This window comes from Amycolatopsis balhimycina FH 1894, from assembly GCF_000384295.1.
Lineage (GTDB): Bacteria > Actinomycetota > Actinomycetes > Mycobacteriales > Pseudonocardiaceae > Amycolatopsis > Amycolatopsis balhimycina.
Genome location: NZ_KB913037.1, coordinates 3284076 through 3399418, shown reverse-complemented (window position 1 = coordinate 3399418; position 115343 = coordinate 3284076). Strand labels below are relative to the sequence as shown.

Genomic DNA, 115343 nt, shown 5'->3' with positions numbered 1-115343 from the left:
TCGGACGTCATGAAAGAGTCGTTCATGGCGTTGGGGTCAGCTGAGAACCGAGCCCGGCAGCTCCTCGAAGATCAGCCACGTCCGCGTCGACCGCACTCCCTCCAGCGCCTGCAGCCGTTCCAGGACCACGTCCCGCAACGTCGAGTTGTCGGGCGTCCGGACCAGCAGCAGGATGTCGAAGTCGCCGCCCACCAGGGCCACGTGGTCGACGTACGGGATCTCGTGCAGGTCCGTCGCCATCGTGCGCCAGGACGTCTGCTCGACCGTCACCATGATGTACGCCGACGTGCCCAGGCCGGCCCGGCGTGGATCGATCCGGGCCCCGAAGCCCGTGATCACGCCCTCCGCCATGAGGCGCTCCAGCCGCGCGTACGCGTTCGTGCGCGAGATGTGCAGGCGCTCCGCCAGCGCGCGCACCGCCAGCCGGCCGTCCGCGGACAGCTCCGCCAGCATCGCGCGGTCGACGTCGTCCAGGGCCGGGACCGTTCGTCCCGGAAGACCCCCGTGAGCCAGGACACCTGTGGACGTTTGGTTCGCCGGAGCGTCGACGAGAGACCGTTTGTCGCTCATTTTCGCCAGCCCTTGAACACAACACCGCCGAGAACCACCATTTCAGCATCATATGTCTGCGAGAGGTGGTGTGCGTCATGGCCGCGGAGACCCTGCTGCCGTCCGCGTCGCCGGTGCGGTTCGTCGCCGAGGACGGCACGCGCGCCGACCAGCACGGCGCCTATGCCGAGCCCCCGGAACGCCTCCTCAAGGAGGCCTACCGGCTGATGGTCCTGGGCCGCCGGTTCGACGTCCAGGCGACCGCGCTCACCAAGCAGGGCCGCCTCGCCGTCTACCCCTCCAGCGCCGGCCAGGAGGCGTGCCAGGTCGCCGCCGCACTGACGCTGAACGAGCACGACTGGCTCTTCCCGACCTACCGCGACTCCGTCGCCCTCGTCGCCCGCGGCTTGAAGCCCGGCGAAGTCTTGACGCTGCTTCGCGGCGACGCGCACTGCGGCTACAACCCCGCCGAGACGCGCGTAGCACCTCAGTGCACTCCGCTCGCGACGCAGGCGCTGCACGCCGCCGGGCTGGCCCACGCGATGCAGCGACGTGGCGAAGACGCCGTCGCGCTCGCGCTCATCGGAGACGGCGCCACCAGCGAAGGCGACTTCCACGAAGCGCTCAACTTCGCGGCCGTCTTCAAGGCGCCCGCGGTGTTCTTCGTGCAGAACAACCGCTACGCCATTTCGGTGCCGTTCGAGAAGCAGAGCGCCGCGGCCGCGTTGGCGTACAAGGGAATCGGCTACGGCATGCGTTCGGAGCAGGTCGACGGCAACGACGCCGTCGCGGTCCTCGCCGTCCTCGGCGACGCCGTGAAGCACGCTCGCGAAGGCCGTGGGCCTGTCCTCGTCGAGGCCCACACCTACCGCATCGACTCGCACACCAACGCCGACGACGCCACGCGCTACCGCGAAGCCGGCGAAGTCGAGAAGTGGCGCGAAGCGGACCCGCTGAAGCGGCTCGAGACCTACCTCAAGGGCCGGAAAGCCTTGCAGGAAAACGAAATCGAGCAGTTCAAGGCCGACGCCGAGACGTTCGCCCAGTCCGTCCGCGACGCCCTGAACGCCGAGCCCGAGCTCGACCCGATGTCGCTGTTCGACCACGTCTACGCCGAACCGACCCGCCAGCTCGAAGCCCAGCGGGCGATGGTGCACGCGGAACTGGAGGCCTGATGACGACCACGATGGCGCAGGCGCTCAACGCGGCCCTGCGGGACGCGCTCAAGGACGACGATCGCGTGCTCGTCTTCGGCGAGGACGTCGGCACGCTCGGCGGGGTCTTCCGGGTCACCGACGGCATCACCGCCGACTTCGGCGAGGACCGCTGCTTCGACACGCCGCTGGCGGAGTCCGGCATCGTCGGGTTCGCCGTCGGGATGGCGATGGGCGGGTTCCGCCCGGTCGTCGAGATGCAGTTCGACGCCTTCGCCTACCCGGCGTTCGAGCAGATCACCTCGCACGTGGCGAAGCTGCGCAACCGCACGCGTGGCGCGCTTTCGCTGCCCATGGTGATCCGCATCCCCTACGCCGGCGGCATCGGCGGCGTCGAGCACCACTGCGACTCCAGCGAGGCCTACTACACGCACACGGCGGGCCTGCGCGTCGTCACGCCGGGCACCGCGCAGGACGCGTACGACCTCCTTCGCGACGCCATCGAGTCACCCGACCCGGTGATCTTCCTCGAGCCGAAGTGCCGCTACTGGTCGGCCGAGGACGTCACCTTCACCCGCTCCGGCCCGGCCATGGACCAGGCCGTGATCCGGCGTCCCGGCAAGGACGTCACGCTCATCGCGTACGGCCCGATGGTCGCCACCGCGATGGAAACCGCCGAGGCCGCGACGGCCGAGGGCTGGGACGTCGAGGTCGTCGACCTGCGTTCGCTGTCCCCGTTCGACGACGAAACCGTGACGGCCTCCGTGCGCCACACCGGACGCGCCGTCGTCGTGCACGAAGCCGCGGGCTTCGGCGGTTACGGCGCCGAGGTCGTCGCGCGCGTCACCGAGCAGTGCTTCCACCAGCTGCACGCGCCCGTGCTGCGGGTGACCGGCCTCGACATCCCGTACCCGGCGCCGAAGCTCGAGCGCCACCAGCTGCCGGACGTCGACCGGATCCTCGACACCATCGCCCGCCTGCAGTGGGACGACACCCCGGTGGTGGCCGGTGCCTGACTTCCTGCTGCCGGACCTCGGCGAAGGCCTGACCGAGGCGGCGATCGTGGACTGGCGGGTCAAGGTCGGCGACACCGTCGGCGTCGACCAGATCGTCGTCGAGGTCGAGACGGCGAAGGCGGCGGTCGAGGTGCCGGTGCCGTTCGCCGGCGTGGTGTCGGCGCTGCACGGCGAGCCGGGGCAGCTGCTGCCGGTCGGCGCGCCGCTGCTGAGCGTCGGCGGGTTCGCCGAACCCGGGGTCGCAGTGTCTTCTACGTCTGCCGGCAGCGGGAACGTCCTGATCGGGTACGGCACCGCGCCCGCGACCCGGCGCAAGCGCGTCCGCCGCGTCGAAGCGCCCGTTCCCAAGGTGAAGGCACCCGGCGTGATCTCGCCGTTCGTCCGGAAACTGGCCGCCGACAACGGGATCGACCTCGCGAAGGTCACCGCCACCGGTGCGGACGGCATCATCCGCCGCGCCGACGTCGAGGCGGCGCTGAAGAAGCCCGTCGCGAAGGGCAAGCGCATCCCGCTGACCGGCGTGCGCAAGGCCGTCGCGGACAAGCTCACCGCCTCCCGGCGCGAAATCCCCGAGGCCACGGTGTGGGTGGACGTCGACGCGACCGAGCTGGTCGCCGCCCGCGCGACCCTCAACACGAAGACGGACCAGCCGGTCAGCCTGCTCGGGCTGATCGCGCGGTTCACCGTCGCGGGGCTGCGCAAGTTCCCGGAGCTGAACTCGCGCGTCGAAGGCGACGAGATCGTGCTGCTCGACAAGATCCACCTCGGCTTCGCCGCGCAGACCGATCGCGGCCTGGTGGTGCCGGTCGTGCGGGACGCGGGCGAGCTGTCCACCCGGGAGCTGTCGGCGGCGATCGGCGACCGCGCCCGCACCGCGCGGGACGGCAAGCTCGCGCCCGCGGACCTCACCGGCGGCACCTTCACCGTCAACAACTACGGCGTCTTCGGCGTCGACGGCTCGGCCGCGATCATCAACCACCCCGAGGCGGCGATCCTCGGCATCGGCCGGATCATCGACCGGCCGTGGGTCGTCGACGGCGCCCTGGTCGCCCGGAAGATCTGCGAGCTGACGCTGGCCTTCGACCACCGCGTCTGCGACGGCGGCACGGCGGGTGGGTTCCTGCGGTTCGTCGCGGACTGCGTCGAATCACCGGTCACCGCTCTCGGCGACCTGTGACGACTCACCGGCCGAGTTGGCCGGTGGTGATGGCCGCGGCACTTAAAGTGTCCGCGTGACGACTCCGGCCCAGCACGACCGCGACCTGGCGGAAGGGCGCGTCGCCCGGCTCAAGCGGGAGCTGCGGGACGGGCTGGCGACCCCGCCCGGGGACGTCGCGACGATGGACGAGCTCGTCGCGACCGCCCACCGGCTGCTCGACGCGGAGCTGGCGTTCGACGAGGCCAGGCACCGGCTCGCCAACGCCGAGCTCGAGTCCCGGCACGCGGCGACGCAGCGCGCGGTCGTGTATTTCGCGGCCGCGCCTGTGCTGGTGCCGCTGGTCGCCGGGGCGCTGGTGCTGTTCGAGGTGCTTTCGCCGCTGTGGCTGTTCGCGCTGGTCCCGCTGTTCGCCGCGGGCCTGTGGATCGGCTTCGGCCCGGTCCGCCGCGTCGCCGACGTCATCCGTGAGCGGCGGCGGGGCGCGTGGGCGGGCGGCGTCACGGCGGGGCTGCTGGTCCTGGCGCTGGTCCCGTGGTCCGCGGCCGCCGTCTTCACGAGCCTGACGGCGGTGGGCGTGGCGGGCACGTGCGCGCTGCTGTGGCGGGAAAGCCGGATCCCATGAGCCACGGCTACGCGACCTACGGCGAAGATCCCGAGTTCTCGCAGGACTACTACGCGGAGCCCGCCGAACAGGCGCGCCGCGACCTCGACGAGCTGTTCGCGGCGGTCGACGGGCTGCGCGCGGCGGTGGAGGAGACCGACGATCGCTTGCGGCAGAACGTCGACGCCCTGACCGACCGCCTCGACCGCGGCGAGGGCGGCCGTCAGGAGGACCGGCTCGACCTCTTCGGCCGGCAGCTGGAACGGCTGCAGCAGCAGGTCCAGGCCCTGGAGCGCGCGGTGCGGGTAGCCGACGGCGTGCCGCAGGCCGACCTCGACGACGTCGGCGCGGAGACCCGGGCGCTCGCGGCCGAGGCGGCGCGCTGGGACGACCTGCACAAAGAGCTCGTCACGAAGGAGCAGCGGGCCCGGTACGCGGAGGAGATCGCGCACCTGGACTCGGCGCGGTCGGCGCAGGCCGAGTGCGACCGCGGCCTGCTGGCCGTGATCGAAGTCCTGGCTTCGACGGACCGCGCGTCCCGGGCCCGCGGCGACGCGGAGTCGCGGCTGCGCGCGTTGACGACACGGCGCCGGACGCTGCTGGACGAGGAGATCCCAGCGGCCGTGGAGGCGGCGGAGCAGGCGCGGCTGGCGTTGCGCGAAGCCGACGCGGTCGAGGCCCGGGTGGTGCCGCAGCTGGAACGCGCCGAACGCGCGTGGCACGACCTGCAGGTCCGGCTGCGGACCCGGATCACCGGCGCGCTGGGTTCGAACGCCCTGCTGCCGGCGTGGTTCGGCCACGCGCTGGGGGTGGCACCGCCGTCGGGCACGTCGGGCGACGCGTGGATCCGGACGGCGGCGTCGGTGCTGGCGTACCGGGTGACGTTCGGGGTGACCGATCCGGCGCTGCCGATGGGACCGCCGGCCCCGGACGGCGCGGACACGACTGAGCGGCGGTGGACCTGGCGAGCCCGGCTGGAGTCCGATTTGGACGACCTCTCGCTGTAGGGCCGGGCGTATCCTTGAAGCCCGATTGAGACTTTCAGACGGTGGCCGGGCGGCGCAGGGCCTGGCGCCGCAGGCGGTTGAACAGCTTCGCGTTGTTCAACGCGAACACTCCTACCGTAGCGCCGTCGCGCTGCCAGGTCGCCACGAACGAAGACGACGCAGGATCGCCGTCGACGAACGAAAGCGTGTCGTCCGGACGCGGGTGCCCGGCCAGCTGCAAGGTCCCCGAATACTGGTCCGACCAGACATACCCGCTGGGTGTGTACGTGCGCGAGGTGTGCCCGGTGAGCAGGTTGGCCACCGCGACCGGCGCCTGCTCGGACGCGTTCGTCCAGTGCTCGTGCCGCCGTCCCCCGTAGCGGGCTACATCGCCCACTGCCACGACCTGAGGCAGCGAAGTGACCAGCCCCGCGTCCGTGTGAACGCCGTCGCCGACCTTCAAACCCGAGGTCGCCAGCCACTCGGTCGCCGGCGTCATCCCGACGCCCACCACGACCACGTCGGCCGGGACGAGCGCACCGGAAGCCAGCTCGACGCCGGCCGGGGAAAGTCCGGAAACCTGGACCCCGCAGCGCAGGTCCGTGCCGTGGTCGAGGTGCAGCCGGGCGCAGACCGCCGCCAGCTCCGGGCCCAGCACCGGCGCCAACGGCGCGGTCAAAGCTTCCAGGACGACCACGTCGAGACCCAGGGAGCGGCACGTCGAGGCCACCTCCGCCCCGATGAACCCGGCCCCGACGATCGCCACCCGGGCCCCGGGGACCAAAGCCGCGCGCAACGCGAGAGCGTCGTCGAGAGTCCGCAGGGTGTGGGCGCCCTCGAAGCCCGGCAGCGTGCGCGCCCGGCCGCCGGTGGCGATGACGACGCCGTCCGCGTGCACCGCGGTGCCGTCCGACAGCAGCACGCGCCGGTTGGCCGGCTCCAGGGCCGTGGCCTGGACGCCCAGCCGGAAGTCCAGGGCCAGCGACGCCAGGTCGCCCGAGTCGAGCAGGTCCAGTGACTCGCGCGAGGCCGTCCCGGCGAGGAACGCCTTGGACAGCGGCGGCCGGTCGTAGGGCAGGTGCGCTTCCGAACCGATCAGCACGATCCCGCCGTCGTACCCCTGCGCGCGCAGGGCCTGCGCCGCGCGGACCCCGGCGAGCGAAGCGCCGACGACCGCGACGCGCTTCACGCGGCGTCCTCGTTGGCCACGCCCTGGACGTAGATGACGCCTTCGTCGACGACCACGGCGTACGTGCGCACCGGGTCCTTCGCCGGCAGGCAGGTCGGCATGCCCGTGCGCAGGTCGAACAGCGCCGCGTGCAGCGGGCACTCGACGAAGCAGCCTTCGAGCCAGCCGTCGGCCAGGGAGGCGTCCTGGTGGGTGCACGTGTCGTCGATGGCGTACAGCTCGCCGTCCTCGGTGTGGAACACCGCGATGGCGGGCGTCCCGGGGAGCCGGACGGACTCACCGGGGGGCAGTTCGTCCACCGTGCACGCGCGAATCATGACGCCTCCGAGGGTGTTGCGCATGGGGGAACATCAACTGTGATACGCAACAAGTTTGAATCCGGAGCCGAACTCCGTCAAGGGGATACGCGCGGGTAGTTTCCGTTACCGGGTAACGGTGTTTTTCGGGCACGACGAAGACCCGGGCCGCCACTTTCACGTGAAAGTGACGGCCCGGGTGCGGCACTTTCCCGTGAAAGTGCCGCCGGGCTACTTCGCGGCGGCGGCTTCTCCGTGCCGGTAGAACGGCAGCTTGATCGGGGCCAGGGGGGTGTTGCCGAGGATGAGGTCGGCCGCCTTCTCGGCGGTCATCATCACCGGCGCGTAGATGTTGCCGTTGGTCACGTAGGGCATGACCGACGCGTCGACCACGCGCAGGCCCTCGGTGCCGTGCACCCGCATGCTCTGCGGGTCGACGACCGCCATGTCGTCCACGCCCATCTTGGTCGTGCACGACGGGTGCAACGCGGTTTCGGCGTCCTTGGCGACCCAGTCGAGGATCTCCTCGTCCGTCTCCACCGACGGTCCCGGCGAGATCTCGCCGCCGTTGTACGGCTCCAGCGCGGACTGGTTGAGGATCTTCCGCGCCACCCGCACCGCTTCGACCCATTCGCGACGGTCGTTTTCGGTCGACAGGTAGTTGAACTTGATGGCCGGGTGCTGCCGCGGGTCGGTCGACGTGATCTTCACCGAGCCGCGGGTGTCGGCGTACATCGGGCCGACGTGCACCTGGTAGCCGTGCCCTTCCGTGGGTGCCGAGCCGTCGTAGCGGATCGCCACCGGCAGGAAGTGGAACATCAGGTTCGGGTACTTCACCTCGTCGTTGGACCGGACGAAACCGCCGCCCTCGAAGTGGTTGGTCGCGGCCGGGCCGGATCGCAGGAACAGCCACTGCGCGCCGATGTAGGGCCGCTTCCACTTCGCCAGCGACGGCTGCATCGACACCGGCTGCTTGCAGGCGTACTGGATGTACACCTCCAGGTGATCCTGCAGGTTCTCGCCGACGCCCGGCAGGTCCTTCACGACGTCGATGCCGAGCTTCTCCAGGTCGGCCGCGTTGCCGACGCCGGAGAGCTGCAGCAGTTGCGGGGTGTTGATCGCGCCGCCGCAGAGGATGATCTCCTTGCCGTACACCTCTCCGGGCATGCCGCGGCCCTGTGCGTACTCGACGCCGATCGCGCGCGTGCCTTCGAAGAGGATCTGCGACACGAACGCGTGGGTCTTCACCGTGAGGTTGGGCCGGTTCATCACCGGGTGCAGGTACGCACCCGCGGCGGACAGCCGCCGTCCTTTTCGGACGTTCCGGTCGAACGCCGCGAAGCCCTCCTGCTTGTAGCCGTTGACGTCGTCGGTGCGCGGGTAGCCCGCTTGCTCGGCGGCGTCGAAGAAGGCGGTGAACAACGGGTTCGACGCCGGGCCGCGCTCCAGCTCCAGCGGACCGTCGTGGCCGCGCCACTGGCCGTCCGGCGGGTCCGCGAGGCAGTTCTCCATGCGCTGGAAGTACGGCAGGCAGTGCGCGTAGTCCCAAGTGGACATGCCGGGGTCGCTCGCCCAGCGTTCGTAGTCCATCGGGTTGCCGCGCTGGAAGATCATCCCGTTGATGCTGGACGACCCGCCGAGCACCTTGCCGCGCGCGTGGTAGACGCGCCGCCGGTTCAGGTGCGGCTCGGGCTCGCTGCGGTAGCCCCAGTCGTAGAACTTCGACCCGATCGGGAAGGTCAGCGCGGCCGGCATGTGGATGAAGACGTCCCACTTGTAGTCCGACCGGCCCGCTTCCAGGACGAGGACCTTGTTCGCGGGGTCGGCCGACAACCGGTTCGCCAGCGCGCAGCCCGCCGAGCCGCCGCCGACGATGACGAAGTCGTAGCTATCGGAACTCATGCGTCCTCCTCTAGCCGGGCAGGGAATCCGGTGTCGCGTCGGGCATGTGTTCGGGGCTGGTGTGGGCCGAGCCCCAGGTGCGGCGCCGGACGTAGAGCATTATCGCGCCGATGATCACGATCAGCGCGGTGACGATCACCGCGCCCCACTGGAAGTACCAGTGGTCGGAGCCGTAGACCGCGGCCCGCGGCCAGATCAGGTTGACCGTCATCGCGGCGCCGTAGAGCACCGCGACCAGGTTCACCAGCGTGCCCCAGCGGCCCAGCTTGAAGTACGGGCCGTGCTCCGGGCGCGGCCAGTGCCCGCGCAGGCGGCGCACCAGCAGCGGGCCGGTGACCATCAGGTAGGGAATGTAGAACAGGATGATCGCCGTCGAGGTCAGGATGAAGAACGCCCGCTGGTTGCCGAGGTTGACCAGCAGCACGACGACGGTGAGGCCGCCGGTGAGCAGCGCCGGCAGCACCGGCACCTTGGAGCGCGGCGACACCTTCGACATCGCCCGGCTGAACGGCAGCCGGCCGTCGCGGGCCATCGCCCAGGTCATCCGGATGGCGGCGGTCTGCACGGCGAGGCAGCAGACGGTGATCGCGATCGCCGAGCAGATCAGGAACGCGTCGCCGAGCCCCTCGCCGAGGGTGCTCTTCAGCAGGTACGGCATGCCGGACGTGCTGAGCTCCTTGGCGCTCAGGTCGCCGACGGCCATCATGCCGAACAGCATGATCAGCCCGCCCACGATGAACGCCGCGGTGATGGCGCGCAGGATCGCGCGGGGCGCGTGCCGCCGCGGCTGGGTCGTCTCCTCGGCCAGCGAGCCCGCGGTGTCGAAGCCGTAGAAGACGTACGCGCTCATGAGCGACGCGACCAGGAACGCCCCGAGGTACCCGAACGACTGACCCTCACCCGTGCCCGCCGTGTCGAAGACCAGGCCGGGACCGCGCTTGATGTGGATGGCCAGCGCGATCACGAGCAGGACGCTCGCGCCGAGTTCGACGGCCACCCCGAAGTTGTTGATCTTCGCCATCAGCTTGACGCCGATGATGTTGATGATCGTGGCGAACACGACCAGCACCAGGGCCAGGATGATGGCGTTCTGCGCGCCGCCGGGTGTCGACGTCAGGCCGGCGTCGTCGTCGCTGCCGACGATCTGGAACGCGGTCGAGACCTGCGGCAGGATGATCTGGTAGGCGACCGCGACCGCCGCCGCCGTCACGATCGCGCCGATGATCATGATCCAGCCGGCCAGCCACGACGTCGCGGGTTTCGCGATCTGCTTGGCCCACTGGTAAACGGACCCGGCGAGCGGGAACTGCCCGGCCAGTTCGGCGAAGCACAACGCGACCGCGGCCTGGCCGACGAAGACCAGCGGCCACGTCCAGATGAACGCCGGGCCCCCCGATCCGAAGCCGAAGAAGAAGAGCTGGAACACGCCGGTCAGGATGGAGATGTAGCTGAACCCGGCGGCGAAGCTGGAGAACGACCCGAGCGAGCGCTCGAGCTCCTGGCGGTAGCCGAACTTCTCGAGTTCGGAGCTGTCGTCCGGAGCAGGCCCCCCGCCCGCCGGTTTTTCCTGCGTGGTCATGGCAGCGTCCTTACGTGGTGGGGGTGGGATCAGCCCTTGAACCAGTGCTGCGGAACGGGATCGATGTTCTGGTAGATGTGCTTGCTCTCCTGGTACTCGGCCAGCCCGGACGGCCCGAGTTCGCGGCCGATGCCCGACTTTCCGAAACCACCCCACTCCGCCTGCGGCAGGTAGGGGTGGTAGTCGTTGATCCACACGGTGCCGTGGCGCAGAGCCCCGGCGACCCGCTGGGCGCGGGACGCGTCCGACGTCCACACAGCTCCGGCGAGCCCGTACTCGGTGTCGTTGGCCAGCGCGATCGCGTCGGCCTCTTCGCTGAAGCGTTCCACGGTGACGACCGGGCCGAAGACCTCTTCCCGGACGATCGCCATGTCCCGGGTGCACTCGGAAAACACGGTGGGGCGCAGGAAGAAACCGTTTTTGTACTGTGGTCCCTCGGGTCGTTTGCCACCCGCTCGGAGGGTTGCGCCCGCTTCGATGGCGCCCTGGATGTAGCCCTCGACCTTGGCGCGGTGCTGTGCCGAAACGAGGGAGCCCGTTTCGGTGGCAGGCTCGAGCGGGTCGCCGACCCGGATCCGGTCGGCGCGCGCGGCGAGGTCCGCGACGAACCGGTCATGGATTCCATCTTGGACGATCAGCCGCGCGCCCGCCGAACAGACCTGTCCGGAATGGACGAACGCCGCCATCAGGGCGTAGTCGAGCGCGGTTTCGTAGTCGGCGTCGGCGAACACCACGTTCGGGTTCTTGCCGCCGAGCTCGAGGGCGACGCGGCGCACCCCCTGGGCGGCGGCGGTCATGATCTTCTCGCCGGTCGCGTAGCCGCCGGTGAAGGAGACCAGGTCGACGGCCGGGTGTTCGACCATCGCCGCGCCGACGCGGCCGTCGCCGAGCAGCAGGTTGACGACGCCGGGCGGCGCGCCGGCCTCCTCGAGGAGGGCGACCAGCTTGATCGTGGTCAACGGGGTGACCTCGCTCGGCTTGAGCACGACGGTGTTGCCCGCGGCGAGGGCGGGCGCGACCTTCCACGACATCTGGAGCAGCGGGTAGTTCCACGGCGCGATCAGGGCGCAGACGCCGACCGGTTCGTGCACGATCCGGCTGACGACGGTCGCGCTGCCCGCGTCGACCAGGCGTCCGGCGTCCTTGTCGGCGAGGTCGGCGTAGTAGCGGAAGACGTTCGTGACGTCGTCGATGTCGATGCGGCCTTCACCCAGCGTCTTGCCGGTGTCGAGGCTTTCGATACTGGCGAGTTCCTCGCGGTCGCGGACCAGGAGGTCGGCCACCTTGCGGAGCAGGGCGCCGCGTTCACCGGCGGTGGTGCGGCGCCACGGGCCCTCGTCGAAGGCCCGGCGGGCGGCGTGTGCGGCGGCGTCGACCTCCTCGCGACCCGCTTCGGCGACGGTCTCGATGACCTGGCCGGTGGCGGGGTTCAGCACGTCGGAGCTGGTTCCTCCGGACGCGTCGGCCCAGATTCCGTCGATGTGGAGGTCCTTCACGGGAGCCCTTCCCGGATCGGTAGTGGCTGCTCGGCGCGTTGAGTGCGTACATTTGTACGCGAAGCGTGTACAGATGTCCACAAGGGGGCTCGACACCGATGTCGAACAGTGAACCTGCCGCGGCCCGGCGCCGCGGCCCGAACGACCCGGAACGGCGTGCGCGGATCGCCAAGGCGGCGATCGAGGTCGTCGCCCAGCGGGGCATCGACGGGGTCACCCACCGGGCCGTCGCGGCGGCGGCGGGGGTGCCGCTGGGCTCGACGACGTACCACTTCGCGACGCTGGACGACCTCCTGGAAGTCGCCCTGCACGAGGCGGCCGAGAAGAACGTCCACGCGCTGAAGGAGTGGGAGTCCGCCCTCCCGTCCGACGCCGATTTCGCCGCGGCGCTCGCCGACCTGGTGATGGGCTACATCAACGAGCAGTACCGGGACACGGTCGTCGAGTACGACCTGTACGTCGCGGCCCTGCACCGCCCGGCGCTCCGCAAGGCGAGCGCGGCCTGGGACGACGCGCTCATCGCGTTCTTCGGCTCCCGCACCGACCCCCTGACCGGCCGTCTCCTGGCGGGCCTGTTCTGCGGCCTCCTGATGCAGGCGGCCCTGGCCGACCCCCGCCCCACCCGCGACGAGATAGAAACCCTCTTCCGCCGAGCCATCGACGGTCCCGAAACTCCGAACTCGCGTGATTGAGCACGGATCTCGCGTGATTGGGGCCGTAACTCGCGAGTTACGGCCCCAATCACGCGAGTGCGGTTGCTGATCACGCGAGTTACGGGTTCGGTCACGCCGTGTGGGTGAAACGCCTGGGGGCGGTGAAAAAGGTGGGTTGACATCGCTGCGGGGTGGGAGTCACTCTGTTCCGGAGTGTGCAACTTGACGCGTTCTGCGCAACTGCTCCCGTCCTGATCCGCGGAGAGGACCACGCCGGTGACCACAACCGATCTGCCGCCGAGCCTGCTCGCCACGCTGCCCGGCTCCGCCTACACCGATCCGGCGGTCTTCGCGCTGGAGCAGGCGAAGATCTTCGAGGCCGACTGGTTCTGCGCCGTGCGCAGCGCCGACCTGCCGGCGCCCGGGGCGTTCGAGACCGTGCAGATCGGCAAGGAGAGTGTCCTCGTCGCGCGGGGCCGGGACGGGCGGCTCAACGCCTTCCTCAACGTCTGCCGCCACCGCGGCGCCCGGCTCTGCACGTCCGAAACCGGTACCGTCAAGCGCGCCTTCCAGTGCCCGTACCACGCCTGGACGTACGGCCTCGACGGCAAGCTCATCGCCGCGCCCAACCTCACCGGGATGCCGGACGTCGACCGCACCGAGTTCGGCCTGACGAAGCTCCACCTGCGCGAGTGGCTCGGCTACGCCTGGGTGTGCCTGGCCGACGAGCCGCCGTCGTTCGAAGACACCGTGATCGGCGCTGTCACCGAACGGCTCGGCGGCCCGGCCGAGATCGACGCCTACGGCATCGACGGCCTCGCCCTGGGCAAGCGCATCGAGTACGACGTGAAGGCGAACTGGAAGCAGATCATCGAGAACTTCATGGAGTGCTACCACTGCGCGACGATCCACCCGGAGCTCACCGAGGTGCTCCCGGAGTTCGCCGACGGTTACGCCGCGCAGTACTACGTCGGCCACGGCGCCGAGTTCGGCGGCGACGTCAAGGGCTTCACCGTCGACGGCTCCGAGGGGGTCGACCGCCTGCCCGGTGTCACCGAAGCCCAGGACCGCAAGTACTACGCCATCACGATCAAGCCGGGCGTCTTCGTCAACCTCGTCCCGGACCACGTCATCCTCCACCGGATGTTCCCGCTGGCCCCGGATCGGACACTGGTCCGCTGCGACTGGCTCTACCTGCCCGAAGTCGTCGAATCCGGCACGGACCTGACGCGGTCGGTCGAGCTGTTCCACCGCGTCAACCTGCAGGACTTCGAGGCCTGCGAGCGCTGCCAGCTGGCGATGGACTCCCGCTCGTACGTCAACGGCGGGGTCCTCGTGCCCAGCGAGCACCACATCGCCGCGTTCCACGACTGGGTGAAAACCAGGCTGGCGGTCTAGATCAACGCCCGGATGGCGGTCTCGAAGCCGGTGACGTGCTCGAGCGTGAGGGCGGCGGCCTTCTCGGCGTCGCCCTCGATGATCGCGGTGAGGAGCGGGACGTGCTCGTCGACGTGGCCGGCCATCCCGGACAGCCGGGGCACGAACACGCACCAGATCCGGGTCGCGAGGTTGTCGTACCGGATCAGCGTGTCCTCGAGGAACGGGTTGTGCACGCACCGGTAGATCGCCCGGTGCAGGGCGAGGTCGGTGCGCAGCAGCTCGGCGTTGTCCTCGCTCGGGTCGCCGGTGTCGAGCTGCGCGCGCAGCTCGGTGAGCGCCGCCCGGTCGGCCGCGGTCGCGCGTCCGGCCGCGGCGGCCGTCGCCATCGGCTCCAGCGTGCGCCGCACCTCGGAGATGTGCGCGAGGTCGGAGATGTTGACGTCGGTGGCGAACGTGCCGCGCCGCGGATACGCGACGACCAGGCGCTCGGACTCCAGGCGTTTCAGCGCCTCGCGGATCGGCGTCCGGCCCATGCCGAGCGTGGTGCCGAGCTCCTCCTCGTTGATGGGGGAGCCCGGCGGAATGTCGAGCATGACCAGGCGGTCGCGGACGAAGAGATATGCCTGTTCCGCCAGGGATGGGGGATTGACCTGTGGGTGCACGCCGCTTAGCCTACATCGACGATTGATATATCAGAAGTCGACCACGGAAGGTTTCGCGATGACCGCGATGATCGATCCAGTGCTCAACCGGTCCCTGGCCGACTACGACCCCGCGGTGGCCGAGGCGATCGGCGCCGAGCTGCACCGGCAGCAGTCGACGCTGGAGATGATCGCCTCCGAGAACTTCGCCCCGCTGAGTGTGCTCCAAGCCCAGGGCTCGGTGCTCACCAACAAGTACGCCGAGGGCTATCCCGGACGTCGGTACTACGGCGGCTGCGAGCACGTCGACGTGCTCGAACAGCTCGCGATCGACCGCGTCAAGGCGCTGTTCGGCGCGGAGTTCGCCAACGTCCAGCCGCACTCGGGCGCGCAGGCCAACGCCGCCGCGATGGCCGCGCTCATCAAGCCCGGCGACAAGATCCTCGGCCTGTCGCTGGCCCACGGCGGCCACCTCACGCACGGCATGCGGATCAACTTCTCCGGCCTGCTCTACGACGTCGCCGCGTACGAAGTGTCCGAAAAGGACTATCGCGTCGACCTGGCCGAGGTCGAACGGCTGGCGAAGGAGCACCGGCCGAAGCTGGTCATCGCCGGCTGGTCGGCCTACCCGCGTCAGCTCGACTTCGCCCGGTTCCGGGAGATCGCCGACGAGGCCGGCGCGTACCTGATGGTCGACATGGCGCACTTCGCCGGGCTGGTCGCCACGGGGCTGCACCCGTCGCCGGTGCCGCACGCGCACGTCACGACGACCACCACGCACAAGACCCTCGGTGGCCCGCGCGGCGGCGTGGTCCTGACGAACGACGCGGCCCTGGCCAAGAAGGTCAACTCCGCGGTGTTCCCCGGCCAGCAGGGCGGCCCCCTCGAACACGTCATCGCGGCCAAGGCGGTCGCCTTCAAGATGGCCGGCGAGCCCGAGTTCGCCGAACGCCAGCAGCGGACGCTCCGGGGCGCGAAGATCATCGCCGAGCGGCTCATGGACGGCGGGATCGATGTGCTGACCGGCGGCACCGACGTCCACCTGGTGCTCGTCGACCTGCGCCACTCCGAGCTGGACGGCAAGCAGGCCGAGGACCGCCTCCACGAGGCCGGCATCACCGTCAACCGCAACGCCGTGCCGTTCGACCCGCGGCCGCCGATGGTGACGTCCGGCCTGCGGATCGGCACCCCGGCGCTGGCCACGCGCGGGTTCGGCGACGCCGAGTTCCGCGAAGCCGCCGACGTCATCGCCGAGGCGTTGAAACCCGGCTTCGACGCCGGGAAGCTGCGGGCCCGCGTCACCGCGCTGGCCGAAGCGTTCCCGCTGTACCCGCTTCTGGGAGAGGCCCGATGACCGACCTGCCGGAGCACCCGGACTTCCTCTGGGACAACCCCGAGCCGAAGAAGGCCTACGACGTGATCGTGGTCGGTGGCGGCGGGCACGGCCTGGCCACCGCGTACTACCTGGCCAAACAGGGCATCACGAACGTCGCCGTGCTGGAGAAGGGCTGGCTCGCGGGCGGCAACATGGCCCGCAACACCACGATCATCCGCTCCAACTACCTCTGGGACGAGAGCTCCGGCATCTACGAGCACTCCCTCAAGCTGTGGGAAGGCCTCGAAGAGGACCTCGGCTACCCGATCCTGTTCAGCCAGCGCGGCGTGCTGAACCTCGCGCACAGCCTGCAGGACGTGCGCGACAGCGTCCGCCGCGTCGAGGCCAACAAGCTCAACGGCATCGACGCCGAGTGGGTGGACGCCGACGGCGTCAAGGAGATCTGCCCGATCGTCAACACCTCCCCGGACGTCCGCTACCCGGTGCTCGGCGCGACCTACCAGCCGCGCGCGGGCATCGCGAAGCACGATTACGTGGCCTGGGGTTTCGCCCGCGCCGCGCACGAACTGGGCGTCGACCTCATCCAGAACTGCGAGGTCACCGGAATCTCCACAGTGGACGGCCGGGTCACCGCCGTCGAGACGTCGCGGGGCCGGATCGCCGCGGGGAAGGTCGCGCTGTGCGCCGCCGGGCACTCGTCGGTGCTGGCCCGCATGGTGGGCCTGGACCTGCCGCTCGTGTCGCATCCCTTGCAGGCCCTGGTGTCCGAGCTGCTGGAGCCGATCCACCCGACGGTCGTCATGTCGAACGCCGTGCACGTCTACGTTTCCCAGGCGCACAAGGGCGAACTCGTGATGGGCGCGGGCATCGACAGCTACAACGGCTACGGGCAGCGCGGCTCGTTCCACATCATCGAGCAGCAGATGGCGGCCGCGCTGGAGCTGTTCCCGGTGTTCGCGCGGGCGCACCTGCTGCGGACGTGGGCGGGGATCGTCGACGTCAGCCCGGACGCGTCGCCGATCATCGGGCTCACGCCGGTCGAGAACCTGTTCCTCAACTGCGGCTGGGGCACCGGCGGTTTCAAGGCCACGCCCGGTGTCGGTGACGTCTTCGCGGCGACCATCGCCCGCGGAAAGCCCCACGAGTACGCCGAGCCCTTCGCCCTCGACCGGTTCACCACCGGTGCCCTCGTCGACGAGCACGGCGCCGCCGCCGTCGCGCACTAGGAGTGTCCACATGCAACTGATTCCCTGCCCCTGGTGCGGGCCACGCGAGGAAGCCGAGTTCCACTACGGCGGCCAGGCGCACGTCGGCTACCCGTCGGACCCGTCGGCGATGTCGGACGAGGAGTGGGCGAAGTTCGTCTTCTTCCGCGAGAACCCGAGCGGGCCGTTCGCCGAGCGCTGGAGCCACTCCGCGGGCTGCCGGCGGTGGTTCAACGCCGTCCGCGACACCCGTACCCACGACCTCCTGGCGGTCTACCGCCTCGACGAACCCCGGCCGGTGATCTCATGACCCGGCTGTCCGGTGTCCCGCTCAAGTTCACCTTCGACGGCCGCGAGCTGACCGGTTTCCTCGGCGACACCCTGGCTTCCGCGTTGCTGGCCAACGGCATCCACCGGGTCGCGACCAGCATCAAGTACGGCCGGCCGCGCGGCATCGCCGGCGCCGGAGTCGAGGACTCGAACGCGCTGGTTCAGATCGAAGCGCCGTTCCCGGAGCCGATGCTGTCCGCGACGACGGTCGAGCTGTACGACGGTCTGGTCGCCCGTGGCCTGCGCGGTCAAGGCCGGCTGGCCGCCGAGCCCGACCCGGCGCGGTACGACGCCAAGCACGTCCACTGCGACGTCCTGGTCGTCGGTGCCGGGGCCGCCGGTCGCGCGGCCGCCGCCGAAGCGGAAGGACGGGTGCTGCTCGTCGATGACCAGCCCGACGGCGAAGCCCCGCCCGGTGTCCGGTTCCTGTCGCGCACCACGGCGTTCGGCATCTACGACGACGGTTTCGTGCTTGCCCTCGAGCGCCGAGGCGAACCCGCGGTCCCCGAGCGCATTTCGCGGCAGCGCGTCTGGCGGATCCGGGCGAAGCGGATCGTCATCGCCACCGGCGCCCACGAGCGGCCGATCGTCTTCCCGGACAACGACCGTCCGGGCATCATGCTCGCCTCGGCCGCCCGCACGTACTTGAACCGCTACGGCGTCTTGGCCGGGCAGCGCGTGGTCGTGTTCACCACCAACGACAGCGCGTACGACGCCGCCTCCGACCTGGCGGAAGCCGGGGCCGAGATCGTGCGGATCGTCGATGCCCGTGAGGGATACGGAGTCATCGGCACCGATGGCGGCTCCCACGTCACGGCCGCCCACGTGGCGAAACTGGGCGAGCTGCGGGGGGAGCGGGTCGAATGCGACCTGCTGCTCGTGTCCGGCGGCTGGAACCCGGCCGTGCACCTCTACAGCCAGGCCCGCGGCACCCTCCGCTACGACGCCGGGCTGGGGGCGTACGTCCCGGCCGGGGACCTGCCGAACGTGACCGTCGTCGGCGCGGCCGCGGGGGAAGGGCTGCCCGAGACCAAGGTGCTCTGGCAGGTGCCCGCGCCGGAGTCCGAAGTGGACACCCGGTTCGTCGACCAGCAGCGGGACGCGACCGTGTCGGACGTCCTGCGCGCGACCGGCGCCGGGCTGCGCTCGCTGGAGCACATCAAGCGCTACACGACCATCGGCACCGCGCACGACCAGGGCAAGACGTCCGGCATGCTCGCCGCGGGCATCACCGCCGAAGCCCTCGGTGTCGACTTGTCGACCCAGCGCCCGACGACGTTCCGGCCGCCGTACACGCCGGTGTCGTTCGCCGCGCTGGCCGGGCGGAACCGCGGTGAGCTGCACGATCCCGTGCGCGTCACGACGATCCACCCGTGGCACGTCGAGCACGGCGCCGAGTTCGAAAACGTCGGCCAGTGGAAGCGGCCGTGGTACTACCCGCGGCCCGGCGAGTCGATGCACGACGCCGTCCGGCGCGAGTGCCGCGCCGCGCGCAACGACGTCGCGCTGATGGACGGATCCACGCTCGGCAAGATCGACGTCCAGGGCCCGGACGCCGGTTGGTTCCTCGACATGCTCTACACGAACCTGATGAGCACCCTGAAGGTCGGTCGCATCCGCTACGGCGTGATGTGCGGTGTCGACGGCATGGTGATCGACGACGGCACGGTCATCCGCGTCGCCGAGGACCGGTTCCTGGTCACCACGACGACCGGCAACGCGGCGAAGATCCTCGAGTGGATGGAGGAGTGGCTGCAGACGGAGTGGCCGCACCTCGACGTCTTCGCGACGTCGGTCACCGAGCACTGGACCACGATCCCGCTGGTCGGACCGCGCTCCAGAGAGGTATTGGGCCGCTTGGCGCCGGACCTGGACGTCTCGAACGATGCCTTCGGATTCATGACCTGGCAGGACGCCGAGGTCGCCGGAATCGCCGCGCGGGTCTGCCGGATCAGCTTTTCCGGCGAACTGGCGTACGAGATCAACGTTCCTTCGTGGCACGGGATCGCGCTCTGGCAGTCCATAGTGGACGAAGGAGTCACGCCGTACGGCACCGAGACCATGCACGTCCTGCGCGCCGAGAAGGGCTACCCGATCATCGGCCAGGACACCGACGGCACGGTCACCCCGCAGGACCTCGGCCTGTCCTGGGCGGTGTCGAAGAAGAAGGCCGACTTCATCGGCAAACGCTCGTTCGCCCGCGCCGAAAACAACCGGCCGGACCGCAAGCAACTCGTCGGCCTGCTGCCGCTCGATCCGTCGGTGCTGCTGCCGGAGGGCGCGCAGCTCATCGAATCGGAAGCCGTGCCCGAACCGCCGGTGCGGATGCTCGGCCACGTCACTTCCAGCTACGACAGCGCCGCCCTCGGCCGCACCTTCGCGCTGGCTCTCGTGCGGTCCGGGCGCGAGCGGATCGGCGAGACGCTCTACGTGCCGGTCGGCGACCAGGTGGTGCCGGTGACCGTGACCGAATCCGTGCTCTTCGACAAGGAAGGAGCCCGCCGTGACGGTTGACGCGGTCGACGAACCGTTCCGCACCCAGCTCACCGTGCGCCTCCGGGACGGGCACGCCCTGCTCGGCGTCGACCTGCCCAGGCCGTGCGCCTTCACCAGCGGCGGGGACATCGACATCCTCTGGATGGGCCCCGACGAGTACTTGGTCCTGGGACCGCCACTTTCACGTGAAAGTGGCGACCTGGAGGCGGAGCTTTCACGTGAAAGTGGCGTTCTGGCGGTGGTCGACGTGTCGGCCCAGCGCAACGTCGTGCGGCTGACCGGTGAGCACGCGCGGGACGTCCTGGCGCACGGGTGCTCGATCGACCTGGAGGCGTCGCCGCCGGGTACGTGTGTGCAGACCCTGCTCGCCCGGACCGGGATCGTGCTCATGGTCCGGGAAGAAGGCTTCACGATCCTCGTCCGCCAGTCGTTCTCGGACTACTTCAAGGCCTGGCTGGCCGACGCGAGCCTGGAGTACGTCTCATGACCTTCACCCTGACCCTCAACTGCCCCGAACGCTCGGGCATCGTGCACGCTGTCACGACGTTCCTCGTCGGGCAGGGCTGCGACATCGTCGAGCACCAGCAGTTCGACGACGACGTCCGCGGCTCGCTGTTCCTGCGCACGTCGTTCACCCGCGCCGAGCAGACCACAGTGGACGATCTGACCCGCGCGTTCGCCCCGGTGGCCGGCGACTTCGGCATGGAGTTCGAGTTCTCCGACGGCACCCCGCCGCGGATCCTGGTGATGGTCTCGAAGTTCGGGCACTGCCTCAACGACCTGCTCTTCCGCTGGCGCGCGGGCGGCCTCGGCGCCGAGATCGCCGTCGTCGTCTCCAACCACGAGGACCTGCGGCCGATGGCCGAGGCCGCCGGGGTCCCGTTCGTACACGTCCCGGTCACGCCGGAGACCAAGCCGGAGGCTGAGCAGCGGCTCCTCGACCTCGTCGGCGAGTACGAAGCGGACTTGATCGTCCTCGCCCGGTACATGCAGGTGCTGTCGAACGAGCTGTGCCAGAAGCTCGAAGGCCGCGCGATCAACATCCACCACTCGTTCCTGCCCGGGTTCAAGGGCGCCAAGCCCTACCACCAGGCCTACGACCGGGGTGTCAAGTACGTCGGCGCGACCGCGCACTACGTCACGCCCGACCTCGACGAGGGCCCGATCATCGAGCAGGAGGTCCAGCGCGTCGACCACACGTACTCGCCGCGCGAGCTGGTGACCGTCGGCCGTGACGCCGAAGCTCTGGCCTTGTCCCGCGCGGTGCGCTGGCACTGCGAACGCCGCGTCCTGCTCAACGGCAACAGCACTGTTGTGTTCCGGTAGAAGGAGTTCCGCCATGAGTGCACCGAAGGTCGTGATCATCGGCGCCGGCATCGTCGGCGCGAACCTGGCCGACGAGCTGACCGCCCGCGGCTGGGCCGACGTCACCGTGCTCGACCAGGGCCCGCTGCCGCGCACCGGCGGGTCGACCTCGCACGCGCCCGGCCTGGTCTTCCAGACCAACCCCTCCAAGACGATGACGGAGTTCGCGAAGTACACCGTCTCGAAGCTGCGGGAACTGGATTGTTTCCTCCAGGTCGGCGGCATGGAGGTGGCGACGACGCCGGCCCGCTGGGAGGACCTCGAGCGCAAGCACGGCTGGGCGACGTCGTGGGGCGTCGACGGGCAGCTCATCGACGCCGGCGAGTGTGTCAGCCGCTGGCCGCTGCTCGACGGTTCGCGGATCTTCGGCGCGCTGTACGTGCCGACCGACGGGCTCGCGCGCGCCGCCAAGGCCGTCGAGGTGCTGGCCGCCCGGGCGACCGCACGGGGTGCCCGGTTCATCGGTTCGACGCGGGTCACTGACGTCCTCCAGGAAGGCGGGCGCGTCACCGGCGTCCGCACCGGCCAGGGCGACTTCCCGGCCGACGTCGTCGTGTCGTGCGCCGGGTTCTGGGGCCGCGAGATCGGTGCGATGGCCGGCATGGACGTCCCGCTGCTGCCGCTGGCGCACCAGTACGCGAAGACCGGACAGGTCGCCGAACTCGTCGGGCGCACCACCGAGGAGGTCGAGGCGAGCCTGCCGATCCTGCGGCACCAGGACCAGGACCTGTACTTCCGCGAGCACGGCGACCGTCTCGGCATCGGCTCCTACGCGCACCGGCCGATGCCCGTCGACGAGTCCACTTTGGACCCCGCGGTGACCGAGACGACCATGCCCTCCATGCTGCCCTTCACCGAGGACGACTTCTCGCCGTCGTGGGAAGAGAGCAAGCTGCTGCTGCCCGCGCTGCGCCAGACCAAGGTCGAGGAAGGCTTCAACGGCATCTTCTCCTTCACCCCGGACGGCCAGTCGCTGATCGGCGAGTCGGCCGGCGTCCGCGGGTTCTGGCTCGCCGAAGCGGTATGGGTGACGCACTCCGCGGGTATCGCCAAGGCGGTCGCGGAACTGCTGGTCGACGGGCACTCCGAGACCGACCTGCACGAGGTCGACGTCCACCGGTTCGAAGAGGTCCAGCTCGCGCCGTCGTACGTGAGCGAGACGGCGCAGCAGAACTTCGTCGAGGTCTACGACATCCTGCACCCCTTGCAGCCCAAGCTTTCCCCGCGCGACCTGCGCGTGACGCCGTTCCACGCGCGGCAACGCGAGCTGGGCGCGGTGTTCCTGGAGGCGGGCGGCTGGGAGCGGCCGCACTGGTTCGAGGCCAACGCGCCGCTGCTCGAGAAGCTGCCGCACGACTGGCTGCCGCCCGCGCGGGACGCGTGGTCGGCGCAGTTCCACTCGCCCATCGCGGCGGCCGAGGCCTGGCACACGCGCAACGGCGTCGCGCTGTACGACATGACGCCGTTGAAGCGGGTCGAGATCAGCGGCCCGGGATCGCTCGGGTTCCTGCAGTCGCTGACCACGAACCAGCTGGACAAGTCGGTCGGCTCGGTCACCTACACGCTGATGCTGGACGACGCCGGCGGTGTCCGCAGCGACGTCACGGTCGCGCGGCTGGAGCCGGAGGTGTTCCAGGTCGGCATCAACGGGAACATCGACGTCGACCACTTCGTGAAGCACGCGCCTTCCGGTGTCCAGGTCCGGGACATCACCGGCGGGACCTGCTGTGTCGGGGTGTGGGGACCGCTGGCGCGGGACCTCGTGCAGCCGCTTTCGCGCGAGGACTTCTCGCACCAGGGGCTCAAGTACTTCCGGGCGCGCAAGGCGCGGATCGCCGGGGTGCCGGTGACCGCGATGCGACTGTCCTATGTGGGCGAACTGGGCTGGGAGATCTACACGAGCGCGGACAACGGCCTGCGGTTGTGGGACGCGCTGTGGGCGGCCGGGCAGTCCCTGGGCGTCGTCGCGGCCGGGCGGGCGGCGTTCAACAGCCTGCGGCTGGAGAAGGGCTACCGGCTGTGGGGCACCGACATGACCACCGAACACGACCCGTACGAGGCGGGACTGGCGTTCGCCGTGCGTCCGGCCAAGGGCCCCTTCCTCGGCCGGGACGCGATCGAAGGCCGTAGCGAAGAGACGGCGTCGCGGCGGCTGCGGTGCCTGACGATCGACGACGGCCGCACGGTCGTGCTCGGCAAGGAACCGGTGTTCGTCGACGGCGTCGCCGCGGGTTACGTCACCAGCGCCGCGTACGGGTACACCGTGGGCCGTCCGATCGCGTACGCGTGGCTGCCGGCGTCGGCGGACGTGGGGAGCGGTGTCGAGATCGAGTACTTCGGACGACGGGTCGCGGCCACCGTGGCCGCCGAGCCGCTGGTCGACCCCGGCATGGAACGGATCCGCAGGTGAGGCCGCCGGCGTAAGATCGGTCACGTCAGGTCGGTCTCGGCGCTCCCACGGTGAATCCACAGCAAGTCCACGGAACCGGACAAGGAAATTCTCAGGATCGGGGCGTTTCCTGGTACGAGCCGGAGGCTTGTCGAGGGCTGGAGCTGTGCATGAGCGAGTACGACCGAGGACCGCAGGGCGGCGGATACCCGTACGGCTACGGCCAGGGCGAGTACCCGCAGGGTCACTACGGCCAGGGCTACTACGACCAGCCGTACGACCGGCAGCCCTACGACCAGCAGACTTACGAGCAGCAGACTTACGAGCAGCAGACTTACGACCAGCCCCGTGACCAGTGGGGACGTCCGTACCCGCAGCAGCCCTACGGTCATGAGGGTGCCCCCCATGGCTACGGCTATCCGCAGCCCGCCTACCAGCCGCCGCCGCGCAAGCGCCACCCGCTTCGCGCGCTGACCGTCGCCGTCGTCGCGATCGCTCTCGCGGTGGTCGCGGGGCTCGGCATCGGGCACCTGATCTCGGCCTCGAACAGCCCGACGGCGAGCGGCAACCAGAACTTCGGCTTCTCCGGGCAGCCCAGCTCGGCGAAGACGGTCCTCGACGTCGATGCCGTGTCGGCCAAGGTCAACCCGGCCATCGTCAACGTCAACACCGAGCTCGGGCTGCAGGGCGCGGCCGCGGCGGGCACGGGCATCGTGCTGACCCCGGACGGCGAGGTGCTCACCAACAACCACGTCGTCGCCGGCGCGACCAGCATCAAGGTCACCAGCATCGGCACCGGCAAGACGTACAAGGCGCAGGTGGTCGGCTACGACCGCAGCGAAGACGTCGCGGTCCTGCAGCTGCAGGGCGCGTCCGGGCTGACGGCCGCGGCGATCGGCGACTCGAAGGCGGTCAAGGTCGGCGACCAGATCCTCGGCCTCGGCAACGCCGGCGGCCGCGGCGGCGACCCGGTGGCCGCGCCGGGCACCGTGACGGCGCTGGACCAGTCGATCACCGCCTCGGACGAGTCCAGCGGGTCGTCCGAGCAGCTCACCGGCCTGATCCAGGTCCGGGCGAACATCGAGTCGGGTGACTCCGGCGGCCCGCTCGTCAACGCGGACGCGCAGGTGATCGGCGTCGACACCGCCGCGTCCACCGGCTACCAGCTGAACGGGCGCCGCAGCGGCGGCGCCGGCCAGGGCTTCGCCATCCCGATCGACAAGGCGGTCGACATCGCGCACCAGATCGTCGCGGGCACCGCGTCGGACAAGGTCCACATCGGCAAGACGGCGTTCATCGGCGTTTCGGTGTCGGACTCCCAGGGCCAGGGCGCGCAGATCCGCCAGGTCGTCCCGCGCGGGCCGGCCCAGCAGGCCGGTCTCGCGGCCGGGGACGTGGTCACGGCCATCGACGGCAAGCCGATCGACTCGGCGACGACGCTGACGAACGTGATGGACACCCACCACCCGGGCGACCAGCTGACGCTGACCGTCACAGGTGCCGCCGGCGCTCAGCGGCAGGTGCCGGTGAAGGCGATCGAAGGGCCGGTCGGCTGAGGCGTCAGCGCAGGGTCTCGTTGAGCACTTCGCGGTGCGTCCGCTTCGCCGCGAGGTAGCGCTCGCGCCCGGCTTCGGTGAGGGTGACGAAGATGCCGCGCCGGTCCACCTCGCACAGCGCGCGCTCGACCAGGCCCTCCTTCTCGAGGCGGGCGACCAGTCGTGACGTGGCACTCTGGCTGAGGTGAATGGCTTCGGTGAGGTCGGCCGACCGGCACTTGGAGTCGCCGGTCGCGACCCGTTCCAGGGCTTCGAACTCGTTCGCGCCGATCCCGTGTCGCTCCTGCAGACGGCACTCGAGCTTGCTGAACACGGCCGAGTAGCGCGCCAGCAGCTCGTGCCACTCCTGCACCAGGGCGGGCTCATTCAAGGCGTGCTCAGCGACGTCGCTCACGGCGACCAACTTAGCATGCACGGGCATCAGATGCAAGCGCATTAAATGCGTAGACATTAGATGCGCGTGCATGTACTGTCGCCGGCATGAGCTCTTCCGTGTCTTTGTCCACCACTTCAACGCGGTGGGACGCACGTCTCTGGGGTGTCCTGCTCACCGTTTCGATCGTCATCGGCCTCGACGCGCTCGACGTGTCGATGGTCGGGGTCGCGCTCCCGGCGATCCAGGCCGACCTCGGCCTGTCCACCAACGCGCTGCAATGGGTCGTCAGCGGCTACGTGCTCGGCTACGGCGGCCTGCTGCTGCTCGGTGGCCGCACCGCCGACCTGCTCGGCCGGCGTCGCGTGTTCCTCGTGGCCGTCGCCGTGTTCGCGCTGGCCTCGCTGCTCGGCGGCCTCGTCGACGACGGCGCGCTGCTCATCGCGAGCCGGTTCATCAAGGGATTAGCGGCAGCGTTTACGGCGCCGGCCGCGCTGTCCATCATCACCACGACGTTCCAGGAGGGCCCGGCCCGCAACAAGGCGATCAGCATCTTCGCCGTGTTCGGGGCCAGCGGCTACTCCGCCGGGCTCGTGTTCTCGGGCCTGCTGACCGAGGTCGGCTGGCGCTGGACGTTCCTGCTGCCCGCACCCATCGCGCTGGTCGCCCTCGCGGCGGCGTGGAAGCTGATCCCGTCGTACCGCGCCGAACAGGGCGGCGGCTACGACTTCCCGGGCGCCATCACCGGTGCCGCGGGCTCGCTCCTGCTGGTGTTCGGCGTGGTCGAGGCGCCGGAGGTCGGCTGGGCCTCGGCGCGCACGCTGATCACGTTCGCCGTCGCGGTGGCCTTGCTGGTGACGTTCGTGGTCATCGAGAAGCGCAGCCGCCACCCGCTGCTGCGGCTGGGCATCCTGCGCTCCGGGCCGCTGGCCCGCGCCAACCTCGGCGGCGCGCTGTTCTTCGGCGCGTACATCGGGTTCCAGTTCGTCGTGATGCTGTACCTGCAGCGGGTGCTGGGCTGGTCCGCGCTGCAGACCGCGCTCGGCTTCCTGCCTGCGGCGCTGATCGTGGCGTTCGGCTCGCCGCGCATCGAGCCGCTGATCGACCGGGTGGGCACGCCGCGCACGATCTTCGCGGGCGTCGTCGCGCACGTCATCGGCTACGCGCTGTTCCTGCGGATCGACGAGCACTCCGGCTACGCGGGGTACGTCCTGCCCAGCATGATCCTGCTCGGTATCGGCTTCACGCTGGCGTTCTCGTCACTCAACATCCAGGCGACGGCCGGGGTCGCGGACAACGAGCAGGGCCTGGCCGGCGGCCTGCTGAACACGTCACTGCAGGTCGGCGGCGCGATCGGGCTCGCGGTGGTGACGGCGGTCCTGACCGCCAACGGCGGCCGCGAGGCCTCACCGGCCGCGCTGCTGACCGGGCTGACCCCGGCGCTGAGCGTGGTCACCGGCATCGCGGTGCTGGGCCTGCTGGTCGCGGCCTCGGGCCTGGTGGCCCGGAAGCGGACGGCCCCGGTCCCGCCGGTCGCCGAGCCGGAGCTGGCCGCGGTCGCCGACTGACCCAAGCGCCCCAATGTGCATGGGGGCGCTTGCCCGGCACTGGGGACAAGCCGGGCTTGCCGAGCGGAAGGCGCCGAGATTTGTCGGTGCCTTCCGCTAGCGTGGAAAACGGGGGCTGCTCAGCGGGCCACGCGCTCGTCCGTGCCCGGCACCTTCGCCGTCGTGATGGCGATGCGGTTCCACGTGTTGATGGTGAAGATCAGCGCGAGCAGCTGGGCCAGCTCCTCTTCGCCGAACTGGCCGGCGGCGCGGGCGTAGACGTCGTCGGGCAGACCGCCGTCCGAGATCAGGGTGACCGCTTCGGTGAGGGCCAGTGCGGCCTGCTCCTTCTCGCTGAAGAAGTTCGTGGCTTCCTGCCACACGGCGACCATGTGCAGCCGCTCCTCGCTCTCACCGGCCTTGCGGGCGTCCGAAGTGTGCATGTGCAGGCAGTACGCGCAGCGGTTGAGCTGCGACGCGCGGATCTGGACCAGCTCGACCAGTGCGGGGTCCAGCCCGGCGCGGGCGGCGGCGTCGAAGCCGATCAGGGCCTTGAAGGCCTTCGGGGCGGTCTTGGCGAAGTTGAGGCGGGAGTTCGTCATGACCAGAAACCTAGTGCCCGGTTGACCCGCGTGTAGGGTGCATTTCCGTGCCAGAAGACTGGGTCAATTCGGGCGTCGACCTGCACCTGGAGCTCGCGGGTGCCGGCGGCAAGCGGGCGGCGCTCATCGCCGCGCTGCGGGACGCCGTCCGCGCCGGACGGCTCGCCCCGGGCACCCGGCTGCCGCCGTACCGGTCACTGGCCGCCGACCTGGGGCTGGCCCGCAACACCGTCGCCGACGCCTACGCCGAACTGGTCGCCGAGGGCTGGCTCACCGCCGTCCAGGGCTCCGGCACCCGGGTCGCCGAGCGTGCCGAACCCCTCAAACCGGTGCGGACGCCCAAAAAAGCGCCGGGAACGCCGGAACCCCGGTACAACCTCAGGCAGGGGCAGCCCGACGCGACGTCGTTCCCGCGCACCGAATGGCTCGCCGCCGCGCGCCGCGCGCTGAACGTGGCCCCGCACGACGCCTTCGGCCCCGGCGACCCGCGGGGGCGCCGCGAACTGCGGGAGGCCCTCGCCCAGTACCTCGCGCGGGCGCGGGGCGTGCGGACGTCACCGGACCGGATCGTGGTGTGCTCGGGGTTCGCGCACGCGCTGCGGCTGCTCTTCCCGGCGGTGCTGCCGGGCCCGCTCGCGGTCGAGTCGTACGGCCTCGCGTTCCACCGCTCGATCTTCGCCGCTGCCGGTGTCGAGACGATTCCCCTTGCCCTGGACGAAAACGGCGCGTGCGTCGAGGACCTGGACACCCCGTCGGTGCTGCTCACGCCCGCGCACCAGTTCCCGACCGGCGGCCCGCTGCACCACGACCGCCGCACCGCGGTCGTCGGCCACGTCCGCGCGACCGGCGGCGTGCTCATCGAAGACGATTACGACGGCGAGTTCCGCTACGACCGCAAGCCGGTGGGCGCGGTCCAGGGCCTCGACCCCGAGCACGTCGTCTACGCCGGTTCGGTCAGCAAGAGCCTGTCGCCCGCGGTGCGGCTCGGCTGGCTGGTGCTGCCGGGGCACCTCGTCGACGCCGTGCTCGCGGTGAAGGGCGAGCGCGAGGCGTGGGCGGGCGTGCTCGACCAGCTCACCCTGGCGGAGTTCATCCGCTCCGGCGCGTACGACCGGCACATCCGGCGGATGCGCCAGCGCTACCGCCGCCGTCGCGACCTGCTCGTGGCGGCGCTCGCCGGACGGGCCCCGCACGTCGTGCCCACCGGCATCGCCGCCGGCCTGCACGCCGTGCTGCGCCTGCCGCCGGGCACGGAAAAAGCCGCGCTGAAGGCCGCGGCGTGGCAAGGGCTCGCCGTGGACGGCCTGGCCGCCTTCCGCCACCCGGCGGCTACCATGTCCACAATGGACGGACTGGTCGTCGGGTACGCCACCCCGCCCGAACACGCCTACCCCGCGGCGCTCGACACGCTGTGCCGCGCCCTGCCACCCGCGTGACCTTCGGTGGCCCGGGTCCCGGCGGCAGTTTTGCCGCCGGGATTGTGCCGCCGTGCGCGGTTTCCGCTGGTCGAAGCCGGTATGGGGGGCTTGTCGCGAGAGCGCTCCGGGTGTCAGGCGGATTGTTAGCGTTCCTCGTGGAATGCGCGCTCCGGGGCGTTCCGGATGGATTTGGGGCCATTCGGGCGAACGCCTCCGGTAGCGAATCCACAGGGACGCCCGCCGGTCGAGGCCGGCGGATACGGGGGGAGAGAACCATGTTCGAGGCTGCCCGCGGGAAGGACCCCGCCGGACACAGACCCTGGCGGCGCGCACTCGCGCTGCTTGCCGTGCTGCTCGTGGCCGGCACCGCCCTGTCCGTCCACCGGACACCCGCACCGCTCGCCGCCGCGCCCGTCGCGGCCGCGCCGGACGAGGCGAGCGCGGCGAATGCCGCGTACCACCAGGGTTCCCGGGTCGAGGTCGCCGGACGGCGCACCGAAACCCGGACCACCTACGCCAATCCCGACGGCACCATGACCGCCGAGCTGTCCGCCGTCCCGGTGCGGGTCAAGCGCGGCACCGGCTGGGCGCCCGTCGACACCCGGCTCGTCAAGGGCGCCGACGGCGCGGTCCGCCCGGTCGCCGCCGAGGGCGACCTCGCGCTTTCCGGCGGCGGCAGCGTCGCGCCGCTGGCCGAGCTCACCCGGGACGGCAAGCGGCTCGCGCTGCGCTGGCCGGGCACCCTCCCGGTGCCGGAGGTCGACGGTGACGCCGCCACCTACCGCGAGCTGCTGCCCGGCGTCGACCTCGTCATGCGCGCCGGACGCGACGGCTACCGCCAGCAGTTCGTCGTCAAGAACACCGACGCCGCCGGGAACCTCGCCAAGATCGCGCTGCGGCTCGAGACCACCGGTGTCACGGTGAAAAGCGGCGGTGCCGGTTCGCTGCACGCTTCCGACGACAAGGGCAAGGAGATCTTCTCCGCTCCGCCGGCCGTCATGTGGGACGGTGCGGGCGCCCGCAGCACCGTCGGCGTCGAGCTCGGCGCGCAGACCCTGACGCTCGTGCCGGACCGGAAGTTCTTCCTCGACAAGGCGACCGTCTACCCGGTCGTGGTCGACCCCGACTGGCACACCTTCGGCTGGACCACCTGGAACACGGTCCTGTCGGGCAAGCCCGGCACGGCGTACCCGCGCACCAGCGGCGACGGCCAGTGGGCGCAGGTCGGCGCCTGCTACACGGCCAGCGGCGGCTGCAACGGCATCGGGATCGCCCGTTCGTACTTCCAGTACGACACCGGGTTCCTCAACGGGCGCCGGGTGATCGGCGCGTGGCTGAACAGCACCGTGGTGCACAGCCCGAGCTGCAACGACCGCTGGCACCAGCTGTTCATGGCCACCGGCACCATCGACGACGGCACCACCTGGAACAACGCGCCGCAGGGCTGGAAGGTCAGCGACGTCGTCGCGCCCAGCGTGTACGGCTCGTCGTGCGGCGGCTACAAGGGGATCGGGTTCCCGGCCACCGGCGCGGTCAACCAGAGCGGCGTCTCCACCTACTTCCTCAAGGCCTCCGACGAGGGCGACCAGCTCGCCTGGCGCAAGTACAGCCCGGGCGACACCCTCCTGGTGGTCAACTACAACACCCGGCCCGACCCGGCGAGTGACCTCGCGACCGACCCGCCGCTGAAGGCCCCGTGCCGCTGGTGTGACGGAAAGCCCTACGTCGGCGACGACTTCATCCGGTTCTCGGCGCGGCTGACCGACCCGGACGGCAACGCCGTCAAGCCGTGGTGGCACATCTACACCGACAGCGCCCGCGAAGAACGCTGGGGCGGCCTGCAGGCGTCCGGTGCCTACCACAGCACGGACATCGACCTGCGCAACAAGGACGGCCACACGATGACGCTGTGGGTCCAGCCGTACGACACCTACGACAACGGCGACAACGCCGACGCGGGCGACTGGCGCCAAGGCCCCGGCCCCTTCGTGGTCGACGGCACCCGCGTTACCGTCCCACCGACCGTCACCGGCGTGCTCTACCAGGAGGACAACCGCTGGCACGGCGGAACGGGCATTCCCGGCACGTTCACCTTCGGCGCCAACGGCGTCACCGACATCGACCACTACGTCTACAGCTGGGGTTCGGGCCCGCAGACGCAGGTCGACGCGAACGCGCTCGGCGGCACCGCCACGGTGTCCACCGCGCCGGACGGCGACGGCCCGCGCGACCTGAACGTGTGGAGCTTCGACCGCGGCGGGCACCCGAGCCCGGTCCGGACGTTCCACGTGTACGTCAAGCCCGGCAACGGGCCGCTCGCGCAGTGGTCGTTCGAGGGCAACCTCAAGGACGACGCCAACCTCGGCTGGCGTGACGGCAGCGCCGTCGGCAACCCGGTCTACGCGCCCGGCGCGGTCGGCTCCGCGATCAAGCTCGACGGCACGCAGCAGGTCACCGCGCCGAACACGGTCCAGGCGACGGAAAGCTTCAGCGTCGCCGCGTGGGTGAAGCTCGACGCCGCCGACGCCGGGTCCCACCGGGTCATCACGCAGTGGGGGACCACCACCTGCTCGTTCTGCCTGCAGTACGAGGGCAACACGGGCAAGTGGGTCTTCGTGATGCCGCAGACGGATTCGGCGAGCCCGCCCGGCTACAACTTCGTCCGGTCGGTCCAGCCCGCGGCCGCCGGCGTTTGGACACACCTCGCCGCGTCCTATGACGCCGTCGGCCACAAGGTGCGGCTCTACGTCAACGGCGTGCCGGCCGGGAGCGCGGCCGCGCCGTCCTCGTGGCAGGGCAGCGACCTCCTCCGCATCGGCACCGGCTTCCCCGGCCGGATCGACGAGGTCCGGGCCTACGACCGGCTCGTGTCGGACGCCGAGGTGCTCGCCATGGTCACCGGCGACAATGTCCAAACGGGACAGTGGCGGTTCGAGGACAAGAACGGCACCAAGGCGGCGAACTCGGTACCCGGCGGGGAATCCGCGACGCTGTCCGGCGATGCGGCGTTCACCCAGAACGGCGCGGTCGGCGGCGGGCTCGTGACGGGCGGCACCGGGTACGCCGCCACGAGCGGGCCGATGCTGCGGACCGACCAGAGCTTCTCGGTGGCGGCGTGGGTGAACCCGAAGATCGCCCAGCCCGTCGACGGCGGGTTCTACGCCGCGGCTTCGCAGGACGGCGCCGTCAACAGCGGCTTCCTGCTCGGCTACCGGCCGCTGGCCACGGGCAACAAGTGGGAGGTCTACCTGCCGTCGGCGGACGCGCTCACCCGGCCCGGCGACGACGCCGTGCGGGTCGACGCACCCGCCAACCCGATGGACACCTGGACGCACCTGGCCGCGGTCTACGACGACCAGGCCAAGGAGATCCGGATCTACGTCAACGGCAGGCTCGCCGGCACCGCGCCGCGCACCGCCGGGTTCAACGCGACCGGGCCGTTCACCATCGGCCGCGGCAAGATGACGGGCAACTTCGGCCACAACTGGGAGGGCACGCTCGACGAGGTACGCGCCTACGGCCGCGTGCTCACCGCCGGCGAGGTACAGGCGATGGTCGCCCGCGACGACGTCACGCAGGGCAGCTGGAAGTTCGACGGTGACGCCACCGACGACTCGGGCCGCGGCCGGAACGGGACGATCACGCCGACGCAGCCCTTCACCGCGGGGCAGGCGAACGCGCCCGACCAAGCCGACCTCGCGGTCGACCTCGACGGCGCCGACGACTTCGTGAAGGCGCCCGCCGGGCCCGACACGAGCCAGAGCTTCAGCGTGTCGGCCTGGGTGAAGCTGGATGCCCAGCCCGCGGGCTGGACCGCGGTCGCGAGCCAGAACGGCGACCACACGTCGGCGTTCTGGCTGGGGTACAGCGGAAAGGACGACAACCACTGGGCGTTCTCGATGCACGGCCCGGACGCCGACTCGCCGGACGCGGTCCGGCTCCGGTCGACCGAGGCCGCGCAGCCGGGGGTCTGGACGCATCTGGCGGCGGTCTACGACAAGGCGGCCGGCACGATGTCGCTCTACGTCAACGGCGTGCCGTCGGTGACCGGCCGCTACACGGCGGCGAACTGGAACGCCAGGGGCGAGTTCGACGTGGGCCGCGCGAAGTGGGCGAGCGCCTGGACCAACTACCTGCCCGGCGCCGTCGACGACGTCAAGCTCTACGGCCGCGCGCTGTTCGCCGGCGAGGTCCGCACGCAGGCCGGCCGCGACCTGGCGCTGGTGCACGACTGGCGGTTCGACGAGCCCAGCGGCAGCAACGCCGGTGACGCCGTCGGGGCCCGCGGGGCGGCGTACACCGGTGGGGTCTCGCTGATCCCCGGCCGCGTCGGCAACGCGGTCCACGTGGACGGCACCGGTTCGCTGACCACGACCGGCGTCGACCTCCGCACCGACGAGAGCTTCTCGGTGTCGACGTGGGTGCGCATGGGCAAGCCGGACTGCGATCTTTCGCAGGTCCCGGAGTGCAAGCGGGTCGTGCTGTCGGTGGACGGCGACCACGCCAGCAAGTTCCGGCTCGGGTACGTCAAGGACACCCTGGACAACCAGGCGGGCAAGTGGACGTTCGAGATGCCCGAGTCCGACGCCGACCACGCGACGATCACCAAGGCGGCGGTGTCCGTCGAGGGCGCGGACCAGGACCACTGGGTCCACCTGGTCGGCGTCTACGACCAGCCGGCCAAGAAGATCTGGCTCTACGTCAACGGAACCCGCATCGGCGACGGCACGCTCAACTCGCGGTGGAACGCCACCGGCGGCGCCGCGATCGGGCGCGGCAAGATCGACGGCAACACGGCCAAGCAGAACTGGATCGGTGACATCGACGACACGCGGGTCTACACCGGCGCGCTCGACAAGGACCGCATCTCCGCGCTGCTCAAGTCGTATCCGCCGGAGGAGGGCAACGCCCCGGCCAAGCTGCCGGCGGCCGACCTGGGGTACTGGACGTTCGACGAGAACACCGGCGCCACCGTCGGCGACACTTCGGGCAAGGGGCACAACGCCACGCTGAAGGGCGGCTACAGCTGGATCGCCGGGGGCCGCAAGGGCCCGTCGAGCCTGCTCGACGGCACCAGCGGCTACGCCGAGACCGCGGCGCCGGTGCTGACCGGCGGCAGCTTCTCGGTGGCCGCGTGGGTGAACCTGACGGAGGGCAAGAACGGCGACCGCACGATCGTCGCGCAGGACGGCAGCCGCGTGAGCTCGTTCATGCTGCAGTACAACGCGGCCGCCGACAAATGGGGCGTGCGCGTGCCACTGGCCGACCAGGACAACGCGGCCACGGTCACCCTCACCTCCACGGTGGCGGCGATGTGGACCGACTGGATGCACGTCGCGATGTCCTACGACGACCAGCTGCACCAGGTCCGCCTGTACCTCAACGGCGTGCTGCAAGCGGCGCAGAGCAACGTCAAGATCACGCCGGGGACCGGCCCGCTGACCATCGGGCGGGCCAAGTGGAACGGCGTCAACGCGCAGTTCTTCCCGCGGGCGATCGACGACGTGCGGGTGTTCGGGCACGCGCTGTCCGCGGCCGAGATGGCGAAGGTCCGCGAGGACACCTACGTGCCGAACGCCGGGCGGTGGCCGTACGACGACGGCACCGCGCGGGACGTCACCTGGCGCCAGGACGACGTCACGCTCACCGGTGGCGCGTCCTACGTGCCGGGGGTCAGCGGCAAGGCGCTGCAGCTGGACGGCACCGGCCACGGCACCGCGAAGTGGATCGTGCACAACATGCAGGACAGCCTGACGGTCTCGTCCTGGGCCCGGCTGGGCCGAGGCGACAAGGTGGCCACGATCGCCGCGCAGGACGGGGTGCGGCAGAGCGGGTTCGCGCTGCAGTACCGGCCCGAGCTCAAGCGCTGGATCTTCGGGGCGGCGCAGTCGGACACCGACGCGGCGCCGATGGTGTACGCCGTCGCGTCGCAGGAGACCGTGCTGAACATCTGGACGCACGTCACCGGCGTCTACGACAACATCCGGCACCAGCTGCGGGTGTACGTCGACGGAAAGCTCGCGGGCACCAGGGACAACGTCACGCTCTGGCGCGCGGCGGGCGCGTTCAGCCTCGGGCGCGACAAGCTCAGCGGCCAGTCCGCGGACTTCTTCACCGGCGCGCTCGACGAGACGAACGTCGAAACGGGTGCACTGGACGACGCGGCGATCGCGCGGCGCGCGAGCTACCCGGTGGCGCAGCCGGGCCAGCTCGGCCGGTTCGCCAACGGCTATGTCGAACGGGTCAGTGCGAACACGTCGGCGCCGTCGCCCGCGGGTTACCACTTCGAGCAGCCGCTCGGCCTGCTCGTGAGCGGTGACCAGCCCAACACGCGGTCGCTCTATTCCTGCAAGGACGGCTACGACGGGTTCACCTCCGCCGACGCCGCCTGCGAAGGCAAGACCGTGGTGGGGGAGATCGGCAAGGTCTACACCAAGCAGCCGTCGAACCTGCCGACGGTCGCGGTCTACCGCTGCAACGCGGGCGGCAGCGAGCACTTCGATTCGCGGGACGCGGCCTGTGAGAACGCCGGGACGAAGGAAGGCCTGCTCGGCTACACCCTCGCCTACGGCCTGCTGGTCCGGTACATGACCGACCTCGGCTACGACCACGTCAACACGACCTACGGCCCGCCGCCGGGTTACTGGACCGAGGGGCCGCAGGGCGTGCTGCCGATGCTCGCGCAGTCCGGCACGGTGCCGCTGCTGAGCTGCACCACCGGGACCGACCAGTTCCTGTCCACCGACGCGGCGTGCGAGGGGAAGACGACCGAGCGCGTGCTCGGCCAGATCTTCACCGCGGCACCACCGGACGGCGCCGGCACCGCCCTGTACCGGTGCAAGGCGGGCGGCACCGAGCTGTTCACGACGACGTACGCCGACTGCAACGGGGCCACGTTCGACCGGCAGCTCGGCTACGTCCTGACCACCGCGCCCACCACCACACCGGTCTTCCCGGCCGCCTGAGCTGCCGGCATCGGAGGAGAAACCCATGTTTCCCAAGCGGTCCAGACGTACCTCACGCGGTGTCACGCTGGTCGTGAGCCTTTCGCTCGCGTTCACCGGGGTCAGTTCACTGTGGACGGCCGCCTTCGCGGCGACCGGCCCGTCGGTCCCGTTGCCCGGCGTGTCCTCCACGCCCGTCAGCCGGCAGCAGATGGACAGCCGCGGTGCCGACCAGGCGAGCGGCGACGCCCTCCACGGCGACCAGCTCGCGAACGCGACCCCAGCGGGCGAAAGCAACATCGCCGCGACGCCGATCTCGCCGTCGGCGTCGTGGTCGGTGGCCACGCAGAGCGGCGACTTCAGCTGGTCCTACCCGCTGCGGGTGCCGCCCGCGCCGGGCGGGTTCGAGCCGGATCTCGCGCTGAGCTACTCCTCGTCCGCGGTGGACGGGCACACGAGCGCGACGAACAATCAGGCGTCCTGGATCGGTGACGGCTGGTCGCTCGCGCCCGGGTACGTCGAGCGGGCCTACGGCGCCTGCTTCTCGGACACCGAAGGCGGCACCACACCGCCGAAGAACGGCGACCTCTGCTGGAAGAACGAGAACGCGACGGCGCTGTACGGCTCGGGCGGCGGCCAGCTGATCCGGGACGACGCCACCGGCGCGTGGCACCCGAAGAGCGACGACGGCTCGCGCGTCGAAAAGCTGACGGGTGCCGACAACGGCGACAACGACGGCGAGTACTGGAAGATCACCACGGTCGACGGCACCCAGTACTTCTTCGGGTCGCAGAAGGACGCGAAGTCGTCGTGGACCGTGCCGGTGTTCGGCGACGACGCGAACGAGCCGTGCCACGCCGCGACGTTCGACGCCTCGCACTGCCTGCAGACCTGGCGCTGGAACCTCGACAAAGTCGTCGACCGCAACGGCAACGTCATCCGCTACACGTACGAGCCGGAGGCGAACTCCTACGGCATGAACGTCAAGGACGCGGCGGTGTCCTACACCCGGGGCGGCTCGCTGGCCCGCGCGGACTACGGCCTGCGCGAAGGCAGCACGGCCCCGGCGACCGGCCGGGTGCTGTTCACCACCGCCGACCGGTGCGTGCCGGGCAGCGACTGCGTGCCGTCGAAGACCGGGAACTGGCCGGACGTGCCGTGGGACGAGAACTGCGCCGCGGCCACCTGCAAGGACCACTACACGCCGACGTTCTGGTCCACCAAGCGGCTGGCGAAGATCACGGCGCAGGTGCTGCGCGGCAGCGACTACACCGACGTCGACGCGTGGACCCTGGACCAGCAGTTCCCCGACCCCGGCGACGGCGGCAAGGCCGCGCTGTGGCTGAAGGGCGTCACGCACACCGGTCTCGTCGGCGGTTCGGCGGCGCTGCCCGCGGTGACGTTCGAGGGCGTGAAGCTGCCCAACCGCGTGCTCAAGGAGGACGGCGTCGGCCCGCTGATCCGGTACCGCGTCAGCGGGATCGTGTCCGAGACCGGCGGCGTCACCTCGGTGCACTACGCGCCGCCGGACTGCACCGCGAACGCCGTTCCGGAGAACAACACCCAGCGCTGCTTCCAGTCGAAGTGGTCCAAAAAGGACTGGGCGGAACGCACGGACTGGTTCCACAAGTACGTCGTCGACACCGTGACGACGTCCGACCGGATCAGCGCCAACCCCGAGCAGGTGACGAGCTACGAGTACCTGGACGGCGCGGCCTGGCACTTCGGCCAGTCCGAGTTCGTCAAGGACGACAAGAAGACCTGGGACGAGTTCCGCGGCTACGGCCGCGTGCGCGTGCACCAGGGCAAGCCGGCCGACCCGGCCGGCCCGGTCACGACGACCGAAGAGCGGTACTACCGCGGCATGGACGGTGACCACCTGCCCGGCGGCACGCGGGCCGTCTCGGTCACCGACTCCGAGGGCGGCACCCGCCCGGACGCGGACTGGCTGGCCGGATTCCCGCTGGAGAGCCAGACGTTCAACGGTGACGCCGTGCTGACCAAGAAGATCGGCACGCCGGTGTGGCAGGGGCCGACGGCGACGCACGGCGCGCTCAAGTCGTACTTCGTCGGAACGGGCTCGGTCGACGGCTACACGGCGCGCAACGGCGGCGGCTGGCGCAAGTCGCGGCTCGAGACGACCTACGACGACAAGGGCCAGCCGATCAAGGTCGACGACCTCGGCGACACCGCGACGGCGTCGGACGACCTCTGCGTCACGACGACGTATGCGCGCGACAACGATCTGTGGCTGATGACGCTGCCGTCGCGCGTCGAGACCGTGTCCGTCCACTGTGGAACTACGCCGGTGTTCCCGGACAACGCGGTGACCGACGACCTCACGACCTACGACGGCCGCGGCAACGCGATCAAGGAGGAGGCACTCGACGCGCACCCGGCGTCCGGGCCGCACTACGTCACGAAGGCGAGCGTGACCTACGACGACTACGGCAGGCTGATGACCGCGTCGGATGCCCTCGGCCGCACCGCGAAAACCGAGTACACCGGGCTGCCGGTGACGGCGACGAAGCTGACGAACGCGCTCGGCCAGGTGACCACGAGCACGCTGGAACCGGCGTGGGGCTTGCCGGTCAAGGTGACCGACCCGAACCAGCGGGTCGCCGAGACCCGGTTCGACCCGCTCGGCCGGGTCGCCGAGGCGTGGCTGCCGAACCGCCCGCGTGCGGACAACGCCGGAAACGCGCAGTTCACGTACCTGATCCGCAACGACGGGCCGAGCGTGATCACGACGTCGAAGGTCGGCCCGAACGGCAACTACACGTCGTCGAACACGCTGTACGACGGCCTCGCCCGGGTGCGCCAGGTGCAGCAGCCGACCAACGGCGGCCGGCTGCTCGTCGACACGCGTTACGACTCACAGGGACGGCAGTTCAAGACGACCCAGCCGTACTTCAACGACGGCGCCGTCGACGACAAGCTGTGGGTCGCTTCCGACACCGAGGTGCCGGGGCTGACGTTCACCGAGTACGACGCGGCCGGGCGCGTGTCGGCGTCGATCCAGAAGGCGGCCGGCCAGGAGAAGTGGCGCACGACCACGACCTACGACGCCGACCGCACGAACGTCACGCCGCCGCGGGGTGCCACGCCGGCCACGACCATCGTGGACGCCCGCGGCCGCACGACCGAGCTGTGGCAGTACCACGGCACGACGGCCGACGGCGAGCACGATGTCACGAAATACGGTTACACGCCGTCCGGGCAGCAGAGTTCGCTGACCGACCCGGCGGGCAACACCTGGCGCTGGACCTACGACCTGCTCGGCCGTCAGGTGCGGTCCGACGACGTCGACCGCGGCACGTCGAGGCGGGCCTACGACGACGCGGGCCAGCTCGTCTCGGCCACGGACGGGCGGAACACGACACTGTCCTATGTGTACGACAAGCTCGGCCGTAAGACCGAGACGCACTCCGGCGCGGCCACCGGGCCGCTGGTGGAGAAGTTCACCTACGACACGGTGCCCTTCGCCATCGGCAAGCTCGCGTCGTCGACGCGGTACGTCGGCGGCACTGCCTACACGTCGTCCGTCGACGCGTATTCGCCGCTGTACCAGCCGATGCAGACGACGACGTCGATCCCGCAGCCGGAAGGGCTGCTGGCCGGGAACTACACGTCGTACCTGGGTTACAACCCGGACGGCAGCGTCAAGGGCGAGGCGTACGCCGCGGCCGGCGGGCTGCCCGCGGAGACGCTGATGCACGTGTACGACGACCTCGGGCGGCCGACGACGTCGTCCGGCGGATACGACGGCAATACCGACGAATTCGTCACCGGCACGGACTACACGCGCTACGGCGAGCCGCAGCGGATCCAGCTCGGCGACACGGGGAAGCGCGCGTGGCTGTCGTACTACTACGACACGAACACGCGGCGGCTCAACCGGTCCATTGTGGACGCGGAAGTGCCTGCCCCGATGCAGGACGACCTCAACTACGCCTACGACCCGGCGGGCAACATCACGTCGATCGCGGACACGCCCCAGGGCCGTGCGGCGGACGTCCAGTGTTTCGCCTACGACTACCTGCGGCGGCTCTCCGACGCGTGGACGCCATCGGGTGGCTGCGCGGCGACGCGCGACGCGGCGACGCTGAACGGCCCGGCACCGTACTGGCAGTCGTTCACGTACGACAAGGTGGGCAACCGGCTCACGGCGGTCCAGCACGGCAAGACGGGGAACGTCACGCAGACGTCGTCGTACCCGGCCTCTGGCCACCTGGTGCAGTCGGTGAAGACGGAAGGAACGCAGGGTGGCCCGTCGACGACGACGTACGGCTACGACGCGGCGGGCAACACGACGGCCCGCGCGGGTCAGCAGCTGGAGTGGGACGCCGAAGGGCATCTGACGAAGGTGACCGAGGCCGGCGTGTCGACGGAGTTCCTGTACGACGCGTCGGGCACACGGCTGATCCGCCGCGACCCGACGGGGTCGACGCTGTACCTGCCGGGCCAGGAGTTGCGTGCCGACAAGGCGACCGCCCGGGTGACGGTCTCGCGGTACTACACGCACGGCGGCAAGACGGTGGCGGTCCGCACGGCCAAGGGAATCAGCTGGCTGGCCGACGACCACCAGGGCACGCCCCGGCTCGCGATCGACAGCGCCACGCTCAAGGTGACTCCCCGTCGCCAGGACCCGTTCGGGTCACCACGCGGCCCGGCCGCGGACATCCCGGGCGACCGCGGGTTCGTCGGCGGAACGGAGGACACGTCGATCGGCCTGACGGGCGTCGGCGCCCGCGAGTACGACGCGGCGTCCGGCCGGTTCCTGTCGACCGACCCGCTCCTGAACCCGGGTGACCCGCAGCAGCTGCAGGGCTACGCGTACGCGAACAACAGCCCGGTTTCGTTCAGCGACCCGTCCGGGATGATCGCGTCGGGCCCGGACGGCGAGTGCGCGAAGTTCTGCGCGTACAAGCCGGGCCACAACCCGGCGACGAACAGTCAGCCGGATCTGGAGTGGAACGTCCACAACTGCCCGAGCGGGGAGTACTACTGCAAGGCGCAGCACGGGCACGGGCCGAAGACCAAGGGCTGCCCGGACGGGGCCAAGTCCTGCAACTACGTCAAGGGCACGAAGGCGCCGTGGGAGATCAGGCAGGAAGAGGAGAACGAGCGGGCCAAGCAGATCAACGAGGCCATCCGCAAGAGCGGCATGATCGAGCACATCCCCGAGCACGGCTGGTTCGAGATCTCGAACGTCGCCAAGTTCGAAACGGGCTCGATCTGCCTGCAGAACCAGATCGGCGCGCTGGTCGAGGTCGGCTGGAAGGGATGCGTGAACTGGGACAACCACGGAATCACGTTCTCGGGCGGCGCGAACCTCAGCTTGACAGTCGGCGGCGGTGAAAAACTCAGTTTCGTCTTGAAACTCAGCCACGGCGCCATGGCCGATCAGGTCGATTCGGGAATCTCGTTGGAAGGCAAGGCGGGTTTCGAGGGAACGCTCGGGCTCGGAGCCGGCCTCCAGGGCGGAGTGGACGCGGCCATTGTCGGCGGCCCCAGCACGGAATTCCTCCAATACGAGTTCACCATGGGGGCTCATGTGAGTGTCGCGTCGGTCGGACTGAGTGGGGGGCTGAACTCGGGATACGTGATTCGTCACTAGCCGGCCTTGTTCGAGGTGACCTCGCGTCACGGTTTTCGAGGTTTCACCGGTTCAGTGCCGGTGAATGTGTTATCCGGAAGGGGGGAACGATGACTTTCGCCACGGATTACTGAGCCGGGCATTACGCACCGGCGCACTGATGCACACGCAATGACGAAGTTCCTGGCCATGGTGACCCGGGGGGGAACCATGGCCAGGAACTTCTTGTCGGCGAACTCACCGGGTGTACACGGCGATCATCTTGGTCGACCCGGCGGCCGGCTCCTCCCGCGACCAGCCGCCCCACCTGCTTTCGAGCGTCAGGCCGGCCGAGCCGGACATCTTGTCCATCTGCTCGGCTGTGTGGTAGTGGAACTGCGAGGGTGCCAGCTCCACCCGGCCGTCACGGATCATGATCTTCTGGTTCTCCAGAAGCTGCCGTTCCGAGTCGTTGCGAGAGGCGACCAGGGTGACCGTGGTCGCTGTCATGTCGGCGACCACGACTCTTCCGCGCCAGTTGCCCAGCCGTTCCGCTGTCGGGACGAACGTCTCGATCACCAGCCGTCCCTTCGGCTCCAGTGCGTCGTAGGCGTTTCGCAGGAAGACGATTTGGGCGGCCCGGTCGCCGAGCATGAAAAAGGTGTTGAAAACGCAGTAGATGAGGCTGTAGCTGCCCTGAATTCGATCGACGGTCGCGTCGGCCGTGCACAAGGCCGGCTTCCCCGCCGATTTCTTGCGGGCGACCGCCAGCATGGCCGGGCTGGAGTCGACGCCGACGACGTCGAAACCACGGCTCGCGATGGCTTCGGCGACCATCCCGGTGCCTACGCCGATTTCCAGCACCGGACCCGGTCCGGCGAGCTCACAGAGGGCCGCCGCTGTCGCGGCGACCTCGTCCTCCCGATCCGTGTAGAAGTCGTCGTAGTCCTCGGCGCTGGCCGTTCCGTAGGTCTCCGGACCGTACCCCTGCATTCTTCGTCCCCTGTCGAGCAGTAGTCGTTCGCCCAGGGGCGGTTCCGCGACTGTTCCGAGGCGGCGCCTCCCCCGCAGCGCTGGAGTCTCACGATAACGAGGTGGTACGCGGCCGGGCACGATCCGGATCCGCCCTGATCACGCCGCCTTCCCGTCGGGTGGACCGGCAGATTTGCCGCCGCGTTGCGCTGAACAGGTCAACTTCGGACCTCCTCGCCGCAACGGCCGACACCCCGGCCGAGACGCTGGCAAACTCGAAGAGTGGACACAGGCAGGGGAGGCCTTCCGCACACCGATCACGCCGCCGCGACGGCGGGTTCCGAGCCGTTCTCGGCGTTGCTTCGCCGCCGCCGGGCCGAGCTCGGGCTCACTCAAGCCGAACTCGCGCGGCGGGCCGGTGTCAGCGTGCGTGCCGTGCGGTACCTCGAACGCGGCAGCGTCCGGAACCCGCGGGAAGCCTCGGTGCGGCAGCTGGTCGCCGCGCTCGAGCGGGGCCGGGAGGAACTGCCCGCCGGTACCTCGGTCGGTGTTCTCGGTCCGCTGTTCGTCCAGGTCGGCGGCGAACCGCAGCACACCGGCGACACCCGCTGGGCCCGGCTGCTCGGCCTGCTGGCCCTGCAGGCGAACCGGCCGGTCGCCGTGGACGACATCGTCGATGTTCTCTGGGCCGGCCGGCCGCCGCGGTCGCACCTCGAGCTGATCGGCAGTTCGGTGCGCCGGTTGCGTGCGCTGCTCCACCCGCAGCTGCGGGTGGTGGCCCTCGGGCGGGGCGGTTACCAGCTGGAAGCCGGGCCGGAACAGCTCGACGTCCTGCGGTTCGACGCGCTGGTCGCCGACGCCGAAGCCGCCAAGGTGGCGGACGACCGCGAGGGCGCTTTCCACGCCCTCGACCAGGCGATGGCCTGCTGGCGCGGCCCGGTGCTCGCCGGCCACGACGCGCTACGCGGTCACCCCGCCGTGGCCGCGCTCGCCCGGAGACGGCTGTCCGCCGCGCTCGCGTACGCCGATGCGGGGATCTCCCTCGGCCGGCACGACGAGGTCGTCGCGCAGCTGGAAACCCTGCGCGATGACGAACCGATGCACGAGGGGCTGCACGCCCGGCTCATGGTCGCGCTCGCCGGGAGCGGGAGGCAGGCCGCCGCGCTGGCGTTGTTCGACGACCTGCACAAGCGGCTGGCCGCCGAACTCGGCATCGAGCCAGGGCCGGAGGTCCGGGCCGCTCAGCTGCACGTCCTGCGCCAGGAGGTGCCGGCCGCGGTCCAGCCGTTCGGCAGCAGCAACTACCTCCCCCGCGACGTCGACCACTTCGTCGGCCGGACGGCCGAGACCGTCCGGTTGATCGACGCGGCCGGGGGACCCGTGGTGTATGGCATCTGCGGGATGGCCGGCGTCGGCAAGACCACGCTGGCCGTCCACCTCGGCCACCGGTTCGCCGACCGGTTCCCCGACGGGCAGCTGTTCGCCGACCTGCGTGCCCACGGCTCGGAGGGGCCGCTGCCCCCGGAGGTCGCCCTCGACTCGCTGCTCCGGCAGCTCGGCGTGGACGGCGCCCGGATTCCCGAACGGCTGGACCAGCGCGCCGCGCTTTGGCGATCCTTGCTGGTCGGCCGCGCCATGCTGGTCGTGCTCGACGACGCCGCGGACGCCGCCCAGATCCGCCCGCTGCTGCCCGGCGGCCCGGGCTGCCTGGTCCTGATCACCAGCCGGGCCCGGCTGACCAGCATCGACGCCGTGACCACGCTGTCACTGGACATCCTGGCGCCGTCCGAAGCCGCGCAGCTGTTCACCGAGGTCGCCGGGCCGGACCGCACCGCGGGGCAGGCCCGCGCGATCGGCGAAATCACCCACCTGTGCGGCTACCTGCCGCTCGCCGTGCGCATCGCCGCCGCCCGGCTCCGCGACCGTCCGACGTGGACCCTGCAGCACCTCGCCGGGCTGCTGCGCGACGAGCACCGCCGGTTGTCCGAGCTGAGCACCGGCGACCGCGGCGTCGGCGCGGCGTTCACCCTCTCCTACCGGCAGCTCACCGAGCCGCAGCAGCGGCTGTTCCGGCTGCTCGGCGAGTTTCCCGGTACCGACGTCGACGTCTTCGCCGCCGCGGCGCTCGCCGATCGGGGACCTCGCGAAACGGAGGGGCTGCTCGAGGAACTCGTCGACGTCCACCTGCTGGCCCAGCCCGTGCTGGGGCGGTACCGCTTCCACGACCTGATCCGCGACCACGCCCGGGCCACCGGTCTCGCCGGCCTCGCCGCGCCCCGGGAAGCGGCGGCGAGCCGGATGTTCGGCTACTACCTGCACGTCGCGGGGCAAGCCGCCGATGTGCTCGAGCCGACGAGGAAGCGGGTCCGGCCGGCCGATTCCCCGCCGGCGAGCGGCCCGGCGTTCGGCACCGCAGCCGAGGCGCTGGCCTGGTTCGAGGCCGAGCGGGCGAACCTCGCCGCGGTCGCCGCGGCGGCGGCCGGGCGGGACCGTCCCCGGCACTGCTGGCAGCTCGTCCAGACGTTGTGGCGGTTCTACTTCATCCGCGGCCACGTGCACGACTGGATCCGGACCCACCGGCTCGCCCTGCGGGTCGTCCGGGCGCTGGGCGACCCGGTCGCGGAAGCCGAGATCCGCAAGAACCTCGGCCTGGGGTACTGGCGCAGCGGCGACTTCGACGAGGCGGTCGAGCAGCACCACCTCGCGCTGGCGCTCGACCGTGCGAACGACGACGTGTGGGGCCAGGCGAAGACCCACAACCACCTGGGGTTCATCCACGCCCGCGGCGGCAGCCACGAGGAAGGGCTCGTCCACCACCGCCGCTCGGTCGAGCTGTACCGCGCGGCCGGGGACCAGTGCGGGGAAGCTCGGGCCCTCATCGGCCTCGGCGATCTGCACTACCACGCCGGTCGCCCGGCCGAGAGCGCGGCGGACTTCCAGCGGGCACTGGAACTCGCCGGAAAGGTCGGCGACCGGTGGGGTGAAGCGCTCGCCGCGATCGGTCTCGGCTTCTCGGCTTCGCCCCGGCACGCGCGGCGGCACCTCGAACGCGGCCTGGAGTACACTCGTGCCGCGGGGGACCGGTGGGGCGAGTGCATGGCCTTGACCGGTCTCGGCCTGGTCCGCCTAGCCCAGGATGAGCTGCCGGAGGCGGCGAACTGCCTCCGGCAAGCTGTCACGCTCGCCCAAGAAGTCGGCGACCGCTGGTGGGAGCGCATGGCGACCACGGCTCTGGGCCGGGTGCACGCGGCACGCGGCGAGCCTGCCGAGGCGGCTGCCCACCACGAGCGAGCCGTGCGGCTGGCGCGCGATCTCGACGACAAAGCCGCCGAAGCCGAAGCCGAGGCACTGGCGGCCTTGGCCACGACGCCGGCCGCTTCCGTGCGGCGTGCGGGGCAGCGGTGACCGAAGCGGCCGTGCGCGGGCCCTAGCCGACGATGTCGATCTCGAAGGGGTCGGCGGAGCTGTAGTTGATGTCCGCCCAGACCGCGCCCGGCAGGTCGTACCGCCGGTGCGAGGTGAGCTTGTTGTTGTACCCCGGCATTTGCGTGGGGTTGTGGCCGACGCCCTGGTGGTCGTTGCCCCACGCGAAGATGTCGCCGACCCACATGGGCTTCGAGCTGCCGTCGCCGCTGAGCCGCGGGCGGATCACGACCGCCGCTCCGGGGCTGCCGGACAGGAACACCCGCACGGCGTGCTGTTCGGCGCTCGGCGGGGTGACGGTGATGCGTTCCATGATCTCCACTCCAGTCGAGGCGGGTTCTTGGCCGTCCACTCCGGGCCAGTAGTCGAGGACGGACGAGACGTCGTAGCCCGGGGCGACGTTCCCGAGGTACTGCTTGGCGATCGCGCCGTCGGGGATGGTGGGATCGCCGTCGTAGTGGGCGATCCAGTAGTGCGGTTCGGCGACGCCGGCGGAGGAGAACGCCGACCGCACCGAAGGCCACGTCGAAAGGCTGCAGTAGACGGTCGGGACCGCGCCGGCCTCGCGCCGCATGCGGGCCCAGGCCGGTGCCTCGCCGGGCGTGGCGTCGCCGGGCTCGACGTCGAGGACGTGGCCGTCGTTCGTGTCCGCCTTCTTGACGATGGTGACCTTGACCGCGCGGGGGAAGCGCGCCCAGTCCGCGGGCGACCACGGTATCAGCTTGATCCGGTCGATATACCCCGCGACCATGCGGGCGTCGCCGGGGATGTTCGCGGCCGTGACCGCGTCGTACATCGTGCGCACGGGTTGCGTCTCCGTTCGGTGCCGTATCGCCGTTTCCGGGGACGGCGAAATCGTCTGCGCGATCCGCCATCGTGCTATTACCCACGTTGGACGGACGTCAAGCGAGAAACGTTACGCAGTTCTTGTCAATCACCAAAATGGCCGCAACGCGCAATTCCTTCACCCCGGGTTCACGCCTCGATGGTCACTTTCCGCTGTCGGTACTGGCTTCCCGCTCACCCGGCTGGCAAGCTGCCAGCACTTCTCGAGGAAGGACGTGCATGGCGGCACACCCGGCGCGGGCCCGGCGGATCGACGCGCGGGTCGTCGTCCTGAGCGCGCTGCTCGTGGTCGCCCTGCTCGCCTGGGCCGGGGTCGACTACCTGAGGGACCGGCTGGCCGGCGGCGGCTGCGACACGACCACCCCGGTGCGCGTCACGGCCGCGCCCGACGTCGCGCCGGTGCTCACGACGCTCGCCCGGTCCGTCCCGGAGCGCGACTGCTACACCGTCGAGGTCACCGCGAGCCCGTCGCCGGCCACCGCGGCGGCACTGGAAGCCAACGGCGCGACCGGCCCGGACGTCTGGGTGCCCGAGTCCAGCACCTGGCTGCTGCAGGCCCGCGACGGCGGCGCGTGGAACCTGCCCGAGTCCGGCCAGCCGGTGGCGAGCTCGCCGGTGGTGCTGGCGCTGACCGACGACGTCGCGAAGCAGGCAGGCTGGCCCGGGAAGTCACCATCCTGGTCGGACGTCCTCGCGGGCAGCCCGGTCGGGCTGCCCGACCCCAGCCGCGACCCCGCCGGGATCGCCGCGTTGATCGGCCTGCAGCAGCTCACCAAGGACGCGCCCGACCCGGGGGCGGCCTTCACCGAGGAAATCCGCAAGCTCTCGGCGGTGAAGGAGCCGTCGCCCGCGTCGCCCGCGTCCGAGCAGTCGGTGCTGGCCCGCAAGCTCGTCGCCGCCTACCCGGCGGCCGGGGTGCCGAGCTTCGACTACCCCTACGTCGTGCTGCCGCGCGCGTCGGAGGCCTCGCGGTCGGCGGCCGAGCGGTTCCTGCGGCTCCTGCTCGACCAGACCGCCACGAAGACGTTCGCCGACGCGGGCTTCCGGACGCCGTCCGGGCAGCTGCTCGGCGACCGGCCCCGGGACACGCGCACGAACGCCGCGCCGCGCCCGGCCGGGCCGCCCGCGCCCGAAGCGATGTACGGCGTGCTCCAGGCGTGGGCCGGGGCCAACCTCAGTGCCCGCGTCCAGGTGCTGCTCGACGTGTCCGGCTCGATGGCCGCCACCGTCCCCGGCACCGGCCAGAGCCGGATGGCGCTCACCCTCCAGGCCGCGACGCAGGGGCTCGGGCTGTTCAAGCCGACGACCGAGATCGGCCTCTGGCTGTTCTCGACCAAGCTGGACGGCGCGAAGGACTACAAGGAACTGCTGCCGATGCTGCCGATCTCGCAGCAGATCGCCGCGGGCGGGGTGACGACGCTGCAGGCGGTCAAGCCCAAGCCCGGCGGCGCGACCGGGCTGTACGACTCGATCCTCGCCGCCTACCAGAACGCCCGGCAGAGCTGGCAGCTCGGCCGGATCAACGTCGTCGTCGTGCTCACCGACGGCCGCAACGAGGACAGCGACTCCATCGGCCTGCCCGGCCTGCTCGCCGAGCTGAACCGGCTGCAGGACCCGCGCAAGCCGCTGCCGGTGATCGGCATCGGCATCGGCCCGGACATCGACGCGAGCGAGCTGCGGCAGGTCTCGGCCGCGACCGGCGGCGAGTCCTTCACCACGCCCGACCCGCGCAAGATCTCCGACGTCTTCTACCAGGCACTGAGCAGGCTCATGTGCCAGCCGCCCGCCTGCAAGAATTGAGGACGCCATGTCTTTTGGGGTCGAACCCCAAACCCCAGCCGGGGGGCAAGCCCCCCTGGACCCCCCAAAGACCGTGGTAGTGCTGACCCAGAAGCCCGCGTCACGGGCCATCCGAAGACCGTCCACGCTGGTGATCGCCGCGTTCGTGGCCGGCGTGCTGCCGTTCGCCCTGCACACGTGGGCGGCCCTGCACGGCAGCTTCGCGCAGGACGACTTCGTCGTCACCCACCAGGCGGCCGCGGCCGGGCCGTTCGACCTCGGGTACCTGTTCCAGGACTACCACGGGCACCTGATGCCGGGCGGGTTCTTCCTCGCCGCCCTGCTGACGTGGTGGGCGCCGCTGAACTTCCCCCTGCTGGTGCTGCCGCTGCTGCTGATGCGGGCGGGGGCGACGGTGTTGTTCTGGTGCCTGCTGGTGCGCTGCTTCGGCCGCCGCTGGGCGATCCTCGTGCCGTTCACCGTGTTCACGGCCTCGACGTTGCTGCTGGTCCCGACGTTGTGGTGGTCCTACGGCATCCAGCTGGTGCCGGTGGTCCTGGCCGCCGCGGGCGCGTTGCACGCGCACGTCCGGTTCCTTACCGACGGCGGGCGCTGGTGGCTCGGCGCCTTCGCCTGGACACTTTTCGGCCTGGCGTTCTACGAGAAGGCCGCGGTGATCCCGGTCCTGCTGGCCGGGGTGACGGTCCTGCTCGGCCGGTCGTTTCGCGAGCACGCCCGCTACTGGGCGGCCCAAGCCGTGCTGCTGGCCGGGTTCGTCGCCGTCTTCTTCCTGGTGACGTCGAGCCAGGTCGGGCAGGGAGCGCAGCCGATGTCGGCGGGCACGGTCGCCGACCTGACCGGCCGGATGCTCGGCGACACCCTGCTCCCGGGCCTGGCCGGCGGCCCGTGGTCCGGTCCCGGACCGGGCGCGACCTGGGCGCCGTCGCCGTTCGTGGTCGTCCTCGTGCTGCTCGCGGTCGCGCTGGGCGTCGTGCTCGCGGGGGCGCGCATCGGCGGGCGGCGCGCGTGGGGCGCCTGGGCGCTGCTCGCGACGCTGTTCACGGTGGACGTCGCCCTGCTCGCGCTGACCCGGCTGCGCGAGGTCGGCCCGGCCGCCGGCGACGATCCCCGGTACGTCGCCGATTTGGCGCTGTCGGCCGCCTTGTGCGGAGCGTTCGCATTCCTGCCGCCCGGATCTCCCGCCGGAAAGCGCGAGCGGCCGGTCGCGCTGATCTTGAGCGTGCTGCTCCTGATCAGTTCCGCGGTGGGTTTCGCGCGCCTTTCCCCCGCATTGCGCTTCGATCATTCCCGGCAATACATCGCCCATGTCCGCGCCGCCGTCGGCGAGGATCCCGACCTGGTCTTCTACGACACCTTCGTGCCGTCGGAGGTGGTGCACGAGTGGTTCGGGGCGGACTCGCGCGCGTCCCGGGTGGTCGGCCTGCTGCCCGGCACCCACTTCGACCAGCCGACGAGCCGGATGCACGTGCTCGACGACACGGGCACGCCGCACCGCGTCACCGGCGTGGACCCGGTTTCCCGCGGGGTGCCCGGCCCGGTGCCGGGCTGCGGGAACGCGATCGGCGAGACCCTCGTGCGCATCCCGCTGGACACCCCGGTCCTCGGCCGGTACCTGCTCAAGCTCGACTACTACACTTCGGACGGTGGCGAAGGCCTGGTCGAGCGGACGCCGGTGTGGTTCCAGGCCGGGCTGCACACGCTGTACCTGCCGGTGGACGGCCTCTTCGACCACATCGGCGTGCAGCTGTCGAGCCCGGGCGCGCCGGTGTGCGTCGCGAAGGCCGAGGTCGGGAAGCCGGTGACTCAGTAGGGGTCGTACGGGCTGTCGTGGCCGGCCAGCCGGGCCAGTGGCCGCAGCCGCAGGCGCAGCAGCACCTTGATCCCGACGTTGCGCAGGAACCACGGCAGCTGCGCCAGCACGCGCAGCCGGTCTGCCGCGGAGGGCGGCGCCAGCCGGAACCGCGCCAGCGACGTCGCCCGGTCCAGATAGGTGTACCGGCGTCCGAAGAGGACCTTCGCGATCGTGCCGAGCGTGACGCCGATCGAGGAAAAGCAGTCGTGGACGAGGATTTCCGCACCGGGCGGCAGGTGCGCCGACCAGCGCAGGTCGTCGGTGTAGGTCCAGTAGTCGTGCTTGCCGTCGATGTAAAGCAGCTGTATGGGCCGATCCCAGTCAGGGCGCAGTTCCGTGCTGTAACCGGCGACGAGCTCGACGACGTCGTCCAGCCCGGCCCGCCGGATGTTGCGCTCGAACAGCTGCCGCGTCGGCGATCCGCCGAACAACCGGCCGTCCACGAAGGGATCGACCGCGATCACCGTGGCCCCGACCGTGCGGGCGGCGGCGCCCAGGACGATCGTGGATCGGCCCTGGTGGCTGCCGATTTCCAGGATGACGTCGCCCTTCTCGAGCCGGCGCGCGGCCTGCCACAGCGCTTCGCCCTGCGCGCGTGTCATCCAGCCCTTGACCGGTTCGGCCAGTGCCCACGCGTCGGCGAATCCGTCCGCCGTCACCTCTGCGGTCATGGGCACCTGCCTGTGAACTCGGGAACCGGAAAATCGTCGGCACATGGTAGCCAGGTTTCGGCTTAGTATCTACCGGATGGTAACCACCACCCGCGATCGAACCCGGGACGACGCCCCGCCCGCGGAGCGCGACCGGAAGTTCTCGCCCGGTGCGTTCATCCGCCGGCCGAGCACGTGGATCGTGCTGGCGCTGACCACGTTGTCATTCCTGCAGATGCCGGGGAAGACGACGTTCGACACGAAACTCGACCTCGCCGTCGACCCGCTCGCCTTCCTCGGCCGCGCGCTGCACCTGTGGAACCCCCAAGCCACCGCGGGGGAGCTGCAGAACCAGGCGTACGGCTACCTCTTCCCGATGGGCCCGTTCTTCGCGCTGTGCCAGGCCGCGGGCGTGCCGGCCTGGATCGCGCAACGGCTGTGGGGCGCGATCCTGCTCTCGGTCGCGTTCGGCGGTGCCCTGCTGCTGGCGCGGGCGATGAAGCTCGGCACCGAACGCACGCGGCTGATCGGCGCGCTCGGGTACGCGCTCGCCCCGCGCATGCTGACCGAAATCGGTGGTCTGTCCGCGGAAATGCTGCCCGCGGTGCTGCTGCCGTGGGTGCTGGTGCCGTTGGTGCGGGCCGGCTCGACCGGCTCCCCGCGCCGCGCCGCCGGGCTGTCCGCTTTGGCCGTCCTGTGCATGGGCGGCGTCAACGGCGCGATGGTCGTGATGGCGCTGGTCCTGCCCGGGCTGTGGCTGCTGACCCGCAAGTGGACGCGGCACCACGTCGAGCTCGTCCTGTGGTGGTTCGTCTTCGTCGTCGGCGCGACGCTGTGGTGGATCCTGCCGCTGCTGCTGCTCGGCGAGTACAGCCTGCCGTTCCTGGACTACATCGAGTCCGCGACGAACACCACCGCGCCGATGTCGTTGTTCGAGGTACTGCGCGGGACGAACCAGTGGGTCGCCTACGTCGTGCAGGGCACGCCGTGGTGGCCCGGCGGCTGGTCGCTGATCGACAACCCGGTGCTGATGCTCGCCACCGGGCTCGTCGCCGGCGTCGGCCTGTTCGGGCTGACCCGGCGCGGCCTGCCGGAACGGCGGTTCCTGGTGCTCGGCGTGGTCACCGGCCTGACCCTGCTGACCATCGGGTACGTCGGCACGCTCGACAGCCCGCTGGCCGAGCAGGTCCGGCACCTGCTCGACGGGCCGCTGGCCCCGCTGCGCAACGTCCACAAGTTCGAGCCCGTGCTGCGGCTGCCGCTGATGCTGGCGTTCGTGCACGGGATTTCGAGCCCGGTAACGGCTCCGCGCCGCTTCCTGCGGCCCGCCCTCGGCCTGCTGCTGGTGCTGGTGATGGCCGCCCCGGCGTGGCTGCTCAACCTGCGGTCCGGCCCGGGCTGGAACGAGGTACCCGCCTACTGGTACGACGCGATGGGGTATGTCGCCAAGGCCGACCCGAACGCGCGGACGCTGCTGCTGCCTGCCACCGGGTTCGGCGAGTACGACTGGGGCCGCACGGTCGACGAGCCCGCGCAGGCGATCGCGCGGAGCCCGTGGGCCGTGCGCAACCAGGTGCCGCTCGGTTCCGAAGGCAACACGCGGCTGATGGACTCGGTGGACGCGGCGCTGGCGGACGGCCGCGGCGATCCCGGGCTGGCCGCGCTGCTCGCGCGGTCCGGGTACCGGTTCCTGCTGCTGCGCAACGACATCGAGCGCGAGCGGACCGCGGCGCCGCCGATCGCCACCCTGCGCGCCGGGCTGGCCGGGTCGCCGGGCATCGGCAAGGCGGCGGAGTTCGGGCCCCTCGAAGTCTACGAGGTGAAGCAGCCGGTCCCGCTCGCCACGGCGACGTCCACAAAGGACGTTCCGACGGTGAGCGGTGGCCCGGAGAACCTGCTGCCGCTGATCGACTCGGGCCAGCTCGATCCGGCGACGCCGGCGGTGCTGACCGGCGACGGCGGCTCGGCCGGCGGGCCGCGGCTGGTCACCGACGGCCTGCGCCGGGCCGAGCGGAACGTCGGCGGTGTCCGCGACAACCTCAGCCAGACGCTGACCGCCGGCGAGGCCTACCGCCAGCAGCGCGCCGCGGGCGACCTGCTGCCGTTCCCCGGGCAGGAGCACCAGACCGTGGCCGCCTACCGGGGCATCCGCGCGGTGACGGCGTCGACGGCGGCGTCCTTCGCCGACGCCTTCGGCGGCTCCGACCCCAGCCACCAGCCGTTCGCCGCGATCGACGGTGACCCGCGCACGGCGTGGCACTCGTCGTCGTTCACCGGGCCGGTCGGCCAGTGGCTCGAGGTGGAGCTGGACACGCCGCGGCTGGTGAACTCGGTGCAGCTGCAGATGGTCGACGACATCCGGGTCGGCTGGCCGCCCACCCGGATCCGGATCACCACCGACAACGGCTCGGTCGACCAGCAGGTGATCCGCGGCGCCGGGCCGCACGAGTACTCCGTCGCGGCCGGGGTCACCCGCAAGGTGCGGATCACGTTGCTGTCGCTGGTGGTCGGGCGGCAGGACGGGAACGTCGGCATCGCGGAGCTGAAGATCCCCGGCACCGAGCCGCAGCGCGCCCTGGAGGTGCCCGCGGACCTGCCCGCCGGCCCGGCGCCCGGGTTCGCGTTCACGCGCGGCGCGCAACCGCGTTACGCGTGCCTGCCGGTCGGTGACGCCGTGCGCTGTAATGCCGCGGTCGCCCGCGACGGCGAGGAACCCGACGGGATCCGGCGGCTGTTCAGCACGCCCGCCGACGAGACGTTCCTGGTCGGCGGCTCGGTGCTGCCGGCGGGCGGCGGCCGCAACCCGGTTTCGCTGCCGGGGGTCACGGTGGCGTCGACGTCGCAGCTCGGCGGCGACCCGGCGGCGGGCGGGTTCGCGGCCGTGGACGGCGACCCGGGCACGACGTGGCGTCCCGACGTCACCGACCTGCGGCCGGCGCTGACCCTCGGGTGGGCGAGCCCGCAGCGGATCTCCGGGCTGCACATCGGGGTCGCACCGTCGAGCGGCGCGCGCGTGCCCCGGCAGGTGCAGCTGGTCGGACGGTCGGCGGCGCGGACGGTGCAGCTCGACGCGGGCGGGTCCGCCTCCTTCGAGCCGCTGGACACCGACCAGCTGCAGATCGTGCTGCCGGGCGACGACGACGATCCCACGGCCCGCGCGTTCGTGGGCGTCGGCAGCCTTTCGCTGTCCGGGAGTCCCGACCTGCTGCCGGGGCCGGACCCGGCGTTCACCGTGCCGTGCGGGTCGGGGCCGAACGTCCACCTGGACGGGCTCGACTACCGGACGTCGGTGCAGGGCACGCTGTCCGACATCACCCAGCACCGGCCGCTGGCGCTGCGGATGTGCCGTGACTCCGAAGGCGGCATCGCGCTTCCCTCCGGCGGGCACGAGCTGCGGACGGACCGGTCGGACTCGTTCGTCGTCCAGGACCTCTGGCTGCGTCCGGTCCACGCCTCCGCGACGCCGCCGGGGCACCGCGCGGTGCAGGTGGGCGAGTGGGACGCGGCGTCGCGGTCGGTGAAGGTGGCGCCCGGTCCGGAGGCGGTGCTGGCGGTCCCGGAGAACGCGAACGCCGGCTGGGAAGCCACTTTGGACGGTCAGCAGCTGACGCGCACCCGGGTGGACGGCTGGCAGCAGGCGTGGATCGTCCCGGCGGGCGTGGGTGGGACGGTGTCGCTGGCGTTCGAGCCGGACGCGCACTACCGCCTGAGTCTCCTGATCGGCGCGGCGGCGGTGCTGGCCCTGCTGATCGGCGTGGCTTGGCCGGCCCACCGACGCCGCTTCACGGTCTCGGCGGGCGGTTCCTGGGTACCGGTCGTCCTGATCGGTTTGCTGGTGGCGCTGGGCGGGATGCTGCCGGTGGTGCTGCTGATCGCCTGCCTGCTGGTCCGCCAGTTCTCGGAGCGCGCACCCCGCTACCTCGCCTTCGGCGGCATGGCGGTGGCGGCGGCCGTTTCGGTGACGGGCCGCGTCCTGGGCCACGGCCAGGAGTGGGCCTACGGCCCGGTGACCCAGGCGGCCCTCCTCCTGGCGGCGGCCGCGATGGTGGCGACTTGCGTGGAGTGGTTCACCCGCAGGGACAACCCCACCGAACCGCCACCCCAGCTACCCCGCGGGTCCACATGACCAGACCCGCACCTCGCGTGATCCAGCCCGTAACTCGCGTGACTGAGCCCGTGACTCGCGTGATTGGGGCCGTAACTGGCGAGTTACGGCTCCAGTCACGCGAGATCCGGCTCCAGCCACGCGAGATCCGGCCTCAGTCACGCCAGATCCGGGCCTGGTCATGCGAGTTACGACCCCAATCACGTGAGGTGCGGGTGCGATCGCGGGAGATGCGGCGGGGAGCCGGAACTGTCGGTGGCCGCCGGTAGCGTGGAAAACGGGGGCTGCTCAGGCCGGTTTGCGGGGCCGGAGCTCCAGGACCGCGCCGGCCAGGGCCAACGCGCCCGCGGTGCAGGCGGCCGCGGTGACCACCTGGGTTGCCGAGCCGTGCAGCCAGGTCGTGATCAGCACCGTCTCCGTCGCCACCGCCGCCCACATCAGGACCGTCACGCGGCGGTCGCCGTCCGCCAGGCGGGCGTACAGCAGGATCTGGACCAGCGCCAGCATCGAGCCCGCCAGCGCGAACGGCCACACCGGCATCGTGCTGCCCGCGTACCGCGCGCCGCCGATCAACGTCAGCAGTGACGGGCCCAGCACCAGCGACACCACCAGCACCACCGCGTCGAGGCAGCCGCACACCAGAAGAGCCACCGGCAGGACCCGGCGGCGGCCCGAACCGTGAGCGAACCGGGGGAGGACCAGCACCCCGACCGCCTGCGGCAGCCAGTACGCGATCTTCGTGACGATCGCCCCCAGCGCGTACTCGCCCGCGGACCCGGCGGGCAGCGTGTGGCGGGCCAGCACCAGGTCCAGGTTCACCAGCAGCACCAGCGCCAGCATCGCCTGGGCCGTATGGAGTACTTCGCCGCCGTGGCGGTCGGCCCAGCGGGGACGCGGGCGGCCGCAGATCTGCCAGCCCGCCAGGACCACCAGCAGCGAACCGATCGCCGTCCCGGTCAGCGCCCCGGCGGTCGAGTGCGTGACGACCAGGCCCACCAGGGAACCGCCGACCTTGCCGGCGCCCTCCAGCGCGATCAGGCCGGCCAGCGTGGCGAACCGGTGGCTGCCCTGCAGCAGCCCGTGGAACAGCCCCAGCAGCGTCAACGGCCCGAGCGCGGCCGTCACCAGCAGGGCCGGCGTCAGCGAGCCCAGGTGCAGCAGGAGGACCAGCAACGGGCTGAGCGTCAACGCCGCCGTCGCGACGATCCCGCTCGTCACCAGGCCGAGCGCGAACAAGGAACCCGGTGACAGCGACGGCGACCGCGCCACCCGCAGCGCCACGACCGTCTGCAGGCTCATCGCCGGGACGACGCCGATCACCAGCACCGCGAGCAGCGAGCTCAGCTCCCCGAACGCGCCGGGCACGAGGATCCGCGCCGCGGCCAGGCTCAGCACGTAGCTGGCCGCGTTGTTGCCCGCGAGCGCGAGGGAGACGAGGATCGCCGCGACCCGGTTGCCGGTCCGGGCCGGGACTTCGGTGTCTACGCTCAACGGGGGACTCCCATTACTGGCGAGTAATGACCAGGGACCTTAACCGCGCGGGCAACGGAAAGGAAGGGCAGTGGACGCACCGGGCAGGCGGTTCGCACTTCCCGTGCTGTCCGCCGTACTGGCCTTCGCCGTCTGCGCGCCGCTGCTGGGCCGCGGGTTCGTCCTGAGCTACGACATGGTTTTCGCGCCGCGCCAGTACTTCGTGCCGGACGCCTTCGGGCTCGGAAGCACCCTGCCGCGGTCCGTCCCCGCCGACGCCGCCGTCGCGCTCGCCACCACCGTGCTGCCCGGCGACGTCGTCCAGAAAATCGTCCTGCTCCTGGCCGTCTTCTTCGCCGCACTGGGCGCCGGGCGGCTCGTCCCCACCGAACACACCGGCACCCGGCTCGTCGCCGCGACGGCGTACGCCTGGACGCCGTACGTCGCGGAGCGGCTGTTCATCGGCCACTGGCCGTTGCTGCTGACGTACGCGTGCCTCCCGTGGATCGCCGGGGCCGGGCTCGCGGTGCGCAGGCACGAACCGAACGCCCTGCCGAAGCTGGTGATCGCGTGCGCCCCGGCCGTCCTGACGCCGCCGGGCGGGGTGCTGGCCGCCGCCGTCATGGTCGTGGCCGCCGGGTCGCGGCGGCTCTGGCCGACGCTCGCCATCGCCGTCGCGCTGAACCTGCCGTGGCTGCTGCCGACGCTCCTCGACGCCGGTGGCACGTACTCCGACCCGGCCGGCGTCGCGGCGTTCAGCGCCCGCGCCGAAAGCTGGGGGCCAGCGCTGCTCAGCGTGCTCGGGCTGGGGGGCATCTGGAACGCCGAAACGGTGCCCGGCAGCCGGGCCATGCCGCTGATCCCGGTGCTGACGCTCGTCGTCGTCGCGATCGCGGCCGCCGGGCTCGGCCCGCTCGCGAAGAGGTGGGGGAAGGCGCCGGCGTGGTCCCTGTCCGCCCTCGGCCTCGCCGGCGTCCTGCTGGCGTCGCTGGCGACCCTGCCGGGCGGGGACGCGCTGCTGGCCGCGGCGACGCGGCACGTGCCCGGCGCCGGACTGCTGCGGGACGCCCAGAAGTGGGTCGCCTGGTGGGCGTTGCCGCTCGCGCTGGGGTTCGCGCTGGCCGTCGAAGCCGCGGCGGCGAAACTGCGGACCTCCCGTGGCCGCGTCGCGCTGGTGGCCGCGGCGGCCGCCTTCCCGCTGCTCACCATGCCGGACCTGGCGTGGGCCGGCTGGGGCCGGCTCGGCACCGCACAGTACCCGGACGACTGGCGGGTGGTGTCCGAAGTGCTCGGTGCCGACGACCGGCCGGGCGACGTGCTGACGTTGCCGCTCTCGGCGTTCCGCGGGTTCGCCTGGAACGACGGCCGCACGCAGCTCGACCCGGCGCCGCGTGCCCTGCCGAAACCCGTGCTGATGGACGACACCCTGATCGTCGGCACCGAGCGCGTCGCCGGCGAAGACCCGCGGATCGGGGACGTCCGCGCCGCGACGTCCGCGCGGGAGCTCACCGCCGAGGGCATCGGCTGGATCCTCGTCGAACACGGGACGCCCGGTGACGTCGACTCGCGGTTGCTCGCCGACGCGACGCCGGCGTGGTCCGGGGCCTGGCTGACGCTCTACCGGACGCCCGGTGTGCCCGGGGTGAAAGGGATTTCGTGGGCGCCCGCCGTCGTGGCGAACGGAGTAGCGCTGACGTTGCTGTGCGTCGCACTGTTGTGCCGCATGTTACCGATGCGTACATTGGGCCGCGGCAGGAACTCCCCGCCGCGGAAGGAGTGACACGTGGGCACGGTCATCGGCGTCATCGCCGCCATCATCATCGGGGGCGGCACGGCGACCGGAGCGGGGTTCGCGCTCATCAGCAGCGCCGACCCGGACAGCTCCGCCCAGGTGCAGGAGAAGCTGAACGCGCAGGTGAAGTACAACCCTGCCGACCACCCGAACAAGATCTACGGGGACCGCTGACGCGTGACCCGGCTCGCCTCCGACCACGCCCACCGCGTCGTCGGGCTCTACGGCGACCCCACCGTTTCCTGGAGCATCCTCCTCGAAGCGGATCTCGCCGCGGCCGCACCCGAACCGGAAAAGCTCCGCACCCGGCTGGCCGCCGCGATCCAGCAGTACCCGCACCTCGGTGTGCTGCCCGAAATCGAGGTGACGGCCGACCTGCCCGCCGTCCGCGACCGCTTCGCTTCGGTGCCCTACGAACGCGCCGAGCCGCTCGTCCGCGTCGCCGTCTGCACCGGCGAACCCACCTTGCTCGTCGCCGCCCACCACGGCGCCCTCGACGGCCTCGGTCTGCTGTCCCTGCTGGGCATCCTCCTCGACGTCCCGGTTTCCTCGGGGGCGCGCGGGATCGGCGAACGCCCCGGTGGCAGGTCCTTTGCTCTTTCGGCCCTTCAGCGGCTCGCTGAGGCGCTTTTCGCGCCTCCGGGCCGGATTACCCCAGACCGTGCCGCGGCGGCCGCCGGAGACGTCTTCGCCGCCCACCACGAGCCGCGGTTGCGCTGGGGAGCCGCGGGGTTCGTCGCGGCCGCCGTCCGCGCCACGGAACGCTGGAACCGCGCGCACGGCAAGCGAACCGCTCGCGTGGTGGCGGCGGTGGGTGCGTCGCGACGGTCCGGAGCGGCGCCGGAACCGGTGCACGACAGCGCGTTCTTCCGGCTGCGGCTCGGCCCGGACGCGGACGTCGCCGCGGTCCTCGCCGGGCAACCTCCGGAGCCGGACTTCCCCGCCCGCAGCAGCAGGCTCGCTCGCCTGGGCACCCGGCTGCTGGCGAGCAGGCTCGGCTCGACGTTCCTGGTGTCGAACCTCGGCGTGGTGTCCACTGGGGACACCGTGCGCTCACTCGCGTTCTACCCGGCCGCGAGCGGGCGCTCCGGAGTGGCCTTCGGCGCGGCCACGACCGGCGGCACCACCACCGTGACGGTGCGCGCCCGCCGTAAGGACTTCGACGCGCCCGCCGCCACGCGGCTGCTGGACGAGTTCCGCGACGCGGTCCGCGACCAGGCCGCGCGGCCATGACGTGAACGACTCTTTCCTGTCATCGGACGACAGGAAAGAGTCGTTCACGACATCACGGGCCGCTGCGCGACGCGGTGCGGGGTCAGGACCCGGGGGCGGGGTGCGGGACGGCCGGAGACGTCGCGGACCAGCGACTCGAACTGGCAGGCGCTTGAGTCCCAGCTGTACTGGCCGGCACGCTCGGCGCCGGCCAGGCCCATCTCCGTGCGGGCCGGCGCGTCGGCGAGCAGGCCGTCGACGCGGGCGGTGAAATCCTCGAAATCCTCCGCCAGCAAGCCGGTGTGACCCTCCACGATGGACTCGGCGACGCCGCCGGCGGCGCGGTAGGCGACCGACGGCACGCCGTGCGCCGCGGCCTCCATGATGACGATGCCCCAGCCCTCCTTGACCGACGGGCACAGGTGCACCCACGACCGCGCGAGGATCTCGTGCTTGGCCTGCTCGTCGACCCAGCCGTGCAGGACGACCCGGTCCGCGACGCCGCGCTCGGCCGCGTGCGCGCGCAGCACCTCGTCCCACGGTCCCTGGCCGACGACCTCCAGCCGCAGGGACGGCCAGCGCCCCGCCAGCCGCGCAACGACGTCGATGGCGTGCTCGATCCGCTTGTGCGGCACCAGCCTGCTCACCGCGACCAGGGTGGGTTCGGGGTCCCGGCCGGAGGTGCACGGCGGCGGTGCGTCGAGGCCGTTCGGCACCACGGTGACGCGCTCGCCGCCGATGCCGAGCCCGGCCAGCTCGGCCTTGGTGACCTCGGAAACCGTGACGTAGCGGCACTTGCGGAACAGCCGCGGCGCCAGCCACGACTCGATCCACCAGCCGACCCGGCCCAGCGTCTCGCCGAGCGCGCTGATCCACTGTTCCTTGTGGACGTGGTGCACGAGCACCAGCACCGGGCAGCCGGCGACCAGCCGCGCGAAGAACGGCATGCCGTTCTGCACGTCCACCACGAGGTCCGCGCGGGCCCGCCGGATCGCGCGCAGGGCGTGCGTGTAGACGCCGAACTTGTTGCCCCGCCGCCGGTAGCGGACGCCGTCGCGCCACTCGCCCGCGGTCGCGCCGGCGTAGGCGGCGCACTGGATCTCGACTCGGTACCCCGCTCTCGCGAGCCCTTCGGCCATCCGCTCGACGTACCGCTCCGACCCGCCGCCTTCGGGGTGGCCGGTGTCGCGCCAGTTGACGAGGAGCACACGAGGACGTTCCATCGGGTTATCCAAACTCCTGCGACGATGCTAGGTTACTGGTGCGTACACCCTAGATGAACGTATTCGGGAAAGCGACGGTTCAATGGTAGGTAATCCTGTTATCGTCGCGACGGCGCAGCCGCATCGAGCCACGTTCCGCCGTTCCGTGACGCTGTTCCGGACGTTCCTCACCGAACAGACGGACCCGGACGGCTTCTATTCCGCGCTGGCCGCCGACTCCGTCCGGCAATTGGCGTCGCACGCTCCGTTGTCGGGCCGCACGGTGCTCGACGTCGGCGGGGGTCCCGGCTATTTCTCGGACGCCTTCCGCGCGGCCGGCGCGGTGTACCTCGGCCTCGACCCGGACGTCGGCGAACTGTCCGCGCGGGGCGAGCCCGGCGAGAACATGATCCGTGCCAGCGGCACGGAACTGCCGGTGCGCAGCGGTTCCGTCGACGTCTGCTACTCGTCGAACGTGCTCGAACACGTGTCGGAGCCGTGGGTCATGCTCGACGAGATGTGCCGGGTGACCAAACCCGGTGGCACGGTCTTCGCCTCGTTCACGCCGTGGTATTCGCCGTGGGGCGGCCACGAGACGGCGCCGTGGCACTTCCTCGGCGGCGACTACGCCAGGCAGCGCTATCTCCGCAAACTCGGAAAGCAGCCCAAGAACAAATTCGGGGAAAGCCTGTTCCCGGTTTCGGTCGGCGCCGCGCTCCGCTGGGCGAAGGCGACGCCGCTCGCCGATCTGGTGGCCGGTTATCCGCGGTATCACCCGAGCTGGGCGATGTGGATCGTGCGGGTTCCCGGCCTGCGGGAAATAGCGTCCTGGAATTTGGTCCTGGTCCTGCGCAGGCGGTGACAACCGGGGCTTCGCCCCGGGCCGGGGGCTCCGCCACCCGGAACCCCCGAAACGCGGCTGTGACAACCGGGGGCTCCGCCATCCGGAGCCCCCGAAAGAAAGTCAGGTGCGGGCGAAATCCACCTGGCGTCGCTGCCTCGGCGCCGGTGGTGCGGCCGGACGGCGGCGGAACAGCAGGAAGAGTGCGACGAGGATCAGCACCCCGCCGCCGATGCCGAGCCACAGCGGACCGGTGCTCGACAGGAACTCCAGCTTGCCCTTGTTCTCGTCGACCTGGTCGACCATCTGCGCGATCGTCGTGCCGTTGTAGGCGAGCGTCCCGTCGAACACGACGGTCGTGTTCGAGCCCGCCCGCAGTTCCTGGTGCTGCTGTTGCTGCTGCTTCACCTCGATCCCGGTGACCGGCTCCACCCACATCGTGTTGACGCCGCGGTAGTAGAGGTCGGCCGTGACGGTCGACTCCGCCGAGCCGATGAGCGAGCCGGGGACCTTCTTCGAGTCGAGCTTCGTGTCGGGGATGTTCTGGACGAACTTGTAGGTCTCGATCCCGTTGACCGTCTCGGTGCCGGTGTACTTGGCGGTGACGGCGGCGCCGGTGCTGTCGTCGTAGACCTTGTAGTCCTTCTGCTCGGTGTCGAACGGGAACTTGAAGTTCAAGCCGGGCTGGGCCTTCTCGACGTTCTTCTCGTCCGGCGTCTCGCCGTCCTTGTTGGCCTTGTCCTTCAGTTCGACGACGTAGCTGCTCTTGGCGTCGCACTTCGGGTCCGTCGCGCCGTTCGGCTCGTAGCCTTCGGCGGTGCGCCGGTTGAAGCAGACCTGCCGCTTGCTCCCGGCGACCACGACGTCGTCGGCGTCGTCCTTGACCTTCACCGCCAGCAGCCAGACCGCGTAGTCGGTGTCCTTGCGCATCTCCGGCGCGGCGAAGTTCGCCTGCACGTGGCCGGTCGCGGTCAGTTTCGCGTTCTCGCGGATCTTGGTGACCGGGCCGGACCCGTCGTTGGTCACGGCGAGGACCTTGCTCGCGGTGCCTTCGAGCACCGACGTCGAATCCTGGTCGAGCGGCACCTTGGCGAGCTTCGGGTAGACGCAGGTCGGCAGCACCACTGCCCCGGCGACCGCGAAAACCCCCAGCGCCAGCAAGATCAGGCCGAAAGCTCGTCGCAACGGTCCTCCTGGGTTGTACTACTCCATACACGCAAATTACCCGGCGGTAATCAGTGCGCAGATAGTGGCCCGCGCCACGTCGCGCGTCAAAGTGTGACTCGCGGTCACAGACACCCGGTGCGACCGGAAGGCCGCATGGGCACGGCCGTTCGGACCAATCGACCAAACATGTTTGTTCCCGGGCACAACGGGCGCGGGCCCACCATCGGACGATCCACCCATCCGCCGCGCCGGAGGAGCAAAGGAGAAACTCGCTGTTGTCGCAGGACCCTTCCCTGGTCGCCATCGCGGCGACCGCGCGCTGGCGGGCCCGGATCGTGGCGGCCGCCGCGAGCGCGGGCATCACTCTCGCCGATCCCCTCGCGGGCGTGCCCGGCATCCGGGTACTGACCTGCGCCCGGGGTGACCTCGGGGCGATCGTGCCGCGGCTCGCCCGCGACGGCGAGCCGTCCCGCCCGGCGATCGGCGCCCACTCCGACTCCATCGCCGACCGCGAGCTGCGCGACGCCGTCGCGGACGTGGCCGTGCTGCTTTCCTTGCACGGCAATATCGTGCTCGACCTCGACGCGGGCGGGCGCCGGCGCCCGCCCGAGCGGCCGGACGTCGTCGTCTCGGCAGGCTCGAGCCGTCCTCAGTGGACGGAACCGGCGGTCACGCTCCCGGTGGGCACGGACCGGCGCGGGGGTCCGCTCACGGTGGCGCTCACCGCCGGCCCCGGCTTCGAAAGCGCCCTGCTGGAACTGGCCCGCCTCGTCGAAGCGGACGCCGCCTAGCTTCGGCCGGTGACGGCGGTGACGCGCCGCCGACCTGGCCTAGTCTTCGTCTTCCGTCTCGACCCATTCGAGCAGGTCGCCGGGCTGGCAGCCGAGCACCCGGCACATGGCTTCCAGGGTGCTGAAGCGTACGGCCTTGGCGCGCCCGTTCTTCAGCACGGCGATGTTGGCGGGCGTGAGCCCGACCTTCTCGGCGAACTCCCCGACGCTCATCTTGCGCTTGGCCAGTTCGACGTCGATGCGCACGACGATCGGCATCAGATGACCGCTTCCATGTCGGAGCGCAGCGCGGTGGCCTGCCGCAGCAGGGCGCGCATGACCAGCATCAGCAGCTCGATCACGGTGATCCCGACGGTCACCAGGAACAGCACCATCGGCATCCCGGGGTCGTCCGCGTTGAAGACGACGAAGATCAGCATGAAGGCGAAAACCAGCCACGCGGCGCCCACGGCCCAGACGATCACGTCGACCCACTTCAGGGACACCGGAGTGAAGATCCGGTCCTTCTTGACCAGCGTCAGCAGCTTCCAGGTCGCGACGAGGATCACCTGCACGCACAGCACGAGGAACACCGCGATGATGGTCAGCGGCCAGCGCAGTGGCGCGTCGTGCGGGTTCTGCTGCGTCTGGTAGGCGATCCCGCCCGGCAGGGAGAGCGTCTGGAAGACGAGGAGGACGCCGAAGAGCACGACGAGGAAGATTCTGAGTGCGGCGACGGCCCACTTCTCGGTAACCATGCGTCGACTATCGCCGCTGATCTATCGAAAGTCAATCGGTAGCTGTCGATCTACGATGGCTCCGGGTCGAGCCGCACCGATTCGAGCGCGACGTACAGCTCGCCGATGTCGACCGGGTCGGTGAGGTCCCGCTTGGTCAGCTCCTGCACGCGGCGCAGCCGGTAGCGGACGGTGTTGGGGTGCACGAACAGCCGGTCCGCGGCCTCCTTCGCCGAGCCGTGGCCGGCGTACCACGCGAGCAGCGTGTCCAGCAGGACCTTGCGTTCGGCGCCCGGCAGGGCGAGCAGGCCGGCCAGCGCGGACCGCACGACGTCGCGGGCCATCCCCGGCGCGGCGGCGACCAGCGTCGTCACCGGCGAGTCGCCGAACACCACGACACCAGCCGTCCCCGACGGCAGCGAGCGGCGGGCGATCCGGGCGCGGTGCAGGGCGTCCGGCACGTCGGGGAAGCCGGCGAACGGCCTGCTCATCCCGGCGGCCACCGGCAGGGAACCGAGCACTTCGCGCAACCGCCGGACGTCCTCGATCCGGTCGATCGCGACCAGCCCCGCCTCGCCGCCGGGCCGCCACGCCGACCGCCAGCGGCGCGCCCGCAGCAGCGCCTCGACGGAGTCGTGCTCGTCCGGTTCGATGCGTTCGGTGACCACGGCGACGAACATGCCCGCGGTCGGCAGGCCCAGCTCGCGCGCGGCGGCTTCCATGTCCGCCTGGCTGACGAGCCGGCCGCGCAGCAGGTCGTCGAGCAGCCGCGCGTTGGCGTGCGACGGTTCCGCCGCGACCTCCTCGTACGCCGTGGTCAGCGCGTCCGAGTAGAGGTCGATCGCCTTCCAGACGTAGGAGTTGATCTGGATCGTCCGGGTGGGATTGAGGAACTCCGGGCCGGCGAGTTCGAGGAGGGCTTCGTTGACGAAGGTGCCGCCGATGCGGAACGCGCGCAGCACGGCCGGCAGCGGGATGCCCTGGCGTGCCTGGACGAGCCCGGTCTTGCGGGCGGCGTCGATGGCGAGGCCGTGGCCTTCGGCGACCGCGGTCAGCGCGCGTTCGAGGTTCGCCCGGCAGACCTGCCGCAGCTCGCCCGGCGCCACGCGCTCGACCTGACGGTAGAATTCGTCCTGCTCGCCGAGAAGCCGGGCGAGACGGTCGGCGAACTCCGGCAGCCTGGCCAGCATCTCGCGCACGAGCTGGCGGTGCTCGCGAGGTACCGGCGTGGCCAGAGCTTCGATGCCCATTCCTCACTTTAGCTCGGGTGCCCGGCCGCGAACACGCACGAACTTGAGCAAAATTCACGTCTGTCGCGGCGATCGTCTCACGAAGGCCGGCGTGCGGCCAGGTACAGCTGATCCTCCGGCCGGACGGCGGGGTGGCTCGACTCGTACCGCACCAGCTCCCGGTAGCCGACCGCCAGGCCGGCGTCCTCCAGCCGCGCGACGAACGTCCCGGCCGGGTAGCTGCTCGACCGGATCGGGTGCCCGAGGAAGCTCGTCTCGACCCCGTCGGCGTCCACCGCCACCGTGCCGAGCACGAACCAGCCGCCGGGCACGAGCCACGTGGCCACCTTCGCCACCACGGCGTCGATCTCGGCCCGGGTCATCTGCAGGAGGGAGAAGAACGCGGTGACCACGTCCCGGCTCCCGGCCGGCTGGGTGAGGGTGCGCAGGTCGGCCTGCTCGAACCGCGCGGCCGGGACCTGGGCCCGCGCGATCTCGACCATCTTCGCCGAGACGTCGTACCCGGTGACGTCGTGCCCGGCGGCGGCCAGGGTCTCCGCGACCGGGCGGCCGGTGCCCGAGCCGAGATCGGCGATCGTGGCGCCCGGCGAGAGGCGGCCGAGCAGCCACTCCAGCACGGCCTGCCGGCCGTGCTGGTCGGGGAAGGCCGTTTCGTAGTCCTTGCCGATCGCGTCGAACACCTCGGCGGCGGTTTCGGTCATGTGCCGAACCCTGCCAGAAACCGGAGCCGCTAGGGTGCCGCCGTGGCTGGTTTGCGGGGTGTCTTCGCCGGGTTCGGCAAGAGCAGGGCGTTCGCCGTGCTCGGGCGGGCGCTGGTGCCCGCCGATCGGGTGCTGCTGCGGGTCAGCGGTGGCCGGGTCGGGGTCGGGGCCGTCGTCGGGTTGCGGACGCTGCTGCTCACCACCGTGGGGCGTCGCAGCGGTGAGCCCCGGCAGGTGCCGCTGCTGTACGTCGAACGCGGTGGCGGGTACGTCGTGATCGGCTCGAACTGGGGCGGCGAGGCCCACCCGGCCTGGTCGGCGAACCTGCTGGCGCACGCGAAAGCGACCGTCGCGATCGGCGGCCGGACCTTCGACGTCACCGGGCGGCTGCTGACCGGGGACGAGCGGCGGGAGATGTGGGACGCCGTCGCCGCGTACTGGCCGGCCTACGACCGCTACGCCGTGCGGGCCGAGCACCGCGAAATCCGCGTCTTCCTGCTGGAACCCGTCAGTCGATGAGGTCGGTGTGCCGGATCCGGTACACCTGCAGCCGCAGGTTGTAGTACTTGTCCGTCTCGCCGACCCACCGCATGCCGAGCCGCTTGGCCACCGCGATCGCGCGGGTGTTGTTCGGCCGCGCCACGGCGAACAGCTCCTCGGTGTCCTGAGTGAACGCCCACTCGATCAGCGCCGTCGCCGCCTCCGACGCGTAGCCCTTTCCCCAGGCGCCGGGGGCGAGCTGCCAGCTCAGCTCGAGGTCCTCTTCGAACGGTGGCAGCAGCCGGATGCCGAGGCCGCCGAGCACGGCGCCGTCCTCCTTGCGCTGCACGGCCCACCGGCCGCGCGGCGGCGGCAGGTTCGGCTGCGCCTCCTGCCAGGCGTGCAGCACCGCGCGCATCGCGGCGACGTCGCCGACGCGGTCCATCGCCGGGGTCAGCCAGTGCGTGACGTCCTCCGCGCCGTAGATCGCGAACGCGGCTTCGGCGTCGTCCACCGTCCAGTCCCGGATCACGAGCCGGTCGGTGCTCAGCGGAGTCTCCATACCAGACGCTACGTCCGGAAGTCCTTGATTGTTCCCGGGACGGCCTAGAGTCGGCCCGTGGACGAGATACGCGCGCTGCTGGCCCGCGCCGCCGAGCTGGCCGCGGACCACCGCGAGAGCCTGGCGGACCGGCCGGTCGCCCGTGCCGTCGACCCGGACGTCCTGCGCGCCGGCTTCGGCGGCCCGCTCCCGCAAGCGCCGAGCCCACCGTCCGAAGTGCTCGAAGAGCGCTTTTCGGGGGTCCGGGTGGCGAAGCCCCCGGCCCGAGGCGAAGCCTCGGTTGTCACAGCTCGCCCGCGCCGCCGAGCCGGGACTGGTCGCCACGGCCGGGCCGCGGTTCTTCGGTTTCGTCGTCGGCGGCGCGCTCCCGGCCGCCACTGCCGCTGATGTTCTGGCCGCGGGCTGGGACCAGAACGGGTTCAACGCCGTCCTCTCACCCGCCGCGGCAGCCGCCGAAGACGTCGCCGGTGCCTGGCTGAAGGAACTGCTCGGCCTCCCCGCCACGGCGTCCGTGGGGTTCGTCACCGGTGGCCAGGCGGCGAACACCACCGGGCTCGCCGCGGCCCGGCACCACGTGCTGGCCGAAGCCGGCTGGGACGTCGAACGCGACGGGCTGACCGGCGCCCCGCGCGTCCGCGTCGTCGCGAGCGAAGAACGGCACGCGACCATCGACCGCTCGCTGCGCCTGCTCGGCTTCGGCACCCGGGCCGTCGAGCCGGTGGCCGCCGGGCCGCAGGGCGCGATCGACGTGGCCGACCTCGGACGGGTCCTCGCCGCCGGGAGCGGACCGGCGATCGTCTGCCTGCAGGCGGGGAACGTGAACACCGGCGCGTGCGACGACCTGCGTGCCGCCCGCGAAGCCGCGGGCGACGCCTGGATCCACGTCGACGGCGCTTTCGGGTTGTGGGCTGCGGCCAACCCGGCCACGGCCGCGCTGCTCGACGGCGTCGAGCTGGCCGACTCCTGGGCCTGCGACGGGCACAAGTGGCTGAACGTCCCGTACGACTCGGGGTTCGTCTTCTGCGCCCGCCCGGAGGTCCACGCCGCGGCGATCGCCTACCGCGCGGCCTACCTGACCGGGGCCGGCGAAGTGTCCGGCATGGGCGACCTGACGCTGGAGTCGTCGCGCCGCGCCCGCGGTTTCGCGGTCTGGGCGGCGTTGCGCGAGCTGGGCCGCGACGGCGTCGCCGAGCTCGTCGACCGCTGCTGCCGGCTGGCGCGCCGCTTCGCGCAGGCCCTCGCCGACGGTGGCGCCGAAATCGGCAACGACGTCGTCCTCAACCAGGTCCTGGTCTCCTTCGGCGACGACACCGACGCGATCATCCGGAAAGTCCAGGACGACGGCACCTGCTGGCTGGGCGCCACCACCTGGCGCGGCCGCCGCTACCTGCGGATTTCGGTGTCCGGCTGGGCGACGACGGAGGCCGACGTCGACCGCTCGGCCGCGGCGATCCTCCGCCTGCGGAGTCAGTGACCTTCGCGCACCGAGAGCGAATCGGTCCGCCAGGCGATTTCCTTCTCGCCGCCCGTCGGCCAGCTCGACGAAAGTCTTCGCCGGACACTGCCCAGCGCGCCCAGCTCGGCGAGGTCGACACGGGAGCCCTGCGCGGCCAGCGATGAAACCTCGGCGGTGGTGAGCGGGACGAAGTCGAAGTACTGCGCGTCGTCGCCGCCGGCCTGGTCGACGAACTCGGTGAAGATCGCGGCGAACGACTGGCCGCATTCCAGGCAGCGGCGCAGCGAGACGCTGAAATGGGATCGCTCCACCAGGCGATGGGTCTTGCGCAGCCGGGTCGTGCAGAACGCCAGCGCGGTCAGGGCGTCTTCGCCGGAGCAGCGGGCGCAGCCGAACTCGGTCATCGAGCGATCATTGCACGTCCGTGAATCCGCGTCCGGCTGGGGGACCATCGGGAAATCCGTTGACCGTACTGATTTGACTCTGGTTCGCAGTGGTCTGGACCTGTTAACCTCGGCACGCCCATCCGGCCCTTGAGGAGAATCCTGTGCTCCGCATGAGAAAACGCGTCGCCGTCATCGCACTCGCGCTCGCCGGTGCCTCCGTCGTGGCGCCGCCCGCGGAGGCCGGGCAGGCCCAGGGCAAGGTGATGGCCTACTTCGCCGACTGGGACGTCTATGCCCGCAATTACCACGTCAAGGACATCGAGACGTCCGGATCGGCCGCGAAGCTGACCCATCTCAACTACGCGTTCGGCAACGTGACGGGCGGCGGCTGCGCGGTCGGCGATCCGTGGGCCGACCACGACACGCCCTATGACGCCGCCGCGAGCGTCAGCGGCCAGGCCGACAGCGCCGGACCCGGCGCCCTGCACGGCAGCTTCAACCAGCTGCTTGAACTGAAGAAGCTGCACCCGAAGCTGAAGGTGCTGTGGTCCTTCGGCGGCTGGACGTGGTCGGCCGGGTTCACCGAGGCCGCGAAGAACCCGGCCGCGTTCGCCGAATCCTGCTACAACCTCGTCAACGACCCGCGCTGGGCGGGCGTCTTCGACGGCATCGACGTCGACTGGGAGTACCCGAACGCCTGCGGCAACACCTGTGACACCAGCGGGCCGAAGGCGTTCACGGCCCTGGTCGCCGCCCTGCGCGCGAAGTTCGGGCGTCAGCTCGTCACCGCCGCGATCACCGCTGACGGCTCGAAGGGCGGCAAGATCGACGCCACCGACTACGCCGGGGCGAGCCGGTACCTCGACTGGTACAACGTGATGACCTACGACTACTTCGTCGCGGGCGCGAGCCCGACCGGGCCCACCGCGCCGCACTCGCCGCTGCGGGCCTACCCGGGCCTCCCGACGGCCGGCTTCTCTGCCGACGCGGCGATCCAGAAGCTGCGCCGTCAGGGCGTGCCGTCGTCGAAAATGTTGCTGGGCCTGGGGTTCTACGGCCGCGGCTGGGACGGCGTGACGCAGAAGCAGCCCGGCGGCACGGCGACCGGCCCGGCTCCCGGCACCTACGAAGCGGGCGTCGAGGACTACAAGGTCCTCAAGACCAAGTGCCCCGCCAACGGCAGGGTCGCGGGCACAGCGTACGCGAAGTGCGGCTTGCAGTGGTGGAGCTACGACACGCCCGAGACGGCGTCGGCCAAGGCCGGTTACGCGAAGTCGCAGGGGCTCGGCGGGGTGTTCGCCTGGGAGCTGTCCGGCGACACGGCCGGCGCCGAACTGCTGCGGGCCGTCGCGGGCCGCTGCTGAACCAAGCTGAAGGGCCCGGACGCGAGCGCGTCCGGGCCCTTCGTCCACTTAGGACTTCGCCGGGAAGCCGTGCCGCCGCGCGCCGAGTCGAACGTCATGAAAGAGTCGTTCATGACGTCGGGCGAGGTGAACGGGTCGTTCATGACGCCGGCCGCGTCCGAGTGGGTGGCGGCCGGTCGCGTTCCGTCACCTCACCAGCGGCGCGACGGGTCGATCACGTGGACGGCCGCTTCCTCCGCCGAAGCCGCGCCGCCGTCGATGCCCGCGTCGGACGCGTGCAGCTCTTCGTCGGCGTCCTCGCCGTAGCCCTCGTTCGACGCGACCAAGCGGCCCGCGCGGACGTCGCCGACCTCGTCGTCGATCAGCTCGCCGTCGCTGTCTTCGCTGTCGCCGAGGCCGTCGCCGTCCTCGGAAGCCACGTCCGGGACCTCGCGGGCGAGCCGGCGGTCCCAGCTTTCGCCCTCGGCGGTCTCGCGCGCGGTGGTGCCCCAGCCCTCGGTCGCCTGCGCGCGTTCCGGCGGGGAATAGCCCTCCGCCAGCTCGTCGCGGTCGTCCAAAGTGTCTTCGGGGTCCAGGATGCCGTCGTCGGCGCTGTCTTCGCTGTCGTTGCCCACGACCACCATCTTCCCGCAACTTCCTTGGCCGCGCCCAGCCCGGGTGATATCACCGTGTCATGCCGGGACTCCGCCCGGAGCTGGGTGGAAAGGTGATCTCTCATGCCGATGAGACGCAGGGTGCTGGCCGCGGGGCTGGCCGGGGTGTTCGGCGCCGCGGTGTCCGGACGGACGGCCCAGGCCGCGCCGGCGGTCCCGCCGGTGCGGCTGGACCAGCTGAACCTGGTCAACCTGTCGCACGTCAACGACCCCGCCACGACGAACGTCTTCCCCGGGGACCCGGCCTTCGAGCTGGAAACCATCGCGACCATCCCCGCGGACGGCTACTACCTGCAGTTCGTCCGCGAGGGCGAGCACACCGGGACGCACTGGGGCGCGCCAGGGCACTTCAACACCGGCGAGCCGCTCGCCGACGACATGGATCCCGGCGACCTGTTCCGGCCCGCCGTGAAGATCGACGTAAGAGCGAAGGCCGCGGCGAACCCGGACTACGCCGTCACGGTCGACGACCTCAAGGCGTGGGAGAAGCGCCACGGCCGGATCCCGGACGAGTCCGTCGTCGTGCTCTGGACCGGCTGGGACGCCAAGTGGGGCACTCCCGCATACCCGAACACCGACGCCAACGGCGTGCTGCGCCAGCCGGGCTTCTCCGTTCCCGCCGTGCGGTGGCTGATCGACACCGGGCGGCTGGGGCGCCGCGGCGGCACCGGCACCGACACGTTCAGCCCCGACGTCGGCACCGACGAGACCTACACGGTGTCCAAGCTGGTCTACCGGCGGCACCGGATCAGCCTGGAGATCCTGGCGAACCTCAAGGCGCTGCCCACCACCGGCGCCTGGGTGCTGGCGGGCGGCCCGATCAACCGCCACGGCGCCGGCTCGACCGCGACGATCTTCGGCGTCCTCCCACCAGGCGTTAACGCCGGCTAACCGCTTCCGAAGTCCGTGAATGGCACATTGAGGGACTCTAAGTCCCTCAATGTGCCATTCACGGACTTGCCGGTCAGCCCGCGGAAAGCGTCGAAAGGCGCAGCTGGGACAGCGGGGCCGGGCGGCCGAACCGGTAGCCCTGGGCGGTGGTGCAGCCCGCCCGGACGACCAGTTCGGCCTGCTCGGCCGTCTCGATGCCTTCGGCGACCACGGCCACGTCGAGGTCGGCGCACAACCCGACCAGCGACCGGCACAGCGCCGCGTCGCGGTCCGGCTGGACGCCGGTGGTCAGCGCCCGGTCCAGCTTGATCAGGTCGACCGGCAGCGCGTGCAGGACGGTCAGCGAGCTGTACCCGGCGCCGAAGTCGTCGAGCGCCACCCGGACGCCGAGGGCCTGCAGGCGGCGGATCGCGGCGGCACCCGCGGCCAGGTCCGGCACCGGCACGGTCTCGGTGATCTCGACGATCAGCCTCTCCTCGAGCGCGGCGGCGCCGAGCCGGCTCGCGCAGACGTTCACGTGCACGGTGAGGTCCAGCCCGGCCGCGGTGATCTCCCGGCAGGCGAGGTCCAGCACCAGCGCGTCCAGTTCGGCGCCGAGGCCGGCGCCTTCGGCGGCGCGGACGAACGTCTCGGGCGACACCGCGGTGCCGTCCCGCGTGGTCCACCGGGCCAGCGCCTCCACGGCCACCGGCGTCTCGTCGGCGAGCCGGACGATCGGCTGGAAGACCAGGGCGAAGCCTTCGGGGAGGCCGCCGTCCGCGCGGCGCAGCGCCGACGGGAAGTCGGGCGGGCTATCCGGCGACGGGTGGTACACGACGGTGGTGTCCTTGCCCAGCCGCTTGCCCGCGTACATCGACGAGTCCGCGCGGCCCAGCAGCACGTCCGAGGTGACCAGCGGCTCGGCCGGGTCCGGCACCACCAGGCCCATGCTCGCGCGGACCGGGACCAGCGTGCCGTGCACCGCGAACGGCCGCCGCAGCGCGCTCTGGATCCGGTCGGCGACGGCCTGCGGCGCGTCCAGCTCGCCCTCGAGGAGGATCGCGAACTCGTCGCCGCCCAGCCGCGCGACGGTGTCGCCCGCGCGCACGCAGCTCAGCAGCCGCTGGGCCACGGCGTGCAGCAGGACGTCGCCGCCCGCGTGCCCGAACCGGTCGTTGACCTCCTTGAAGTCGTCCAGGTCGACGAAGATCAGCACGAGCGCCCGGTGCCCGCCGTCCGCGGCCTGCTCGACGGCCCGGTCCAGCCGGTCGGCGAACAGCGCGCGGTTGGCCAGCCCGGTCAGCGGGTCGTGGTAGGCCTGATGGGTCAGCTGCAGCTGGCCCTCGTACACCCGGCGCAGCAGCAACCTGTTGTCCAGCAGGGAAAGCAGCTGCCGGGCGAGGACCAGGAACACCACGAGCACGCCGACGGACACCTCGACGCCGTCGGGCCCGGCGCCTGCCAGCAGCTGCACCGTGATCAGCAGCGCGACCGCGGTGACCGGCAGGTACGGCAGTGCGACCTGCCACCAGTCGACGCCGACCGCCTGCCCCGCGTCGTCGTGCCGCCGCGCGCGGGGCGTGAAGAGGAGGGCGAAGGTGATGAACAGCGGGCCGAGCACGAACCCCGCGTCCGACCACGGCTTCATGCTCTCCGCGCCGATGCTGACCAGGTAGGCGAACACGCTGTCCGAGCAGGCCAGCGCGACGATGCCGACAGCGGCCAGCAGCAGGTTCGCGCGGTAGGGCCGGTCCACCCGGTCGAACACCACCAGCAGCACCGCGACGACCACGACCACCAGGTCCGTCAGCGGATAGGCGATGGCGACGGCCCAGGTCAGCGCGTCCGGGCCGGTGGCGCGGACCACCTGACCGAGCGCCGCGGTCCAGGTGAGGATGAACAGCGAGCCGGTGACGACCAGCCCGTCGAGCACCACCGCGACGCCGAACCACTGGGCGGGCTGCCAGCGTTCGCGCTCCGGCCGGGACCGCGCGTGCGCCAGGACGAACAGCGCCGGGAGCGCGAACAGGGGGAAGCTCAGGTACCCGACGTCGGCCAGCGACGGCGACGGCAGCCCACGGCCGTCGATCAGCTGGTACCAGGACCAGACGCACTGCCCGAGCGACCAGCCCGCCATGCCGGTCGCGACCAGGACCCGCCACCAGCGCTGGTGCCCCGGGACCCGCCGGGCGACCAGGAAACCGCAGACAACGCCGGAGAGCCCGGCGCTCAGCTGCATGGCGTCGTCGATCCACAGCGCGACGGTGTCGCCCCAGAACGCGAAGCCGTTGGACAGGATCAGGGCCGCCGTGACGAAGACGAGCGCGATCGCCACGGGGTACCGCCGCACTGTCATGGCACCTCACGTGGTCACACACGCCGGTCGGACCGGCAAACACTACACCGGGCGTGATCGAGTACGCGCTCACCGCACCGGTGCCGGCTGTCCTCGCCGGACGCGGCCCCACGGCTTGAAGACCGAGAGGACGTTCGAGAGCAGCAGCAGGCTGGGGGCGACGACCACGGGCGGGAGCAGGCCGCTCGGGTCGCCCAGCGGCGTCCCGCCGGCCGCGAGCTGCCTGCCGTACTCGGCGACGTCGTCGATCCCCGGCCGCAGCGAGAAGAAGATCAGCAGCACCATCAGCACGTTGGCGGCCAGCTTCACGGCCACCCACCAGTACCGGACGAGGCCGTACTTGGTGCCGAGGCCGAGCACGACGCCGGTACCGAGGGTGAGGACGGCGGTGGTCAGCATCGGCCACACCACGAACAGGCCGACCGCCCGCAGGCTCGTCGCGACCACGGCCGGGTCGCCGGCGATCAGCGCGGTGCAGACCAGGATGCCGAACGCCGCGTCGATCCCGAACCACAAGCCGCCCGACACGATGTGCACCAGCAGGTACGCCTTGCGAGCCCGGCTGCTCAGCCTGGTCATGGTGACCGCCCTCCAGTTCGATGTCCCCATCGTCGGAGCCGGCGGCGTCGCGGTCGTCCGCCCACGGACGGCACTTGCCGCTACGCCCGGGTGCGTACGGCTGTCACAGATCGCGGCCCGGACTCGCCCTGTACGGGCCGCAGCGGGACGCGGTCGACCGGCCGGGCGCGTGGCTGACGACGGTCGCGAGCCGGATCTGCCTGCTCGCCCGGCGCGGCGAAGCCGTCGTGACGGTCATGGCCTTCGACGTGGCCGGGGAGTCGATCAGGCGGATCTGGGCGGTGCGGAACCCGGAGAAGCTCCGGCGATGGCCTGTTCCAGCAGGCGCTGCTCCGGCACCTGGCCGGCGCGGAGGAGGCCGCGGCGGACCTCGAACGGGACGTGCCGTCCGTGCTGGCGCGCCCCGAGATCAGCAGGCGCCACATCTTCGGGCTCATGATCAACAAATACCCCCGGCGGCTCGCCGTCAACCGGGCGGCGGGCCACGGCCGGGTCACGATCACCCGGCCGGGCGGCGGCGAGCGGGAATGGACGATCTTCGCCGGGTCCTCTTCGCCCGGCCGGGGCGGGTTTTTCCGTCGCGGAATCGGCGTGACACGCCGAGAATGCGCGCCCCCGGGAACCGGACGTCAAGCGCTTTCCCGTTTCCCCGGGCACCGGGAACGGAAACCGCGGGATAACGATCCGTTTGCCGCGCCTTGATCGACTGGACATCGGCGATGGCGCTGACGAACATTGATGCCCGCGGGAGGGAAGGGGAAGCAACGGTGGACGTCAGTGCGGCGGACGTGGTCGGTGAGCTGAAGGCCCTGCGCAAAGGGAGGGCAATTTTCACGACAACGCTCGCGGACCGGGTGGGCCCCGCATTGCGCACCACTTGTGGCATTGCCGAAGAGGACGGGACCGTGGAGATGCGGCGTAAGCTCTTCGACCGATTGCGGCCGCTGGTCGAATCGTTGCCGGATGATCTGAAGATCGCGCTGATCGCCGCGTTCGCGCTGGACGAGCGGGCGCGGAAGCCGTTCTACCAGGAACGGGTGCACTGGGCGGCGATCACGCTCGACCGCGACGACCGGACGGTCCGGCGGCGGATCGACGAGGGAATCGAGCAGATCGCCGCGCTGGCCGTCGCCGGTGCGGCGGAAGCGGGACCACGTTATCCGAGCCGCAGCTGGCACACCGAAGAACTGCGCGTCACGCTGGCTCTCGACCAGCCGGTGGCGGAGGCGTTCGAATTCCGGCGGGTGATCGCCGACGCCGACGAAATCGCCGAGCTGGACCTGGCGCTCACGCTGCCCGCGCCCGGTGAATCCGGGGAATCGGTGCGCGAGTCCGATCTCGCGGTCGACGTGTTCCACGGCGGTGTGCTCGGCCGCCGGGTGCGGGAATCGGGGGACCGGTTCGGGCTGGCGCTGCGGCTCCCGGAGCCGCTGCGGCGCGGCGCGCGGCACGAGATCGGCCTGCGATTCCGGGCGAACCTGCGGGAACCGCGTTATCTCTGCGTACCGCGGCACCCGGTCGATCTTTTCGACCTGCATGTCCGGTTCGGGGAAAACGTGCCGGAACGGATCGTGCGGCTGGAAGGGGTCGATCGCGGTGAAACGAACGATCCGGCGCCGCCCGGCGCCGAGCTGGAACCCGACGAAGCCGGTGAGGTGCACGTGCGGTTCCGGCACCTCGCGCCCGGGTTCGGCTACGGGATTCGCTGGTGGTGAATTGTCCAGGATCTGTCCGGTAATGCGCGGGTGCCCGCCGTCCGGGCCGGGTGGGCGGTGAACGGTTAACGGACAATAGCTGGACAACCATCGCCGCATTGCAACGTTGCTGGTCAGCGCCTCGATTACCGGTATGTCGGGCCGGGAACCGTCGAGGCACCCATGTGCTCCATTGTGGACGGAAGGACGGGAGTTCCGGTGGCGGACGCGAGGAGGGACCCGTGGAAACCATGATCTCGGAGGCGGCGCCGGAAGTGGCGGCGCCGGTCGACGGCTACACCGTGCCGAAGGACTCGCCGCGGCCCGACGGCGCACTGACGAAGGAGCGGCTCGACCCGGTGGTGGCGGCCGCGCGCGACGGCGACCCGGACGCGGTCCAGGCGCTGCTGCGGCTGATCAAGCCGGCGGTCGTGCGTTACTGCCGGGCGCGGATCGGCGGCCGCGACCTCTCGTACCTCTCGGCCGACGACGTCGCGCAGGAGGTGTGCCTGGCCGTGCTGAAGGTGCTGCCGAACTACCAGGACCGCGGCGGCTCGTTCCTGTACCTCGTGCGGGCGATCGCGGCGAACAAGGTCGCCGACGCCTTCCGCTCGGTGGCGCGGGACCGGGCGAAGCCGGTGCCGGAGCTGCCCGACCGCCCGCTGGGCGGTAACGAGCCGGAGAACCACGTGCTGGAGCTGGACCTGGGCGCCCGGCTGGGCCGGCTGATGGCGTTGCTGCCGCGGCTGCACCAGGAGATCCTCGCGCTGCGGATCGTGGTCGGGCTGTCGGCGACGGAGACGGCGGAGGCACTGGGCATCTCCGCCGGCAACGTCCGCATCACGCAGTACCGCGCGCTGGGCAAGCTGCGCGGCATGATCGGTGACGGCGGGCTGTGAGCGTCACTCCAGCCATTCGGTGACGAAGTGGTCGCTTTCGTGGATGTGCACGGCCTCGTAGACGCCGGGGCCGAGCACGGCGAACTTGTGCGGCGTGCCGGCCGGGACGACGAGCACGTCCCCGGCACCGCCGTCACGCTGCTCGTCGCCGACGGTGAACCGGGCCCGTCCCCGGATGATGACGAACGTCTCGGTGTAGGGGTGCCGGTGCAGACGCGGGCCCGAGCCGACGACGCCGGTGCTTTCGCGGATGACCGAGATCCCGGACCCGACATCGCGTCCTTCGAAGTTCTCGCTGTCGCTCATCCACCGAGCGTAGCCAGTTCACGGACCTACCTCCGGGCCCCGCGCTCGGTGGTGACCGCTTTGCGCAGCTGGGTGAGCGCCCGGTGCTGGGCGACGCGGACCGCGCCCGGTGTCGAGCCGACCGCCGCCGCGGTCTCCTCCGCGGACAGCCCGACCACCACGCGCAGCACCACGATCTCCCGCTGCTTCTCCGGCAGGACCCGGAGCAGCGTCGCCATGCGTTCGCCCAGCTCGCGCCGGAGGGCGTGGTGCTCGGGGTCCATCGAGGAGTCGATCTCGTCCGGCAGCTCGGCGACCGGCTCGTCCTGCTGCCGGGCCGCGGCCTTGCGGGCGGCCGCGACCTTGTGCCGGGCGATGCCGCAGACGAAGTTGGGGAACGGCCGCTCCGGCGGCCACGCGGGCAGCGCCTTGAGCACGGCGAGGCAGACGTCCTGCGCGACGTCGTCGGCCGAGCACCAGGTGTCCTGCCCCGGGCCGAGGCGGGCGCGGCAGTAGCGCACCACCAGCGGCCGCGCCGCGGCCAGCAGGCGATCCTGGGCTGGGCTGGTCGTCATGACTTTCCTCCCCGAGCTGCCGCGGCCGCGTCGACCGGCAGGGGGTACTACCCGTTTTCCCCCGGAACGGACCTGTACCACGGGGATTCCCGGCTATTTCCGGAAAATCCCCGGCCCGCTCGGCGATTCCTAGATCGAAGACGGGGATGACCTCGAAAACCGCGAGGGCCCGGCCGACGCGATGTCACCGATGCGTGGAAAGTCCGGTTCGGCTCACGGCTGCTGCCGGAACGCGTCCAGGACGCGACGCTCCCTTTTTGTCGGCCGGCCCGCACCGCGGTCGCGGCGGGCGACCGGGATCGCCGTCTCCGGGGGCGGCTTGGGTGTCCGGTCCAGGAAGCACGTCGCCGCGTCCGCCGCGCCCACGCGTTTCTGGATCACCCGGACGACGTCGAGGACCTTGGTCGTCCCGTCGACGCGCAGGCGCACCTCGTCACCCGGCACGACGGTCGTCGCCGGCTTCGCGGGCTTGTCGTTGACGCGCACGTGGCCGCCGCGGCACGCCGCCGCGGCGTCCGGGCGGGTCTTCGTCAGCCGGACCGCCCAAAGCCAGCGGTCCACTCGGGTGGACTCCACAGTCGTCCATCATGGCCCATTCAGCGGCACAGGCGCGCCGGCCCGTCAGGTTACTCGTGGGTATATGTCGACTTGTCAGGAGGTTTCGAGCTATAACTTGTTCTAAATACCTCAACGGTGAGGAACAACACATGAGTGACGAACCCGTGTGGAGAACAACTTCTGGCTCAGTTTCCCGGCGCCTCTTCATCGCTGGAACCGGTTCTATCTTAGCCGGTGCCGCGCTGGCCGGCCGAGCCACGGCCGCATCGTCGCGGCCAGCCGCCACAGCCGCCGTTTCCGACGGTGCCCGCGTGTCCGCGCTGGTGATCGGCTCCGGCTACGGCGGCTCGGTCGCCGCCCTCCGGCTCGCCCAGGCCGGCATCGACGTGCAGATGATCGAAATGGGCATGGCCTGGGACACCCCCGGCTCGGACGGCAAGATCTTCTGCACCACGCCCAATCCGGACCAGCGGTCGTTCTGGTTGCGCACCAGGACGAAACAGCCGTTCTCCAACTTCCTCGGGTTCCCGATCGACAAGGACATCCCGCGCTACACGGGCGTCCTCGACGCCGAGGAGTTCGGCGGGATCATCGTGTACCAGGGCCGCGGCGTCGGCGGCGGCTCGCTCGTCAACGGCGGCATGGCTGTCACGCCGAAGCGGGAGAACTTCGGCGCGATCCTCCCGACGGTCGACGCGAACGAGATGTACAACGTCTACTACCCGCGCGCCAACGCGGGGCTCGGGGTCGCCAGTATCCGCCCGGCCTGGTTCGAAAGCACAGACTGGTACCAGTTCGCCCGCGTCGGCCGGAAACAGGCCCAGCGGTCCGGTTTCCCGTTCGTGTTCGTGCCGGACGTGTACGACTGGGACTACATGGAGCAGGAGGCGGCGGGCACCGCCACGAAGTCGGCGCTGGCCGGGGAAATCCTGTTCGGCAACAACTACGGCAAGAAGTCGCTGCAGAAGACCTACCTGCCGAAGATCGCCGCGACCGGCCGGGTCACCATCTCGCCGCTGCACCGCGTGACGCAGGTGGTGCCGGCCTCCGGCGGCGGCTACACCGTGACGATCGAGCAGCTCACCACCGCGGGCGCGGTGTCCGCCATCAAGACCGTCACCGCGGACACGGTCTTCTTCGCCGCCGGCAGCGTCGGGACCAGCAAGCTGCTGGTGAAGCTGAAGGCGACCGGCGCACTGCCGAACCTGAACGGCGAGATCGGCAAGGGCTGGGGCGACAACGGGAACGTGATGGTCGGGCGCGCCAACCAGATCTGGGACCCGACCGGGGCCTCCCAGTCGACCATCCCGTGCGGCGGCATCGACAACTGGGCCGCGGGCGGCGCGTTCGCGGAGGTCGCGCCGCTGCCGACCGGGATCGAGACGTGGGCGTCGTTCTACCTGTCGATCACGAAGAACCCGAACCGCGCCCAGTTCACCTGGAACCCGACGACCCGGGCGGTCGACCTGAACTGGCAGACGGCGTGGAAACAGCCGGGCATCGACATGGCGAAGACCATCTTCGACAAGATCAACACGACCGAGGGCACGATCTACCGGACCGACCTCTTCGGGACGTACAAGACCTGGGGCGACCACCTCACCTACCACCCGCTCGGCGGCGCGGTGCTGGGCAAGGCGACCGACAACTACGGCAGGCTCGCCGGCTACCCGGGCCTGTACGCGATCGACGGCTCGCTGATCCCGGGCAACACCAGCGTCAACCCGTTCGTGACCATCACAGCGCTGGCCGAACGCAACATCGAGAAGATCATCGCGCAGGACTTCTGACCAAAGTTCGTGAAGGCCACCTTGAGGAACTACAAGTTCCTCAAGGTGGCCTTCACGAACTTTCTCACGACCGGTGGGACGGGAGGACGCAGACGGTGTCGAGGCCGAGGACGTGGTTCAGCCTGCCGAAGGCGAGCCACGCGCCGAGGCTCATGCTCAGCTCGACGATCTCCTGCTGCGTGTAGTGCGCGGACATCCGCTTCCAGAACTCGTCGTCCAGGTTGTGGTGGTCCAGGGAGTACCGCTCGGCGTACTCCGCCGCGAGCCGCGTGCGGTCGTCGAAGCGGTCCGTCGTGCGCCAGTCGAGGACGGCGTCCGCGAACTCCTCCTCGACCTTCTGCCCGTCGCGTTCGGTGCGCCAGTCGAGGCAGAAGACGCAGCCGTTGATCTGCGCGATCCGCAGCCGCGCGGCTTCGAACTCCCGCAGCCCCAGCGTCGTGTGCTCGTACACCGCCAGCGAGAACTTCGACGCGGCGATCCCGATGCCGGGCACCATTTCGCCCCAGACGTACCCAATGGGGTCCTTGCCCGCGGGGATGTCGATGTTCACGGACGGCTCCTTCCGAGCTTGCCCGCTGCCGGGCGCAGCGGGACGTCGAGTGCGTCGTAGAGGCCGGGTCCGGCCGCGGCCAGCCAGTCGATGGCGCCGACGAGCCGTCCGACGGCGGTGGCGTTGCCGCCCGCCGACCGGTTCTCGCCTTCGTCGGTCGCCTCGACGGTGACCTCGATGCGCGGCCGTCCTTCGATGATCACGCGGTGCGCGCCGTCGCCGCTGGGCGGCACCGGCCAGTCGGGCGCGCACGACGGGTGGATGCGCGTCACGTGCTCGATGACGATCCGCGGCTCGCCGCCGACGATGCCCTGCACCTCGAACCGCACCGCGCCCTGGGTGCCCTTCTCGAACTCGCCCATGGTCCGCGTGGTGACGGTTTCGTCCAGGGGCCGCCGATCGAGGGTCTCCCGCAGCTCGGTGACCTCGACGCCGAGGCCGCGCGCGATCAGCCGGACCTGGCCGCCCCACACCATCGACGGCACGCCGGTCATCAGCATCGGCGGGTCGTAGTCCATCGGCTGGCCCATCCCGACGAGGTACCGGACGGAGTCGGGCTGCTCGTAGGTCGAGTAGTCGAAGATCTCCTGGCAGCGGATGACGTCGACGTCCGTGCCGAGCCCGCTGATCAGCAGTGGCAGCACGTCGTTGCCCCAGCCGGGGTCGACGCCGGAGACGAACAGCGAGCCGCCGCCGTCCTTGATCGCCGCCAGCACGGGATCCCGCAGCTCCGGCGGCGCGTTCCGCTGGTCGTAGAGGGGGTAGAGGGCCGGCGTCACGACGACCGCGCCCGCCCGGATCGCGCGCACGATGTCGGCGAGCGCGTCGTCGAACCGGACGTCGCCCGAAGCGGCGTACACGACCGCGCGCGGGCTCGTGGCCAGAACGGCGTCGATGTCGTCCGTCGCGGCGACCCCCAGCGTGCCGATGCCGGCCAGCTCGCCCGCGTCCTTGCCGACCTTCGCCGGGTCGTGGACGAGCACCGCGGTGAGCTTCAGGCCCGGGTGGGCGTCGACGGCCCGGATTGCCGCACGGCCGACGTTGCCCGTGCCCCACACCACTGTGGCGATCATGACCTGAGTTTTCGCCGTCCGCGCGGGCGCGGGTAGAAATTCGTTCCGGCCAGCGGACCGCGTGGTCGTTGGTAGCATGCTTCAGCGTCCGAACGCCGCACCGGAGGTCCGTCATGACGATCGACCCGAAGCCCCGCAGCCGCACGGTGACCGACGGGATCGAGGCCGCGCCCGCCAGAGGCATGCTGCGCGCGGTCGGGATGGGTGACGGCGACTGGCACAAGCCGATCATCGGCGTCGCCAGTTCGTGGAACGAGATCACGCCGTGCAACCTGTCGCTGGACCGGCTGGCCCAGGCGGCCAAGGAGGGCGTGCACGCAGGCGGCGGCTACCCGCTGCAGTTCGGCACGATCTCGGTGTCCGACGGGATCTCGATGGGGCACGACGGCATGCACTTCTCGCTGGTTTCCCGCGAGGTGATCGCCGACTCGGTCGAGACGGTGATGCAGGCCGAGCGGCTCGACGGCTCGATACTCCTGGCCGGCTGCGACAAGTCGCTGCCGGGCATGCTGATGGCGGCCGCACGCCTCGACCTGGCGTCGGTGTTCCTCTACGCGGGCACGATCGCCCCCGGCTGGGTGAAGCTCACCGACGGCACCGAGAAGGACGTCACGCTTATCGACGCCTTCGAGGCCGTCGGCGCGTGCCGGGCCGGGCGGCTCAAGACCGACGACCTCGACCGCATCGAACGCGCCATCTGCCCGGGCGAAGGCGCCTGCGGCGGGATGTACACCGCGAACACGATGGCGTCGGCCGCGGAAGCCATGGGGATGAGCATGCCCGGGTCGGCGGCGCCGCCGTCCGCGGACCGCCGTCGCGACCACTACGCGCACCTTTCGGGTGAAGCCGTCGTCGGGCTGCTCGAACGCGGCATCACCGCGCGGGACATCCTCACCAGGGAGGCGTTCGAGAACGCCATCACCGTCGTCATGGCCCTCGGTGGTTCGACCAATGCCGTGCTGCACCTGCTGGCCATCGCGCACGAGGCGAAGGTCGAGCTGACCCTCGACGACTTCAACCGCGTCGGCGACCGCGTCCCGCACCTGGGCGACCTCAAGCCGTTCGGCAAGTACGTCATGAACGACATCGACCGCCACGGCGGCATTCCCGTGCTGATGAAGGCGCTGCTGGACGAGGGGCTCATCCACGGCGACGCGTTGACGGTCACCGGGCGCACGGTGGCGGAGAACCTCGCCGAGCTGGACCCCGAGCCGATCGACGGCGAAGTGCTGCGCCCGCTGAACAACCCGCTGCACCCGACCGGCGGCATCACGATCCTGCGCGGCTCGCTCGCGCCCGAGGGCGCGGTCGTGAAGTCCGCGGGCTTCGACACGGCCAACTTCGAGGGCCCGGCCCGCGTGTTCGAACGCGAGCAGGAGGCGATGGCGGCGCTGACCGAGGGCCGGATCCAGGCCGGCGACGTCGTGGTCATCCGCTACGAAGGCCCCAAGGGCGGGCCGGGCATGCGGGAGATGCTCGCGATCACCGCGGCGATCAAGGGCGCCGGGCTGGGCCGGGACGTCCTGCTGCTGACCGACGGCCGGTTCTCCGGCGGCACCACCGGCCTGTGCATCGGCCACGTCGCGCCGGAGGCGGTGGACGGCGGGCCGATCGCGTTCGTCCGCACCGGCGACCGGATTGCCGTCGACATCAAGGCCCGCAGCATCGACCTGCTGGTCGACGCGGCCGAGCTGGCCCGGCGCCGCGAAGGCTGGGAGCCGCTGCCGACCAAGTTCCCCGAGGGCGTGCTCGGCAAGTACGTCAAGCTCGTCCGGTCGTCGTCCTACGGTGCCGTCACGAGCTGAGCGAGAGCGCGTTTGTCGACCTTCCCGACCGCGGTGATCGGCAGCGCGTCGACGAAGTCCACGCCCGCCGGGACGTAGTGCTCCTGGCCGAAGACATCCCGCGCGTGGGCTTTGAGGTCGTCTTCGGTCACTTCGCCGGACGCGACGACCACGGCGTGCAGCAGCCGGCCGTCTTCGGTTTCCCGCCCGAAGACGGCCACGCTCCGCACGGCCGGGTGCGTCGCGAGGGCGTGTTCGACAACGGTGGTGGGGACCTTCGTGCCGTGTTCGCCGACCACGACGACGTCGTCCGCGCGGTCGAGCAGGTAGAGGTAGCCCTCGTCGTCGAAGCGGCCGAGGTCGCCGGTGCGCAGCCAGCCGGCACCGACCTCCGGCCCGCCGAGGTAACCGTCCATCATGGACAGTCCGCGCACTTCGACCTCGCCGTCGGTGATGCGGGCCTCCATCCCGGGCACGATCCGGCCGACCGAGCTTCGCAGTTCGGGTCGTGCGACGAGCTCGGCGGCGGAGATGCTCGCGATCATCGGGGCTTCGGTGAGGCCGTAGCCCTGGCCGACGACCGGGCCGAAGACGTCGAGGGCCTGGGCGAGCCGGTGCGGCGGCAGCGGCGCGGCGCCGAGGGAGAGCGAGCGGACGCTGCCGAGGTCGGTGGTTTTCCGTGCCGGGTGGTCGAGCACCGCGGCCAGCCGGGGCGGAGTCAGCGAGAGGGTGTCGATCCGGTGCTCCTGGATCGCTTTCAGGACCGCTCCCGCGTCGAAGCCGTCGTGGACCACCACGGTGTCGTGCCGCAGCAGCGCGCCGAGCACAGTGGCGTTGCCGGTCATGTGCGTCATCGGCGCGACGAGCAGCGTGCGCCCGGGGCCGTCCGGCGACGGCGTGAAGAGGTACGCCATGCCGTCGTAGATGCCGCTGTGCCGGATGAGCTTCGGGATGCCGGTGGTGCCGCCGGTGGGGAAGAGCAGGCGGACCGTTTCCGGCGGGTTCAGCGGCCGCGGTTCGCCGTCGAGGTCGTCGAGGGTCCGGACGTCGCCCGCGGGCCAGTCGTCCGGCCGGTCGGTGACGACGGTGGCGCCGCTCGCCGCAGCCAGCCGGTCCCGGTGCGGCGCCGAGGCGGGGACCATGAGCACGGTCGCGCCGCGCAGGAGGGCCGCCAGCTGGACGAGGACCGTCTCGGGCCGGTTGCGCAGGTCGATGGCGACGGTCTCGGCCTCGCCCGGGCCGCCGTGCAACCGCCTCAGGCGGTCGCGGGCCTGGTGGTAGGTGGTGATGCCGCCGTCGGCGTGGAACAGGACGCGGTCGCCGCCGTCGTCGAGCGCGGCGAGGACCTTCGTCAGGAAGAAGCTCACCCGTGGACGGTACTCAGTCCTGGTAGGAAAGCTTCTCGAGTTCCTCGTCGAAGTCGAACCAGTCGGTCTCGCTGCCGGCCGGGACGACGTCGTAGGTGCGGTCGAGGAAGGCGGCGATCTCCTTCGCGGGCGCTTCGAGCACGGCGGCCCCCTCGGGCGAGCTCAGCTCCACGACGACCAGCGCGGGGTCGGCGGCGGGCCCGATCCGCACGTCGCCGTCGCCGCAGCGGGTGAGCAGGCCGTCGGCGAGCAGGTCACGGCCGAAGAGCCACCGGACCGCGCTCGGGCCGGCGTGCAGCACCACGGCGACCGCGTACGGGTCGCGGGTGTCGTGCTCCAGCTCGGCCGGCACCGGTCGCGGCCCGGCGCCGAAGGTGCGCAGGGCGAAGTCGAGGCTGGCGCTGGTCACGGTGTGCGGGTCGGCCATGGTGGCCCCTTTGCTACTCGTCGGTCGGGTCCTGCTCGTTCCAGAGATAACCCATGGTGAGTTCAACGCCCAGCGATCCGAAAAACATTCACACTCTGGGGTGATCAAGAAGTGTCCGAGGTCACCGTCGGCGTGGCCAAAAGGGCAACTCCCTCACCCAGGGTGAGCGGTGGTGACGGGCGTTCGGAGCCGCGCCGCCGCCGGATGGGTCCGCGCCCCGGAGTTGCGCCTTCCGGGTGGGAAGGGCCACTCCGCACCAGTCCGGTCCGGCGTCCGGCCGCGAACCCTGCTCGGGAAGCGGAGGACACGGAGGGTGCGGGCATGGGTGAGCGTGGGCGGTTGCGGCTGCAACCGGACGAGGCGCCGGCGCCCGTGCCGGACGCCGAAGAACTGCTTCGGCAGGTGGCGGCGGGCGACGAGACGGCGTTCGCGTCGCTGTACGACCTCGTCGCCGGTCCGGTGCTCGGGCTGGCGACGCGCGTCCTGCGCAGCCACGCCCAGGCCGAGGAGGTGGCGCAGGAGGTGCTGGTGGAGGTGTGGCGCAAGGCCACCAGGTACGAGCCGGAGCGCGGCAGCGCGCTGTCGTGGGTGCTGACCATCGCCCACCGCCGGGCCGTGGACCGCGTGCGTTCGCACCAGGCCGGCGTCGACCGGGAGCAGCGGGCCGGCCTGATGGACGTGCGGCGGCCGTTCGACGAGGTCACCGAGTCCACCTTGGCCGGTCTGGAGCAGCAGCGGGTGCGGCAGTGCCTGTCCGCGCTGACCGAGCTGCAGCGCGAGTCGATCGTGCTGGCCTACTACAACGGCTACACCTACCCCGAGGTTGCCGAGGTGCTGAAGGTCGCGCCGGGCACCGTGAAGACCCGCATCCGCGACGGCCTGATCCGCCTGCGCGACTGCCTGGGGGTGGACCGATGACCGCCGAACTGCACACGCTGACCGGGGCATACGCGCTGGACGCGGTGTCCGATGCGGACCGCGCGGAGTTCGAACGCCACCTGGTGGAGTGCGCCGCCTGCCGCCAGGAGGTCGCGGAGCTGCGCGCCACCGGGGCGCGGCTCGCCCTGGCCGCGGCGGTGGACCCGCCGCCGCGGCTGAAGCCCGCGGTGCTCGCCGCCGTGGTCCGCACCCGCCAGCTGCCGCCGAGGGTGCCCGTGGTGCTCGACGACCCGGCCCGGGCCAGGACGTGGCAGCTGCGGGTTTCGCTCTTCGGCGCCGCCGCCGCGGCCGTCGTGGCGGTGGTTCTGGGCCTCGGCACGGCGTCCGGTCCGCCGGCGCCCGTCGACCCGGTGCTGTCCGCCCCGGACGCTTCGGCGATCCAGGGCACCGGGCAGGGCCGCGCGACGCTGGTGGTTTCCCGCAGCCGCAACCAGGCGGTCCTGCTGGCATCCGGCTTGCCCGCCCTCGACGCGGCGCACGTCTACCAGGTCTGGTTCATCGGCAGCGGTGGCGCGCGGTCAGCCGGGCTGATGCAGCCGGAATCGCCGGACCGGATGCGCCCCATGCTCGCCGACCTGCCCCCGGGAGCGGACCGGATCGGGATCACCGTGGAGCCCGCCGGTGGCTCGCCCGGCCCGACGACGCCGGCGGTCGCCCGGATCGATCTCGCCTGACCCCTCGACCCCTGACAGGAGTGCGATGAGCACCTCAACGGTGGCGGCCGGACCCCGCCTGCGTCACTGGGTGGCCGCTCTGCTCGGCGTCCTGGCGCTGGCGGCGGCGCTGGCGGCGGGCCACCTCGTCGCCGGGTTCGTCGGCGTCAACGCCTCGCCGTACCTGGCGGTCGGCAACGGCGCCATCGACCTGACCCCGGTGGAGCTCAAGGACTTCGCGGTCCGCACCTTCGGTACCTACGACAAGCTCGTCCTGCTCTCGGGGATGGCCGTCGTGATGGTCCTCGTCGCGGCGGTGGCGGGTCTCCTGTCCCGCCGCACGCCGGTGCCGGGGCTGGTGGCGATCGCCGGGTTCGGCCTGGTCGGTCTCGTGGCGGTGTACGCGCGGCCCGACCTCGGCGTCGTGGCGTTGCTCGCCCCGCTGGCGAGCCTGGTCGCCGGGGTCGGGACGTTCGCCTTCCTGCACCGCCTGGCCCGGCGTGATGCCGCCCCGGACGCGGCCGCCGGTTCCTCCCGCCGGACGGTGCTGCTGGCGGGCGCCGGAGTCGTCGCGGGCGCCGGGGTCGCGGGCCTCGGCGGCCAGTTGCTCGCCGGGACCCGGGACGCGGCGTCGTCGCGGGAAGCGGTGGGTCGGCTGGTTCCGGCCCGGACCGCGCCGATGATCCCGGCCGATGCCGGCTTCGCCAAGCTGGGCACGCCGGAGTTCCTGACCCGCAACGCGAACTTCTACCGCGTGGACACCGCGTTGACCGTGCCGCAGGTGCGGACGGAGGACTGGAGCCTGCGGCTGCACGGCATGGTCGACCGCGAGCTGCGCTACGGCTACGGCGACATCCGCGACCGGCCGCTCGTGGAACGCACCATCACGATGACTTGCGTCTCCAACGAGGTCGGCGGCACCTACGTGTCCACCGCGAACTTCGTCGGCGTCGACCTGGCCGACCTGCTCGAAGAGGCCGGGGTGCGCCCCGGCGCCGAGCAGCTCTATTCGTCCAGTGTGGACGGCTGGACGTCGGGCAGCCCGGTCGCCGCGGCCCTGGACCGGGCGTGCGGGGCCATGCTCGCCATCGGCATGAACGGCGAGCCGCTGCCGATCGAGCACGGTTTCCCGGCCCGGCTCGTCATTCCCGGGTTGTACGGCTATGTATCGGCCACGAAATGGGTGACCGACCTCGAAGTCACGACCTGGCGAGCGCGGCAGGCGTATTGGCTGAAACGCGGCTGGGGTCGCGAGGCGCCGATCAAGACGGAATCGCGGATCGACACGCCGAAAGGGTTCGAAACCGTCCCCTCGGGGAAGATCCGCGTCGCCGGGGTCGCCTGGGCGCAGCACACCGGCATCGAGAAGGTCGAACTGCGCATGGACGACGGCCCGTGGCGGGAAGCCACGCTGTCGCACGAGGTGAACCTGAACACCTGGCGGATGTGGTGGCTCGAGTTCGACGTCGCACCCGGCGGTCACCAGGTCGTCTGCCGGGCGACCGACAAAAGCGGGTACACGCAGACCGAAATGCGCGCCGGAACCGTACCCGACGGCGCGACGGGGTGGCACAGCATCGCCTTCACGGCGCGATGACCCGGATCACCCGAATGGGGGCAATCTGTTTTGACCGCAGTTCCGAATCAAGGGTAAGAAGCAGTTATCAGCCGCTAATTGGAGTGATTTTCGTGACCAAGCTTCGTGTCGCCGGAATCGGCGTCGCCGCTGTCGCCGCGCTTTCGCTGACCGCGTGCAGCGGCAGCGACACCGCTTCGTCGGGCAGTTCCAGCAGCTCGATGCCGTCGTCGGTGCCCGCGCCGTCGTCCAGTATGGCTTCCGGTGCCGGCAACGGCGTGACCACCAACGCCGACGTCTTCGGCCCGGCCTGTTCCCAGTTGCCGCAGGGGGCCGCGCCCGGTTCGCTGGACTCGATGGGCCCGCAGCCGGTCGCCTCGGCCGCGTCGACGAACCCGCTGCTGACCAAGCTGGTGGCGGCGGTCAAGGCCACCAACCTGGTCGACACGCTGAACAGCCAGGAAGCCATCACGGTGTTCGCGCCCGCCGACCCCGCGTTCGCCGCGCTCGGCGACGCCAAGTTCGCCGAACTGGCCGGCAAGCCCGCCGAGCTGGCGCCGATCCTGCAGTACCACGTCGTCGGCAAGCGCTACGACGCCAAGGGGCTCGCGGCCGCGGGTTCGGTCGACACCCTGAACACCGCCGGCGGCCCGGTGAAGATCGAGGGCTCCGGCGAGAACATGACGGTCAACGGCGCGAAGATCCTGTGCGGCAACATCCCCACCAAGAACGCCACGGTCTTCGTGATCGACAAGGTGCTGACGCCGGGCACCAACAAGTAATTCAGCGTCCCAGCAACGGGCCGAGCCGTTCCGCGATGTCGGTGAGGATCTGCACGTAGTCTTCGTGTTCGAAGCTGAACGGCAGGGCGAAAGCCACCTCGTCGACCTCGCGGAACGCGGCGTGCTCGTGCAGCCGCCCGGCGATCTCCGCGGACGTGCCGACGAAGTCGGGGGAGAACAGCATGCGCGCCGGGCCCTGTGGTTCCGCGGTGCGTGGCAGCCGTTTTTCGGCGTAGGCCTCGTATTTCGCCCGCTGTTCCGGCGTCGCGCTGTCGGTCGGGACGACGACGAGGCCCTGCGAGATCCGCCCGGCGGGGTGGTGCTCGCGGAACGTCCGGATGTGCGAGAGCTGGATCTCGGCGAAGTCCGTGCTCTCGCCTTCGGCCTTGACCACGCTGCTGGTCAGGAAGTTCATCGCGTGCTTGCCGGCCCACTCGGCCGAGCGCAGGCTCGCGCCGCCGTACCAGAGGCGGTCGCCGAGTCCCGGTGCCTGCGGCTGGACCCGGTCGGAGAACACCTCGAACCCCGCGGTGCCGCTGAACCCCGTCGCCGGCTCGCCGCGTACGAAGTCCAGCAGCCGCTGCACGCGGTCGTAGGAAAAGTCCTCGACGTCCGCGGTGTCCGGGTAGAGGGCGTGCTTGACCTCGTCCCAGCGCATCGGCGGGCCGACGCTGAGGCCCGGGTTGAGCCGTCCGCCGGAGAGCAGGTCGACGGTGGCGAGGTCCTCGGCCAGTCGCAGCGGGTTCTCCCAGCCGAGTGGGATCACGGCGGTGCCGAGTTCGATCCGGCTGGTCCGTTGCGACGCGGCGGCCAGCACGGCGACCGGCGACGAGATGCCGTACTGGAGGTGCCGGTGCCGCACCCAGGCGCTGTCGAACCCGAGCCGTTCGCCCAGCTCGATGATCTCCAGCGTCGACTCGTGGCCCCGGCGTGGGTCGTCCGCGTCGAACAGGCCGATGGTCAGGAAGCCGAGCTTCCGCAGTGATCGCGACACGGTGCCGATTCTGCCCCCGCGACGAAGGGTGTTCCACTTGGTGGACTACGGCTCCCGCAACCGGTCCAGGCCGTCGAGGATGAGGTCGAGGCCGAACTCGAACTCGGCCTGGTCGTCGCACCAGCCCAGGGTCGAATCCGGGTCGTCGTGGGCGATCTCGCTCAGCATCCCGACCAGGTTCGGCAGCTGGGCGGCCAGTTCGGCCGGTACTTCCGCCGACGCGCCGGCGTTCGGGTCGAACAGTTCCTGGCTGAACCCCAGCGCGCGGCTGCCCAGTGCGTGCAGCGCGTGGTGGATCCGGTCGTGGGAGAACCCGCCCTCGCGCATCAGGCCGACCAGGCTGTCGTAGTACTTCAGCACCGCGATGCTCGTCGACGAGCGCGTGCCGAACAGCGCCGGGGCCCAGCGGTGGCGGAGGAACACCCGCCGGGCCGCGAGGATGCGCCGCCGGGCCGTCTGCTTCCAGTCCGGGCCGCGGTCCACGCGGGCCACCACGTCGTTGATCTCCTCGGCGACGACCTCGACGATCCCGTCGAGCACGTCCTCCTTCTTGGCCACGTGGTAGTAGAGCGACATCGCCTCGGCGCCGAGCTCCTCGGCGAGGCGGCGCATCGTCACCGCGCGCAAGCCGTGTTCGTCGGCGAGCGCGACGGCCGCCTGCAGCACGCGCTCCCGGCTCAGCGGAATCCGGGCTTCGGTCGTCACGGCCCAGATCGTACAACGTAAGACGTGCTTGACCGGACTGCGTCCCGAAGCTACCTTACGATGTACGACTTACAACGTAAGGGAGAAGTCATGAAGGCTCTCGTCCAGCGTGCGTACGGTTCCCCGGACAGCCTGACCTTCGAAGACGTGCCCGATCCCGTACCCGGCGAAGGCGAGGTGCTGGTCCGGGTGCACGCCACTTCGGTCAACCCGTACGACTGGCACTTCATGAGAGGTGAGCCGTTTGTGGCTCGGCTGATGACCGGGGGCTTCGGCCTGCGCCGTCCGCCGGCCGGCGTCCTCGGGTGTGACCTGGCCGGCCGGGTCGTGACCGCCGGGACCAGGTTCGCGCCCGGCGACGATGTCTACGCGCTCCTGCCGCGGGGTGCGCACGCCGAGTACGTCTGCGTGCCCGAAGACCTGCTCGCGCCGTTGCCCGCGAACCTGTCCCACGAACAGGCGGCGGCGATGCCGATGGCGGCCGTCACCGCGCTGGTCGCCCTGCGGGGTCTCGAAGCCGGGCAGCGGGTGCTGGTCAACGGCGCTTCCGGCGGCGTCGGCACCTTCGCCGTCCAGCTGGCCAAGGCGCTCGGGGCGCGGGTCGATGCGGTCTGCGGTGCCGCCAACGTCGAGGTGGTGCGCTCACTCGGCGCGGAGCACGTTTTCGACTACCGGGCGGAGGACTTCACGCGCAGCGGCCGCCGCTACGACGTCGTGCTGGACATCGCCGGCAGCCGGTCGGTGTTCGCCTGCCGGCGGGTGCTCTCGCGCACCGGGACGTTCGTCGCCGTCGGTGGCCCGGCCGGGCGGTGGGTGCAGCCCGCCGGGCACGTCTTCGCCGCACTGGCTTCCGGGCCGTTCGCGCGGCGGCGCGTCGTGCTCGCTGACGCGGTGGCCTGCCCGGACAAGCCGGCGGTGCTGCGCGAACTGGCAGGCTTGGTGGAGCGCGGCGCGGTCACGCCGGTCATCGACCGGAGCTACCCGTTCGGTGACCTGCGTGCCGCGATCGCGTACCAGGAAGCCGGGCACGCCAACGGGAAAGTGGTCGTGACGGTGTGATTTCCCAGGTGGCCGCCGGTTACCTTGAAGTGCGCACCGCCCGTTCGGTTAGCGTGGTGTGGTGCGTATCGATATCTGGTCCGATCTGGTCTGTCCTTGGTGCTTTCTCGGCAAACGCCGCTTCGAGCAGGCGGTGACCGAACTCGGCGTCGACGTCGAGGTGGTGCACCACTCGTTCCAGCTCGACCCGTCGTTCCCGCGCGGGACTTCCCGGTCGACGCGCGAGGTGCTGGCCGAGAAGTACGGCCGGACGCTGGAAGAGGCCGACGCGATGGAGGCGCAGATGGAGGAGCGCGCCGCCGCCGACGGTCTCGAGTACCACCTCGACGGCGTCCACATGGGCAACACCGTCGACGGCCACCGCCTCGTCCACCTCGCCGCCGAGCGCGGGCTCGCCGACGCCGTCGTCGAGCGCTTCTACCGCGCCCACTTCACCGAACGACGGTCGCTGTTCGACCGCGACTCGCTCGTCGAGCTGGCCGCCGAGGCGGGGCTCGACGCGGCGGAGGCCCGGTCCGTGCTCGAGTCGGACGCCTACGAAGCCGAAGTCGCGGCCGACGGCGAGCAGGCCCGCGCGCTCGGAGCGACCGGCGTGCCGTTCTTCGTGATCGACCGGCGGTTCGGCGTGGCCGGCGCCCAGTCGTCCGAAGTGTTCACGCAGGTGCTGCGACGCGCGCTGGAGCCCGCGGCGAGCTGAGCGGTCAGCGGCGACGGCGGCTCCGGGTGAACCGCGAGCGGTCGGTGGCGACGCCGGCCAGGTGCAGGGCGACGCACAGCAGCCCGGCGGTGGTCAGCGTCCCGGTCGTGATGATCGGGCCGAGCCCGAACCCGGCCAGCTCCATCAGCAGGGCGAGCCCGAAGAGCACAGCGGCGAGAATGGCGAGCATGACGGCCTCGTTTCCGTGGCGAGGGGCCGAATGGTCCCTGCCACTGCGACGTTCGCGGTACCGGACGTCCCGGCTTGGTGGCCAGTACTTCCCCCGCTTCCGCACGGTGAAACGGACTTCGCGTACCGGCTCACGTCCCTGAAGGGCCGGTTCGCGTGATTGGAGGGTCAGCACGCGTGATTGGCGGGACGACACGCGGGGTTCTCGTTCGGGCCGGGTCAGGCCGGGGGTGGGGCCGTGCTCGAACGGATCACCAGTTCGGTCGGGAGGATCACCGGCTCGCCCGCTTCGGCTCCTGTTTCGATTTCCGTCAGCAGGGCTTCGACCGCGTGGCGGCCCACCGCCTCGAACGACTGGCGGATCGTGGTGAGCGGGGGCCAGAAGTGGGCCGACTCCTCCATGTCGTCGAACCCGACCACGCTCACTTCCTCCGGGACGCGGCGGCCCGTCTCGTGCAACGCGCGGAGCAGGCCCAGCGCCATCTGGTCGTTCGCCGCGAACACCGCTGTCACCGATGGGTCCGCAGCCAGGCGCAAGCCTGCCTGGTAGCCGGACTCGGGTGACCAGTCGCCGGTCGAGACCGGAGGGACCACGCGGCCCGCGCCCGCCAAAGTGGCCTGCCACGACTTCCGGCGCCGCTCGGCGGAGTAGGACTGGGGTGGGCCCGCGATGTGCCAGACCGTTTCGTGCCCGAGGTCGAGCAGGTGCCGGGTCGCCCTGGCCGCACCGTCGGCCTGGTCGTTGTCGACGACCGGGTACGCGTACTGGGCGCTGGAGTCGATCACCACCACCGGGAGCCCGTGCGGCAGTTCGATCTCGCTTTGGTCGAGCTGGTGTTGCTCGATGAGGATGATGACGCCGTCCACGGCCTGTTCGTTCAGCGTGCTGAACGCCCCGGTGACCTCGCCCTGGGTCGGCCGCGTCACCGGCATCAGGATGATCGAGAACCCCTCCGGGACGACGGCCGCCGCGATGGCGTCGAGGGTGCGGCTGTTCCCGAACGTCGGCAGTGCCGAGATGATCACGCCGATGCTGCGGAACTGGCCGTTACGCAGGGCGCGGGCGGCGCTGTTGGGCCGGTAGCCGATCCGGCGCATCGCGGCGAGGACCCGTTCGCGCGTGGCGTCGTCGACGTTCGTCTTGCCGTTCGCCACGCGCGAGACCGTCTGGCCCGACACGCCCGCCTCGCGGGCCACGTCCGCCATCGACGGCCCGCGCCGCCGGGAGGCGCGGCCGGATGCGGACGAGGTCGCTGTCTGGCGCGCCACGGTCACTCCTTGGTGTTCTGGACATGTTTACGTCAACAAGTTACTCTGCGGCCGTCCATGTTGACGTAAACATCTCGCCGGGTCCAGTACCCGGCCGCATGACCACTCGGAGAGACGATGACGTCCACAGCGGCTCCGCCCGTCCCGGCGCCGTCCCGTCCGGCGCCGGCGGCCCGCCGGCCGCGGCGGAAATGGCGGGGCTGGCTCTTCGTCGCCCCGTTCATGCTGGTCTTCGCGCTGACCTTCATCGCGCCGGTCGTGTACGCGTTCGTGCTCAGCCTCTACCGTGACCAGGCCTTCTTCGGCGGCACGGTGTTCGTCGGCGCCGACAACTACGTGCAGGTGTTCGGCGACCCGAAGTTCTGGGAAGCCTTCCGCCGGGTGCTGGTGTTCCTCGCCGTGCAGGTGCCGATCATGCTGGTGCTCGCGCTGATCGCGGCGCTGGCCATCGACAGCGCCCGGCTGCACGCCGCGGGCTTCTTCCGGGTCGTGATCTTCCTGCCCTACGCGGTCCCCGCCGTGGTCGCGGCGCTGATGTGGGGCTTCATCTACGGTGACCACTTCGGACTCGCCGCGGACCTGAACCACCTGCTGGGTACCGACTCGATCAAGCCGTTGTCGCCGCACTGGCTGCTCACGTCGATCGGGAACATCGTCACGTGGGAGTTCGCCGGCTACAACATGCTCATCTTCTACTCCGCGCTGAAGGTGATCCCGAAGGAACTGTTCGAGGCGGCCTCGATCGACGGCGCCGGCGCGTTCCGCACGATCCTGTCCGTCAAGCTCCCCGCGATCCGGGGCGCCATCGTGGTCGCGACGATCTTCTCGATCATCGGCAGCTTCCAGCTGTTCAACGAGCCGAACATCATGCGCAACCTGGTGCCGAACACGATCGGCACGTTCTACACGCCGAACATGTACGCCTACAACCTTTCCTTCAACGGGCAGCAGTACAACTACTCCGCCACCGTCGCGATCGTGATGGGCGTGATCACCGCGGTCATCGCCTACGTCGTGCAGCTGCGCGGCTCCCGGAAGGAGATGTGACGTGGCGACGTCTTCGATGACACGGTTCTCAGTGAGCAACCCCCGCAAGTCGCGTGTCCTCACCGGCTTCATGGCGCTGTACCTGCTCTACACGCTGGTTCCGCTGGCGTGGCTGGTGATCAACGCGAGCAAGACCCAGCCGGCACTGTTCTCGACGTCGGGCCTGTCCTTCGGCGACACGTTCGCCTTGTTCGACAACATCGGCCGGACGTTCACCTACAACGGCGGGATCTTCTTCCGCTGGCTCGGGAACACCCTGCTGTACGTCGTGGTCGGGGCCGGTGGCGCGACGATCCTCGCCACGGCGGCGGGCTACGGGCTGGCCAAGTACCGCTTCCCCGGCCGCCGCGCGGTGTTCGCCGTCGTCCTCGGGGCCGTGGCCGTGCCGCCGACGGCGCTGGCCGTGCCGACGTTCCTGATGTTCAGCAAGATGGGGCTGACGAACACGCCGCTGGCGGTCATCATCCCGTCGCTGATCAGCCCGTTCGGCCTGTACCTGATCTGGGTCTACGCCGCCGACGCCATCCCCGACGAGCTGCTGGAAGCGGCGCGGATCGACGGCGCGGGCGAGATCCGGATCTTCCTCACCGTGACGCTGCGCCAGCTGGTCCCCGGGATCATCACGGTCACGCTGTTCACGATGGTGCAGACCTGGAACAACTACTTCCTGCCCCTGATCATGCTCAGCGAGCCCAAGTGGTACCCGCTGACCGTCGGGCTCAACCAGTGGAGTGCCCAGGCCAACGGCGCCGGCGCTCAGCCGATCTTCAACCTGGTCCTCACCGGGTCGTTGCTCACCATCATTCCCCTTGTCGTCGCTTTCCTGCTCATGCAACGGTTCTGGCAATCGGGCCTGAGCGCGGGCAGCGTCAAGCAGTAAACCGCCGTCACACCGCCGTGAAGGGACACTCGATGTCACGCATCCGCAACCACGCCAAGGCGGCTGTCGCCGTGGCGCTGGCCGCCGCATTGGCGGTCGGCTGTTCGTCCGGGGGCGGTTCGTCCACCGCGCCCGCCGCCGCCACCGGCAACCAGGACTCCGTCGACGCCGCGCTGAAGGCCGGCGGGGAGATCACCTACTGGAGCTGGACCCCGTCGGCCAAGGACCAGGTGGCCGCGTTCCAGAAGGAATACCCGAACGTCAAGGTCAACTACGTCAACGCGGGCACGAACAAGGAGGAGTACACCAAGCTGCAGAACGCGATCAAGGCCGGCTCGGGTGCCCCCGACGTCGCCCAGATCGAGTACTACGCGCTCCCGCAGTTCGCGCTGACCGATTCACTGGCCGACCTCAATCAATACGGCTTCGGCTCGTTCGAGAAGGACTACAGCGCCTCGACCTGGGCGCAGGTGAAGAACGGCAACGGGCTCTACGGCCTGCCGCAGGACTCCGGCCCGATGGCGCTGTTCTACAACAAGGAAGTCTTCGACAAGAACGCCATCGCCGTGCCGAAGACCTGGGAAGAGTACATCGCCGCGGCGAAGAAGCTGCACGCCGCCGACCCCACCAAGTACATGACCTCGGACACCGGTGACCCCGGGGCCGTGCTGAGCATGATCTGGCAGGCCGGCGGGCACCCGTTCACCGTCGACGGCCGGAACGTGAAGGTCAACTTCGCCGACGCGGGCACCAAGAAGTGGACCGCGATGTGGGACCAGATGATCCAGGGCAAGCTGCTCGCCCCGGTCAAGGAATGGTCCGACGACTGGTTCCGCGCCCTCGGTGACGGCACCATCTCCTCCCTGGTCACCGGTGCCTGGATGCCGGGCAACTTCATCTCGTCGGTGGCCGCCGGAAGCGGCAAGTGGGCCGTCGCGCCGATGCCGACCTACGACGGCAAGCCGGTGACCGCGGAGAACGGCGGCAGCACCCAGTCCGTGGTCAAGCAGAGCAAGAACCCGGCGCTGGCCGCGGCGTTCGTGCGCTGGCTCAACCACGGGGGCGGCGTCGCGCCGTTCATCAAGAGCGGTGGCTTCCCGTCCACCACGGCCGACCTGACCTCGCCCGCGTTCGTCGACGAGGCCGTGCCGTACTTCGGCGGCCAGAAGATCAACCAGGTGCTGACCCAGGCGTCGAAGGACGTCGCCCCGGGCTGGACCTACCTGCCGTACCAGACCTACGCCAACAGTGTCTTCAGCGACACCGCCGGCAAGGCCTACGTGAACGCCACCGGGCTCGACGCCGGGCTGGCGGCCTGGCAGCAGGCCATCGTCGACTACGGCAACCAGCAGGGCTTCACGGTCAGCGCGGGATGACGGTTCACATCGAGGGTGACGTAGGTGACCCTGCCCAGGTCATCGGCAGGGTCCCGCGTCGCCTCTTCGGCTCCTTCGTGGAGCACATGGGCCGGTCCGTGTACACCGGGCTGTACGAGCCCGGACACTCCACTTCGGACAGTCACGGCTTCCGCGGCGACGTCCTGGAGCTGGTGCGGGAGCTCGGGCCGACCGTGCTCCGCTACCCCGGTGGCAACTTCGTCTCCGGCTACCGCTGGGAAGACGGAGTCGGGCCCGACCGGCCCGTCCGGCTCGACCCGGCGTGGCACAGCGTCGAGTCCAACCGCTTCGGCCTGCACGAATTCGTCGGGTGGGCCGAAGCCGCGGGTGCCGAGGTGATGTACGCCGTCAACCTCGGCACCCGCGGCATCCAAGACGCAGCGGACGTCCTCGAGTACTGCAACCACGCCGGCGGCACGGAACTGAGCGAGCGGCGGCGCGCGAACGGCGCCGACCGCCCGTTCGGCTTCAAGCTGTGGTGCCTGGGCAACGAGATGGACGGCCCGTGGCAGATCGGCCACAAGACGGCCGAGGAGTACGGCAGGCTGGCCGCGGAGACCGCGCGGCTCATGCGGATGATCGACCCGGACCTCGAGCTGGTCGTGGCCGGCAGTTCGCACGCGGACATGCCGACGTTCGGCTCGTGGGAGCGCACGGTGCTGCGCCACACCGCCGAGCTGGTCGACCACATCTCGCTGCACGCCTACTACCAGGAGCTGCACGGCGACACCGACAGCTACCTCGCGAGCGGGGCCGCGCTGGACCGCTACATCCGCAAGACGGCGGGGGTCATCGACGAAACCCTGGCGGAGCTGGGCCTCGACAAGAAGATCGGGATCAGCGTCGACGAGTGGAACGTCTGGGACCTGCGCCGCTGGAACGAGGTCGACCAGGCCCGCCTCGCCGAGGGCGGCTGGCGGGAGCACCCGCGGATCATCGAGGACACCTACACCGTCACCGACGCGGTCGTCGTCGGCTCGCTGCTGAGTTCCCTGCTGCGCAACGTCGACCGCGTCACCATGGCGAATCAGGCCCAGCTGGTGAACGTCATCGCGCCGATCCGCTCCGAGCCCGGTGGCCCGGCCTGGCGGCAGACGACGTTCCACCCGTTCCAGCGGGTCGCCGCGCTGGCCGGCGGGTCGAGCCTGCGCCTGGAGGTCGACGGCGAGCGGCTGCGCACCGCGCAGCACGGCGAGGTCGACCTCGTCGACGTCGCCGCGACGATCGAGGAGTCCGGGCGCGGCGCGGTGTTCCTGACCAACCGCGCGACGGCGTCGCCGACCGAAGTCCGGATCCGCCTGCGCGGCGCCCGGTTCGGCGTCTACGCCGCCGAAACCCTGACCACACCGGACGGCGAGACCCGCCACACCGTGAACACCGCCGACTCGCAACCGGTCCGGCCGGTGCCGTTACCCGGCGCCGCCGCGACGTCCGATCCCGGGGGGACCACCATCACCGTGACACTGCCACCCTTGTCCTGGACCGTGCTCCAGCTGACGCCGCAGGCGGGCCCGGATGCCTGAGTTCGCCATCGGGGAAACCGACTTCCTGCTCGACGGCCGTCCGTTCCGCATCCTGTCCGGTGCCCTGCACTACTTCCGGGTGCACCCGGAACTGTGGGCCGACCGGATCGACAAGGCGCGGCGGATGGGGCTCAACACCATCGAGACGTACGTGCCGTGGAACGCGCACGCCCCCGAGCCCGGCACGTTCGACCTCTCCGGCGGGCTCGACCTCGACCGCTTCCTGCGGCTCGTCGCCGACGCCGGGATGTACGCGATCGTGCGGCCCGGTCCGTACATCTGCGCCGAATGGGACAACGGCGGGCTGCCGGCGTGGCTGTTCCGCGACCCGTCGGTCGGGGTCCGCCGGTACGAGCCGAAGTACCTGGACGCGGTGCGCGAGTACCTCACGAAGGTGTACGAAGTCGTCGTCCCGCACCAGATCGACCGCGGGGGACCGGTGCTGCTGGTCCAGGTCGAGAACGAGTACGGCGCGTTCGGCGACGACAAGCGCTACCTGAAAGCGCTTGCCGAGCACACGCGCGAATCGGGAATCACCGTGCCACTGACCACAGTGGACCAGCCGACGCCGGAGATGCTCGAGGCGGGCAGCCTCGACGGGCTGCACCGCACCGCGTCGTTCGGCTCCGGCGCCGAGGGGCGGCTGGCGATCCTGCGGGAGCACCAGCCGACCGGGCCGCTGATGTGCAGCGAGTTCTGGAACGGCTGGTTCGACCACTGGGGCGCGCACCACCACACCACCGCGGCCGCGGACTCGGCGGCGGAGCTCGACGTGCTGCTCGCCGCGGGCGCGTCGGTCAACCTGTACATGTTCCACGGCGGCACCAACTTCGGCCTCACCAACGGCGCCAACGACAAGGGCGTCTACCAGCCGCTGGTCACGTCCTACGACTACGACGCGCCGCTGGACGAAGCCGGCGACCCGACGCCGAAGTACCACGCCTTCCGCGACGTGATCGCCCGCTACCACAAGGTGCCGGATTCCGTGCCGCCGCCGGCACGGCCCGCGCCGACGCCCGCCGGGGTGCTGCGCGATCCCGTCCGGCTGCTCGACGCACCGGACCGCTGGGGCACCTGGGAGTTCCACGAGGAGCTGCCCGTGTTCGACGACCTCACCCCGATGCCGCAGCTCGCGCTCCTGCGCTGTGCCGTCGAGGGCGATCGGCCCGGCGTGCTGACCTTCGGCGAGGTCCGTGACCGCGCCACGGTGTTCTTCGACGGCGACCTCGTGGGAACCCTGTCCCGGGACCACCACGAGCGCGCGATCCCGCTGCCGCGGGCCCGTGGCGAGCTGCTGGTGCTGGTCGAGGACCAGGGCCGCGTCGACTACGGCCCGCGCATCGGCGAGGCGAAGGGCATCATCGGCGGGGCGTCGCTGCACGGCGAGCCGCTGACCGGCTGGGACGTGCTGCCGTTCGAGCTGGCCGCGCTGCCATCGCTGCGGCCTTCGTCGCCGGAGTCCGTGGTGGGCGCGGTGGCCGGGCCGGTGGTGCTGCGCGCCGAGATCGAGGTCGACGAGCCCGCCGACCTCTTCCTCGACACCGGGGAGTGGGGCAAGGGCGTCGCGTGGCTGAACGGGTTCGCGCTCGGCCGGTACTGGCGGCGCGGTCCGCAACGGACGTTGTACGTGCCGCGCCCGGTGGTCCGGGCCGGCGCCAACGAACTCGTCGTGCTCGAACTCGGCACGATGCTCGACCCGGCGGCCCGGTTCGTGCCGCGGCCGCTGCTGGGCCACACCGAGGCCTGAGAAAGAGTCCCCACCGCACCGAAGGGCAGTTCGACGATGAACTTGCGGCGTTTGCTCACCGTCCTTTGTGTACCAATCGTGGCGACCGGGTTGGCCGCCGCACCGGCGGAAGCGGCCACCGCGGTGACCGTCAAGCCGGATCCCACCTACCGGCAGCAGTCGTTCGACGGCTGGGGCGCCAGCCTGGCGTGGATGGCCGAGGCGACCGGCGGCTACCCCGACGCCGTCCGGAACAAGCTGGCGGACCTGGTCTTCGGGCCCGACGGGCTGAACCTGAACATCGCCCGGTTCAACATCGGCGGCGGCAACGCCCTCGACGTCCCGGCGTACCTGCGGCCGGGCGCCGCGGTCCCGGGCTGGTGGAAGGCGCCGGCCGGCACCACCCGCGCCGACAAGGACTGGTGGACGCCTGGCAACCCGGCCGAGTTCGACCCCAAGGCCGACCCGAACCAGCGCTGGTGGCTGGACAAGATCAAGAACCGCGTCACGAAGTGGGAGGCGTTCAGCAACTCGCCGCCGTACTTCCAGACGACGTCGGGGTACGTCTCGGGTGGCTTGAACGCCACCGACGAACAGCTGCGCGCGGACAAGATCGGCGACTTCACCGCGTACCTGACGCAGGCCGTGCGCACCCTCGAACGTGCGCACGGCATCAAGTTCTCGTCGGTGAACCCGATGAACGAGCCCAACACGAACTACTGGAAGACCACCCTCGGCGCCGACGGTAACCCGACCGGCGGACGGCAGGAAGGCGCGCACATCGGGCCGTCGGTCCAGGCGCAGCTGATCCCGGCGATGGCCGACGCGCTGAAGGCGGCCGGCTCGCGGGCGATCGTCTCCGCGCCCGACGAGACCAACCCGGACATCTTCGCCGCGGACTGGGCCGGCTGGTCGCCTGACGCCCGCGCGGCGGCGGGCCGGCTGAACGTGCACACCTACGGCACCGGCAACCGGCCGGTCCCGCGTGACCTGGCCAAGGGCGCGGCCAAGCCGTTGTGGATGAGCGAGGTCGGCGGCAGCTGGCTGGACCGCCAGGACTTCACGGACATGGACCCCGGCCTCGGGATGGCCAAGCAGATCACCGACGACCTGCGCCTGCTCGAGCCGAGTGCGTGGGTGAGCTGGCAGCCGATCGAGGACTACAACAACATGAAGCCCGGTGGCGAGTCCGCGGCCGGGATGAACTGGGGCGAGATCCAGGTCCCGTTCGACTGCCCGAAGAACGCCACCCTGGCGACCTGCCAGATCAAGACGAACACGAAGTTCAACACGATGCGCAACTTCACCCACTACATCAAGCCGGGTGACCGGCTGGTCGGGGTGGACGACACCGCGTCGACGGCCGCGATGCGCGGCGAGGACCTGACGACGGTCGTGCACACCAACCCGGGCACCGACGCGCAGGACGTCACGCTGGACCTGTCCGGCTTCCGCAACGTCCGGCCCGGCGCCTCGGTGACGCCGGTCGTCACCGACGTCAACGGCGCGCTGCAGCGCGGCAAGCCGGTGAAGGTGACGGCTTCGCACGCCACGCTGCGGGTGCCGGCGCGTTCGGTGACCAGCTTCCTCGTCGACGGCGTCTCGTCGACGGCGGCCGGCACGGGCCTCGGCTCCGGCAAGCCGTTCACCTTCACCGGTGTGCAGAGCGGCAAGTCCCTCTCCGCGGAGAACGGCTCGCTGGTGCAGCGCACGACGGACGCTTCGGCGCCCGCGCAGCGCTGGACGCTCACCGACCGCACGGGCCGCTACGGCAACCGCGACCGGTTCACCATCACCAACGCGGGCACGGGTCAGGTGCTCGGCACCGCCGGCGGCGCGGTGACACTGGCCGCGGCGGGAACGTGCGACCCGGCGGCGGAGTGGACGCTGTCCACCACCGGCGACGGCACCTGGACGTTCGTCAACGCGGCGAGCGGCCAGCTCCTCGACGTCACCAGCGAGTCCCGTGAGGACGGTGCGCGGATCGGCCTCTACAAGCCGACCAACGGGCCGAACCAGCGCTGGCAGGCCGTCGCCCGCTGACCCTGCACGTTCGTGAAGGCCACCTTGAGGAACTTGTAGTTCCTGAAGGTGGCCTTCACGGCTTCCGGGGGTCAGGCGGGTTTCAGCGGGTCGTGGCGGCTACCCGGCGCGGCCGACGTCAAACCGGGCACCCGCGGCCGGTAGAATTCGGCCGGACCCGTTGAAACGCCAGCGGTGGTCTCTGTTGACGCTGCTGGCGAGCTATCCCCGTGCTCGCCGCTTGACGCATGGGAGGGGTGGGCCTTGCCGACCACTGGCGACGGCATGGCGGAGCGGGTCGACGAGCTGAACGCCGTCCTGGCGGATCTCGTCGGGGTCCTCGAATCGATGTCCGACACGCCCGGTCTGCTCGACGCGGTCTGCGGCGAAGCGGTCCGCGTGGTCCCGGACGCGGACCTGGCCAGCATCATGGTCGTCCGCGACGGGGTGACGCAGACCGCGGCCTTCACCGACGAGCGCGCCCGGCGCATCGACGACGTCCAGTACGCGGCGGGCGACGGTCCCGGCCTGCTCGCGGCGCTCACCGGCGAGGTCGTGCGGGTCGCGGTCGGCGAACCGGGCGGTCAGTGGCCCGACTTCGTCGCCGCGGCGAAGGGGCTCGGCGTGGGCAGCTACCTGGCGGTCCCGCTGCGCGTGGACGACACCCTGGTCGGCGCGATCACGCTGTTCGGGTTCGAGACCCACGGCTACCACGAGTTCGACACGAAGGTGCTGCGCCTGTTCACCCTCTGCGTGGAGACGGTCCTGCGGCTGACCCGCCGCTACCGCGAGGCCCGCCGGCTCGCCGACGAGCTCCGCAACGCGATGGAGACGCGCGCGGTGATCGAGCAGGCGAAGGGCATGCTGATGCTGATCCACCGGGTGAACGAGGACACGGCGATGCAGCGGCTGATCGTCGAGTCCCAGCACACGAACATCAAGCTCCGCGACGTGGCGGCCCGCTTCACGAAGCGGATGAGCTCCGCCGACGGCGGGCCGCGGTCCTAGCGCCGACCACCTGTGTAAAGCCGTGAATGGCACATTGAGGGACTCTATGTCTCTCGATGTGCCATTCACGGCTTTGGTGTACGTCACCGCGTCGGCCGCCGCCCCTGACGGCGCGTCAGCCTCGCTGGTGGTGGTGCAGCAGGCGGGTGAGCAGACCGGTCAAGACCTGCCGGTCCTCGGCCGTGAGCGGGCCGAGGAGTTCGTCCTGCGCCTGCTCGAGTGCCTGGTCCAGCCGCCGCAGCTGCCGGTCGCCCGCCTTGGTGAGGCGGACGATGTTGCGCCTGCGGTCGTCCGGATCCGGTGTCCGCTCGACGAACGCCCGCTCGGCCAGCTCGTTGATCGCCGCGACGACGTCGCTGCGGTCCATGCTGCACCGGCGACCGAGGCCGGCTTGGCTGGCCGGTCCGAACTCGGCGAGGGCGGAGAGGATGCGGAAGTGGTACCCGCGCGCGTCCGCCGCGGCGAAACCCGCCGAGGCCAGCCGGTGGGCGTGCACGGCCAGCTGGGTGAGCAGCCAGCTCGGCTTCGCGGTCATGCGGGCGGGGGCTTCGTCCACGCGGGCAGCCTACATCGTTGGCGCCGCCAACCGGTGTCAGGCGAGCTCGGAGGAGACGACCGACGGCAGCGCGCGCAGCCGGTCGAGCAGCGGCTCGATCTCGTCGCCGGCCAGCAGGACGGCGCAGACCATGCTGCTTTCGCGGACGCCGTCCCGGATGTCGACGGAAAGCTCGTGCACGAGACGGCCGTCCTGAGCCAGCGCGCCGACGAGACCGGGGACCTGCTCGACACCGCCGACGAAGTAGGTGGCTATCCGGCGCCGCAGCAGCAGCGCGGAACGGGGAGCGGGAACGGCGAAGGAAGTGGTGCTGGACATGGCTGATCTCCACGGTTTCGGTACGGGAGGGAGTCGGGGCCAGGTCCGCCTGAAAGGGCCGCGAATCCGCGGTCGCCGACACAGCGCGCCGGCGACCTGGTTCAGCCGGCGCGCCGGGTTACGAGTCGCGAGGACGACATCAGGCGCTGCACGGCGACAGGCTAACACGCCGCCGGCCGGTCAGCTCGCCCGGATGATCGCCAGGCCGAGCGGGGTGATCTCGTGGATCTGTGACTTGCCCGACCGGGCGCTGGTGATCAGCCCGCTCGCCCGCAGGACCGACGCGTGCTGGCTCGCCGTCGCCGGGGAGATGCCCGTCAGCTCGGCCAGCTCGCTCGTGTTGCAGCGCGTGATCGCCGTGGTCATGAGCACTCTGGCCCGCGTCTGGCCGAGCAGCGCCGCCAGTGACGGGCCCGGCTCCGCGTCTTTGTCGAAGCGTGCGTGGCTGATCGAATAGACCAGCGCCGGGGGCAGGCCCGGGTCCTTGTACGTCGTCGGCATGCCGTGCGCGAAGAACGCCGGGATCAGCCGGAGCCCGCGGCCGTTGAGGTGCAGTTCCTGCTCGATCGGGAAGCGCACCCGCAGCACCGGCGGGGTCCACGTGATGTCCGGGTGCAGCGTCGAGAGCAGCAGCTGGGGGCCGCCGCGGTCGAGGTTCGTCTGCAGCCGGCGGCGGTCGCGGGCGACCGCGTGGCGCATCGCCGCCCAGTCGGGAGCCACGCACTGGCGGTAGTAGTCGTGCAGGGCCGTGCCGAGCCGGCGCAGTTCGCGGGACTCGCCGTCGGCGAGGCGGCGCAGCCACGGCGGGACGCGGGTGCCCTGCGCCGTGAGCTCGGCGACGTCGGCGGCCAGCGTCGGCTCCGGGGTTTCGAGCACCGCCGAGACCCCTTCGCCGATCGTGCGGGCCCCGGCCGGGGTGAGGAAGTCGGGGCAGTAGCCGTACGGCGGGACGGCCGACATGAGCAGCCGGCCCGACTCCGGGACCGCGGAGCGTGATCCCCGGCGCCACCGGCCGAAAAGCGGCTCGCCTTCCGGCCGCCGGATCCGGTAGCTGCTCATCAGCAGCTCCCACATCGGGTCGGCGTCCTCGGCGATGGACACCTTCGCCAGGTCGGCTTCCGTGAAGTGCACGTTCAACATCACCCCGAGCGTAGCCCGGGCCGTCCGGGCACCCCGACGCGCCGGTGCCGGAAATTCACGGACCCGGCCGGGAATTCCGTGCGATTCGCGCGTCTTCTTCACCCTCCGCAAGGGTAAAAAGCCGTGCCGTGGCAGTTCACCCTGCGTAGCTGGTGCGTACGGGGGAAACGGCCGGTGTTCCTTGACAACACTGCGGTCCCCGGGGTTACGTCGTCGGCTGAATTCCGCGGAAAAAGAACCAGAAATCGTTCTCGGGCCACCGGTACGAATCGAGCCACGCCACCGATGAAAGAAGCCGAACCCCCCTCCCGTCGTTCCACCGCGTCCTGGAATCCGGGCAGCTGGCGGTTGCGCACCAAGATCTCCGTGGTGCTGTTGCTGCCCGTCCTGGTCGCATTGCTGCTGGCAGGCGGACGCGTGCAGGCCGAGCTCGCCCAGGCGGGCGGGCTGAGCGCCGTGCGCGATCAAATGCCGGTCGTGCAAGGGATTTCCGAACTCGCCGGGCTCGTCGACGACGAGATGATCCACGACGGCGGAGCCGCCCAGACCGCCGCGGTCGACGCGAAAGCCGCTTCGGTCCGCCACGACGCCGCATTTTCGCGGCTCAACCTCCAGCTGTCGCGGACATTGGAAGATCAGCTGGGTAAATTGGCCGGCCTGCGGCAGCAGACCGGTTCCCAAGCGGGGAAAACCGCCGTGTACCACGACTTCACCGTGTCGCTCAGCGAACTGATCGCCGGGGTCGTCCGGCAGGCCGGGAATACCGATCTCGACGCCGCGGCCGCCGTTGCCGAAGCATTGGTACAACTGCGGACCGGTCTCGCCGGCCAGGAAGCGCTCGCCGGGAATCCGGTGGACGCGCTGGCGGCCGCCGTCGCCGAAGAAACCGTGCTGACCGGCCAGATCCGCCGGGCGCTGCCCGCCGGCGCGGCGGCGGCCCGGTTCGCCGCGGCGACCAGCTCCGGCGCCGGCGGACCCGCGGCGAAGCGCGCCGTGCTCGGCACCATCCTGGCCGAGCAGGTGAAGACGCTTTCGGACGCGGTCGGCGTGCAGACCAACCTCGCCCGGTCCGACGCGCTGCGCGACGCCGCGCTGGTGCTCGCTTCCCTGCTCGGCGCCCTCGCCATCGCTCTCGCCGTGGCCCGGTCGGTGGTCGCCCCGATCCGGCGGCTGCACACGGCCGCGCTCGACACCGCCCGCCGGCGGCTGCCCGCCACGATCGAGCGCATCCGGGACGGCGACGACGTCGACTGGCGGGCGACCGCACCGCTCCCGGTCGACTCCGAGGAGGAGATCGGGCAGCTCGCGCGCGCCTTCGACGACATGCACCGGCAGGCGGTGCGCCTGGCCGTCGGCGAGCAGGCCGAGATGCGGATCCAGGTCAGCGAGATGTTCATGACGCTGTCGCGGCGCAGCCAGTCGCTGGTGGAACTGCAGCTGTCGGTGATCGAGGACCTCGAAGCCGACGAGCAGGACCCGCAGCGGCTGGCCGAGCTGTTCCAGATCGACCACATCGCCACCCGGCTGCGGCGCAACGGCGAGAACCTGCAGGTCCTCGCGGGCGGGCGGCCGGTCCGCCGCGACGTCGGGCCGGTCGCGACGGTCGAGCTGCTGCGGGCCGCGACGTCGGAGGTCAAGGACTACCAGCGCGTCACGCTCGGCAACGCGCCGCGCGGGTCGGTGCAGTCCGAGGCCGCGGCCGACGTCGTGCACATCCTCGCCGAGCTGCTGGAGAACGCCATCCGCTCGTCCCCGCCGGACGAGCAGGTCGTGCTCACCGCCGACCGCGGCTTCGACGGCGGCCTGCTGATCGAGGTCGTCGACGTCGGGCTCGGCATGAGCCGCGAAGACCTCGAAGCGGCGAACGCCCGGCTGGCGGCCGGGGCGGCGGTGAGCCCGGAAACCACCCGCCGGATGGGCCTGTTCGTGGTCAGCAGGCTGGCCGCCTCGCACGGGATCACCGTCCGGCTGCGGCCCACGACCACGCGGACCGCCAGCGCCGGCATCACCGCCAGCGTGCACGTCCCCGGTGTGCTGATCCTGGTCGACCTGCCGGCGCGGCCCGGGCTGCCCGCGCTCGCCCCGGCGGTCAACGGCGCCGCCCGGCACGAGCTCGAACCGCGGTGGCCCGTCGAAGAACCCGGTCCCGTGCCGTCCGCCGGCACGGAGCACACGCCGATGCCGACGCCGATCTTCGACCAGATGCTGTCGCACTGGTTCGCGGAAGCCCCCGCGAAACCGGCGGCGCCCGGGGGCTGGACGTCCCCGGCCGACCAGGTCCGGCTGGCCGCGGAGGCCGCGGTCGGCACCCTGGACGACGTCGAGTTCACCGACTCGGGCCTGCCGACCCGGCAGCCGGGTGCGCAGCTCGCGCCGGGCTCGGTGGCCCCGCGGCAGCCGAAGCCGGCGGACACGTCCTTCCGCGATCCCGCCGCGGTGCGGAACAACCTTTCCCGGCACTACAGCGGCATGCGCGCGGCCCGGCACCGGGTCGCGGCCGATCCGAAGACGGAGCAGTGATGAGCACCCGGCAGGAAGGAACGGAAGTGGTCGACCAGTCCCGGAACTGGCTGGTGTCGGCGTTCACGCAGGAGGTGCCCGGCGTCGCGCACGCCGCGCTCGTCTCGGCGGACGGGCTGCTCGTGGCGGCGAACGAAACCCTGCCGCGCGACCGGGCCGACCAGCTTTCGGCGATCGCGTCCGGCCTCGCGAGCCTCGCGCTCGGCACGGCGGACCTGTTCACCGCGGGCCGGGTCGTGCAGTCGGTGATCGAGATGGAGCAGGGCTTCCTCATGCTGATGAACGTCGGCGACGGCTCGAACCTGGTGGTGCTGGCCAACCCTGGCTGCGACATCGGGCTGGTGGGTTACGAGATGACGTTGCTCGTCGACCGGGTCGGGAAGATGGTCGAGACCCCGGCCCGGCCCGCGGCCACGCCGGGGGCGGCCCGGTGACGGAAGGCCGGCGGCGCGAAGGCGGGCGGCACGCGGCGTCGCTGGCCCGCCCGTACGCGTGGACCGCCGGCCGTACCCGGCCGACGGTCGACCTGGCGGTGGAAGCCCTCGTGGAGACGACGGTGGAGGGCCGCACCGCGCCCTACAGCCCGACCAACCCCCTGGCCGTGGTCACCCAGCTGTGCCTGCACCAGCGGTCGGTGGCCGAGGTGGCGGCCCACCTGGGCGTGCCGCTGGGCGTGGCCAGGGTGCTCATCGGCGACCTGCTCTTCGCCGGCCAGGTGTCGATCCGCGACACGCTCACCGCGGATGCCTCCTGGGACGAACGGAACGACCTGCTCGAAAGGGTCCTCAGTGGACTACGTGCGCTCTGACAGTCACTCCAAAAGCCGCATCACCTCGGCGAAGATCGTCGTGGCCGGCGGGTTCGGGGCAGGCAAGACGACCTTCGTCGGCGCCGTCTCGGAGATCAACCCCCTGCGGACCGAAGCCCTGATGACGACGGCGGCCGTCGGCGTGGACCGGACCGAAGCGGTGCCGGGGAAGTCCTCCACCACGGTCGCGATGGACTTCGGCAGGCTCACCCTCGCCGACGACCTGGTGCTCTACGTGTTCGGCACGCCCGGCCAGCACCGGTTCTGGTTCATGTGGGACGACCTGGTCTGCGGCGCGGTGGCGGCGATCGTCCTGGTCGACACGCGCCGCCTGGCGGACTGCTTCGCGCCGATCGACTTCTTCGAGTCGCGGGGCCTGCCGTTCCTCGTGGCCATCAACCAGTTCCAGGACACCCACCAGCACGCGCCCGACCAGGTGCGCGAAGCCCTCAAGATCCCGGCGGCGGTGCAGATCATCAGCTGCGACGCGCGGTCGCCGGAGTCGACGAAGCGGACCCTCATCGCCGCGGCCGAGCACGCGCTCGCCGAACTGCACGCGCCCCATCAACGGAAAGCCTGACAGGAGCCCGTAAATGCCCATGGACCACGAAGACTTCGCGATGGGCAACTGGCTCGTCGTACTCGCTTATCTCACCTCGGTGGTGGGCTGCGCCCTCGGGCTCGCCTGCACGCTGCAGGCGCGCTCCACCGACAGCCCGCGGGCCCGGCTGACCTGGCTCGTGCTGGCGGCCGTGTCCATCGGCGGCGTCGGCATCTGGGTCATGCACTTCATCGCGATGCTCGGCTTTTCGACGCCGGGCATGCCGGTGCGGTACGACATCCTGCGCACGACGCTGTCGGCGATCCTGTCGGTGGTGGCGGTGTTCTGCGGGCTGCTGGTGTTCGGCGTCCGCAACCGGTTCGCCTGGAAGCGGCTGCTGCTCGGCGGGCTGCTCACCGGGCTCGCGGTGAACGTCATGCACTACACCGGGATGTGGGCGGTGCAGGTCAAGGGCACGATCGGGTACGACCCGACGCTGGTGGCGCTGTCGGTGGTCATCGCCGTCGTCGCGGCGACGGCGGCGCTGTGGTTCACGGTCGGGCTGGACAAGCTCCTACCGCGGCTGGCGGCGGGCCTGGTGATGGGCGCGGCGGTGACCGGCATGCACTACACGGGCATGGCGGCGGTGCGCCTGCACCTGGACCCGGCGGCGGCGGACCCGTCCGGCACGGAGGTGTTCTCGTTCCTGTTCCCGGTGTTCGTGCTGGCGGCACTGGCGATGGCGGTGCCGATCTGCGCGGTCCTGATGGCCACGTCCAGTTCGGAGGCACCCCGGCACACGACGCTCGTCCCCTAGTCCTTTGCGGACACGGGGAACCGGCCGGCGCTGAAGTGCACCAGGATCGCCGTCGCGGTCGCGCAGACGACGTCGCCGGCTTTCAGTGTCCCGGCGGCGTGGAGCTTGCGGCCGTCCCGGCGCACGAGCCGTCCTTCCGCGGTGAGCGGCACGGCGTACGGCGTCCCCTGGTGGTAGTCGACCGTCAGGGACGCCGTCATCCCGGGAAAGCCGGCCGCCGCGGTCGCGCGGCCCAGGACGTGGTCCAGCACGGCCGCCACCCAGCCACCGTGCACGCGGCCGGGCGGTCCTTCGTGCGCGGCGCCGAGGAGGACTTCGGCGCACACCGAGTCCGGCCCGACGTTCACCCACGACAACGGCGGGGCCAGCGGGTTCCCGGGCCCTTCGAGCGGGTTGTTGATGCTCAGGTGCCCCCCGCCCTCGAGGGCGGCGAGCAGCAGGGGCTTCGCGCCGCCGGCCGCGCGCAGGGCGGCGGTGACGGCCTCGACCCGGTGTGCGGCGGCGGCGAGGTCGGCCTCGTCGTCGCGCACGCACACGGAAGCCTCGATCAGCTCACGGATCCGGGAGCCGAGCAGCGCCCGCCCCGGCGGCACGCCGTCGACGACGGGAAACGGATTTTCGGGCATCGCGCTCCCTGCCGGGCTGGAACTAGAACACGTTCCACTCTAGCAGGCGTCACCAGGTCGGACGGGCGCTGACACCGCCGTCGACGACCAGGTCGTGGCCCGTGATCCAGGACGCCAGCGGGGAGGCCAGGAAGACGCACGCGTTGCCGACGTCGGCGGGCGTGCCCAGCCGGCCCAGGGGTGCCGCGCGGTGCCAGCGCTCGACGCCGTCCGGCCACTCCCGCTCCAGGCCCGCGCGGGAGATCAGGCCGGGGGACACCGTGTTGACGCGGATGCCGCGCGGCCCGTACTCCAGCGCCGCGCCGCGGGCGTGCGTCACCAAGGCCGCCTTGGCCGCGCTGTAGTGGACGTGGCCCGGTGCGGGCTGCCGGGCCTCGATCGACGCGATGTGCGTGACGCTCCCGCCGTCGCGCAGGAGCCGGGTCGCGGCCTGGGTGCAGGAAAACGCGCTGGTCAGGGTCGCGTCCAGCATCGCCCGCCAGCGCTGGGCCGTCAGGTCCGCGAGAGCCTCGACCGGCTGGACGCCGGCGTTGTTCACCAGCGCGTCGAGCCGGCCGCCCCAGTCCGCGACGGCGTCGAGCAGGGTGTGGCAGGCCTCGTCGTCGGTCAGTTCGGCGGCGAACGCGCGGGCCCGTCCGCCCGCGGCTTCGATCGCCGCCACGACGTCGTCCGCGGCGCCGGGACGGCGGTGGTGCACGGCCACGGCGCTGCCCGCTTCGGCGAACCGGAGCGCGATCCCGCGGCCGACGGTGCCGGAAGCGCCGGTGACGCAGGTGATCGTGCCGGACAGGTCGGGCAGGCCGGGTGCTGAGGTCACCGGCCGATCGTAGATCCGCGTCCCCGATCCATCGTAGGTTGTGGGGCATGGCCGAAACCCGGAAGTTCGCCCAGCTGCTGCAGACGCAGATCCGCCACGAGTTCACCGCCGCCCAGCAGTACATCGCGCTGGCCGTCTGGTTCGACGCCCGCGACCTGCCGCGGCTGGCCAAGCGCTTCTACCGGCAGGCGATCGAGGCGCGCAACCACGCGCTCGCGATGGTGCGCTACCTGCTCGACCGCGACCAGCCGGTGGCCATCCCGGGTACCGGCGACGTCCGGAACGACTTTTCGAGCGCGCACGAAGCGATCGAGCTGGCCGTGGCGCAGGAACGGGCGGTCACCGCCGACATCGAGGCGATGGCGAAGGCCGCGCGCGCCGAGGAGGACTATCTCGGCGAGCAGTTCGTGCACTGGTTCCTCAAGGAGCAGGTCGAGGAGGTGGCGCAGATGTCCACGCTGCTCACCGTGGTCGAACGCGCGGGCGGCAACCTGTTCGAGGTCGAGAGCCACCTGTTCCGCGAGTCGGCCACGGCGGTCGACGAGGCCCCGGACATGCCGCCGGTCGCGGGCGGCAAGCTCTGAGCAGCTCCCGTTTCACCTGTTCGCGCGGAATCGTCGCGAAATCGGGTGGTTCCAGCAGGACAGGGCCTCGAAGGGGTTTCGGTCGTGCAACCATTTGCCGTCGGTTGCCCGGTCTGGGCCGCAGGGTCTAGCGCGTACCACCGTTCGGCGTAATGGTGGAGCCCTCGCCGGCGACGGGGCCGGCGGAAGGGGCAGCGATGGCGGAGCGGTTCGACTTCACCCTCGACCCGGTCGAAGCGGACGTCCTCGGCCAAGCCCTCGGCGTGCCCGCGCGGATCTTCCCGTTCCGGTTCCGGCCGGCGCCCGGGGATCCCCGGCGGCTGGCCGCGCTGGCGGACGACGTCGAGGCGGGGCTCGCCGGGCGCCGGTTGTCCGTGCGGGGCCGGCTCAACCGCGGCCTGCGCACGGCGTTCGCCCTGTTCGGTGCGCACCGGGCGCTGGTCGCCATCACCGGGATCGACGGGCTCGGCGAAACCATCGCGGTCGCCGGGCTGACCGACGGCGCCCAGGCCCTCGGCATCACCCAGCTCGCGGCGGACGACCGGCTGGAGTTTTCGCTCTTCGCCGACGAGGAGTTCGTCGACGTGCTGACCGGGGTGCTGCCCGCGGTGGACGGCGCGGCCGGCCGGCCCGTCTCCGTCGAGCGGTCCGCCGACGCCGAGATGTCGGCGATGCGGCGCCGTCGCCTGGCCGAAGCCGAGCACGACCACGAGGAAACCCGCGCCTTCGACACCCTCGACGTGGGACCGCGGCTCGGTCCCGGTGGCCACGAACCGGAGGAGCCCGGCGAACTCGCCGAGGTGCTGGCGGGTGCCCGGTTCGGCGGCGGGCAGATCGTGGTGACCGGCCGCGACCGCACCGGGCGCCGGGTGGCCGCCCCCACGCTGGGCTGGGTGGACACGGCGGCGGGCCGGTACCTGGTGCACGCGGCCGCCGGGCCGAACGGTGCCGTGTCGGCACGCTACGAGCCCGCCGGCCGCGAGGTCGTGGCCGGCGCGATCGGACGGGCGGTGTCCCATGTCTACTGACGGTGGTTTCGCGGTCGGTCCCCAGGCCGGGGCCCAGCTCGCCGCGGCGCTCGACGCCGTCGCCGAGACCCTGGACGCGGAAGCGGGCCGGTGGGCGGTGCTCGGCGGGCCGCCACCGCTCGGGGCGACCCCGGCCGGCCGGTTCGTCGCGGCGCGGATGGCCGCGACCGCGACGGACGACCGCGGCCTGCTCACCCGGCTCGAGCGGGCCCGGACCGCGTTCCCCCAGTACGTCGAGGCGATCGAGACGGCGGCGAAGGACTACGCCGGCCGGGAAGCCGCGACGCGCGACACGATCGGCCGCCTCCACCCCGGGGCCTGAGCGTCGAGGAGCACACGTGTCGAGAGAACCGCGGGAGCCGGACACCTGGTACGCCGGGTTCCAGCGCACCCTCCGGCAGGTCCCGGAAACCGCTTCGGCGGGCGGCGACCTGGAACTGCGGCCGTCCGCCGGGGTGCCGGCGACGGTGTGGGAGAACGTCTCCCACGAACAGATGACGACCGAGATCTCGACGGACGCGAACCCGGCCGTGGTCACCGAGTCGGCGCAGGAGTGGCTCCGCATCGGCGACGAGCTCCTGCTGCACGAGCGGGCGCTGGCCCGCGCGGTCGACGACAGCCACGGTGACTGGCAGGGGGCGGGCGGCGACGCCGTCCGCCGCCACCTGACGGCGGTCGGGCGCTGGCTCGGCACCACCGGGCGCGGCGCGTTGCTCGCCGGGCGGCAGCAGCAGCTCCACGCGCAGGCGCTGGAGGAGGCGCGCAGGCGCATGGCGGCCAACCCGCCGGTCGAGTTCTCGGCGGACGCGGCGAACGCGCGGCTGCAGGGCATCACCGACCCGGCCGAGTACGCCCGGCAGCTGGGCGAGGACACGCGGGCCCGC

98 protein-coding genes (1 of these 98 only partly in view) are annotated in these 115343 nt (G+C 71.1%); 58 read left to right on the top strand and 40 right to left on the bottom strand.

What is annotated here, in order from left to right; translation table 11 throughout:
* Positions 1–36: 36 nt before the first annotated feature.
* Complete coding sequence (locus tag A3CE_RS0114475) at positions 37–513, bottom strand: Lrp/AsnC family transcriptional regulator (RefSeq protein WP_026468482.1); 477 nt, start codon at positions 511–513, stop codon at positions 37–39.
* Positions 514–647: 134 nt separating this feature from the next.
* Here A3CE_RS0114475 and pdhA point away from each other — a divergent pair, with 134 nt between their 5' ends.
* Genes pdhA through A3CE_RS0114450 form a run of 5 tightly spaced genes read left to right on the top strand, consistent with a single transcriptional unit; the run spans position 648 to position 5486 of the window.
* Positions 648–1724: a pyruvate dehydrogenase (acetyl-transferring) E1 component subunit alpha gene (gene pdhA, locus A3CE_RS0114470; protein ID WP_020640810.1), complete on the top strand. Its 1077-nt coding sequence runs from the start codon at positions 648–650 to the stop codon at positions 1722–1724.
* The gene (locus A3CE_RS0114465; protein ID WP_020640809.1) at positions 1724–2719 is read left to right on the top strand and encodes an alpha-ketoacid dehydrogenase subunit beta; all 996 of its coding nucleotides are present in this window, start codon (positions 1724–1726) and stop codon (positions 2717–2719) included. The genes pdhA and A3CE_RS0114465 overlap by 1 nt, the downstream gene beginning before the upstream one ends.
* Complete coding sequence (locus A3CE_RS0114460; protein ID WP_020640808.1) at positions 2712–3896, top strand: dihydrolipoamide acetyltransferase family protein; 1185 nt, start codon at positions 2712–2714, stop codon at positions 3894–3896. The genes A3CE_RS0114465 and A3CE_RS0114460 overlap by 8 nt, the downstream gene beginning before the upstream one ends.
* Positions 3897–3951: 55 nt before the next feature.
* On the top strand, positions 3952–4500 hold the full coding sequence (locus A3CE_RS0114455) for a hypothetical protein (protein WP_020640807.1): 549 nt from the start codon (positions 3952–3954) through the stop codon (positions 4498–4500).
* The gene (locus A3CE_RS0114450) at positions 4497–5486 is read left to right on the top strand and encodes a coiled-coil domain-containing protein (protein WP_020640806.1); all 990 of its coding nucleotides are present in this window, start codon (positions 4497–4499) and stop codon (positions 5484–5486) included. Before A3CE_RS0114455 ends, A3CE_RS0114450 begins: the two co-directional genes overlap by 4 nt.
* 34 nt (positions 5487–5520) lie before the next feature.
* Here A3CE_RS0114450 and A3CE_RS0114445 read toward each other — a convergent pair whose 3' ends face one another.
* The 5 genes from A3CE_RS0114445 to A3CE_RS0114425 form a co-directional block, all read right to left on the bottom strand.
* A complete protein-coding gene (locus tag A3CE_RS0114445) occupies positions 5521–6654 on the bottom strand; it encodes an NAD(P)/FAD-dependent oxidoreductase (protein ID WP_020640805.1) in 1134 nt (377 codons plus the stop codon).
* Positions 6651–6971, bottom strand: a complete 321-nt coding sequence (locus tag A3CE_RS0114440; protein ID WP_026468481.1) for a bifunctional 3-phenylpropionate/cinnamic acid dioxygenase ferredoxin subunit — start codon at positions 6969–6971, stop codon at positions 6651–6653. The genes A3CE_RS0114445 and A3CE_RS0114440 overlap by 4 nt, the downstream gene beginning before the upstream one ends.
* Positions 6972–7181: 210 nt before the next feature.
* Positions 7182–8852: a choline dehydrogenase gene (gene betA, locus A3CE_RS0114435; protein ID WP_020640803.1), complete on the bottom strand. Its 1671-nt coding sequence runs from the start codon at positions 8850–8852 to the stop codon at positions 7182–7184.
* Positions 8853–8862: 10 nt separating this feature from the next.
* A complete protein-coding gene (locus A3CE_RS0114430) occupies positions 8863–10431 on the bottom strand; it encodes an amino acid permease (RefSeq protein ID WP_020640802.1) in 1569 nt (522 codons plus the stop codon).
* A gap of 29 nt (positions 10432–10460) precedes the next feature.
* Positions 10461–11927 carry an aldehyde dehydrogenase family protein gene (locus A3CE_RS0114425; protein ID WP_020640801.1) on the bottom strand — a complete coding sequence of 489 codons (1467 nt, stop codon included), beginning with the start codon at positions 11925–11927 and terminating at the stop codon, positions 10461–10463.
* Positions 11928–12025: 98 nt separating this feature from the next.
* Here A3CE_RS0114425 and A3CE_RS0114420 point away from each other — a divergent pair, with 98 nt between their 5' ends.
* Both A3CE_RS0114420 and A3CE_RS0114415 read left to right on the top strand, forming a co-directional pair.
* Positions 12026–12619 carry a TetR/AcrR family transcriptional regulator gene (locus A3CE_RS0114420; RefSeq protein ID WP_020640800.1) on the top strand — a complete coding sequence of 198 codons (594 nt, stop codon included), beginning with the start codon at positions 12026–12028 and terminating at the stop codon, positions 12617–12619.
* A 237-nt stretch (positions 12620–12856) separates the two neighbouring features.
* On the top strand, positions 12857–13978 hold the full coding sequence (locus tag A3CE_RS0114415; protein WP_020640799.1) for an aromatic ring-hydroxylating oxygenase subunit alpha: 1122 nt from the start codon (positions 12857–12859) through the stop codon (positions 13976–13978).
* Here the strand turns inward: A3CE_RS0114415 and A3CE_RS0114410 are convergent.
* The gene (locus tag A3CE_RS0114410) at positions 13975–14622 is read right to left on the bottom strand and encodes a GntR family transcriptional regulator (protein WP_026468480.1); all 648 of its coding nucleotides are present in this window, start codon (positions 14620–14622) and stop codon (positions 13975–13977) included. The two genes, A3CE_RS0114415 and A3CE_RS0114410, sit on opposite strands and share 4 nt — an antisense overlap.
* Positions 14623–14680: 58 nt before the next feature.
* Here A3CE_RS0114410 and glyA point away from each other — a divergent pair, with 58 nt between their 5' ends.
* The 8 genes from glyA to A3CE_RS0114370 all read left to right on the top strand — a co-directional run bounded on the left by glyA (position 14681) and on the right by A3CE_RS0114370 (position 25278).
* Positions 14681–15955, top strand: coding sequence for a serine hydroxymethyltransferase (gene glyA / locus A3CE_RS0114405; RefSeq protein WP_020640797.1), 1275 nt, complete (start codon positions 14681–14683; stop codon positions 15953–15955).
* Positions 15952–17163, top strand: a complete 1212-nt coding sequence (locus A3CE_RS0114400) for a sarcosine oxidase subunit beta family protein (protein WP_020640796.1) — start codon at positions 15952–15954, stop codon at positions 17161–17163. The genes glyA and A3CE_RS0114400 overlap by 4 nt, the downstream gene beginning before the upstream one ends.
* 10 nt (positions 17164–17173) lie before the next feature.
* Positions 17174–17452 carry a sarcosine oxidase subunit delta gene (locus A3CE_RS0114395; protein WP_020640795.1) on the top strand — a complete coding sequence of 93 codons (279 nt, stop codon included), beginning with the start codon at positions 17174–17176 and terminating at the stop codon, positions 17450–17452.
* Positions 17449–19986, top strand: a complete 2538-nt coding sequence (locus A3CE_RS0114390) for a 2Fe-2S iron-sulfur cluster-binding protein (protein ID WP_020640794.1) — start codon at positions 17449–17451, stop codon at positions 19984–19986. Before A3CE_RS0114395 ends, A3CE_RS0114390 begins: the two co-directional genes overlap by 4 nt.
* Entirely contained in the window at positions 19976–20455 is a 480-nt protein-coding gene (locus A3CE_RS0114385; RefSeq protein WP_020640793.1) for a sarcosine oxidase subunit gamma, read from the top strand. The genes A3CE_RS0114390 and A3CE_RS0114385 overlap by 11 nt, the downstream gene beginning before the upstream one ends.
* On the top strand, positions 20452–21294 hold the full coding sequence (gene purU, locus A3CE_RS0114380) for a formyltetrahydrofolate deformylase (protein WP_020640792.1): 843 nt from the start codon (positions 20452–20454) through the stop codon (positions 21292–21294). Before A3CE_RS0114385 ends, purU begins: the two co-directional genes overlap by 4 nt.
* A gap of 13 nt (positions 21295–21307) precedes the next feature.
* Positions 21308–23743, top strand: coding sequence for a GcvT family protein (locus A3CE_RS0114375; protein WP_020640791.1), 2436 nt, complete (start codon positions 21308–21310; stop codon positions 23741–23743).
* Positions 23744–23892: 149 nt separating this feature from the next.
* Positions 23893–25278 carry a S1C family serine protease gene (locus tag A3CE_RS0114370; protein ID WP_020640790.1) on the top strand — a complete coding sequence of 462 codons (1386 nt, stop codon included), beginning with the start codon at positions 23893–23895 and terminating at the stop codon, positions 25276–25278.
* A gap of 4 nt (positions 25279–25282) precedes the next feature.
* Here A3CE_RS0114370 and A3CE_RS0114365 read toward each other — a convergent pair whose 3' ends face one another.
* Positions 25283–25672 carry a MarR family winged helix-turn-helix transcriptional regulator gene (locus tag A3CE_RS0114365; RefSeq protein WP_026468479.1) on the bottom strand — a complete coding sequence of 130 codons (390 nt, stop codon included), beginning with the start codon at positions 25670–25672 and terminating at the stop codon, positions 25283–25285.
* A gap of 86 nt (positions 25673–25758) precedes the next feature.
* On the opposite strand from A3CE_RS0114365, the gene A3CE_RS0114360 reads away from it, so the two are divergent.
* Positions 25759–27219: an MFS transporter gene (locus A3CE_RS0114360; protein WP_026468478.1), complete on the top strand. Its 1461-nt coding sequence runs from the start codon at positions 25759–25761 to the stop codon at positions 27217–27219.
* A gap of 119 nt (positions 27220–27338) precedes the next feature.
* Here A3CE_RS0114360 and A3CE_RS0114355 read toward each other — a convergent pair whose 3' ends face one another.
* Positions 27339–27800: a carboxymuconolactone decarboxylase family protein gene (locus A3CE_RS0114355; protein ID WP_020640787.1), complete on the bottom strand. Its 462-nt coding sequence runs from the start codon at positions 27798–27800 to the stop codon at positions 27339–27341.
* Between the two features lie 47 nt (positions 27801–27847).
* On the opposite strand from A3CE_RS0114355, the gene pdxR reads away from it, so the two are divergent.
* The 3 genes from pdxR (at position 27848) to A3CE_RS0114340 (ending at position 41782) form a co-directional block, all read left to right on the top strand.
* Complete coding sequence (pdxR, locus tag A3CE_RS0114350; protein ID WP_020640786.1) at positions 27848–29236, top strand: MocR-like pyridoxine biosynthesis transcription factor PdxR; 1389 nt, start codon at positions 27848–27850, stop codon at positions 29234–29236.
* A 257-nt stretch (positions 29237–29493) separates the two neighbouring features.
* The gene (locus tag A3CE_RS0114345) at positions 29494–36183 is read left to right on the top strand and encodes a LamG domain-containing protein (protein WP_020640785.1); all 6690 of its coding nucleotides are present in this window, start codon (positions 29494–29496) and stop codon (positions 36181–36183) included.
* Positions 36184–36256: 73 nt separating this feature from the next.
* Positions 36257–41782, top strand: a complete 5526-nt coding sequence (locus A3CE_RS0114340; protein WP_245589521.1) for an RHS repeat-associated core domain-containing protein — start codon at positions 36257–36259, stop codon at positions 41780–41782.
* A gap of 216 nt (positions 41783–41998) precedes the next feature.
* Here A3CE_RS0114340 and A3CE_RS53490 read toward each other — a convergent pair whose 3' ends face one another.
* Entirely contained in the window at positions 41999–42733 is a 735-nt protein-coding gene (locus A3CE_RS53490) for a class I SAM-dependent DNA methyltransferase (RefSeq protein ID WP_020640783.1), read from the bottom strand.
* A 261-nt stretch (positions 42734–42994) separates the two neighbouring features.
* On the opposite strand from A3CE_RS53490, the gene A3CE_RS0114330 reads away from it, so the two are divergent.
* Complete coding sequence (locus A3CE_RS0114330) at positions 42995–46117, top strand: BTAD domain-containing putative transcriptional regulator (protein WP_020640782.1); 3123 nt, start codon at positions 42995–42997, stop codon at positions 46115–46117.
* A gap of 22 nt (positions 46118–46139) precedes the next feature.
* On the opposite strand, the gene A3CE_RS0114325 is transcribed toward A3CE_RS0114330, so the two are convergent.
* Positions 46140–46940: a glycoside hydrolase family 25 domain-containing protein gene (locus A3CE_RS0114325; RefSeq protein ID WP_020640781.1), complete on the bottom strand. Its 801-nt coding sequence runs from the start codon at positions 46938–46940 to the stop codon at positions 46140–46142.
* Between the two features lie 260 nt (positions 46941–47200).
* Between A3CE_RS0114325 and A3CE_RS0114320 the strand changes: the two genes are divergently transcribed.
* Both A3CE_RS0114320 and A3CE_RS0114315 read left to right on the top strand, forming a co-directional pair.
* Complete coding sequence (locus A3CE_RS0114320; protein WP_020640780.1) at positions 47201–48781, top strand: substrate-binding and VWA domain-containing protein; 1581 nt, start codon at positions 47201–47203, stop codon at positions 48779–48781.
* A gap of 79 nt (positions 48782–48860) precedes the next feature.
* Positions 48861–50591 (top strand): hypothetical protein, encoded by a 1731-nt coding sequence (locus A3CE_RS0114315; protein WP_020640779.1) that lies wholly within the window; start codon positions 48861–48863, stop codon positions 50589–50591.
* Here A3CE_RS0114315 and A3CE_RS0114310 read toward each other — a convergent pair.
* Positions 50585–51304: a class I SAM-dependent methyltransferase gene (locus tag A3CE_RS0114310; RefSeq protein WP_020640778.1), complete on the bottom strand. Its 720-nt coding sequence runs from the start codon at positions 51302–51304 to the stop codon at positions 50585–50587. The genes A3CE_RS0114315 and A3CE_RS0114310 overlap by 7 nt on opposite strands.
* Positions 51305–51380: 76 nt before the next feature.
* Here A3CE_RS0114310 and A3CE_RS0114305 point away from each other — a divergent pair, with 76 nt between their 5' ends.
* On the top strand, positions 51381–55409 hold the full coding sequence (locus tag A3CE_RS0114305; RefSeq protein ID WP_020640777.1) for an alpha-(1->3)-arabinofuranosyltransferase domain-containing protein: 4029 nt from the start codon (positions 51381–51383) through the stop codon (positions 55407–55409).
* A 267-nt stretch (positions 55410–55676) separates the two neighbouring features.
* On the opposite strand, the gene A3CE_RS0114300 is transcribed toward A3CE_RS0114305, so the two are convergent.
* The gene (locus A3CE_RS0114300) at positions 55677–56879 is read right to left on the bottom strand and encodes a lipopolysaccharide biosynthesis protein (RefSeq protein ID WP_020640776.1); all 1203 of its coding nucleotides are present in this window, start codon (positions 56877–56879) and stop codon (positions 55677–55679) included.
* A 70-nt stretch (positions 56880–56949) separates the two neighbouring features.
* Between A3CE_RS0114300 and A3CE_RS0114295 the strand changes: the two genes are divergently transcribed.
* Genes A3CE_RS0114295 through A3CE_RS0114285 form a run of 3 tightly spaced genes read left to right on the top strand, consistent with a single transcriptional unit; the run spans position 56950 to position 59883 of the window.
* Entirely contained in the window at positions 56950–58638 is a 1689-nt protein-coding gene (locus A3CE_RS0114295; RefSeq protein WP_020640775.1) for an MmpA family trehalose lipid delivery protein, read from the top strand.
* A gap of 3 nt (positions 58639–58641) precedes the next feature.
* On the top strand, positions 58642–58824 hold the full coding sequence (locus A3CE_RS0114290) for a hypothetical protein (protein WP_020640774.1): 183 nt from the start codon (positions 58642–58644) through the stop codon (positions 58822–58824).
* Positions 58825–58827: 3 nt separating this feature from the next.
* A complete protein-coding gene (locus A3CE_RS0114285) occupies positions 58828–59883 on the top strand; it encodes a hypothetical protein (protein WP_020640773.1) in 1056 nt (351 codons plus the stop codon).
* A gap of 44 nt (positions 59884–59927) precedes the next feature.
* Here A3CE_RS0114285 and A3CE_RS0114280 read toward each other — a convergent pair whose 3' ends face one another.
* Positions 59928–61070: a glycosyltransferase family 4 protein gene (locus A3CE_RS0114280; RefSeq protein ID WP_020640772.1), complete on the bottom strand. Its 1143-nt coding sequence runs from the start codon at positions 61068–61070 to the stop codon at positions 59928–59930.
* 160 nt (positions 61071–61230) lie between these two features.
* Here A3CE_RS0114280 and A3CE_RS0114275 point away from each other — a divergent pair, with 160 nt between their 5' ends.
* Positions 61231–61926: a class I SAM-dependent methyltransferase gene (locus tag A3CE_RS0114275; protein ID WP_020640771.1), complete on the top strand. Its 696-nt coding sequence runs from the start codon at positions 61231–61233 to the stop codon at positions 61924–61926.
* Positions 61927–62028: 102 nt separating this feature from the next.
* On the opposite strand, the gene pgfA is transcribed toward A3CE_RS0114275, so the two are convergent.
* On the bottom strand, positions 62029–63090 hold the full coding sequence (gene pgfA, locus A3CE_RS0114270; RefSeq protein WP_020640770.1) for a cell envelope lipid trafficking protein PgfA: 1062 nt from the start codon (positions 63088–63090) through the stop codon (positions 62029–62031).
* Positions 63091–63347: 257 nt separating this feature from the next.
* Here pgfA and A3CE_RS0114265 point away from each other — a divergent pair, with 257 nt between their 5' ends.
* Positions 63348–63863 (top strand): hypothetical protein, encoded by a 516-nt coding sequence (locus A3CE_RS0114265; RefSeq protein WP_020640769.1) that lies wholly within the window; start codon positions 63348–63350, stop codon positions 63861–63863.
* A gap of 39 nt (positions 63864–63902) precedes the next feature.
* Here A3CE_RS0114265 and A3CE_RS0114260 read toward each other — a convergent pair whose 3' ends face one another.
* The 4 genes from A3CE_RS0114260 to A3CE_RS0114245 form a co-directional block, all read right to left on the bottom strand.
* The gene (locus tag A3CE_RS0114260) at positions 63903–64121 is read right to left on the bottom strand and encodes a helix-turn-helix domain-containing protein (protein WP_020640768.1); all 219 of its coding nucleotides are present in this window, start codon (positions 64119–64121) and stop codon (positions 63903–63905) included.
* The gene (locus tag A3CE_RS0114255) at positions 64121–64600 is read right to left on the bottom strand and encodes a DUF2975 domain-containing protein (protein WP_020640767.1); all 480 of its coding nucleotides are present in this window, start codon (positions 64598–64600) and stop codon (positions 64121–64123) included. Before A3CE_RS0114255 ends, A3CE_RS0114260 begins: the two co-directional genes overlap by 1 nt.
* Positions 64601–64650: 50 nt before the next feature.
* On the bottom strand, positions 64651–65829 hold the full coding sequence (locus tag A3CE_RS0114250; RefSeq protein ID WP_020640766.1) for a PucR family transcriptional regulator: 1179 nt from the start codon (positions 65827–65829) through the stop codon (positions 64651–64653).
* 77 nt (positions 65830–65906) lie between these two features.
* On the bottom strand, positions 65907–66530 hold the full coding sequence (locus A3CE_RS0114245) for a class I SAM-dependent DNA methyltransferase (protein ID WP_020640765.1): 624 nt from the start codon (positions 66528–66530) through the stop codon (positions 65907–65909).
* Between the two features lie 51 nt (positions 66531–66581).
* Here A3CE_RS0114245 and A3CE_RS0114240 point away from each other — a divergent pair, with 51 nt between their 5' ends.
* Positions 66582–67049 carry a nitroreductase family deazaflavin-dependent oxidoreductase gene (locus A3CE_RS0114240; RefSeq protein ID WP_020640764.1) on the top strand — a complete coding sequence of 156 codons (468 nt, stop codon included), beginning with the start codon at positions 66582–66584 and terminating at the stop codon, positions 67047–67049.
* Here A3CE_RS0114240 and A3CE_RS0114235 read toward each other — a convergent pair.
* Entirely contained in the window at positions 67039–67572 is a 534-nt protein-coding gene (locus A3CE_RS0114235) for a GNAT family N-acetyltransferase (protein ID WP_020640763.1), read from the bottom strand. The genes A3CE_RS0114240 and A3CE_RS0114235 overlap by 11 nt on opposite strands.
* Positions 67573–67714: 142 nt before the next feature.
* On the opposite strand from A3CE_RS0114235, the gene A3CE_RS51105 reads away from it, so the two are divergent.
* Positions 67715–69046: a pyridoxal phosphate-dependent decarboxylase family protein gene (locus A3CE_RS51105; RefSeq protein WP_425387539.1), complete on the top strand. Its 1332-nt coding sequence runs from the start codon at positions 67715–67717 to the stop codon at positions 69044–69046.
* Here the strand turns inward: A3CE_RS51105 and A3CE_RS0114225 are convergent.
* On the bottom strand, positions 69040–69432 hold the full coding sequence (locus A3CE_RS0114225; protein ID WP_020640761.1) for a hypothetical protein: 393 nt from the start codon (positions 69430–69432) through the stop codon (positions 69040–69042). The genes A3CE_RS51105 and A3CE_RS0114225 overlap by 7 nt on opposite strands.
* Before the next feature lie 152 nt (positions 69433–69584).
* Between A3CE_RS0114225 and A3CE_RS0114220 the strand changes: the two genes are divergently transcribed.
* Complete coding sequence (locus A3CE_RS0114220; protein WP_211231915.1) at positions 69585–70778, top strand: glycoside hydrolase family 18 protein; 1194 nt, start codon at positions 69585–69587, stop codon at positions 70776–70778.
* 191 nt (positions 70779–70969) lie between these two features.
* On the opposite strand, the gene A3CE_RS0114215 is transcribed toward A3CE_RS0114220, so the two are convergent.
* Positions 70970–71392 (bottom strand): DUF5709 domain-containing protein, encoded by a 423-nt coding sequence (locus A3CE_RS0114215; RefSeq protein WP_043792303.1) that lies wholly within the window; start codon positions 71390–71392, stop codon positions 70970–70972.
* A 102-nt stretch (positions 71393–71494) separates the two neighbouring features.
* On the opposite strand from A3CE_RS0114215, the gene A3CE_RS0114210 reads away from it, so the two are divergent.
* The gene (locus tag A3CE_RS0114210; RefSeq protein ID WP_026468475.1) at positions 71495–72322 is read left to right on the top strand and encodes a cyclase family protein; all 828 of its coding nucleotides are present in this window, start codon (positions 71495–71497) and stop codon (positions 72320–72322) included.
* A gap of 73 nt (positions 72323–72395) precedes the next feature.
* Here the strand turns inward: A3CE_RS0114210 and A3CE_RS0114205 are convergent, their stop codons facing one another.
* Both A3CE_RS0114205 and A3CE_RS0114200 read right to left on the bottom strand, forming a co-directional pair.
* A complete protein-coding gene (locus A3CE_RS0114205; protein WP_245589519.1) occupies positions 72396–74657 on the bottom strand; it encodes a putative bifunctional diguanylate cyclase/phosphodiesterase in 2262 nt (753 codons plus the stop codon).
* Positions 74658–74726: 69 nt separating this feature from the next.
* Positions 74727–75236: a hypothetical protein gene (locus A3CE_RS0114200; protein WP_020640756.1), complete on the bottom strand. Its 510-nt coding sequence runs from the start codon at positions 75234–75236 to the stop codon at positions 74727–74729.
* Between the two features lie 698 nt (positions 75237–75934).
* On the opposite strand from A3CE_RS0114200, the gene A3CE_RS0114190 reads away from it, so the two are divergent.
* The gene (locus A3CE_RS0114190) at positions 75935–76951 is read left to right on the top strand and encodes a hypothetical protein (RefSeq protein WP_245589518.1); all 1017 of its coding nucleotides are present in this window, start codon (positions 75935–75937) and stop codon (positions 76949–76951) included.
* 230 nt (positions 76952–77181) lie between these two features.
* The gene (gene shbA / locus A3CE_RS0114185) at positions 77182–77829 is read left to right on the top strand and encodes an RNA polymerase sigma factor ShbA (protein WP_051183908.1); all 648 of its coding nucleotides are present in this window, start codon (positions 77182–77184) and stop codon (positions 77827–77829) included.
* A 3-nt stretch (positions 77830–77832) separates the two neighbouring features.
* Here the strand turns inward: shbA (A3CE_RS0114185) and A3CE_RS0114180 are convergent, their stop codons facing one another.
* From A3CE_RS0114180 to A3CE_RS0114170, 3 genes are all read right to left on the bottom strand, one after another.
* The gene (locus tag A3CE_RS0114180; RefSeq protein WP_020640752.1) at positions 77833–78135 is read right to left on the bottom strand and encodes a cupin domain-containing protein; all 303 of its coding nucleotides are present in this window, start codon (positions 78133–78135) and stop codon (positions 77833–77835) included.
* Positions 78136–78161: 26 nt separating this feature from the next.
* On the bottom strand, positions 78162–78689 hold the full coding sequence (shbA, locus tag A3CE_RS0114175; RefSeq protein WP_020640751.1) for an RNA polymerase sigma factor ShbA: 528 nt from the start codon (positions 78687–78689) through the stop codon (positions 78162–78164).
* A 213-nt stretch (positions 78690–78902) separates the two neighbouring features.
* Entirely contained in the window at positions 78903–79250 is a 348-nt protein-coding gene (locus A3CE_RS0114170) for an RNA-binding S4 domain-containing protein (RefSeq protein ID WP_020640750.1), read from the bottom strand.
* A 308-nt stretch (positions 79251–79558) separates the two neighbouring features.
* On the opposite strand from A3CE_RS0114170, the gene A3CE_RS0114165 reads away from it, so the two are divergent.
* Positions 79559–81037 carry a GMC oxidoreductase gene (locus tag A3CE_RS0114165; protein ID WP_020640749.1) on the top strand — a complete coding sequence of 493 codons (1479 nt, stop codon included), beginning with the start codon at positions 79559–79561 and terminating at the stop codon, positions 81035–81037.
* 64 nt (positions 81038–81101) lie between these two features.
* Here the strand turns inward: A3CE_RS0114165 and A3CE_RS0114160 are convergent, their stop codons facing one another.
* Both A3CE_RS0114160 and A3CE_RS0114155 read right to left on the bottom strand, forming a co-directional pair.
* A complete protein-coding gene (locus A3CE_RS0114160) occupies positions 81102–81587 on the bottom strand; it encodes a carboxymuconolactone decarboxylase family protein (protein ID WP_020640748.1) in 486 nt (161 codons plus the stop codon).
* Positions 81584–82660 (bottom strand): NAD(P)H-dependent amine dehydrogenase family protein, encoded by a 1077-nt coding sequence (locus A3CE_RS0114155; protein ID WP_020640747.1) that lies wholly within the window; start codon positions 82658–82660, stop codon positions 81584–81586. The genes A3CE_RS0114160 and A3CE_RS0114155 overlap by 4 nt, the downstream gene beginning before the upstream one ends.
* Positions 82661–82773: 113 nt before the next feature.
* Between A3CE_RS0114155 and ilvD the strand changes: the two genes are divergently transcribed.
* On the top strand, positions 82774–84465 hold the full coding sequence (ilvD, locus tag A3CE_RS0114150) for a dihydroxy-acid dehydratase (protein ID WP_020640746.1): 1692 nt from the start codon (positions 82774–82776) through the stop codon (positions 84463–84465).
* Here the strand turns inward: ilvD and A3CE_RS0114145 are convergent.
* Both A3CE_RS0114145 and A3CE_RS0114140 read right to left on the bottom strand, forming a co-directional pair.
* Positions 84444–85811 carry a class I adenylate-forming enzyme family protein gene (locus tag A3CE_RS0114145; protein ID WP_020640745.1) on the bottom strand — a complete coding sequence of 456 codons (1368 nt, stop codon included), beginning with the start codon at positions 85809–85811 and terminating at the stop codon, positions 84444–84446. The genes ilvD and A3CE_RS0114145 overlap by 22 nt on opposite strands.
* Before the next feature lie 13 nt (positions 85812–85824).
* Positions 85825–86238 (bottom strand): SsgA family sporulation/cell division regulator, encoded by a 414-nt coding sequence (locus A3CE_RS0114140; protein WP_020640744.1) that lies wholly within the window; start codon positions 86236–86238, stop codon positions 85825–85827.
* 321 nt (positions 86239–86559) lie between these two features.
* On the opposite strand from A3CE_RS0114140, the gene sigK reads away from it, so the two are divergent.
* The 4 genes from sigK (at position 86560) to A3CE_RS0114120 (ending at position 90188) form a co-directional block, all read left to right on the top strand.
* A complete protein-coding gene (gene sigK / locus A3CE_RS0114135) occupies positions 86560–87156 on the top strand; it encodes an ECF RNA polymerase sigma factor SigK (protein WP_020640743.1) in 597 nt (198 codons plus the stop codon).
* Positions 87153–87851 carry an anti-sigma factor gene (locus A3CE_RS0114130; protein ID WP_020640742.1) on the top strand — a complete coding sequence of 233 codons (699 nt, stop codon included), beginning with the start codon at positions 87153–87155 and terminating at the stop codon, positions 87849–87851. The genes sigK and A3CE_RS0114130 overlap by 4 nt, the downstream gene beginning before the upstream one ends.
* Before the next feature lie 25 nt (positions 87852–87876).
* Entirely contained in the window at positions 87877–89427 is a 1551-nt protein-coding gene (locus A3CE_RS0114125; protein ID WP_026468472.1) for a molybdopterin-dependent oxidoreductase, read from the top strand.
* A gap of 92 nt (positions 89428–89519) precedes the next feature.
* Positions 89520–90188 (top strand): fasciclin domain-containing protein, encoded by a 669-nt coding sequence (locus tag A3CE_RS0114120; RefSeq protein WP_026468471.1) that lies wholly within the window; start codon positions 89520–89522, stop codon positions 90186–90188.
* Between the two features lies 1 nt (position 90189).
* Here the strand turns inward: A3CE_RS0114120 and A3CE_RS0114115 are convergent, their stop codons facing one another.
* Together A3CE_RS0114115 and A3CE_RS0114110 are read right to left on the bottom strand one after the other, a co-directional pair.
* A complete protein-coding gene (locus A3CE_RS0114115; RefSeq protein ID WP_020640739.1) occupies positions 90190–91182 on the bottom strand; it encodes an LLM class flavin-dependent oxidoreductase in 993 nt (330 codons plus the stop codon).
* Between the two features lie 45 nt (positions 91183–91227).
* The gene (locus A3CE_RS0114110; RefSeq protein WP_020640738.1) at positions 91228–91887 is read right to left on the bottom strand and encodes a TetR/AcrR family transcriptional regulator; all 660 of its coding nucleotides are present in this window, start codon (positions 91885–91887) and stop codon (positions 91228–91230) included.
* A 90-nt stretch (positions 91888–91977) separates the two neighbouring features.
* On the opposite strand from A3CE_RS0114110, the gene A3CE_RS0114105 reads away from it, so the two are divergent.
* Both A3CE_RS0114105 and A3CE_RS0114100 read left to right on the top strand, forming a co-directional pair.
* Entirely contained in the window at positions 91978–92946 is a 969-nt protein-coding gene (locus A3CE_RS0114105) for an NAD(P)-dependent alcohol dehydrogenase (protein WP_020640737.1), read from the top strand.
* A gap of 61 nt (positions 92947–93007) precedes the next feature.
* Entirely contained in the window at positions 93008–93643 is a 636-nt protein-coding gene (locus A3CE_RS0114100; protein ID WP_185839811.1) for a DsbA family oxidoreductase, read from the top strand.
* 4 nt (positions 93644–93647) lie between these two features.
* On the opposite strand, the gene A3CE_RS0114095 is transcribed toward A3CE_RS0114100, so the two are convergent.
* Both A3CE_RS0114095 and A3CE_RS0114090 read right to left on the bottom strand, forming a co-directional pair.
* A complete protein-coding gene (locus tag A3CE_RS0114095) occupies positions 93648–93833 on the bottom strand; it encodes a hypothetical protein (RefSeq protein WP_020640735.1) in 186 nt (61 codons plus the stop codon).
* Positions 93834–94051: 218 nt separating this feature from the next.
* Positions 94052–95107 carry a LacI family DNA-binding transcriptional regulator gene (locus A3CE_RS0114090; protein ID WP_026468470.1) on the bottom strand — a complete coding sequence of 352 codons (1056 nt, stop codon included), beginning with the start codon at positions 95105–95107 and terminating at the stop codon, positions 94052–94054.
* Positions 95108–95218: 111 nt separating this feature from the next.
* On the opposite strand from A3CE_RS0114090, the gene A3CE_RS0114085 reads away from it, so the two are divergent.
* From A3CE_RS0114085 to A3CE_RS0114055, 7 genes are all read left to right on the top strand, one after another.
* Positions 95219–96148: a carbohydrate ABC transporter permease gene (locus A3CE_RS0114085; RefSeq protein ID WP_020640733.1), complete on the top strand. Its 930-nt coding sequence runs from the start codon at positions 95219–95221 to the stop codon at positions 96146–96148.
* A 16-nt stretch (positions 96149–96164) separates the two neighbouring features.
* Positions 96165–97028 carry a carbohydrate ABC transporter permease gene (locus A3CE_RS0114080; RefSeq protein WP_026468469.1) on the top strand — a complete coding sequence of 288 codons (864 nt, stop codon included), beginning with the start codon at positions 96165–96167 and terminating at the stop codon, positions 97026–97028.
* 32 nt (positions 97029–97060) lie between these two features.
* Positions 97061–98404: an ABC transporter substrate-binding protein gene (locus A3CE_RS0114075; RefSeq protein WP_020640731.1), complete on the top strand. Its 1344-nt coding sequence runs from the start codon at positions 97061–97063 to the stop codon at positions 98402–98404.
* Positions 98401–99948 (top strand): alpha-N-arabinofuranosidase, encoded by a 1548-nt coding sequence (locus A3CE_RS0114070; protein WP_026468468.1) that lies wholly within the window; start codon positions 98401–98403, stop codon positions 99946–99948. Before A3CE_RS0114075 ends, A3CE_RS0114070 begins: the two co-directional genes overlap by 4 nt.
* Entirely contained in the window at positions 99941–101695 is a 1755-nt protein-coding gene (locus A3CE_RS0114065; RefSeq protein ID WP_020640729.1) for a glycoside hydrolase family 35 protein, read from the top strand. Before A3CE_RS0114070 ends, A3CE_RS0114065 begins: the two co-directional genes overlap by 8 nt.
* Positions 101696–101773: 78 nt before the next feature.
* Positions 101774–103717 (top strand): RICIN domain-containing protein, encoded by a 1944-nt coding sequence (locus tag A3CE_RS0114060; protein WP_020640728.1) that lies wholly within the window; start codon positions 101774–101776, stop codon positions 103715–103717.
* Between the two features lie 264 nt (positions 103718–103981).
* Positions 103982–104704, top strand: a complete 723-nt coding sequence (locus A3CE_RS0114055; protein WP_020640727.1) for an ANTAR domain-containing response regulator — start codon at positions 103982–103984, stop codon at positions 104702–104704.
* 115 nt (positions 104705–104819) lie between these two features.
* Here A3CE_RS0114055 and A3CE_RS0114050 read toward each other — a convergent pair whose 3' ends face one another.
* From A3CE_RS0114050 to A3CE_RS0114040, 3 genes are all read right to left on the bottom strand, one after another.
* Entirely contained in the window at positions 104820–105260 is a 441-nt protein-coding gene (locus A3CE_RS0114050) for a MarR family winged helix-turn-helix transcriptional regulator (protein ID WP_020640726.1), read from the bottom strand.
* Positions 105261–105296: 36 nt separating this feature from the next.
* A complete protein-coding gene (locus A3CE_RS0114045; protein WP_020640725.1) occupies positions 105297–105578 on the bottom strand; it encodes a hypothetical protein in 282 nt (93 codons plus the stop codon).
* A gap of 180 nt (positions 105579–105758) precedes the next feature.
* Positions 105759–106718 carry an ArsR/SmtB family transcription factor gene (locus tag A3CE_RS0114040; protein WP_020640724.1) on the bottom strand — a complete coding sequence of 320 codons (960 nt, stop codon included), beginning with the start codon at positions 106716–106718 and terminating at the stop codon, positions 105759–105761.
* Positions 106719–107066: 348 nt separating this feature from the next.
* Between A3CE_RS0114040 and A3CE_RS0114035 the strand changes: the two genes are divergently transcribed.
* From A3CE_RS0114035 to A3CE_RS0114015, 5 genes are read left to right on the top strand one after another with little or no spacing between them, the layout of a single operon-like run.
* Positions 107067–109238 (top strand): HAMP domain-containing sensor histidine kinase, encoded by a 2172-nt coding sequence (locus tag A3CE_RS0114035; RefSeq protein WP_020640723.1) that lies wholly within the window; start codon positions 107067–107069, stop codon positions 109236–109238.
* The gene (locus A3CE_RS0114030) at positions 109238–109672 is read left to right on the top strand and encodes a roadblock/LC7 domain-containing protein (RefSeq protein ID WP_020640722.1); all 435 of its coding nucleotides are present in this window, start codon (positions 109238–109240) and stop codon (positions 109670–109672) included. The genes A3CE_RS0114035 and A3CE_RS0114030 overlap by 1 nt, the downstream gene beginning before the upstream one ends.
* Complete coding sequence (locus A3CE_RS0114025; protein WP_020640721.1) at positions 109669–110046, top strand: DUF742 domain-containing protein; 378 nt, start codon at positions 109669–109671, stop codon at positions 110044–110046. The genes A3CE_RS0114030 and A3CE_RS0114025 overlap by 4 nt, the downstream gene beginning before the upstream one ends.
* On the top strand, positions 110027–110626 hold the full coding sequence (locus A3CE_RS0114020; RefSeq protein ID WP_020640720.1) for a GTP-binding protein: 600 nt from the start codon (positions 110027–110029) through the stop codon (positions 110624–110626). The genes A3CE_RS0114025 and A3CE_RS0114020 overlap by 20 nt, the downstream gene beginning before the upstream one ends.
* 19 nt (positions 110627–110645) lie before the next feature.
* Positions 110646–111404 carry an MHYT domain-containing protein gene (locus tag A3CE_RS0114015; RefSeq protein WP_020640719.1) on the top strand — a complete coding sequence of 253 codons (759 nt, stop codon included), beginning with the start codon at positions 110646–110648 and terminating at the stop codon, positions 111402–111404.
* On the opposite strand, the gene A3CE_RS0114010 is transcribed toward A3CE_RS0114015, so the two are convergent.
* Together A3CE_RS0114010 and A3CE_RS0114005 are read right to left on the bottom strand one after the other, a co-directional pair.
* Complete coding sequence (locus A3CE_RS0114010; protein WP_020640718.1) at positions 111401–112030, bottom strand: PaaI family thioesterase; 630 nt, start codon at positions 112028–112030, stop codon at positions 111401–111403. The two genes, A3CE_RS0114015 and A3CE_RS0114010, sit on opposite strands and share 4 nt — an antisense overlap.
* Positions 112031–112079: 49 nt before the next feature.
* Complete coding sequence (locus A3CE_RS0114005) at positions 112080–112847, bottom strand: SDR family NAD(P)-dependent oxidoreductase (protein ID WP_020640717.1); 768 nt, start codon at positions 112845–112847, stop codon at positions 112080–112082.
* A 47-nt stretch (positions 112848–112894) separates the two neighbouring features.
* On the opposite strand from A3CE_RS0114005, the gene A3CE_RS0114000 reads away from it, so the two are divergent.
* From A3CE_RS0114000 to A3CE_RS0113985, 4 genes are all read left to right on the top strand, one after another.
* The gene (locus A3CE_RS0114000; protein ID WP_020640716.1) at positions 112895–113431 is read left to right on the top strand and encodes a ferritin; all 537 of its coding nucleotides are present in this window, start codon (positions 112895–112897) and stop codon (positions 113429–113431) included.
* Between the two features lie 197 nt (positions 113432–113628).
* The gene (locus A3CE_RS0113995) at positions 113629–114459 is read left to right on the top strand and encodes an ESX secretion-associated protein EspG (RefSeq protein WP_020640715.1); all 831 of its coding nucleotides are present in this window, start codon (positions 113629–113631) and stop codon (positions 114457–114459) included.
* Positions 114449–114781, top strand: coding sequence for a hypothetical protein (locus tag A3CE_RS51100; protein WP_020640714.1), 333 nt, complete (start codon positions 114449–114451; stop codon positions 114779–114781). The genes A3CE_RS0113995 and A3CE_RS51100 overlap by 11 nt, the downstream gene beginning before the upstream one ends.
* A gap of 16 nt (positions 114782–114797) precedes the next feature.
* Positions 114798–115343, top strand: the start of a protein-coding gene (locus A3CE_RS0113985; RefSeq protein ID WP_026468464.1) for a PPE domain-containing protein. It continues 1326 nt past the right edge of the window; 546 of the gene's 1872 nt are visible here — the first part of the coding sequence; its start codon is at positions 114798–114800; the stop codon falls past the right edge of the window.

Coding starts and splice junctions, on each gene's coding strand:
- A3CE_RS0114030 (WP_020640722.1), top strand. CDS start 109,238: ATGAGCACCCGGCAGGAAGGAACGGAAGTGGTCGACCAGTCCCGGAAC.
- A3CE_RS0114055 (WP_020640727.1), top strand. CDS start 103,982: ATGGCGGAGCGGGTCGACGAGCTGAACGCCGTCCTGGCGGATCTCGTC.
- A3CE_RS0114390 (WP_020640794.1), top strand. CDS start 17,449: ATGACCCGGCTGTCCGGTGTCCCGCTCAAGTTCACCTTCGACGGCCGC.
- sigK (WP_020640743.1), top strand. CDS start 86,560: ATGGGTGAGCGTGGGCGGTTGCGGCTGCAACCGGACGAGGCGCCGGCG.
- A3CE_RS0114250 (WP_020640766.1), bottom strand. CDS start 65,829: ATGGGCATCGAAGCTCTGGCCACGCCGGTACCTCGCGAGCACCGCCAG.
- A3CE_RS0114360 (WP_026468478.1), top strand. CDS start 25,759: ATGAGCTCTTCCGTGTCTTTGTCCACCACTTCAACGCGGTGGGACGCA.
- A3CE_RS0114430 (WP_020640802.1), bottom strand. CDS start 10,431: ATGACCACGCAGGAAAAACCGGCGGGCGGGGGGCCTGCTCCGGACGAC.
- A3CE_RS0114320 (WP_020640780.1), top strand. CDS start 47,201: ATGGCGGCACACCCGGCGCGGGCCCGGCGGATCGACGCGCGGGTCGTC.
- A3CE_RS0114180 (WP_020640752.1), bottom strand. CDS start 78,135: ATGAGCGACAGCGAGAACTTCGAAGGACGCGATGTCGGGTCCGGGATC.
- A3CE_RS0114400 (WP_020640796.1), top strand. CDS start 15,952: ATGACCGACCTGCCGGAGCACCCGGACTTCCTCTGGGACAACCCCGAG.
- A3CE_RS0114375 (WP_020640791.1), top strand. CDS start 21,308: ATGAGTGCACCGAAGGTCGTGATCATCGGCGCCGGCATCGTCGGCGCG.
- A3CE_RS0114220 (WP_211231915.1), top strand. CDS start 69,585: ATGAGAAAACGCGTCGCCGTCATCGCACTCGCGCTCGCCGGTGCCTCC.
- A3CE_RS0114370 (WP_020640790.1), top strand. CDS start 23,893: ATGAGCGAGTACGACCGAGGACCGCAGGGCGGCGGATACCCGTACGGC.
- glyA (WP_020640797.1), top strand. CDS start 14,681: ATGACCGCGATGATCGATCCAGTGCTCAACCGGTCCCTGGCCGACTAC.
- A3CE_RS0114105 (WP_020640737.1), top strand. CDS start 91,978: ATGAAGGCTCTCGTCCAGCGTGCGTACGGTTCCCCGGACAGCCTGACC.
- A3CE_RS53490 (WP_020640783.1), bottom strand. CDS start 42,733: ATGCAGGGGTACGGTCCGGAGACCTACGGAACGGCCAGCGCCGAGGAC.
- pdhA (WP_020640810.1), top strand. CDS start 648: ATGGCCGCGGAGACCCTGCTGCCGTCCGCGTCGCCGGTGCGGTTCGTC.
- A3CE_RS0114310 (WP_020640778.1), bottom strand. CDS start 51,304: ATGACCGCAGAGGTGACGGCGGACGGATTCGCCGACGCGTGGGCACTG.
- A3CE_RS0114205 (WP_245589519.1), bottom strand. CDS start 74,657: ATGACAGTGCGGCGGTACCCCGTGGCGATCGCGCTCGTCTTCGTCACG.
- A3CE_RS0114465 (WP_020640809.1), top strand. CDS start 1,724: ATGACGACCACGATGGCGCAGGCGCTCAACGCGGCCCTGCGGGACGCG.
- A3CE_RS0114000 (WP_020640716.1), top strand. CDS start 112,895: ATGGCCGAAACCCGGAAGTTCGCCCAGCTGCTGCAGACGCAGATCCGC.
- A3CE_RS0114085 (WP_020640733.1), top strand. CDS start 95,219: ATGACGTCCACAGCGGCTCCGCCCGTCCCGGCGCCGTCCCGTCCGGCG.
- A3CE_RS0114225 (WP_020640761.1), bottom strand. CDS start 69,432: ATGACCGAGTTCGGCTGCGCCCGCTGCTCCGGCGAAGACGCCCTGACC.
- A3CE_RS0114450 (WP_020640806.1), top strand. CDS start 4,497: ATGAGCCACGGCTACGCGACCTACGGCGAAGATCCCGAGTTCTCGCAG.
- A3CE_RS0114395 (WP_020640795.1), top strand. CDS start 17,174: ATGCAACTGATTCCCTGCCCCTGGTGCGGGCCACGCGAGGAAGCCGAG.
- betA (WP_020640803.1), bottom strand. CDS start 8,852: ATGAGTTCCGATAGCTACGACTTCGTCATCGTCGGCGGCGGCTCGGCG.
- A3CE_RS0114015 (WP_020640719.1), top strand. CDS start 110,646: ATGGACCACGAAGACTTCGCGATGGGCAACTGGCTCGTCGTACTCGCT.
- A3CE_RS0114010 (WP_020640718.1), bottom strand. CDS start 112,030: ATGCCCGAAAATCCGTTTCCCGTCGTCGACGGCGTGCCGCCGGGGCGG.
- A3CE_RS0114065 (WP_020640729.1), top strand. CDS start 99,941: ATGCCTGAGTTCGCCATCGGGGAAACCGACTTCCTGCTCGACGGCCGT.
- A3CE_RS0114440 (WP_026468481.1), bottom strand. CDS start 6,971: ATGATTCGCGCGTGCACGGTGGACGAACTGCCCCCCGGTGAGTCCGTC.
- A3CE_RS0114420 (WP_020640800.1), top strand. CDS start 12,026: ATGTCGAACAGTGAACCTGCCGCGGCCCGGCGCCGCGGCCCGAACGAC.
- A3CE_RS0113995 (WP_020640715.1), top strand. CDS start 113,629: ATGGCGGAGCGGTTCGACTTCACCCTCGACCCGGTCGAAGCGGACGTC.
- A3CE_RS0114155 (WP_020640747.1), bottom strand. CDS start 82,660: ATGATCGCCACAGTGGTGTGGGGCACGGGCAACGTCGGCCGTGCGGCA.
- ilvD (WP_020640746.1), top strand. CDS start 82,774: ATGACGATCGACCCGAAGCCCCGCAGCCGCACGGTGACCGACGGGATC.
- A3CE_RS0114070 (WP_026468468.1), top strand. CDS start 98,401: ATGACGGTTCACATCGAGGGTGACGTAGGTGACCCTGCCCAGGTCATC.
- A3CE_RS0114245 (WP_020640765.1), bottom strand. CDS start 66,530: ATGACCGAAACCGCCGCCGAGGTGTTCGACGCGATCGGCAAGGACTAC.
- A3CE_RS0114210 (WP_026468475.1), top strand. CDS start 71,495: ATGCCGATGAGACGCAGGGTGCTGGCCGCGGGGCTGGCCGGGGTGTTC.
- A3CE_RS0114305 (WP_020640777.1), top strand. CDS start 51,381: ATGGTAACCACCACCCGCGATCGAACCCGGGACGACGCCCCGCCCGCG.
- A3CE_RS0114095 (WP_020640735.1), bottom strand. CDS start 93,833: ATGCTCGCCATTCTCGCCGCTGTGCTCTTCGGGCTCGCCCTGCTGATG.
- A3CE_RS0114080 (WP_026468469.1), top strand. CDS start 96,165: ATGACACGGTTCTCAGTGAGCAACCCCCGCAAGTCGCGTGTCCTCACC.
- A3CE_RS51100 (WP_020640714.1), top strand. CDS start 114,449: ATGTCTACTGACGGTGGTTTCGCGGTCGGTCCCCAGGCCGGGGCCCAG.
- A3CE_RS0114255 (WP_020640767.1), bottom strand. CDS start 64,600: ATGGTTACCGAGAAGTGGGCCGTCGCCGCACTCAGAATCTTCCTCGTC.
- A3CE_RS0114045 (WP_020640725.1), bottom strand. CDS start 105,578: ATGTCCAGCACCACTTCCTTCGCCGTTCCCGCTCCCCGTTCCGCGCTG.
- A3CE_RS0114125 (WP_026468472.1), top strand. CDS start 87,877: ATGAGCACCTCAACGGTGGCGGCCGGACCCCGCCTGCGTCACTGGGTG.
- A3CE_RS0114140 (WP_020640744.1), bottom strand. CDS start 86,238: ATGGCCGACCCGCACACCGTGACCAGCGCCAGCCTCGACTTCGCCCTG.
- A3CE_RS0114235 (WP_020640763.1), bottom strand. CDS start 67,572: ATGGAGACTCCGCTGAGCACCGACCGGCTCGTGATCCGGGACTGGACG.
- shbA (WP_051183908.1), top strand. CDS start 77,182: ATGATCTCGGAGGCGGCGCCGGAAGTGGCGGCGCCGGTCGACGGCTAC.
- A3CE_RS0114040 (WP_020640724.1), bottom strand. CDS start 106,718: ATGTTGAACGTGCACTTCACGGAAGCCGACCTGGCGAAGGTGTCCATC.
- A3CE_RS0114130 (WP_020640742.1), top strand. CDS start 87,153: ATGACCGCCGAACTGCACACGCTGACCGGGGCATACGCGCTGGACGCG.
- A3CE_RS0114345 (WP_020640785.1), top strand. CDS start 29,494: ATGTTCGAGGCTGCCCGCGGGAAGGACCCCGCCGGACACAGACCCTGG.
- A3CE_RS0114200 (WP_020640756.1), bottom strand. CDS start 75,236: ATGACCAGGCTGAGCAGCCGGGCTCGCAAGGCGTACCTGCTGGTGCAC.
- A3CE_RS0114355 (WP_020640787.1), bottom strand. CDS start 27,800: ATGACGAACTCCCGCCTCAACTTCGCCAAGACCGCCCCGAAGGCCTTC.
- shbA (WP_020640751.1), bottom strand. CDS start 78,689: ATGACGACCAGCCCAGCCCAGGATCGCCTGCTGGCCGCGGCGCGGCCG.
- A3CE_RS0114260 (WP_020640768.1), bottom strand. CDS start 64,121: ATGCCGATCGTCGTGCGCATCGACGTCGAACTGGCCAAGCGCAAGATG.
- A3CE_RS0114075 (WP_020640731.1), top strand. CDS start 97,061: ATGTCACGCATCCGCAACCACGCCAAGGCGGCTGTCGCCGTGGCGCTG.
- purU (WP_020640792.1), top strand. CDS start 20,452: ATGACCTTCACCCTGACCCTCAACTGCCCCGAACGCTCGGGCATCGTG.